Source organism: Streptomyces sp. SudanB5_2050, from assembly GCF_964272335.1.
In the GTDB taxonomy this organism is placed as follows: domain Bacteria; phylum Actinomycetota; class Actinomycetes; order Streptomycetales; family Streptomycetaceae; genus Streptomyces; species Streptomyces rochei.
The window spans coordinates 1-81783 of record NZ_OZ186761.1; the positions used below are offsets into that span (position 1 = coordinate 1).

General features: G+C 73.1%; 71 protein-coding genes and 1 pseudogene. 16 read left to right on the plus strand and 56 right to left on the minus strand.

Annotated features, from left to right (window positions below; translation table 11 throughout):
- Positions 1 to 347: 347 nt before the first annotated feature.
- Together ACFZP7_RS34550 and ACFZP7_RS34555 are read right to left on the minus strand one after the other, a co-directional pair.
- Positions 348 to 644, minus strand: a complete 297-nt coding sequence (locus ACFZP7_RS34550) for a hypothetical protein (protein ID WP_385638624.1) — start codon at positions 642 to 644, stop codon at positions 348 to 350.
- A 549-nt stretch (positions 645 to 1193) separates the two neighbouring features.
- Positions 1194 to 1379 carry a hypothetical protein gene (locus ACFZP7_RS34555; RefSeq protein ID WP_385638627.1) on the minus strand — a complete coding sequence of 62 codons (186 nt, stop codon included), beginning with the start codon at positions 1377 to 1379 and terminating at the stop codon, positions 1194 to 1196.
- A 261-nt stretch (positions 1380 to 1640) separates the two neighbouring features.
- Between ACFZP7_RS34555 and ACFZP7_RS34560 the strand changes: the two genes are divergently transcribed.
- Positions 1641 to 4163 (plus strand): Helicase associated domain protein, encoded by a 2523-nt coding sequence (locus tag ACFZP7_RS34560; RefSeq protein ID WP_385638630.1) that lies wholly within the window; start codon positions 1641 to 1643, stop codon positions 4161 to 4163.
- Positions 4164 to 4384: 221 nt separating this feature from the next.
- Here ACFZP7_RS34560 and ACFZP7_RS34565 read toward each other — a convergent pair whose 3' ends face one another.
- The 3 genes and pseudogenes from ACFZP7_RS34565 to ACFZP7_RS34575 form a co-directional block, all read right to left on the minus strand.
- Complete coding sequence (locus tag ACFZP7_RS34565) at positions 4385 to 4912, minus strand: DUF6584 family protein (protein ID WP_385638632.1); 528 nt, start codon at positions 4910 to 4912, stop codon at positions 4385 to 4387.
- 124 nt (positions 4913 to 5036) lie between these two features.
- Positions 5037 to 5144, minus strand: a pseudogene (locus tag ACFZP7_RS34570) (riboflavin biosynthesis protein RibD); the annotation flags it as partial.
- A gap of 55 nt (positions 5145 to 5199) precedes the next feature.
- Positions 5200 to 6015, minus strand: a complete 816-nt coding sequence (locus ACFZP7_RS34575; protein WP_385638634.1) for a MerR family transcriptional regulator — start codon at positions 6013 to 6015, stop codon at positions 5200 to 5202.
- A 79-nt stretch (positions 6016 to 6094) separates the two neighbouring features.
- Between ACFZP7_RS34575 and ACFZP7_RS34580 the strand changes: the two genes are divergently transcribed.
- Together ACFZP7_RS34580 and ACFZP7_RS34585 are read left to right on the plus strand one after the other, a co-directional pair.
- Positions 6095 to 6889, plus strand: a complete 795-nt coding sequence (locus ACFZP7_RS34580; protein WP_385638637.1) for an SDR family oxidoreductase — start codon at positions 6095 to 6097, stop codon at positions 6887 to 6889.
- A gap of 32 nt (positions 6890 to 6921) precedes the next feature.
- Positions 6922 to 7281: a nuclear transport factor 2 family protein gene (locus tag ACFZP7_RS34585; protein ID WP_385638640.1), complete on the plus strand. Its 360-nt coding sequence runs from the start codon at positions 6922 to 6924 to the stop codon at positions 7279 to 7281.
- Positions 7282 to 7423: 142 nt separating this feature from the next.
- Here ACFZP7_RS34585 and tpg read toward each other — a convergent pair whose 3' ends face one another.
- Together tpg and ACFZP7_RS34595 are read right to left on the minus strand one after the other, a co-directional pair.
- Positions 7424 to 7981 carry a telomere-protecting terminal protein Tpg gene (tpg, locus tag ACFZP7_RS34590; RefSeq protein WP_031022710.1) on the minus strand — a complete coding sequence of 186 codons (558 nt, stop codon included), beginning with the start codon at positions 7979 to 7981 and terminating at the stop codon, positions 7424 to 7426.
- Between the two features lie 146 nt (positions 7982 to 8127).
- Positions 8128 to 8664, minus strand: a complete 537-nt coding sequence (locus tag ACFZP7_RS34595) for a hypothetical protein (protein ID WP_031022712.1) — start codon at positions 8662 to 8664, stop codon at positions 8128 to 8130.
- 419 nt (positions 8665 to 9083) lie between these two features.
- Between ACFZP7_RS34595 and ACFZP7_RS34600 the strand changes: the two genes are divergently transcribed.
- Genes ACFZP7_RS34600 through ACFZP7_RS34615 form a run of 4 tightly spaced genes read left to right on the plus strand, consistent with a single transcriptional unit; the run spans position 9084 to position 12893 of the window.
- Positions 9084 to 9554: a hypothetical protein gene (locus ACFZP7_RS34600; RefSeq protein WP_031022714.1), complete on the plus strand. Its 471-nt coding sequence runs from the start codon at positions 9084 to 9086 to the stop codon at positions 9552 to 9554.
- Positions 9555 to 9563: 9 nt separating this feature from the next.
- Positions 9564 to 10505: a trypsin-like peptidase domain-containing protein gene (locus ACFZP7_RS34605; protein ID WP_031022716.1), complete on the plus strand. Its 942-nt coding sequence runs from the start codon at positions 9564 to 9566 to the stop codon at positions 10503 to 10505.
- 16 nt (positions 10506 to 10521) lie between these two features.
- Positions 10522 to 11685 (plus strand): serine/threonine-protein kinase, encoded by a 1164-nt coding sequence (locus ACFZP7_RS34610; RefSeq protein WP_355274674.1) that lies wholly within the window; start codon positions 10522 to 10524, stop codon positions 11683 to 11685.
- 5 nt (positions 11686 to 11690) lie between these two features.
- Positions 11691 to 12893 carry a hypothetical protein gene (locus ACFZP7_RS34615; protein ID WP_385638644.1) on the plus strand — a complete coding sequence of 401 codons (1203 nt, stop codon included), beginning with the start codon at positions 11691 to 11693 and terminating at the stop codon, positions 12891 to 12893.
- Between the two features lie 255 nt (positions 12894 to 13148).
- Here ACFZP7_RS34615 and tap read toward each other — a convergent pair whose 3' ends face one another.
- Positions 13149 to 15410: a telomere-associated protein Tap gene (gene tap, locus ACFZP7_RS34620; RefSeq protein WP_385638647.1), complete on the minus strand. Its 2262-nt coding sequence runs from the start codon at positions 15408 to 15410 to the stop codon at positions 13149 to 13151.
- 326 nt (positions 15411 to 15736) lie between these two features.
- Here tap and ACFZP7_RS34625 point away from each other — a divergent pair, with 326 nt between their 5' ends.
- Entirely contained in the window at positions 15737 to 16198 is a 462-nt protein-coding gene (locus ACFZP7_RS34625; protein WP_029394605.1) for a carboxymuconolactone decarboxylase family protein, read from the plus strand.
- A 69-nt stretch (positions 16199 to 16267) separates the two neighbouring features.
- Here the strand turns inward: ACFZP7_RS34625 and pcaB are convergent, their stop codons facing one another.
- Positions 16268 to 17683 (minus strand): 3-carboxy-cis,cis-muconate cycloisomerase, encoded by a 1416-nt coding sequence (pcaB, locus tag ACFZP7_RS34630; protein ID WP_385638649.1) that lies wholly within the window; start codon positions 17681 to 17683, stop codon positions 16268 to 16270.
- Positions 17680 to 19809 carry an FAD/NAD(P)-binding protein gene (locus ACFZP7_RS34635; protein WP_385638652.1) on the minus strand — a complete coding sequence of 710 codons (2130 nt, stop codon included), beginning with the start codon at positions 19807 to 19809 and terminating at the stop codon, positions 17680 to 17682. Before ACFZP7_RS34635 ends, pcaB begins: the two co-directional genes overlap by 4 nt.
- 159 nt (positions 19810 to 19968) lie before the next feature.
- On the opposite strand from ACFZP7_RS34635, the gene ACFZP7_RS34640 reads away from it, so the two are divergent.
- Both ACFZP7_RS34640 and ACFZP7_RS34645 read left to right on the plus strand, forming a co-directional pair.
- On the plus strand, positions 19969 to 20832 hold the full coding sequence (locus ACFZP7_RS34640; RefSeq protein ID WP_019330802.1) for a sigma-70 family RNA polymerase sigma factor: 864 nt from the start codon (positions 19969 to 19971) through the stop codon (positions 20830 to 20832).
- Positions 20833 to 20981: 149 nt separating this feature from the next.
- The gene (locus ACFZP7_RS34645; protein ID WP_223779408.1) at positions 20982 to 22223 is read left to right on the plus strand and encodes an acyltransferase; all 1242 of its coding nucleotides are present in this window, start codon (positions 20982 to 20984) and stop codon (positions 22221 to 22223) included.
- 67 nt (positions 22224 to 22290) lie between these two features.
- Here the strand turns inward: ACFZP7_RS34645 and ACFZP7_RS34650 are convergent, their stop codons facing one another.
- From ACFZP7_RS34650 to ACFZP7_RS34660, 3 genes are all read right to left on the minus strand, one after another.
- Positions 22291 to 22746, minus strand: a complete 456-nt coding sequence (locus ACFZP7_RS34650) for a carboxymuconolactone decarboxylase family protein (RefSeq protein WP_029394606.1) — start codon at positions 22744 to 22746, stop codon at positions 22291 to 22293.
- Between the two features lie 66 nt (positions 22747 to 22812).
- Positions 22813 to 23364: a carboxymuconolactone decarboxylase family protein gene (locus ACFZP7_RS34655; protein WP_216880440.1), complete on the minus strand. Its 552-nt coding sequence runs from the start codon at positions 23362 to 23364 to the stop codon at positions 22813 to 22815.
- Positions 23365 to 23439: 75 nt separating this feature from the next.
- On the minus strand, positions 23440 to 24153 hold the full coding sequence (locus ACFZP7_RS34660) for an SDR family oxidoreductase (RefSeq protein ID WP_019330806.1): 714 nt from the start codon (positions 24151 to 24153) through the stop codon (positions 23440 to 23442).
- Positions 24154 to 24296: 143 nt separating this feature from the next.
- Here ACFZP7_RS34660 and ACFZP7_RS34665 point away from each other — a divergent pair, with 143 nt between their 5' ends.
- Both ACFZP7_RS34665 and ACFZP7_RS34670 read left to right on the plus strand, forming a co-directional pair.
- The gene (locus ACFZP7_RS34665) at positions 24297 to 27278 is read left to right on the plus strand and encodes a BTAD domain-containing putative transcriptional regulator (RefSeq protein ID WP_385638656.1); all 2982 of its coding nucleotides are present in this window, start codon (positions 24297 to 24299) and stop codon (positions 27276 to 27278) included.
- Between the two features lie 226 nt (positions 27279 to 27504).
- Positions 27505 to 28209, plus strand: a complete 705-nt coding sequence (locus ACFZP7_RS34670) for a gamma-glutamyl-gamma-aminobutyrate hydrolase family protein (protein WP_037910493.1) — start codon at positions 27505 to 27507, stop codon at positions 28207 to 28209.
- Positions 28210 to 28510: 301 nt separating this feature from the next.
- Here ACFZP7_RS34670 and ACFZP7_RS34675 read toward each other — a convergent pair whose 3' ends face one another.
- The 22 genes from ACFZP7_RS34675 to ACFZP7_RS34780 all read right to left on the minus strand — a co-directional run bounded on the left by ACFZP7_RS34675 (position 28511) and on the right by ACFZP7_RS34780 (position 54790).
- Positions 28511 to 30028 carry an FAD-dependent monooxygenase gene (locus tag ACFZP7_RS34675; protein ID WP_127438552.1) on the minus strand — a complete coding sequence of 506 codons (1518 nt, stop codon included), beginning with the start codon at positions 30026 to 30028 and terminating at the stop codon, positions 28511 to 28513.
- Between the two features lie 32 nt (positions 30029 to 30060).
- Positions 30061 to 31041, minus strand: coding sequence for an alpha/beta fold hydrolase (locus ACFZP7_RS34680; RefSeq protein WP_385638659.1), 981 nt, complete (start codon positions 31039 to 31041; stop codon positions 30061 to 30063).
- 38 nt (positions 31042 to 31079) lie between these two features.
- Positions 31080 to 31916, minus strand: coding sequence for an SDR family oxidoreductase (locus tag ACFZP7_RS34685; protein WP_385638662.1), 837 nt, complete (start codon positions 31914 to 31916; stop codon positions 31080 to 31082).
- A gap of 198 nt (positions 31917 to 32114) precedes the next feature.
- Complete coding sequence (locus ACFZP7_RS34690) at positions 32115 to 33575, minus strand: FAD-dependent monooxygenase (RefSeq protein ID WP_385638665.1); 1461 nt, start codon at positions 33573 to 33575, stop codon at positions 32115 to 32117.
- Positions 33576 to 34070: 495 nt separating this feature from the next.
- A complete protein-coding gene (locus tag ACFZP7_RS34695) occupies positions 34071 to 35579 on the minus strand; it encodes an MFS transporter (RefSeq protein WP_106435710.1) in 1509 nt (502 codons plus the stop codon).
- Between the two features lie 122 nt (positions 35580 to 35701).
- On the minus strand, positions 35702 to 36433 hold the full coding sequence (locus ACFZP7_RS34700) for a hemerythrin domain-containing protein (RefSeq protein WP_051890775.1): 732 nt from the start codon (positions 36431 to 36433) through the stop codon (positions 35702 to 35704).
- 184 nt (positions 36434 to 36617) lie between these two features.
- Entirely contained in the window at positions 36618 to 38177 is a 1560-nt protein-coding gene (locus ACFZP7_RS34705; protein WP_359421979.1) for an MDR family MFS transporter, read from the minus strand.
- A gap of 37 nt (positions 38178 to 38214) precedes the next feature.
- On the minus strand, positions 38215 to 38973 hold the full coding sequence (locus tag ACFZP7_RS34710) for a response regulator transcription factor (protein ID WP_374200009.1): 759 nt from the start codon (positions 38971 to 38973) through the stop codon (positions 38215 to 38217).
- Between the two features lie 184 nt (positions 38974 to 39157).
- Positions 39158 to 39562 (minus strand): GNAT family N-acetyltransferase, encoded by a 405-nt coding sequence (locus ACFZP7_RS34715; protein WP_019330818.1) that lies wholly within the window; start codon positions 39560 to 39562, stop codon positions 39158 to 39160.
- The gene (gene purB / locus ACFZP7_RS34720; protein WP_223779416.1) at positions 39546 to 40832 is read right to left on the minus strand and encodes an adenylosuccinate lyase; all 1287 of its coding nucleotides are present in this window, start codon (positions 40830 to 40832) and stop codon (positions 39546 to 39548) included. Before purB ends, ACFZP7_RS34715 begins: the two co-directional genes overlap by 17 nt.
- Before the next feature lie 96 nt (positions 40833 to 40928).
- Entirely contained in the window at positions 40929 to 42449 is a 1521-nt protein-coding gene (locus ACFZP7_RS34725; protein WP_385638668.1) for a glutamine synthetase family protein, read from the minus strand.
- A 4-nt stretch (positions 42450 to 42453) separates the two neighbouring features.
- Complete coding sequence (locus ACFZP7_RS34730) at positions 42454 to 43863, minus strand: amidase (protein WP_127445366.1); 1410 nt, start codon at positions 43861 to 43863, stop codon at positions 42454 to 42456.
- A gap of 118 nt (positions 43864 to 43981) precedes the next feature.
- The gene (locus ACFZP7_RS34735) at positions 43982 to 45967 is read right to left on the minus strand and encodes a hypothetical protein (protein ID WP_385638671.1); all 1986 of its coding nucleotides are present in this window, start codon (positions 45965 to 45967) and stop codon (positions 43982 to 43984) included.
- Positions 45967 to 46293: a 4Fe-4S dicluster-binding protein gene (locus ACFZP7_RS34740; RefSeq protein ID WP_019330823.1), complete on the minus strand. Its 327-nt coding sequence runs from the start codon at positions 46291 to 46293 to the stop codon at positions 45967 to 45969. The genes ACFZP7_RS34735 and ACFZP7_RS34740 overlap by 1 nt, the downstream gene beginning before the upstream one ends.
- Before the next feature lie 130 nt (positions 46294 to 46423).
- Positions 46424 to 47869, minus strand: coding sequence for an alkaline phosphatase family protein (locus ACFZP7_RS34745; RefSeq protein ID WP_385638673.1), 1446 nt, complete (start codon positions 47867 to 47869; stop codon positions 46424 to 46426).
- Positions 47866 to 49041 (minus strand): metabolite traffic protein EboE, encoded by a 1176-nt coding sequence (gene eboE, locus ACFZP7_RS34750; protein ID WP_385638675.1) that lies wholly within the window; start codon positions 49039 to 49041, stop codon positions 47866 to 47868. The genes ACFZP7_RS34745 and eboE overlap by 4 nt, the downstream gene beginning before the upstream one ends.
- A 3-nt stretch (positions 49042 to 49044) precedes the next feature.
- Positions 49045 to 49920 (minus strand): TatD family hydrolase, encoded by an 876-nt coding sequence (locus tag ACFZP7_RS34755; protein WP_216880451.1) that lies wholly within the window; start codon positions 49918 to 49920, stop codon positions 49045 to 49047.
- Position 49921: 1 nt separating this feature from the next.
- Positions 49922 to 50521: an EboA domain-containing protein gene (locus ACFZP7_RS34760; protein ID WP_127438562.1), complete on the minus strand. Its 600-nt coding sequence runs from the start codon at positions 50519 to 50521 to the stop codon at positions 49922 to 49924.
- Positions 50518 to 51363 carry a sugar phosphate isomerase/epimerase family protein gene (locus tag ACFZP7_RS34765; protein WP_385638678.1) on the minus strand — a complete coding sequence of 282 codons (846 nt, stop codon included), beginning with the start codon at positions 51361 to 51363 and terminating at the stop codon, positions 50518 to 50520. Before ACFZP7_RS34765 ends, ACFZP7_RS34760 begins: the two co-directional genes overlap by 4 nt.
- A complete protein-coding gene (locus ACFZP7_RS34770) occupies positions 51360 to 52313 on the minus strand; it encodes an SCO3242 family prenyltransferase (protein ID WP_385638680.1) in 954 nt (317 codons plus the stop codon). Before ACFZP7_RS34770 ends, ACFZP7_RS34765 begins: the two co-directional genes overlap by 4 nt.
- On the minus strand, positions 52310 to 53425 hold the full coding sequence (locus tag ACFZP7_RS34775) for an inositol-3-phosphate synthase (protein WP_046249676.1): 1116 nt from the start codon (positions 53423 to 53425) through the stop codon (positions 52310 to 52312). The genes ACFZP7_RS34770 and ACFZP7_RS34775 overlap by 4 nt, the downstream gene beginning before the upstream one ends.
- Positions 53426 to 53674: 249 nt before the next feature.
- Entirely contained in the window at positions 53675 to 54790 is a 1116-nt protein-coding gene (locus ACFZP7_RS34780) for a ScyD/ScyE family protein (protein ID WP_125538238.1), read from the minus strand.
- A gap of 357 nt (positions 54791 to 55147) precedes the next feature.
- Here ACFZP7_RS34780 and ACFZP7_RS34785 point away from each other — a divergent pair, with 357 nt between their 5' ends.
- A complete protein-coding gene (locus ACFZP7_RS34785; protein WP_125774093.1) occupies positions 55148 to 56119 on the plus strand; it encodes a methyltransferase in 972 nt (323 codons plus the stop codon).
- Positions 56120 to 56330: 211 nt separating this feature from the next.
- Here the strand turns inward: ACFZP7_RS34785 and ACFZP7_RS34790 are convergent, their stop codons facing one another.
- The 10 genes from ACFZP7_RS34790 to ACFZP7_RS34835 all read right to left on the minus strand — a co-directional run bounded on the left by ACFZP7_RS34790 (position 56331) and on the right by ACFZP7_RS34835 (position 66839).
- Positions 56331 to 57845, minus strand: coding sequence for an FAD-dependent monooxygenase (locus ACFZP7_RS34790; protein WP_019330938.1), 1515 nt, complete (start codon positions 57843 to 57845; stop codon positions 56331 to 56333).
- A gap of 102 nt (positions 57846 to 57947) precedes the next feature.
- Positions 57948 to 59423 carry an FAD-dependent monooxygenase gene (locus ACFZP7_RS34795; RefSeq protein ID WP_385638684.1) on the minus strand — a complete coding sequence of 492 codons (1476 nt, stop codon included), beginning with the start codon at positions 59421 to 59423 and terminating at the stop codon, positions 57948 to 57950.
- 3 nt (positions 59424 to 59426) lie between these two features.
- The gene (locus ACFZP7_RS34800; RefSeq protein ID WP_125538235.1) at positions 59427 to 60371 is read right to left on the minus strand and encodes an aromatase/cyclase; all 945 of its coding nucleotides are present in this window, start codon (positions 60369 to 60371) and stop codon (positions 59427 to 59429) included.
- A gap of 40 nt (positions 60372 to 60411) precedes the next feature.
- Positions 60412 to 61200 (minus strand): 3-oxoacyl-ACP reductase FabG, encoded by a 789-nt coding sequence (gene fabG, locus ACFZP7_RS34805; protein ID WP_030970829.1) that lies wholly within the window; start codon positions 61198 to 61200, stop codon positions 60412 to 60414.
- 12 nt (positions 61201 to 61212) lie between these two features.
- On the minus strand, positions 61213 to 61482 hold the full coding sequence (locus ACFZP7_RS34810) for an acyl carrier protein (RefSeq protein ID WP_019330942.1): 270 nt from the start codon (positions 61480 to 61482) through the stop codon (positions 61213 to 61215).
- 66 nt (positions 61483 to 61548) lie between these two features.
- Positions 61549 to 62760, minus strand: a complete 1212-nt coding sequence (locus ACFZP7_RS34815) for a ketosynthase chain-length factor (protein WP_030970827.1) — start codon at positions 62758 to 62760, stop codon at positions 61549 to 61551.
- Positions 62757 to 64028 carry a beta-ketoacyl synthase gene (locus tag ACFZP7_RS34820; RefSeq protein WP_127441718.1) on the minus strand — a complete coding sequence of 424 codons (1272 nt, stop codon included), beginning with the start codon at positions 64026 to 64028 and terminating at the stop codon, positions 62757 to 62759. Before ACFZP7_RS34820 ends, ACFZP7_RS34815 begins: the two co-directional genes overlap by 4 nt.
- Positions 64025 to 64354 carry a TcmI family type II polyketide cyclase gene (locus ACFZP7_RS34825; protein WP_019330945.1) on the minus strand — a complete coding sequence of 110 codons (330 nt, stop codon included), beginning with the start codon at positions 64352 to 64354 and terminating at the stop codon, positions 64025 to 64027. Before ACFZP7_RS34825 ends, ACFZP7_RS34820 begins: the two co-directional genes overlap by 4 nt.
- A gap of 257 nt (positions 64355 to 64611) precedes the next feature.
- On the minus strand, positions 64612 to 65310 hold the full coding sequence (locus tag ACFZP7_RS34830; protein WP_019330946.1) for an antibiotic biosynthesis monooxygenase: 699 nt from the start codon (positions 65308 to 65310) through the stop codon (positions 64612 to 64614).
- A 56-nt stretch (positions 65311 to 65366) separates the two neighbouring features.
- Complete coding sequence (locus tag ACFZP7_RS34835) at positions 65367 to 66839, minus strand: FAD-dependent monooxygenase (RefSeq protein WP_029394635.1); 1473 nt, start codon at positions 66837 to 66839, stop codon at positions 65367 to 65369.
- Between the two features lie 166 nt (positions 66840 to 67005).
- Between ACFZP7_RS34835 and ACFZP7_RS34840 the strand changes: the two genes are divergently transcribed.
- Entirely contained in the window at positions 67006 to 67488 is a 483-nt protein-coding gene (locus ACFZP7_RS34840; RefSeq protein WP_217684962.1) for a nuclear transport factor 2 family protein, read from the plus strand.
- Between the two features lie 256 nt (positions 67489 to 67744).
- On the opposite strand, the gene ACFZP7_RS34845 is transcribed toward ACFZP7_RS34840, so the two are convergent.
- From ACFZP7_RS34845 to ACFZP7_RS34870, 6 genes are all read right to left on the minus strand, one after another.
- The gene (locus tag ACFZP7_RS34845; protein ID WP_030970823.1) at positions 67745 to 68161 is read right to left on the minus strand and encodes a pyridoxamine 5'-phosphate oxidase family protein; all 417 of its coding nucleotides are present in this window, start codon (positions 68159 to 68161) and stop codon (positions 67745 to 67747) included.
- A gap of 234 nt (positions 68162 to 68395) precedes the next feature.
- Positions 68396 to 68542 (minus strand): hypothetical protein, encoded by a 147-nt coding sequence (locus ACFZP7_RS34850; RefSeq protein ID WP_019330950.1) that lies wholly within the window; start codon positions 68540 to 68542, stop codon positions 68396 to 68398.
- Between the two features lie 34 nt (positions 68543 to 68576).
- Complete coding sequence (locus tag ACFZP7_RS34855) at positions 68577 to 70067, minus strand: condensation domain-containing protein (protein ID WP_385638688.1); 1491 nt, start codon at positions 70065 to 70067, stop codon at positions 68577 to 68579.
- Between the two features lie 204 nt (positions 70068 to 70271).
- Positions 70272 to 71081 (minus strand): 4'-phosphopantetheinyl transferase superfamily protein, encoded by an 810-nt coding sequence (locus tag ACFZP7_RS34860; RefSeq protein ID WP_029394636.1) that lies wholly within the window; start codon positions 71079 to 71081, stop codon positions 70272 to 70274.
- A gap of 88 nt (positions 71082 to 71169) precedes the next feature.
- Complete coding sequence (locus ACFZP7_RS34865; RefSeq protein ID WP_385638691.1) at positions 71170 to 73017, minus strand: acyl-CoA dehydrogenase; 1848 nt, start codon at positions 73015 to 73017, stop codon at positions 71170 to 71172.
- On the minus strand, positions 73014 to 73898 hold the full coding sequence (locus tag ACFZP7_RS34870; RefSeq protein ID WP_385638694.1) for an SRPBCC family protein: 885 nt from the start codon (positions 73896 to 73898) through the stop codon (positions 73014 to 73016). The genes ACFZP7_RS34865 and ACFZP7_RS34870 overlap by 4 nt, the downstream gene beginning before the upstream one ends.
- Positions 73899 to 74211: 313 nt before the next feature.
- Here ACFZP7_RS34870 and ACFZP7_RS34875 point away from each other — a divergent pair, with 313 nt between their 5' ends.
- On the plus strand, positions 74212 to 74448 hold the full coding sequence (locus tag ACFZP7_RS34875) for a DUF6059 family protein (RefSeq protein ID WP_046249269.1): 237 nt from the start codon (positions 74212 to 74214) through the stop codon (positions 74446 to 74448).
- Between the two features lie 407 nt (positions 74449 to 74855).
- On the opposite strand, the gene ACFZP7_RS34880 is transcribed toward ACFZP7_RS34875, so the two are convergent.
- The 4 genes from ACFZP7_RS34880 to ACFZP7_RS34895 all read right to left on the minus strand — a co-directional run bounded on the left by ACFZP7_RS34880 (position 74856) and on the right by ACFZP7_RS34895 (position 79244).
- Positions 74856 to 76121 carry a beta-ketoacyl synthase N-terminal-like domain-containing protein gene (locus tag ACFZP7_RS34880; RefSeq protein WP_385633381.1) on the minus strand — a complete coding sequence of 422 codons (1266 nt, stop codon included), beginning with the start codon at positions 76119 to 76121 and terminating at the stop codon, positions 74856 to 74858.
- Entirely contained in the window at positions 76118 to 77389 is a 1272-nt protein-coding gene (locus ACFZP7_RS34885; protein ID WP_385633383.1) for a beta-ketoacyl-[acyl-carrier-protein] synthase family protein, read from the minus strand. Before ACFZP7_RS34885 ends, ACFZP7_RS34880 begins: the two co-directional genes overlap by 4 nt.
- On the minus strand, positions 77386 to 78165 hold the full coding sequence (locus ACFZP7_RS34890) for a thioesterase II family protein (protein WP_019330961.1): 780 nt from the start codon (positions 78163 to 78165) through the stop codon (positions 77386 to 77388). Before ACFZP7_RS34890 ends, ACFZP7_RS34885 begins: the two co-directional genes overlap by 4 nt.
- Before the next feature lie 257 nt (positions 78166 to 78422).
- Entirely contained in the window at positions 78423 to 79244 is an 822-nt protein-coding gene (locus tag ACFZP7_RS34895; RefSeq protein ID WP_031022570.1) for an AfsR/SARP family transcriptional regulator, read from the minus strand.
- Positions 79245 to 80010: 766 nt separating this feature from the next.
- Here ACFZP7_RS34895 and ACFZP7_RS34900 point away from each other — a divergent pair.
- Positions 80011 to 80925 carry an AfsR/SARP family transcriptional regulator gene (locus tag ACFZP7_RS34900; protein WP_308123184.1) on the plus strand — a complete coding sequence of 305 codons (915 nt, stop codon included), beginning with the start codon at positions 80011 to 80013 and terminating at the stop codon, positions 80923 to 80925.
- 15 nt (positions 80926 to 80940) lie between these two features.
- On the opposite strand, the gene ACFZP7_RS34905 is transcribed toward ACFZP7_RS34900, so the two are convergent.
- A complete protein-coding gene (locus ACFZP7_RS34905) occupies positions 80941 to 81756 on the minus strand; it encodes an AfsR/SARP family transcriptional regulator (RefSeq protein ID WP_031022565.1) in 816 nt (271 codons plus the stop codon).
- Positions 81757 to 81783: the final 27 nt, after the last annotated feature.

Here is an 81783-nt window from a genome sequence, read left to right on the forward strand (position 1 = left end):
CCCGCGGAGCGGGCCCCCCATCGCTGCGCGATGGGCAGCGAACACCCGCGCTGCGCGCGGGTGTTGCGCTCCCGCTCCGCGGGAGCGCTGGCGGGACGCTGCGCGTCCCGCTCACCAACCCGGCTTCGCCGGGTTGGTGACGCTCCGTCCGCTGCGCTCCCGGAGCTGCGGGGCCTTCGGCCCCGGGTGGCCTCCGCTGCGCTCCAGCCACCTGGTGGCGCTGCGCGCCACACGGCCGGACCCGCTGCGCGGGCCGGCCAACGGGCCTACGGCCCGGGCAGCGAGAGGAGGGGGTGCCCCGGGCGCCTACGTGGCCCAGCCGACCCGGCGGGAAGGGTGATGGTTCCTCAGGCGTGAGCGTGAGGGCGGGTGCTCAGCAGCTTGTGCCGGGCAGCGTGGTGCATGGGCCGGCCCGTGGCGGGAACGGCGAGACGCCGCAGGGCGAGGCTCGCGGTGACGAGCAGTACGGTGAAGACGGTCAGGAGGAGAATGGATACCCACATCTGCCGGCTCCCCGGGGCCTGCCAGCCGGTCCAGGCCGCGGTCCCCGTCCACAGCAGGATGGCCGCAGCGTAGAAGGAGCGGACACGGCGCAGTTGCCGCACGGCTCGCAGGAACTGGATGCGTTCGGTCTTCGGTGCCATGCGGCACCGTGTACCCAATGCGCGATGCCCCATCGGGGTCGCGCAGATTTTTGTGGAGAGGCCGGCAGACCACTTAGCTGATTCCATTGCCCTCCCCTCGTCTTCCGCACGGCCAGCGTCCCTTTTCGGTGCTCGTGGTCCGGGTGGCGGGCGTTCAGGCGGGTCGCCTGCCGGTAACGGTCGGTGAATCTGCGGTCCTAATCCGGGAGTACGTCGCGAAGCCATAGGCGGTCATGCCTGTCCAGATCACGGTACTGACCAGCGGCCACCACAGATCCCATCCCTGCTCGCCCCGGATGAGACGGCTGATCCAGTTCACCGCCCAGCTGACCGTGAGAGCAAGCGCCGCCCACCTGGCCCAGCGCCAGATCCGCATGGTTCCCCGGGCACGGGTCTCTTGTTGGCTCTGCTCACCCCGTCGGGTTCGTGTGCCTCCATACCTCACCGTCTACCCGCTGTCAGGTCTTGTCTTCCTGCGCAGGGGCAGAGGGTGAAAGCGCAACGAAGAGGGCGAGGGGCGTTGACTCATTCTCTTACTGTGGGCTGCACTCAGTCTTCTGGGAGGCGGGCATGCTTCTCGAAGTCGCGTCGCACCGCGACGCCCTGGTCCTCAACCAGTCCGTCCTCGTCGGGGAAGTCCAGAGCCGCGCCGCAGTGGCTGCACAACTTTCCGTCCTCAGCGGGCGTACCGCATGCCTTGCAGAACCGGTTGCCCTTCTCGGTCTCTTGCCTCATGACTCTCCTGGAGCAGCTCGAAGTGTTGGGGTTTCGGTGCGGAGTACCCGCTGCTCCAGGGATGATTCTCGACCGTGTGCTTCATTTTTTTCTGTGGGATAGAGTCTGGAACCTGAGGGCTACAGGGGTAAGGCGTGTGTGCTGCTGCAGGCTGATTGGGCGGGCCTCGGTTCGGGGCGTCCTTCACTGTCTCGGCTCAAGCTGACGCGGAGGCAATCGCTGCCTGTCTGTCGTCTTGTTCCGCTTGAAAGGGGTGAAGGAATGGCTGTGAAGGAACTCCGTCCTCATCAGCGGGAAGCCGTGGATGCGGTACTCCGGTCGCTTGAGTTTCCTGCACGTTCCACTGTGCCCGAGCGGGGTCTGCGCACTCAGGTGATCATGGCCACCGGAACCGGCAAGACTTTCGTCGCCGCACGGAGCGCCGAGGAGCTGCGTGCCGGCCGTGTGTTGGTGCTCGTCCCCTCGCTGGATCTGCTCGCGCAGACTGAGGCTGCGTGGCGCGACGGAGGCCGTACGGGTCCGATGGTCGGGGTCTCCTCCCTGCGGGGCGGGGACGTGTCCTTCCCCAACACCACGGACGTGGGTGAGCTGGTCGACTGGGTGCGGCCGTTCGACAAGGTCACTGTGTTCGCCACTTACGCCTCCCTCGGCCTCGGCACACTCGAGCGCGCGCACGGCGCCGGTCTCCCCGGGTGGGATCTGATCGTGGTCGACGAGGCGCACCGGACGTCGGGGCGGCTGGGCAAGCCGTGGGCCGTTGTCCACGACAACACCCGCATCCCCGCCCTGCGGCGCCTGTACATGACGGCCACGCCGCGGCTGTGGCAGCTGGGCGAGGACGCCGGTCGGGGCGCGCCGGGTGAGCTGGTCGCGTCGATGGAGGACGATCCGGACGGGCCGTTCGGTGCGCGCTGTTACACGTTGACGCTGTCGGAGGCGATCGACCGGGGCATCTGTGCGCCGTATCAGGTGGTGTGCGTGGATATCACCGACGCGCGGCTTCAGGCCGTGCAACTGCTGGGTGTGGAGGGGCGTTCGGACGAGGTCCGGGGGGCTCGGCTCGCAGCCCTCCAGACGGCGCTGCTCAAGGCTTCCTCGGAGGAAGGGTTCCGGCGCACGCTGGTCTTTCACCATGTGGTGAAGGAGGCCGAGGCGTTCGCGGTCGGCCTCTCGAGCGTGGGCGCGCAGCTGCACGCGGCGGATCCCGCGCTGTACCCGAAGGCGATCTGGGCGGACTGGCTGTGCGGTGACCACAAGCCGGGACGTCGTCGCCGGGTTCTCGATGAGTTCGCGGCCGGCATCGCCAGGGACGGCACGGTCGTCGAGAAGGGTTTCCTGGGTTCGGTGAAGGTGCTGGGTGAAGGGGTCGACACCCGCAACTGTGACTCCGTCTACTTCGCCGACGTCCGTGGCTCGATGCCCGACCTTGTCCAGGCCGTCGGTCGCGCGCTGCGGATGCGGCCCGGTGAGGGCAAGGTCGCCTCACTCGTGGTGCCGGTGCTGCTGGGGCCAGGCGAGACGGTGGACAACATGCTCACGTCGCGGGCTTTCGGTGGGCTCGCGAAGTTGCTGGAGGCGCTGCGGGCGCACGATGCCCGGGTGGTGGAGCAGCTCGCCGAGCCCCAGGCGGCCAGCCGGGTGAGGGGCGTGCAGAGTCGCAGCGGGGAGTCGGAAGGCGAGGAAGCCGGGGGCGACCGAAGCGGCAGGGGTCTGTCGGTGCCGGCCCGGGCATTGCTGAAGTTCTCCACTCCACGTGACCCGGTGCAGCTGGCCGCGTTCATCAACTTGCGGGTCCTCGACCCCGAGCACGCCCACTGGCGGCGTGGGATGGAGGCCGCCGGCATCTACCAGCGGCTTCACGGTGACCTGAAGGTGCCGTTCACGTACCGCGTGCCCGGTGGGGAGGATCAGGCGGTGGAGGCCGGGTTCGAGGGGTGGCCGGCCTCGCTCGCCGGTTTTCCGCTGGGGCAGTGGATCGCCGACAACCGGCGGTTCTACGCACGCGGGGACTTGGGCGCCGACCGCGTCGCGCTGCTGGAGAAGCTGGGCATGGTGTGGTCGCACTTCGATGTCGCGTGGGAGGAAGGTCTGGCGGCGGCGCGCGGGTGGGCGGCCGAGGCGGGCCATCTGCTGGCCCCGACCGACGCTACTTACAACGGGTACCGGGTGGGCATCTGGCTGAAGAACCAGCGGGCCGCGGCCCGGAAGGCTGCCGAGGTCGAGCAGCGGCGTGCCGAGGGTCTGCCCGTGGGTTCCGTCGTTGGGGCGTTGTCGGACGAGCGGCGCGAGCAGTTGGAGGACATCGACCCGTCGTGGTGCCCGGCCTGGCCCGTGGAGTGGCAACGCGCCTTCCACCTCGTCCGCCGGCATCTTGAGGCCGGCGGCGCGCTGCCCACGTCGCCGGGCAGGGTCGTGCACCAGGGCGAGGATCTTGGGCGGTGGGTGCGGTCGGTTCGGTACGGCTGGGACAAGCTCACCGGCGTGCAGCAGTGGCTGTGCGAGCGCTTCCTCGGCATCACGCCCGCAGGCGAGGACGAGAAGCCCAAGCCGCGTCGTTCGCAGGCCGACAAGTGGGCCATGAACTACGCCGCGGCCAAGCAGTACTACGAGCGCGAGGGACACCTACGCGTGCCGAGGAAGCACATCGAGCGGATCGTCGGCCAGGACCAGGAGGAGCGGCAGCACAAGCTGGGCGCCTGGATCGGCAATCAGCGCTCCCGGGCGGCGACGCTGACGCCGGAACGGGTGGAGCTGCTGTCCGCCATTGGCATGCGATGGACGTGAGGGGTGCTGTCGTCACCGCGCGGCGTGGCAGATGGCGTGTGATGTGTGGCCGGGCTGTCGAGGCTCAGGCATGGGCGCCCGTACGCGAAGTGCTTGCGCTGTTGCGGGGCGAGTGCGGGTTGGAGGTGGTCGACGATGGGGTGGGCTGCGGGCTTGGACACCTCGAACGGCTTCGTGCCGAACGTTGGGTGGTGTTTGGTGGCAGGTTCGGGTGAGCTGGGTCAGTCGAAGAGGGCAACGAGTCCGTTCACCCAGATCGCGAGGAACCCGAGGGCTGCCATCAGGCAGCCTGCGCCCGCCAGGACACCGCTGATCGTCCATGGTCCGGAGGGTGCTTCGTGCTCTTCTGCCCAGTCATTGCGGTAGGAGGCGGGGTTCTCCCAGTCGACGGGGTGCCCCAGTTCCTCGGCGCAGGCGGTCCGCACCGCGACCAGTTGCTCCTTTGCGAAAGGGGTGGCGGCCTTGGCCTCGGGGCCTTGCCAGGCGAGGGCTTTCATCCGCCGCCTGGGGGACCCGTAGCGCGCCTCGAAGGCGGCGGTCTCTTCTGCGTTGCGGTCCTCTTCGAGGTACATCCAGCGTCCGGCCTCGGCGGCGTCGCCGTAGAGGCGGTACACCTCGGCCAGACGGCGGCGGAGCGTCAAGACGTGTGGGAAGGAGGAGACGAGGCCGCGCAGGCGTTGGCGGGCGACGGGAACTCGGCCGGCCGTCAGGTCTGCGTCGACTCGGGCAAGGGTCTCTCTCAGGGGCATGAGCGCATGATCGGGTACCGCACTGATCTGCGTCGACCTGGTTTCGCCGCTCAGCGCTCGCTCTTCCCGGTATCCGCTGAACTTCGCTGAGACGGAACAGCACCGGTTGCGGGACAGCCTTTGTTCAGCGGGCTCGGTCGTAGACCATGGCGATCTCGCCCAGTTCGCCGGTCTCCTGGTGGGTGAGCTTCCACTTCGAAGTCGGCAGGCCATCGTCGAACAGTCGCTGTCCGAATGGTGCCTGCCCTGTCTCCTGTCCTGTCTGTCCTTGCCGGGTCGTGACGGGCTCAGGACGGGCGGGGGCCGGTGTCGGCGACCCGGAAGACCGGCCAGCCGATCTCGGTGCGCCACTGCTCGGAGGCGGGGGTGTCGCGCGGGCCCACGAGGTAGGTCTCGCGCACCGGCCCGGCCACGGCGAGGGCGTGGTCGGCGACCCACCTGCCCAGTTCGCCGTAGGTGACGTCGATGGTGTCGTGGGTGCCCGGGTGCACGGTGACCGCCAGCTCGGCGGGCGGCAGTTCGGTGCCGTGGACGCGCCCCAGGTCCGGCACGGGCGCGGCGACCGGGACGTAGACGAGCACGTCCCCGCGGCCCTGGCTGAACAGTGCGTTGTCGTAGAGGCCGCCCGCGGGGCCCGTGGGCGTGTCGATGACGGCGTCCAGTTCGGCCATCGCGCCCGCGTACCAGGAGAGCACCTCCTGGTGGGTGACCATGCCCCGTACCGCGGCCACGCGCCGTGCGGGCGCGGGGCGCAGTTCGACGTCGACGCCGGCCGGTTCGGGGCGCAGCAGCCGGCGCAGCGACGCGACGGCCGCCTGGGTCCGTGACAGTTGGTCCTGGAGCCGCTGGAGGTGTTCGCCCACCAGGTGTGCGCGTACGGTCGGGTCCGGGGTGAGCAGGATCCGCCGGACGTCGGCGAGCGGTACGTCGAGTTCCCGCAGCCGGGAGATGACCTGTGCGCCGGGGATCTGGGCGGGGTCGTAGTACCGGTAACCGCTCGACGGGTCCACGTGCGCGGGCTCCAGCAGTCCGGCCTCGTGGTAGCGGCGCAGCGTACGGATGCTCAGGTGGGTCAGCCGGGAGAACTCGCCGATCGTCAGCACTCCCCCACTGTGCACCCTCCCGCAGGGGGAGAGTGCAGCGCTTGACCCGGGTGCCGCGGGAGGCGGCACGCTCCGTCACATGACCAGCAGCCTTTCCCTCTCCCCCGACCTCGCGGGGCGTCTCGCCGTCGTCACCGGCGCCGGACGGGGCACCGGTGCCGCGATCACGGCCCGCCTGCGCGCGGCCGGCGCCACCGTGCTCCCGACGGCTCGCACGGCGCCCGCGTCCGCGGCGGACGACCCGCTCTTCGTCACGGCCGACCTGACCACGCCGGACGGCGTGGGCGCCGTGGTCTCGGCGGTGCGCGACCGGCTCGGCACCCCGGACGTCGTCGTGCACACGCTCGGCGGCTCGCACGCGCCGGCCGGCGGGTTCGCCGCCCTCACCGACGCCCACTGGCAGGACGAGCTCGCCCTCAACCTGCTGGCCGCCGTGCGCCTCGATCGCGCGCTGCTCCCGGCGATGCGGGACGCGGGCCGGGGCGCCGTCGTCCACGTCTCCTCCATCCAGCGCCGGCTGCCCCTGCCCGACGCCACGCTCGGCTACGCCGCCGCCAAGGCCGCGCTGACCACGTACAGCAAGGGCCTCGCCCGGGAACTGGCTCCGCACGGAGTGCGGGTCAACGTCGTCTCCCCGGGCGCGATCGAGACGGAGGGCACCGCGGCCCTGGTGGCCCGCATCGCCGACGCGCAGGGCATCGACCGGGCCGCGGCCTGGGACCAGGTGCTGGCCTCGCTCGGCGGTATCCCTCTCGGCCGTCCGGCACGGCCCGAGGAGGTGGCCGAGCTGGTCGCCTTCCTCGTCTGCGACCGCGCCGCCGCCATCACGGGCGCCGAGCACACCATCGACGGCGGCACCGTCCCCACGCTCTGACCCCTGTCCCCCGCACTCAGGAGGGTTCCCGCATGACCCTGGACGGCCTTCCCGGCCTGCCTGCCCGTATCCGGACGTACCTCGATGCCCACAGGGGCCACGACGTGCCCGCGGCGGCCGGCTGCTTCGGCCCTGCCCCGGTGGTCGTGGACGACGGGCGCACCCACCGCGGCCGCGACGCGGTCAGGGCCTGGCTCGAGAGGACCTCGGCCGAGTACACCTACACGGCCACTGCTCTCACTGCCGTCTGCCACGACGACCGGCGCTGGACGGTGGCCCAACGCCTCGACGGCGATTTCCCCGGCGGCACCGTCGACCTCGCCCATGCCTTCACGCTCGATGACGAGGGACGCATCACCGCGCTCTCCATCGCCCCGTGGACGGCCGGGTGACTCGGCCGCTCGGCCGCTCGGCCGCTCGGCCGCTCGGCCGCTCGGCCGCTCGGCCGCTCGGCCGCTCGGCCGCTCACAGGCTCTCCCGTGTACGTCCGGTGCGGCTGCCCGCCCTCCGGATGCCCCGGGGCGGCGCCTTCTTCTAGAGGCCGACGTCCACCCGGTCGATGTCCGTGAACTCCACGCCCAGGCCGTGGGCACGCGTGTTGTTGGCGCGGAAGTACATCTCCGCGAGGCCCTCGGCCGCGATGCGCTGGAGCTGCTGCTCCGTGGCGCCCTGCTCGCGGGCGGTGAACAGGCGGTCCGCCCAGTCGGGCGGGAGGGCCTGGATGATGTCGCGGACACGGGCGTCGTCGGTGGTGCCCGGGGCGGCCGTGAAGCCGAAGCGGGCCCGGGCGGAGAGGACCAGGCCGTCGGTGGTGGACGCCTTGCGCCTGGCCCTCTCCCGGACCTTCGGCTGCCAGCGCTTCTTGACCTCGCGTTCCATGCGTTCCCGCAGCTCGCGGCGGGGCCGTTTGAGCCCGCCCTTGACGTAGCGCTCCACCGTGCGCTGGGAGACGCCGAGGAGGCGGGCGGTGGCTCTGGTGCCTTTGAGCTGCTTGACCAGGTACTTCATCTGGGCCTGGGCGCTCTTGGGGAGGGGGCGGGTGAACGCTCCCTCCAGTGCGCGGTCCAGGCCGTCCCCGACCGGGTCCGTCATCGTCGGCTACTCCCCTTCTCCGGCGGCCGGGTCGGTCATGTGCAGGTTCGCGCCCCCAGTGTCATGCCGGACGGCTGTGGCCTGCTGCTTACACAGCTGTCTCATCAGATGTCCTGCGGTTTCCGTCTCCATTCGGTGGCATTTCTTCATACCGCATCATCCTGCTGGCCTTCTTCGGTCTTCCAGGTCTGGTCGAACCAGGTGATGAAGTCCATCACGGTGCCGACGCGGGCGATGCGCTCGTGGATGGCCCGCTGGTCGTGTCCGGGGAGGAAATCGCCGCGTTCGATCGATTTGCCGCAGCCGCAGTTGCACTTCCGGTTGTCCAGTGGGGACTTGAAGTAGGTGATGGGGTTCTGTTGGGCGCCGTTCGGTGCGGGTCTGCCGACGTAGCGGTCGTACACCGGATGCCCGGGGCCGAGGATGCGCCCTTCGAAGGCCCGTCGCCCGTCGGGGGTGTCGACGATCCGGTCGATCTCCATGGCTTGCCTGATGATGACGTCGCCGCTGACGACGGCGAACCGCTCCCGTTCGACACGTTCGCCGGGCATCACCCAGGTTCCCCGGGCGATGTCGTGGAGCTGCTGGTCGGAGAGCCCTTCGGTCCAGCCGATCTGTGACCGCGCGAAAGCGTCCTCGCTCGGGTCGATCGACCTGCGCCTGCCCAGCGTGATCTGGATCAACGCGCCTCCCTGAAACCCCTTTAACGGGGTCGATGAGTCCAAGGTAGCGGAGAGGAGCCTAGACCATAAATCCCCCTTGAACCGGGGTCTAGCGACCCTTCAGTGCTGTGCTGAGATACCTCGGGCAGCCAGATCGTTGACAGCTCGTCGACGACCTTTGTGCTCGGGCGCCTTGAAGCCTGTGGCACGGGCCGCCAGCTCGAGTGCGGTGACGGTCTGCTACACGCCACTGTCCAGCAATTCGCTGGAATGCCCGGCGCCCCAGCCCTGCTTCGCTCACCATAGTGACGATCAGGCATCAGTGGGCGCTCCAGGGACCGAGGAAGGTCCGGTGGGGCGCAGAGGACAACAGTGAGTAATTAGGGGTCGTACAGCCGACTGGGAAGTCGTTCGGGCGGCTGCGGTATGTAGGGGGGCATGTGTCTGAAACCGAGAATGCGGCTGTCGAGGCGGGCGTCGGGGCGACGGATGCAGCACCGGCGGGCACGCCGCTTGTCGGGACCGCGCTCGTCGTCGCGGTCACGGTTGTCACGCTGTGGCTCGGGCTTCTCGCCTGGTTGGCGTTCCATACCGACGCGAGCGAAGTCACCTGGTCGCGTCTGCTCGTTGTCCTCGGCTCTGTGGAAGCCGTCGCGTTCGCGGCTATTGGTGCCTTGTTCGGTACGACGGTGCAGAGGCAGCGGGTGGCAGATCTGGCGGCCCGGACCGAGGCCGCCGAGTCCCGTGCGAATGCCAACGAGACAGCGGCCCTCAATGGTCACAGACTAGCGGCGGCGGTCCAGGCATCCCGCGCCCCCAGCAGCGGGTCAGACACGGAACAGCTGTCGGCTGAGCACCGATCCGGCCAGGATCCCCTACTCGAACTGGCCAACCGGCTGTTCCCGGGCTGAGGCGTTGCTGTGGACACCATCGGAAGGCTGGTGCGCAACGGTGAGCCCGTTGCGACAGCGGTCGTTCTCACCGCCGACGGACTCGCCGCGACCGCCGCTCATGTCCTTGCGTCTCACCAAGCCGCGCAATGGACCTTCGAGCCGATCGCCGCGCCCGGATTCTCGCTCCCCGTCGACTGCTCGCTGTCCTCGAACAGCGCAACCGATGTGGCACTTATCCACGTACGCGAAGCCGATGACTGGAACCCGATGACGCTCACCTCGCATACGAGCGCCACCCCCGGTGACCCGGTCCACCTACGCGGATTCGCTGCGTCCCGCGACTACGACTCCGGCGTCGGCCACTACGTCGGCACCACAGCGCAAAACGGCCAGGCCTGGGTGAAGGTGAGCTGCCAGCACGCCCAGCCGGGCATGAGCGGCGCACCGGTGCTGCTCACCGGCACGGGCAGCGTCATCGGTATCGTGTCGGCCCGTCTCAACTCAGGGCGCTGGAACCGTGACACCGTGCTGCTCGCCCCGGCCGAGCAACTCGTCGCGCTCGCCCCCGAGCGCCTGCGTCTGGCCGCACCCGTCCGCCGTTTCGCCGCCGGCACACTTCGGTTGTCGTGGTTGCGCGGCGACTCGCTCGAACTCATCCTGGAATCCGACGACTTCACCGTCTCGCTCGGCCGCAACGCACACAACCTCGTGTACCTGCCGGACCACCGTGACAGTCGCTTCCACGGTCATCTCACCCTGATCGGTACCACCTTGACCTACCAGCATCTGGGCTCCCACCCTGCATTCCTGGCAGGCGCCACCCGCCAGTTGAAGCTCGCCAAGGGCGACTCCTGCCCGGTCGCGGACAAGGACCGACTGACCGTCGCGAGCGGAACGATGCTGGTGGAATTCTCCGCACCCGACCTGTTTGATCCGAACGCCAACGTGACGCCGGAGGCACCCGAATGAAGGGGTGATCAACCAGTTGGACGCCGATTCCCACACCGACCTGACGGCCGACGGACCGTACGAGCCGCCTCCACCGCTCTCAGGCACACCCGCTGCCATCGGCGAGGTGCTGTCCGACCGCTGGGCGGTGGTGGAGATCCGCCGCGGCGGACAGGCATGGGTCCTCATCGTCGACGACCTCGAGCGCGGCGGCCGTCGCGCGATCAAGATCCCGCTGTCCGGCGCGCTCGTCGGCGACGACGAACTCGAGATGCTGCTCAGGCTCGAACCCCACCGGCACACCGTCACCACGCTCGGCGTCACCGAGGTACGCGGGCAACCGGGCATCGTCTTCGACTACGCGCCCTCGACCCTGACCGACCTGATCCGGCTGGGCCCCGGGCTTTCGCTCGCCGGGATCCTGCAGCAGGTGTGCGCCGGAATGGCGCATCTGTCCCACATCGTCGAGGTGGCCCACCTCGACCTCAAACCGTCGAACGTACTCATCGACGAGAACGGTCACGCCAAGGTCGCCGACTTCGGCCTGGCCCAGCGGGTGCGTATCCAGGACGGACGCTTCGCGGGCGCGCGGGGCGGCACCTGGGCGTACGCCGCGCCCGAGGTGCTGCGGAGGGAGCCCTGCGACACCCGCGCCGACATCTTCTCCTTCGGCGTGCTCCTGTACGAGGCGTGCACAGGCAAGCTCCCCTACCCCTTCGCCCTGGCGCCCGACCCGGTCGCCCAGCGGGCGCAACTGCTGGACTACTACGCGTCCCCGGGCCCGGGCGACCGGCAGAGCGAGCTCTACTACTGGGGGCAGTCCGAGCTGACCCAGGTGCCCGTCGCCCCGCCCGGCGAGGGCATCAGCATCCTTCTGTCGAGCTGCCTGCAGCAGCACCTGTCGGAGCGCCCGCAGTCGTTCACCATGGTCGCCGAGATGCTGGCCCGAGCGGTCAGGAGACCGCCGGTCGAAGCCCCGGAGACTCCCCTGCCCCAGATCGACCAGCAGCGCAGATCACTGTCGCTGGCCCAAGTGCTTATCCGGCTCGACCGGCTCGACGAGGCCATCAGCCGGCTCAACCGGTTGCTGGCGACGTCCTTGCCCCCGGCTCTCTTCGAGACCGTACGGCAGACGGCGGTGCAGGCGCTGACCCGGGCCGGGCGGCATGCCGAAGCAACCGAACTAGCAGATTGGCGGTGACCTCCATGCGGCGATTCGATCTGTCGGAATGGAAACGAAGCCCGCACCTCACGGACCTGCGGCGCACGGTGGCGGGGCTGCTGGCGGAAGGGCGGCACCGAACCGCGCTGGACGAGGTCCTGTGCGCTCTGCGCCGTGATCCGGAGAACCTCGACGGGCTGTTCGTGGCGCTCTCGGTGCTGGCCCAGAGCCGCACGACGCGGCTCGCGTCCCCCGAGCCCCTGACCGAAACGCAGCAGTGGAGCGCGCTGCTGGCGCCGATCACGACGGCGTGCTCGGCCTGTGACGCCCGCTGGTACTCGACGCACGCGGTCCTGTTCGCCGACAACGATGTGCAGTTCCAGCCGACGAACCCCATCGGCATGCAATGCCAGAAGTGCCGGTACACCCTGTGCAGGGACTGTCTGAAGGCGCAGAGGCCGACCTCGTACACGGCCTCCGTCGACGCGCCGGAAGTGGTCGCGGGCTCCTGCGCGAACACCGCCTGCGACGGCCGGGGGCTGTCCGTGCCGGTCCTCCCCACCGGCCGCCCCGACGCAACACCCATGGACCCGGCGGCGATCGAGGGCGTACTCGTCGTACGGGACGGCCCCATCCGCCCGACGACGGACGACGCCCTCGCCGTGGTGACCAGGTTCCTCCCCCTCATTTCCGATGACGCGCCCCTCCTGCACATCCGCAGGGCCCGCCCCGGGACCATGAGCGACAACGCGACCCGCGACGCGCTCGCCCGGTCCCTGCTGCTCGACCTGGAACGCGAAGGTGCGCTGGCCCCCGACTCCTGGGGGCGCTCCAGGCGCATGCACATCCTGGCCGGTCCCGGGGGCGACGGCGACTACCTGATCGTGCCGGTCCAGAAGAGTCTCCGGCGCCTGCCACCGGCCACTCCGCACGCCGCGTCCGGCCCGGGCACGTACACCTACCTCCTGCAGATCCTGCCCCTTCGGGGGAGCTGGGCCACGCTGCGCGACCCGCGCACCAGAGACTTCCACGAGGGCACTTTCGGCGCCCTCTCGGCGCCGGCCGAATCGCTCCCCGGCATCGCACAGGAAATCATCAAGCGCTTCGAGCGCATGGGGCAGTCGCGTCGCGTCATGTTCTTCGAGGGCGACTACACGCAGGAGCAGGGGCTCACCACGGACGACGTGTACGGCATCGTCACGGAAGGCAGCGCATCCCTTTCGCCGTACTCCGAGGGGGCAGAATGAGTCATAGGGGAGGGTTCACCAGCTCTTCCAGGGGTCTCAACAACACAACCTGGCTGTAGGCGGCGCGGGGCTCCCCTCGGCCGCCAATTCCTCGCTGCCGCTGCGGAACCCGGTAAGCACCTCCCTCACCTGCGCGGCCCGCTGCAGCACCTGCTCCCGCTCGCCGGCGTCCGGGCGGGCCAGTACCACCGCCGCCGTCTCCTGCGGGTCGTCAGCAGCAGGACCTGGCGAGAACATGACGCAGGTTCTGAGTACCTACAGCTTGATGTGGTTGGCGATGTTGAAGACGCCGCCCTGTTCCTCGAACTGTTCCTCGGCCCACAGGACGGTTCGGGTGCCCTGGTGCTTGACCATTCCCGGGGAGACGCCGAGCCGGAACGTGCCGGGGACGGGCTTGCCCTCGGGGGTGTGGGGCAGGACGTCCAGCGGGGTGGGGCCGGGCGAGGGGTAGACGACGGCGTCGGTGCCGACGGCCACCGGGTAGAGGTCGGCGGCGGCCGCGGTCTTCATCAGCTTGCGGTGCAGGCCGATGCGCTGGTTGGCCAGGACGGCGGCCCGGATGTCGGGGCGCCATGTCTCCCGTTCGAGCGCGGGCCACGGCTCGTGGTACGGCACCTGGCCCCGGTTGCGCTGGCGGAGTTTGCCGATGCCGCCTTTCGCGGTCGCCTTGATCGCACCGACCAGCAGCGCCATCACCGGGTCGCTCTGCCGGGAACGGGCCATCGCGTCGAGGAACTCGGCGCCGCCGAGGCCGGTGGTGACGCCCAGATCGGCCATCGTGGTGACGTACGCGTCGCGCAGGCGCTTGTACCAGGCGTCCAGGTAGCGGCCGGTGCGGGTGCGCACGTACGCCTCGACGGGCGCGACCTCGAAGCCGAGTTCCACCGCGTAGGCGACGGTGGGGGTGGCGTACCAGGCCGGTCCGGTGGGGCGCTCTCCCTTGGGGGTGAAGGGCGAGGGGAGCCGGCCGCCGTCGACCGGGCGGCCGTCGACCCGTACGCGGGAGAGGTCGACGTGGCTGAGGTCGACCAGCCAGGAGCCGGGCAGCGACGGGTCGAAGGGCGGGTTGCCGGTGAGGTGGGTCGGGCCGTTCAGGCCGACGGTCAGGCCGTTGGCGGCCGCGGCGAAGGACATGTTGACGTCGATCGCGACCAGGTACTGCCGCATGCACTCGTCGTCGGTGAGGGGGCGGCACCAGTCGTAGGGCTCCTCCATCAGCATCTCGGCCGGTGTGCGCAGGTGGTGGCGGGCGAACCTGCCCTTGAGCAGGGGGTGTTCGTCGGGGACCTCGCACTCCACCACGTCGTGGACGGCGGTGAGCGCGTCCTCGTTGAGGGCCCGGGTGAACGCGCCGGTGACCGGGTCCTTCTCGGCGCGGGTCGGCGGGTGCAGCGCGGTCATCAGCTCCAGGCCGGTGACCGCCGCGGTGCCGCGCGGTGTCATCACGCGCTGTGCGTACGCGCCGAGGTAGCGGGCGAGGTCGGCCGGGTGCATCGAGGGCAGGCGCGGGGCGTTCCTGTCGTCCCATTCGCGGGTGTCCAGGGCGTTCCAGGCCGGGATGCACAGCTGGACGCAGTGGCGCTTGGCTCCTTCGGCGGGGCGGTAGATCCTCGCCCAGGGGCCCAGTCCGCGGCGGGTCAGTTTCCAGTCGGCCCGGGTGAGTTGCCTGACGGCCTTGTGGCCGTCCGGGAGGCGGCCGGCGCGGCGTTCCTCGTCGGACAGGGCGGTGGGCAGGCCGTAGCGTTCCAGGGCGGCGGGGGTGAGGACGAGGAGCGGGTCACCGTCGCGGCCGTTGCGGTGCAGACGGGGCTGGCCGAGCCGGGCTTCGGTCAGGGTCCAGTCGATCAGTGCGGGAAGGGACTTGGCGGGGACGTCCAGGACGAGTCCGCCGACGCAGTAGGCGAGGACGTGGCCGTTCTCGACGTCGATGACGGCGAGGGGGCCGTTCTCGAAGCGCTGGTCGGCCGGGGGCGGGGTGGGGCGGTGGGCCGGCCTGTGGGCTTTCCGGGGGTGGGGGGCTTTCTCCGGGTGCGGGGGGCGGCTTCGGGGAGGGGCCTCGGACGTGGGGGCAGGCTCGGGCTCGGGTGCGGGTGCGGGCGCGGGTGCGGGTGCGGGTGCGGGTGCGGGCGCGGGCGCGGGCGCGGGCGCGGGGTGTGTCGGGGGTGTTTCGTCGGCCGGGGCGGGGGCGGGCGGGGCGGGGGTGGGTTCGCCGGGTGAGGTGGCGACGGGTGCCGTGGTGGTGGGCGCGGTGTCGGCGGGTGCCGTGGTGGTGGGGAACTGCTGGGCCCAGCCTTCGAGGAGGCGCTGGTAGGCCTGGCGGCGCGGGGGGCGGGGCCGGGAGCGGCCGGCTTCCCAGTTCTTCACCGTCTGCGTCGTCGTCTGCAGCACCTGGGCGAGCCGGGCCTGGGTGATCCCGGCGGCCTCGCGCAGTCGGGCCCGTTCGGCGGGGCCGGGCAGGTCCGGGTCCCCGGCGAGCAGGGCGTCCACGGCCGCGAACAGCTCTTCTTCCGTCGGCATGCGCCACCTCCGCCCCCGACCCTACCACCGGTTAACCCTGGATTTTGGGCCGTATTTATCCCCTGATTTGGCTTCGGCGGGTGAACCCGGCCGCGGGACTGGCCTGATGCCGACGCCGCAGTGGAGAAGGGCTGGAGAACCGGTCGGGGCCGGGCCCGTCCGCAGTGATCGCACAGGCATGCTGACGGTGGCCGGCGGGACGGCCGGCTGCGGCTCCCGGAAGTTCTTCTCCCCGCCGGTCACATTTTCTGCTTCCGGGTCGTCAGTGCAGTGAAGGCAACGCGGCCGCCCGGTACCGGTCGCCTATCGAATTTCTGGAGGAACCCATGACCGCTCGTATGCCCAACCCCGCGATCGTCGCCGGCCCCGACGTCATTCCCGCGCTGCTGAGCGTGGCCGGTGCCGTGAAGAACACCGGGGTCCCGGAGACCACGATCAACCTGATCTACCTGCGGGTCAGCCAGATCAACGGCTCCAGCTGGAACGTGCACAAGCACGCCGGCGACCTGAAGGAGGCCGGCGAGAGCGCCGAGCGGATCAGCACGGTCGCCGCCTGGCGCGAGACGCCGTTCTTCACCCCCGAGGAGCGTGCCGCGCTGGCGCTCGCCGAGGCCGCGACGCGGCTGAGCGACCGTCAGGACGCGGTGTCGGACGAGGTGTGGGCCGAGGCCGCCAAGTACTTCAGCGACCAGCAGCTCGCCGGGATCCTGCTGGCCACCGGTCTGAGCAACCTGTGGCACCGGCTCATCCCGACCACCCGCCAGCCCGCCGGGCCGGTCGGCGGCTGACGCCGCGGCGAGGACGGCCGGGGACGGCAGGGGGGCGGGCACCGCAGGTGCCCGCCCCCCGCCACGTGTTCAGGGTGCGCCGGGCCCCGCCAGGGACCGGTCCACCAGCGCTCCCGCCGCCCCCGTGTAGGCGGCCGGGTCCAGCAGCGCGGCCAGTTCCGCGGCGGTGAGCACGCCCTTGAGCGCCGGGTGTTCGGCCAGCACGTCGGCCAGCGGACGGCGGGTCTCGGCCGCCCGGTGGGACGCCTGGGTCAGCAGGTCCTTCGCCTGCGACCTGCCCAGCCGGGGGGCGAGGGCGGCGCAGACGCGCTCGGACACGATCTGCCCGCCGGTCACCCGGAGGTTGGCGCGCATCCTGCCGGGATGCACGACGAGCCCTGCGGCCAGCTCGACGGCGGTCCGGGCGGCGCCGCCCGTCAGGCGCAGCGCCTCCCGCAAGGGCTGCCACTCGGCGTGCCAGACGCCGGCGGAACGTTCGTCCTCGGCGGGCAGGCAGTGGGCCAGGACGGAGGCGAGGGCGGGCACCTGCAGGGCGGCCGAGCGGATGAGGGTGGCGAGGACCGGGTTGCGTTTGTGCGGCATGGCCGAGGAGGCGCCGCGGCCCGCGCCGGCCGGCTCGGTGGCTTCCCCGATCTCGGTGCGGGTCAGCACCTGGACGTCGACGGCGATCTTGCCCAGCGCGCCGGTGGTGTGGGCCAGTGCCGCGCCGAGGTCGGCGACGGGGGTGCGCAGCGCGTGCCAGGGCAGGGCGGGCACCGCCAGTGCGGTCTCGTCGGCGTAGGCGGCGGCCAGGTCGTCGATGAGGGACTCGGGTGTGGTGTGGGGGCCTGCGTACTGGAGGTAGCCGGCGAGGGTGCCGGCCGCGCCGCCGAGGGAGACGGGCAGTCCGTGGCCGACACGGGTCAGGCGTTCGGCGGCTTCCAGGACCAGTTGCCGCCAGCCGGCCGCCTTCAGGCCGAACGTGGTGGGCACGGCGTGCAGGGTCAGGGTGCGGCCGGCCATGACGGTGTCGCGGTGGCGGACGGCGAGTTCGGCCAGGGCGTCGGCGACGGCGTGCAGGTCGGCGATGATCAGCCGCAGTGCCCGGGCCGAGACGAGCATGGCCGCGGTGTCGAAGACGTCCTGGCTGGTGGAGCCGCGGTGGACGTACTCGGCTGCCTCGGGCGACCGTTGCGCCACCACTGCCGTCAGCGCCTTGACCAGGGCGACAACGGGGTTGGCGGTCTCGCGGGCGTCGAGGGCCAGCCGGCGCACGTCGAGGTGGTCGGCGCGGGCGCAGTCGGTGATGGTGCGGGCCGCGCTCTCGGGGACCGTTCCGCAGCGTGCCTGGGCGCGGGCCAGGGCCGCCTCGGCGTCGAGCATGGCCTGCAGCCAGGCGGTGTCGCTGACGGCGGCCTCGACGCGGGTGCCGGCGCGGACCGGGGAGAGCAGGCCGGTGTCCGGGGGGCAGGAGGGGGCGGTCCCGGTGGGCTGGTCGTGGGTCATGATGCCTTCCTCGCCGCCTGTGGTCCGGGGGTGCCGGGGGGAGGGACGATGCCCGACGCGGTCTTCGGTGCGCGTGCGCCGGCGGGCCGGGGCAGTGCGAGGGCGGCCGCCGCGATGGCGTCGGAGTCCTCCAGGGTGACCGAGCCGACCCCCGGCCTGATGCCGGCCGCGGTCACCCAGTGCACGGCCTCGGTGGGCACGCCGTAGGCGAAGCGGCGCGGGTGGGCGGTGCCGTGGGCGTCCACCAGGTGGTACGGGCGGGCGGAGACGGCGAGTCCGCCGGTCTCGTAGTCCTCGCCGTTCGCGCCGGGGATGCGGTAGGGGCGGCACTGGCCGGTGCGCAGCAGGTGGCTCATCAGGGGGTCCGCGGTGCGGCGCAGGTCGATGTCGGGCAGCCGGGACTCGATCAGCGTGGTGGCGTGGACCCGCACGCCGGGGATGTCGCTCGTGCCCGTGAAGCGGGGGCCGTCGGGGGTGTCGGGGTCGGTGTCGACGCGCATGCCCGGGCCGGTGACCTCGAGGATGCCGGCGTCGATGAGGGCGGCCATCTCCTCGATGCGGGAGGCGGGCGGGCCGATGGACAGGTAGGCGTTGAGCGGGGTGTACCACCGGTCGAGTTCGTCGCGGTGGGAGGGTGCGTCGAGTCCGCCGTGGTCGATGGCGAGGCGTATCTCGTTGCGCAGGTCGCGCAGGACGTCGAGGGCTGCCTTGCGGGGGCCGCTGACGTTGCCGAGGCGGGCCTCGCGGACGTCGTCGTCGAGGTGGGCGCGCAGCCAGGTGCGGAATTCGGTCAGGTCGCCGAAGGTGCGTTGCCCGTAGGGGCGGGAGACGCGTTCCCAGTCCCAGCGTTCGCCGGCGGGGACGGCGTAGGTGTCGAGGAGGTGTTCTTCCGCGGTGCCGGGGGCGGCGTGCAGGTACCGTCCGGCGAAGTCGGCCACCTGGGCGGGGGTGTGGCCGCGGGCGGTGAGCAGGGCCTCGTAGTAGACGCTCTGCACCTCCTTGGCGATCAGCGGCCACAGGTCGGTGCCGAAGCGGACCGGGCGGGGCCGGCCGGCGGTTGTGCGCAGGGCTTCGGCGTGCCGGGCGGTGAGCAGTCTGGGCAGGTGGCGGCCGTGGGCGCCCTTCTCGTTGTCGCCGCGTGCGTGGTAGGGCACCCCGCGCCGGGATCCGGCGTACAGGCGGGGTTCGCGGCCCGAGGGGCGGTAGCGGAGCCGGCCGTCGACGCGTGCGAAGGTGCCGCCCCGGCCGTGGGTGAACAGGGCCATGTAGTCGAAGAAGTTCAGGCCGAGTCCGCGCAGCAGGACCGGTTCTCCGGCGCCGACGGAGGTCAGGTCGGCGTCGGCGGGGTTGGAGGGGGCCAGGTAGGTCAGGCCGTGCCGGGCGGCGAAGGCGGCGAGCCGCCGTTCGGTGGCGGTGGGGCGGGCCGGTACGTGGCCCTGGGCGAGGATCACCGCGGACAGTCCGGTCAGCCGGGTGCCGTCCTCCAGGAGCACGGTCTGGGCCGACCGGGCGGGGGGCGCCGTGTCCGGTGCCAGGGCGACGGCCCGCGTGCGGTGCACCCGCACGGTGACGTGGGCCGGCGCTTCGGCGGTGACCTGCCGGAACACCCACATCAGGTAGTGGCCGTACAGGGCGCGGGTGGGGTAGCTGTCCGGGCCGAGGGCACGTGCCTCGGTGAGGATCTCCTCGTCGTGGGCGAGGTCGGGGCCGGGGGCCAGGGCTCCGGCGCCCACCGCTTTGGCCCACTGGTGGAGGCTGGGGCCTTCCTCCAGGGGGCCTTCGGTGCGCACGCTGGCGTCGGTGAAGACCGTGACCTGGGAGGCGACGGTGTTCATCAGCAGGTGCCGGGACTGCGCGGGCCGCCAGACCCGGCCCGCGCCGGGGGGTGAGGGGTCGACGACGTGCACCGTGACGCTGTCCCAGCGGGGGACCTTGCGTTCGTGGGCGCACAGCCGCTCCAGTACGGACAGTCCGCGCGGTCCGGCGCCGACGACGCACAGGTCGACGTGCCCGCCGTATGCGGTGAACCCGTGCTCGGGAACCGGCTGCCGCCGTCCGGCCGGGTCGGGGTGCCTGACCGGGAATCCGGCGAGCCGGTCCGGGCCATCGTCAGGTGAACGGTCCACAGTCGCCTCCTTGTGCGCCACCGTCGGCCGTGGCGCTCAATCAGGGCTCGGTCCCCGCTGGAGGGCGGCGCCGCGCGGCGGGCGGCGGCGGGCGTGCGGTCACATCCGCGTGGCCTCGTGCGTCAGGGTGGTGAGGAACCGATCGGGAGGAGAGCGGGCATGGACGAGCGGGAATGGCTGGCCGAGCAGTTCGAGGGCGCCCGCGGGCATCTGCGGGCGGTCGCGTACCGCATGCTGGGCTCGCTCACCGAGGCCGACGACGCCGTGCAGGAGGCGTGGCTGCGGCTGAGCCGGGCCTATGACAGCGACATCGAGAACCTGCGGGGCTGGCTGACCACGGTGGTGGGCCGGGTGTGCCTGGACATGCTGAAGTCGCGCCGGGTGCGTCGGGAGGACCCGTTCGAGTCGGTGGTCCACGTGCCGGACTACGTCCACGAGGAGGAGGGCGACCCGGAGCAGCGGGCGCTGCTGGCGGACTCGGTGGGGCTGGCGCTGCTGGTGGTGCTGGAGGCGCTGGACCCGGCGGAGCGGCTGGCGTTCGTGCTGCACGACATGTTCGGGGTGCCGTTCGACGAGATCGCGCCGATCGTCGAGCGGACGCCGGCGGCGGCGCGGCAGTTGGCCAGCCGTGCGCGGCGCCGGGTGCGCGGGGGGACCCCGGTGTCCGATCCCGACCTGGCCAAGCGGCGCGAGGTGGTCGACGCGTTCTTGTCGGCGGCGCGCGGCGGTGACTTCGATGCGCTGCTGAACGTGCTGGACCCGGGTGTGGTGGCGCGTTCGGACGGCCGGTTCGGGGTGCGGGGTGCGGTGGCGGTGGCCTCGACGGCGTCGAGGTTCGCGCGGATCGCCGAGGTGGCCCAGCTGGCGCTGATCAATGGTGCGCCCGGTGTGATCGCCGCGCACGCGGGAGAGGGTTTCCGGGCGATGACGTTCGACGTCCGGGACGGCCGCATCGTCGAGATCGACGTCATCACCGATCCGCAGCGGCTGTTGACGTTCGACCTGGCGCTGCTGGACGCCTGAACGCGCCGCCGGGGGCCGGTGTCCGGCCGGCTCCACCGGATCCGGGCTGTTGCCCCAGTGGAGTTCGAGCCACGTGCCGTCTAATCGCCCGCGCAGCGGTTCTCTGCCCCTTCGGCAGCGAACGTACCCATGGGCGAGGAGGCTTTCGCGTGGCACATGACGAGATGACGGGTGGTGCTTTCCCGCCCACGGCGGTCGGTGATCCGGGCCCGGCCCGGCCCGGCGGCTCGGCCGGGGTGCCTGACGGCGGACCGCAGAAGGCGGCGGGGCGTGCCCGTTCGGCGCGGCTGGACTCCCTGACGGGGCTGCGCTTCGGTGCGGCGCTGCTGGTGTTCTTCAACCACGTGGGGCTGCCCTTCCCCCATCTGCGGCTGCTGGAGTCGGACTCGGCGGCGATGAACCTGTTCGACGTGACCGGGAACGCGGGCGCGCTGGGCGTGACGTTCTTCTTCGTCCTGAGCGGCTTCGTCCTGACGTGGTCGGCCCGCGACCGGGACACGGCACCGAGGTTCTGGCGCCGCCGGCTGGTGAAGATCTACCCGAACTACGTGATCACCTGGGCGCTGGCGCTGGTGCTGTTCGCGTCGGTGTACACCACGACGGGGACGGCGATCGCCAACCTGTTCATGGTGCACGTGTGGGTACCGGACTTCGAGGTGTTCTCCAGCGTGAACCAGCCGAGCTGGTCGCTGGGGTGCGAGGCCTTCTTCTACGCCTGCTTCCCGCTGCTGCACTCCTGGTTCCAGCGGATCCGTGCCGAGCACCTGAAGTACTGGATCGTGGGTGTGACCGCGGGCATCATCGCCACGCCCTGGGCGGCGTACGTGTTCATCGCGGACAAGCCGTACTTCCCGGGGGCCTCGCTGGGTGCGACGGTCTCCGCCGAGCAGTACTGGTTCGCCTACAACCTTCCGGTGACGCGCGTGCTGGACTTCGCGCTGGGCATGCTGGTCGCTCAGGCGGTCGTGCGCGGGCGCTGGTTCAACATCGGCATGGTGTGGTCGGGCGTGCTGCTGGCCGGCAGTTATGTGCTCTGCTCCCACGTGCCGTTCCTGTATTCGCAGCGTTCGGTGACGATCATCCCGATCGTGCTGCTGATCGCGGCCGCCGCGACCGCGGACATCCGGGGCACGGCGAGCTGGTTCCGCGGCCGGACCATGCTGTGGCTGGGCGAGATCTCGTTCGCCTTCTACCTGGTCCACTTCATCGTGCTGACCTACATGCGCAAGGAGTTGGAGGGCACCTTCTCGGTCGCCGAGACCACCGGTCTGGTGGCGCTGGGGCTGGTGATCAGCGTGCTGGCGTCGTGGGCGCTGTACGCGCTGGTGGAGCGGCCGATCACCCGGCGGTTCTCCTCCTCGCGGCGTGCCCGGCGTGCGGCGGCGTCCTGAGGTCGGGCGCCGTCCCGGCACGGCGGCCCGGCCTCCGCGAGGGAGTGCCGGGCCGCCGTGGCGCGGTTCACCAGGCCTGGCCGGCCACCTGACGGGTGGTGGCGTTGAGGCGGTTGAAGAAGTTGGCCACCGCCGTCATCATCACGAGCGCGGCCAGGCCCTTCTCGTCGTAGTGGCGGGCGGCCTCGTCCCAGACGGCGTCCGGGACGGCGTCCTCGCGGTCGGCGAGGCGTGTGGCGTGCTCGGCGAGGGCCAGGGCGGCGCGTTCGGCGTCGGTGAAGAAGGGCGCCTCCCGCCAGGCGGCCACGGTGGCGAGGCGTTCCTCGGTCTCCCCCGCCTTGCGGGCGCTGCGGGAGGACGCGTCGACGCAGGCGCTGCAGCCGTTGATCTGGCTGACCCGCAGGTGCACCAGCTCCAGGGTGAGCTGCGGGACACCGCCCTGCCGGGTGGCCTTCATCAGGGCGCCGACTCCCTGCATGGCGTCGGGAAGGACACCGGCCGGGTTGGTCATCCGTGCTTCCATGATCGAGTTCTGCTTTCGGTGAGTGCGGACAGGACATGCGGTGTGCGGGGGACGGCCGCGGGGGTGTCAGGCGCGCGTTTCGTCGTGGCGTACCAGGGGCCAGTCGACGCAGACACGGGCCGTTCTCCCGAAGTAGGTGGTGAGGATGTTGAGGGCGACGTGGGCGACGACCTCGGTGATCTGTGCGCCGGACAGGCCGCCGCCGCGGGCGGCGGCCAGTTCGGCGTCGGTCAGTGCTCCCCGGTGGTGCATCAGGGAACGGGTGAGGGACAGTGCCGCCTCGGTGAACGGGTCCTCGGCCTCTCCCCGGCGGGCGCGGTGGGCCTGGTGCCGGCTGAGGCCGGCCAGCCTGGTGCCGGTGTAGGTGTGCCAGGACAGGCCGTAGTCGCAGCCGGTGTGCTGTGCGACCAGCAGCGCGATGCTCTCCTGGACGGGTACGGGGAGGCCTCCCCCGCGCAGGGCGCGCCGCAGGTCCAGGAATCCCTTGAGCGCCGCGGGGCTGTTCGCCATCGCCTTGGCGAGGTTGGGCGTCAGGCCCAGCGCCTGCTGGACCTCCTCCAGCAGGGCCGCCGCCTCACCGGTGGCGTTCTCCGGCTGGATGAGGGGAAGTCCGCTCACGGTGCGGGCCTCGCTTCCTGGGTCTGGAGCATCGCGTGGTGCGGCGGCCCTCCCGGTCCCGGCGGGCCCGGCCGGTCACCAGGGCAGCGGGCCCTCGTTCTTGAAGAACTGGGCGTTGGGGCCGTCGGCGTCCAGCGTCGCCAGGCGTACGGCGATCCTGGCGCCCTCGGCGGCCGTGATGAAGCCCATGCCGTTGTTGATGTCGGTGATGCAGTAGCCGGGGTCGCAGGCGTTGACCTTGATCGGGGTGCCCCACAGTTCCTTGGCGTAGGTCACGGTGATCATGTTGAGTGCGGCCTTGGACGAGTTGTACGGCATGTTGTTCAGCGGCCACAGCGGGCTGTCCTCGACCATCACCTGGGTCTTGGAGCCGAGTTCGCTGGACTGGTTGACGATGCGGGCGGCCGGCGACTTGCGCAGCAGCGGCAGCATGGCGTTGGTCACCGTGACGACGCCGAACACGTTGGTCTCGTAGATCCGGCGCAGCGTCTGTGCCGTCGTGGCGCTCGGGGTGCCCTGGGGTGGCGGAACGGTGACGCCGGCGTTGTTGACGAGGATGTCCAGGCGCCCGTACTCCGCCTCGATCCACCGGGCGGCGGCCTCGACGCTGTCCGGGTCGGTGACGTCGAGCTGGACGTACGGCTGCCCGAGCTGCTCCGCCGCTTCCTTGCCGCGCTGCTCGTCCCGCGCGCCGATGACGGCGGTGATGCCGAGCTCGCCGAGCTGGCGCGCTATCTCGAAACCGATTCCCTTGTTTGCTCCCGTGATGAGAGCGATCTTGTCGGTCATCCCTGCCTCTCCACTGCAGCATCCGGAAGGTGGCCTTCGGGTCTGCCACCAGCGTGGACGAGGCCGTTCATAGGTACGCGATGCGTTCGCTATAGGTGCCGGGCCGGTGGACGGGCCGGTGTCAGGAGGGAACTGCGGCAGTCATGACGGTGCGTTTCTCGATCCTGGGCCCGGTGGAGGTGTCGGTGGCCGGGCGGCCGCTGCCGGGGATGGCGCCCCGGCACCGGGGGGTGCTGGCCCATCTGCTGCTGAACGCCCGGACCGTGCTCGGCGCGGGGCAGATCATCGACGCGATGTGGGGGCCGGCGCCGCCGGACACCGCCCGGGCGCAGATCCACGCCTCGGTCGCGGCCGTGCGCCGGGTCCTGCGCGCCGCGGGTGCGGCCGAGCTGCTGCAGACCCGGCCGGCCGGGTACGTGATGGCTCTTGAGCCCGGTCAGCTGGACCTGGAGGACTTCGGCGACCGGCTGCGCGAGGCGGACCGGGCGGACGACCCGGCGCACGCCGCGGAGCAGATCAGGCAGGCGCTGTCGCTGTGGCGGGGGCGGCCGCTGGCGGACGTGAAGGCCGACTACGCCGCCGGCGCGCGGGTGCGCCTTCAGGAGCGGCGGCTGACCGCCTACGAGCACCTGGCCGATCTGGAGCTGTCGTTGGGCCGGCACGAGCAGCTCGTCGACGAGCTGTCCGCGCTGGTGGCCGCGCATCCGCTGCGGGAGAGGCTGACCGGCCGGCTGATGCTGGCCCTGCACCGGGCGGGCCGGCAGGCCGACGCCCTCGCGGCCGCCCGGGGGCTGCGCCGGGCGCTCGCCGAGCAGCAGGGCCTGGACCCCGGGCGGGAGTTCGCCGCGCTGGAGCAGGCCGTCCTGCGCGACGACCCGGCGCTGGCGGCCCGGACGCACCCGGCACCAAGGCCAGGGACAGGGGCAGGGGCAGGGGCAGGGCCGGGGACAGGGGCAGGGCGGGGGCTGGGTGCCGCCGGTGGGCCGGCGGCGCCGGCGCCGCCCGGGCGGGCACGGGTGCCGCACCCGCCGCGGCCGAACTTCCTGCCCTACGACTCGCCCGACTTCTCCGGGCGCGCCGCCGAGCTGGCTCAGCTGCTGGCCGAACCCTGCGGTGAGGACGGGGAGGTGACGGTGTCGGTGATCGACGGCATGGCGGGCATCGGCAAGACGGCCCTGGCCGTGCATGCCGGGCACCGGCTCGACGAGCGGTACCCGGACGGGCGGCTCTTCGTCGACCTCCAGGCCCACACGGCGGGGCGGGCGCCCATGGACGCGGGCAGCGCGCTCGGGGTGCTGCTGCGCCAGCTCGGGATCCCCGCCGAGCAGATCCCGGTGTCGGTCGCGGAGCGGGCCGGGCTGTGGCGGGCCGAACTGGCCGGCCGCCGGGTGCTGGTGGTGCTCGACAACGTGGCCGGCACCGACCACGTACGGCCGTTCCTGCCCGGGGCGACCCGCAGTCTGCTGCTGGTCACCAGCCGGCGACGGCTGACGGGCCTGGACGGGGCGGCGTGTCTGTCGCTCGACCCGCTGCCGGCGGCGGACGCGATCGAGCTGTTCACCAGGATCGTCGGGCAGCGGGTGGACGACGAACCGCTGGCCGCGCTGGACATCCTGCACCTGTGCGGCTTCCTTCCGCTCGCGGTGCGGATCGCCGCCGCCCGGCTGCGGCACCGGCAGCAGTGGACCGCGGCCCACCTGGCCGACCGGCTGCGCGACCAGCGCCGCCGCCTGGCCGAACTGTCCACGTCCGAGCGGGGCGTCGCCGCCGCCTTCGCCATGTCGTACCAGCAGCTGGAGACCGAGCAGCGGCGGATGTTCCGGCTGCTGGGACTGCACCCGGGCCCCGACGTCGGCAGCCGCGCGGCGGCGGCACTGGCGGGGGTGACACCCGAGCGGGCCGAACGCCTGCTGGAGGACCTGCTGGACGCGCACATGGTGCGCCAGGACGAGGCGGACCGCTACACCCTCCACGACCTGCTGCGCCAGTACGCGCACGCCCTCGCCGAGGACGAGGAGAGCCCCGCCGCGCGGCGGGCCGCGCTGACCCGGCTCTTCGACCACTGTGTCGCCGGTGCGTCGGCCGCCGCCGCGCTGCTGTTCCCCGAGGACCCGCGCACCGACGCCCCCGGCGCGCCGCCGGTGCCGCTGCGCGACGCGCGGGAGGCGGAGGCGTGGCTGGACGCCGAACGCGCCGGCCTGGTCGCGGCCGGCGCGTACACGGCCGCGCACGGATGGCCCGCGCACACGGCCCGCCTGGCCTCCGCCCTGCACCGCTACCTGTACGACCGCGCCTTCCACGCCGACGCGCTCGCGCTGGCCGAGCAGGCACTGCGGGCCAGCGCCCACCGCGGTGACCGCACCGCTCAGGGCCGGTTCTCGACCGATCTGGCATGGCTGCACTGGCGCCGGGGCCGCCACGACCGGGCGTGCGAACACGCCGCCCGTGCGGCGCGCCTGGCCCGGCAGACGGAGGACCGGCTCGGTGAGGCACGGGCCCGGGACTGCCTGGGCCACCTGTTCCTGCGGGGCGAGGACCACGAGCAGGCCCACGACAGCTTCCTGACGGCGCTGCGGCTCTTCCGCGCCGCCGACGACCGGTACGGCGAGGCCCGCAGCCAGGTGGGCCTGGGCCTGGTGCACGAGCGCCTGGGCCGCTACGAGGCCGCCCGGGACCACCACCGGCGGGCCCTGCAGCTCTACCGGGAGCTGGGCGACCAGGGCGGCGAGGCCGTGGCGCTGATGGGCCTCGGGTCGGTGCACGGACAGCAGGGGCGGCACGGACAGGCCCACGGTCTGGCGCTGCGGGCCCTGCGGGTGCAGCGGTCGCTGGGCAACCGGGGGCACGAGACGGAGGCGCTGAACGCGCTGGGCGAGGCCGCGCTGGCCCTGGGCGCGCCCCGGCAGGCGGCGGAGCAGCACGCGGCGGCGCTCGCCCTCGCCAGCGAGGTGGGGTTCCGTCCCGAGCAGGCACGTGCCTTCCAGGGGCTGGCGCGGGCCCACGACGCGCTCGGCCGCCCCGATCTGGCGCGGGGTTACGCCCGCCGCGCGCTGTCGCTCGCCCCGGTCCGCGCGGTGCCGGGGACCGCGCGGGCGGGCGCAGCGGCCGTCGGCGGGGCCGGGTGAGCCGCAAGGGCACCGGCGGCGGGCCAGGGGTGGCTGCGGGTGAGCCGGGGGTGGGTCGGGGGTGGCTGCGGGCGGGGCGGGGTGGGGGTGGCTGCGGGTGGGCTGGGAGTGGGCCGGAGGGCACCGGCCGCGGGCCCGGCCGGACTCGACTCCTGGTCCAGTGACCTGCGATGCACTGTGCACCCGGCCTGCCAGGCCACCATCCGAGGAGAGGGACGGCAGCACCATGACGCGACCCGTAGTGGCGGTGACCGCCGACGCGACGACAGTGAACTGGAACATCTGGGGCGACGTGGCGGTGGCGGTGCTGCCGCAGCCGTATCTGGACAAGGTGGCGCAGGCGGGCGGCGCCCCGGTGCTGCTGCCCCCGCTCGTGGAGGCGGTGGAGTCCGTGATGGAGCGGGTGGACGCCCTGCTGATGAGCGGTGGCGCGGACATCGACCCGGCCCTGTACGGCGCCCGGCCCGGTGAGTTCGTCTTCCCGCCGCACCCGGCGCGTGACGCGGCGGAGCTGGCCGCCCTGGCCGTGGCGGAGCGGCGGGGCATCCCCGTCCTCGGGGTCTGCCGGGGTCTGCAGCTGATCTCGATCACCCGCGGCGGCACCCTCGACCAGCACCTGCCCGAGCACTCCCCCGCCGTGCCCGGCCGTTACGAGCCGCGCACCATCCGGGTGAAGCCCGACTCGCTGCTGGGCGGCGCGCTCGGACCGTCGCCGACCGTGTACTGCCACCACCACCAGGGCATCGACAAGCTCGGCGCCGGGCTGGTGGCCACCGCCTGGTCGGACGACGGCGTCATCGAGGGGGCGGAGGCCGAGGACCCGTCGGCGCCCTTCCTGGCCGGTCTGCAGGCCCACGGTGAACTGGGCGAGGACACCGTGGCTCTGTTCGAGGCGTTCATCGAGGCGGCGAAGGCCGGACCGCGCCGCTGACCGGCCTTCGCCGCCGGCCCCGGCCACAGCACGTGACGGCCGCCGCCCGCGGCCCCGCTCGATGCGGGGCCGCGGGCGGCGGCCGTCTGCGGTCGTCCCGTGCCCGGGCGCGGGACGCCGGCGAGGACCGGTCCGGTCTCCAGTGAGCCACCGCACCGCGCCGGCGGCGCGGGGGATGTGACCGCCGCACGATGCGGTGGCGGCACCGGATGGGACCCGACCCTCATCTGTCTGACGACGCGCGGGCCTCCTGTGTGACGGGGCGGGCGAAACCGGTGCCGGACCGGTGTGCGCCGGCCGGTCAGACGCCGGCCGCGCCGACGGCGTGCGCCCTGCTGCCGGCGGTGTCCCGGCCGCGGCCGAACCAGCGCTCCAGTGCCTGCCCGAGCAGTTCCACGCCGTCCGGGGCCGCCCAGGCGACATGGCCGTCGGGGCGCAGCAGCACCGCGGCGGGACGGTCCCCGGTCACGGGCTCGGTCCACTCCCCCACGACCGTGCGGACCCGGTCGTCCCAGCCGGCGGCGGCCCCGCGGACGCGCGCGGCGTCGTCCGCCGCGCCGGTGACCAGGAGTACACCGCGCGCCGGGTGGAGCAGCTCGGCGACCCGGGTGCGGCCGCCGTCCTCGAGCAGCAGCTCGTGGCCGGGAGCCAGCCGCAGACCGAGCAGCGGATGGTCGCCGGGACCCATGTCGTAGCGGATGTCGACGCCGCTGACGATCCCGGCCAGGTGCCGGGCGGCCTCGGGCAGTTCCACCAGTTCACGCATGACGGCGCGCAGCGGCTCCATCTCGTCGCCGGTGAGGTAGAGGCGGGTCTGGGCGCGGGTGTTGCGCATCAGCTTCTCGCCGACCGGGTGCCGCTCGCTCTCGAAGGTGTCGAGCAGGCCTTCGGGTGCCCAGCCGTTGACGGCCGCGGCCAGCTTCCAGCCGAGGTTCGCGGCGTCCTGGACGCCGACGCTCATGCCCTGCGCCCCGGCCGGCATGTGGATGTGGGTGGCGTCGCCGGCGAGGAAGACCCGGCCGCTGCGGTAGTGCTCGGCCTGGCGGGTGGTGTCGGTGAAGGAGCTGATCCAGCGGACCTCCGCGTGGTGCAGCGACTCGCCGGTCATGCGCTGCCAGGCGTCGGCGATGTCGGTGAACCTCAGGGCGCTCTTGTCCTCGGGCGGGCGCAGGTTCTCGTCGTGGATGACGATCCGGTCCACGCCGTTCTCCAGGTTGAACGCCATCACCATGCCGCCCGGCACCTTCTCGCCGATGGGCCGCTGCCGCACCCCGGCGCCGACCAGGTCGGCCATGTACATGCCGCGGGTGGCGCCCCAGCCCTTGAAGTCGATGCCCGCCAGGGTCCGCACGAGGCTGCGTGCCCCGTCGCAGCCCACCAGGTACTGCGCGGTGTCCTCACCGTGCCCGTCCGGGCCCTCGTACTCGACGACGACGCCGTCCGGCCTCTCCCGGTAGCCGGTCACCTCGTGGTTGCGCAGGACGGGCACGCCCAGTTCCTTGAGCCAGTTCTCGAGGATCTCCTCGGTGCGGAACTGGGGTACGCCGCGGACGCTGAAGTGATTGTCGTCCAGCTTGCCGAAATCGATGCGTACGCCGCCGAAGTGGCCCTGGGCCCATTCGACGTCGCCGAAGCGTTCCAGCAGACCGCGCTGCTCGAACACCTCGGCCGCCCGGCGGGTGAAGCCGACGCCGCGCGACTCCCCGCTGGGTCCGGGCAGCTTGTCGTAGACCACCACGTCCACGCCGCCGAGCCGCAGTTCACCGGCGAGCATCAGCCCGACCGGACCGGCGCCGACGACGATCGCGCCCTTTGCCATGTCGTACTCCTCATGCAGATGGATGGCGTGAGTCAGCCGAAGAAGTCGAGCAGGGCCCCGGCGACGACCTCGGGCTCCTCCTCGGGCAGGTAGTGCACCGACTTCGACGCCCGCACCATGCGCACGTCGGTGCCCTGCGCGGTGAGCTTGCGCTGAAGGTCCTCGTAGGTGAAGTTGCCGCCGATGCCGAGTACGGGCATGGTCAGCCTGCCGTAGCCGGCCAGGTCGGCGATGTCCTGGTGGCACGCCTGGTACCAGCCGGTGCCGGCCCGGATGGCCTGCGGGCTGTTGTAGGCGTGCGCGTAGATCTCGCGGTCGGCCTCGCCGACCAGGTTCTGGTCGGCCAGGGAGTGGGCGAACAGCCAGTCGATCACGTGGCGCATGCGGCCGCACATCAGCTGTTCCGGCAGCTGCTGGAGCTGGTTGACCGCCCACCACCACAGGGCGGTTCCGGTCCCGGGCCGGTACAGCAGCCGCAGGTCGTACTCGCTCTCGTCGGGGTGCGGGGTGTCCAGCAGTGCCAGCCTGCGGGTCGCTTCGGGGTGGTTGGCGGCGAAGGCGAACGCCACCATGGCCCCGATGTCGTGTCCGGCGATGTCCACCTGCCGGTGGCCCAGGTGCCGTACCAGGGCGTGCAGGTCCGCCGCCATCGTCTTCTTGTCGTAGCCGCCCGCGGGCTTGTCCGAGCCGCCCATGCCGCGCAGGTCGACGGCGATGACGCGGTGGGTGCGGGCGAGCTGGGGCATGACCTTGCGGTACGCCCACCAGGTCTGCGGCCAGCCGGGCACGAGCAGCAGGGGCCGTCCGTGCCCGCCGGTCACGTAGTGCAGGCGCACGCCGTTGACCGTGGCGCAGCGGCTGCGGAAGCCGCCGGGCAGGGAGCGGGCCAGTTCGCTGTCGGAGGGCACGGAGCCGGTGTGTTCGCGGGCGTGGGAGGCAGTGGTGGTGCCCGTCATGGCGAGGGCCGTCGCTCCTGTGCCCAGGGCGAGCATCGTGCGTCTGTTCAGCGTCATCTACCCAAGTCCTCGTCGCTTCGTGGCCGGTGGGCCAATCAGGCGCGGAAGGCGCCGGCGTGCTGGTCCGCCCATACGGTGAAGGGGCGGGCCGGGTGTCCGGTGAGCTGCTCGACGTGGTCGGTGAGCGGCACCGGCGCCGTGCTGGCCGCCCACAGCTTCAGCAGCGCGTCGGCGATGTCGTCCGGCATGAAGTCCGGCTTGTTGGCCCGCCACACCTGCGGGGGGATCCGCTCGACGGGGATGTCCCGGCCCGCCGCGGCCGCGATGATCGCGACGTGCTCGGCGAAGGTGAGGGACTGCGGCCCGGTGAGGTGGTACGACCGGCCGCGCAGCGCGGGGTCGGTGAGGACCGCGCACGCCGCTTCCGCGATGTCGCGCTCGTTGACCGGATCGGCGTGGCTGTCCGGGTAGGGCAGGCCCACCGCGCCGCGCGCTTTCAGCGACCACGCCCAGGGCAGCGCGTTGCCGGCCAGTGCGCCGCAGTTCAGGGGCGTGGAGGTGAGGGACGAGGCGGCGAGGGCCTGCTCGACGGCGAGGTGGGGGGCGGCGATCGGGTCGTCGGCGGCTGAGGGGCGCAGCACGGCGTCGGCGGACATGATCACGACGTGTTCCACGCCGGCTTTCTCGGCCTGCGCCACGAAGGCGTCGACCGCCGCCGGCTCGGCGTACAGGAAGACGGAGTCGACACCGTCGAGGGCGGCGGCGAAATCGGCCGGGGTGTCGAGTGCGAGCCGTACCGACTCGGTGCCCGCGGGCAGGGACAGCTTCTCGGGGTTGCTGGAACCGGCGCGGACGGCGACTCCCTGCTCGTGCAGTACCTGCACGAGCAGGGAGCCGACCTTGCCTCGGCTGCCGGTGACGAGGACGGTCATGACAGTGGCCTTCCGGGGGTCTGGGGCGGGGTGAGGGCCCGGCGGGGTGCCGGCGCGGCCTGCGCGGCGTCGCCGGTGGCGGGGTGTTCGGCGGTGGCGGGGTGTTCGGCCGTGGCGGGCGGTGCCGCCGGGCGGTCGGCCTGCGGGTGGCGGCCCCGGTGTGCGAGACGGCCGGGGCCAGGCGGGCCTGCGCCGGTGTCAGACCGCGGCCGCGCCGAACCAGCGGGTGAGGGCGTCGGTCACATCGCCGCCGTCCGGGGCCGCCCAGACGACATGGCCGTCGGGACGCAGCAGCACCGCTTCGGGGCCGCCGTCCTCCGCCCAGGTGCCGGCGACGACGTCGACCCGGTCGGACCAGTCGGCGGCGGTCTTGTGGACGGTGGAGGGGTCGCCGGTGGCGATCAGCACGCCCCGGGCCTCGTGCAGCAGTTCGGCGACCCGGACGCGGGTGCCGTCGGCGCGTTGCAGCACGCGCTGCGGCGGCAGGCGCAGGCCCAGCAGCGGGTGGTCGCCGGCTCCGACGTCGTAGCGGATGTGCAGGCCGCTGACCTGGCCGGCCAGATAGCGGGCCGCGTCGGGGATGCGCACGAGTTCGCGCATGACCGCGCGCAGCGGCTCCATCTCCTCGCCGCTGAGGTAGAGCAGCGACTGGGCGTGGACGTTGCGCAGCAGCTGCTCGCCGAGCGGGTGCCGCTCGGCGTGGTAGGTGTCGAGGAGGCCGTCGGGGGCCCAGCCGTTGATCGTCGCGGCCAGTTTCCAGCCGAGGTTGACGGCGTCCTGGAGGCCGACGCTGACGCCCTGCGCGCCCAGCGGCGCGTGGTCGTGGGCGGCGTCGCCGGCGAGGAGGACGCGGCCGCTGCGGTACTGCTCGGCGAGGCCGGTGGCGTTGGTGAGGGCGGTCATCCAGCGGGTGCGGCCGTGGTGGATGGACTCGCCGGTCATGCGCTGCCAGGCGTCGGCCACCTCGGTGAAGGTCAGCGTGCCCTCGCCGTGGTGGGGGCGGACGCCGGGCTCGTGGATGACGATCCGGTCGTAGCCGTCGCCCAGGCCGACCGAGAGGACCATGCCGCCGCCCTCGACGCGCTCCCCGATGGGCCGCGGCCGGATGTCGGCGCCGGTGACGTCCGCCAGGTACATGCCGCGTGTCGCCTCGTCGCCCGGGAAGGCGATGCCGGCCAGGCGGCGCACGGTGCTGCGGCCGCCGTCGCAGCCGATGAGGTACTGCGCGTGGTCCTCGCCGGGACCGTCGGGGCCGTCGTAGCGGACGACGACGCCGTCCTCGGTCTCCTCGAAGCCGGTGACCTCACGGCCGCGGAGCACGGGCACGCCCAGGCGGGCCGTCCAGTCGCCGAGCAGCTGCTCGGTGCGGGACTGGGCAAGCCCCATCACTCCGAAGTGGCTCTCCTCCAGCAGGGTGAAGTCGATGCGGACGCCGCCGAAGTGGCCGTGCTGGCCCCAGCGGAATTCCCCCAGCTCGTCGAGGAGCCCACGCTGGTCGAGGACTTCGGCGGTGCGGCTGGTGAAGCCGAGGCCACGCGATTCCCCGCTGGGCGCGGGCAGTTTGTCGTAGACGACCACGTCCACGCCGCCGAGCCGTAGCTCACCGGCGAGCATCAGTCCGACCGGCCCGGCGCCGACGACTATCGCGCCCTTTGCCATGAAGTACTCCTCACGCAGATCGTTGGTGGACCGCTCCCGTGTGCGCGGCGGCAGCCAGGCACCAGGAAAGACCTCACCGATCGAGCGGCGCTGCAGCCGGAGTGCAGGGCCTCTCAAAAGCGGCGCGCCCCGCCGCGGGCCGGGTCCGGGGCGGGGTGGCGCGGGCGGTGGCGGCGGGGCGTGTGACCAGGTGTCCGTGCCCGCGGGCGGCCGGGGTGCGGGTGCTGCGGCGGCCGAGCGGGGTCGGTGACGGCTCCAGCCGGCGGCGAGCGGATGCCGAGCCGGCCGCCGTCACCGGGCCGGCCGCCGTCACCGGGCCGGCCGCCGTCGCCGGGCGGGCGCGCGGAGGCGGGCGGGGGCGCGGAGGCGGGCGGGGCGAGGCGGCGGGGGCGCCGGGGTGCGGGCGCGGAACGGCCCCGCCGGTTCGGGGGACGACCGGCGGGGCCGTGGACTGTGGGTCCGGTGCCGCCCGGGAAACGCCCGGGCGCGGTGGTGCTACTTCTCCGCGTCGGCCTTCACCAGGGCGGGGCCTTCGCCCGCCTCGGCCGGGGCCGAGCTCATGGACTGCTTGCCGCGGGGCATCAGGAAGGTGACCACCAGCAGCGCGACCGTGCCGAGCATGGCGCCCGAGAGGAACGCGTCGTGGTTGGCCGCCTCGTGGACCTCGGCGATCAGCTCGGGCTTGCCGCCCGTCGCGGCCATCTCGGTGCTCATGCCGCTGTAGGCGATGGTCGCCACGACGGCCAGGCCGAGGGCGCCGCCGGCTTCCTGGCTGGTGTTGATCAGGCCGGCGCCCACTCCCGCGTCCTCGTCGGTGACTCCGACGAACGCGGCGATCTGCAGGGTCACGAAGACCATGCCGCAGCCGAGGCCGAGCAGGATGAACGGGGCCAGCAGGTCGACCACGTAGCTGCCGTCGGCGGGGGCCCGCCACATCAGCAGCAGACCGGCGACGGTGAGCGTGAGACCCATCATCACGACCGGACGGGCCGCCATCTTGGTGACCAGGCCGGAGGCGATGCCCGCGCCGGCCGCGACGGAGAACGCGAGCGGCACGTAGGCGAAGCCCGCCTTGAGCGGCGAGTAGCCGAACGCCTGCTGCATGAAGAGGCTGGCGAAGAAGAACAGCGAGCCGAAGGTGCCGAAGACCAGCACGGCGGAGATGTTCGCGACCCGCATGGTCTTCAGCCGGAAGATGCGCAGCGGCATCATCGGCGAGGCGACCTTGGCCTCGATGACGACGAAGGCCGTCAGCAGCGCGACCACGCCGACCAGCGAACCGATGGTGCGGAAGGTGTCCCAGCCGACGGTGGTGGCCTCACCGAGCGTGAAGATCAGCAGCAGCAGGCCGGCGGTGAGGGTGACCGCTCCGAGGGTGTCGAACTTGCCCCGCTCCTCGGCCTTGCTCTCGGGCAGGATGCGCGGTGCCAGCACGGCGGCGCCCAGACCGATCGGCACGTTGATCCAGAAGATCCACTCCCAGCCCCAGGTGTCGGCGAGCACACCGCCGAGGATCACACCGACGATGGACGCGATACCGGACAGCGAGCCCCACACGCCCAGCGCCTTGTTGCGCTCGGGTCCCTCGGCGAAGGTGTTGGTCAGGATCGCCAGGGCGGCGGGGGTGATCAGTGCCGCGCCGAAGCCCTGGACGGCGCGCGAGGCGATGAGCATCGTGCCGTTCTCGGCGAGACCGGAGGTCAGCGACGCCAGCGCGAAGATCACGAAGCCGATCTGGATCAGCCGGCGGCGGCCGAAGGTGTCCGCCAGCCGCCCGCCCAGCAGCAGGAAGCCGCCCAGGACGGTGGCGTAGGCCGTGACGATGTAGTTCAGGCTGACCTCGGACATGCCGAGGCCCTCCTGGATGGAGGGCAGAGCGAGGTTCACGATCGACACGTCGGTGAAGACCATGAACTGGCCCATGCAGACGAATGCCAGGATCAGCCCGGGGCTCAGGCCCGCCCCTGATGCTGACCGGGCCGTGGTGGCGTCGGAGGCAGCCATCGATTACTCCTCAGAAGGTGCAGGATCGGGTCATCGAACGCGGCCCGCGCCGGATGGGGCCGGCGGGAACCGCTGGGACAGCCGCCGGGAGGGACTCGGCGGCCGGAGTGGGTCCGTCGCAGCTATGACGACCGGGGACCGGCGGATGTGACCGGTCGGCCCGAATCGTCTCCGGGACCGCCCCGCAGTCCCTGGATGCCGGCCTCGTACTGGCTGATCAGCCGGGGTCCGGCGGCACGCAGCTGCGGCGGGAAGTTCTCCGTCAGCAGGTCCCGGCCGCGCGCGGGCTCGGGGTCGTCGAGCAACCCGAACATGAAGTGCAGACCGAAACGCGGGGAGCCCTGGACGAACGCCTCGCGCAGCCGGTCGATGTCGTCCGCGGGGACCCCGGGGAACAGGTCTTCCACCACGGCCTCCTCGGCCGTGAGGTGTCCGTCGAGCACCTGGTGGACCTGCCGGGCGGCCTCGGCGCCCGCCCGGGCGCCGTCCGTCCCGCCGGTGGCCCGTCCGGCCTTCGTCGCCTCGTCGAGGGCGTCGATCGCCGTCTCCAGGGCGTTCAGCCTCCGGTCGAGGACCACGTGGTCGTCCGACAGTTCCTTGAGCTGTGCCCGCGCGTCGGGGTAGAGCGCCTCCAGCACGGGCCAGAAGAGGTCGTCCTCCGCCTTGTGGTGGGCGTGGGTGAACGCGAGCAGCCACCGGCCCGCGTCGACCAGCGTCGCGGTGTCTGTGTCGTGGCCGTCGGCCAGCCGCTCGTAGGCGTCCACCACCAGGCGCGTGCCGCGCCGCAGCACCGCGTGGATCGCGACGAACTCCTCGTACATGCGGGCGCCCGGGCTCTGGGCCGGATCGCTCATGGACACTCCCGTTTCGCAGTGGCAGGGCCGTGGCCGGACACGGGTGCCGGTGCGGTCCCGTGGGCCGCGGCCAGTACACACGGGCCCGCACGAAGCAGCCTCGAGGAATGCTGGAGGCCCGCTCCCGCCAGGCCGGGCACGCTCGAGGAATGCTTGACGGGAAGGGCCCGCCCGGCGCTTGCCGTCAGTGGCCGCCCGGCGCACGGGAAACGGCCGGCCGTGCGGTGTCCTGGCCCGCCCGGCGCAGCGCGACCTCCCGCACGAGCAGTCCCGCGCCCAGCACCGCGGCGCCGACACCCGCGCAGAGCAGGAACGCGACGTGGGTGCCCGCGGCGGTCGCGTGCCGGTAGGCCTCGTGCAGGGCGGGCTCCAGGCGCTCAAGGCTCTGCGCGTCCAGCCGGGCGTTGTCCAGCGCGGGGCCGCCGGGTGCCCGCTCGGCCGTCACCCGCAGCACCTCGCGGTTGAACAGGGTGCCCATCACGGCGACCCCGAAGCAGCTGCCCAGGGTGCGGAAGAGGGTGACGGCCGCGGAGGCGGCACCGATGTCGCGCAGTTCCACGCTGTTCTGGGCGACCACCGTCACGGTCTGCGTCAGGCAGCCCAGCCCCGCGCCCAGCACCGCCATGGACAGGGCCGCCGTGGGCCGCGAGGTGGAGGTGTCCATCCGCGACAGCAGCCAGGCCCCGGCGCACAGCAGGGCACCGCCGGTCACCGGGAACACCTTGTAGCGGCCGCTGACCGTGGTGACCCTGCCCGCCACCAGCGACGCCGCGATCAGCGCGGCCAGCATCGGCAGCAGCAGCAGGCCGGAGTTGGTCGCCGAGGCGCCCTGGACGGCCTGCTGGTACAGGGGCAGGAAGAGCAGCACCCCGAACATCACGAAGCCGGTGAGGAAACCGATCACCGACATCAGCGTGAAGTTGCGTACCTGGAACATGTGGAGCGGCATGATCGGGTCGGCGGTGCGTGCCTGCCGCCGGACGAAGGCCCACAGGGCGGCACCGGCCGCCGCGGCGAGGAGCACGACGGCGGCGGAGTCCCAGGCGTAGCGGGTACCGCCCCAGGTGGTGAGCAGGACGGTGGCGGAGATCCCGACCGTCAGCAGCGCCGCGCCCAGGGTGTCGACGCGGGCCACCCGGCGCCGTCGGGGCAGCCGCAGCAGCCGCCAGATCATCGCCAGGGCGAGCGCGCCGAGCGGCAGGTTGAGGTAGAAGGCCCAGCGCCAGCCGAGGTGGTCGGTGACCGCGCCGCCGGCCATGGGGCCGCCGATCATGGCGACCGCCATCGCGCCGGAGATCAGGCCCTGGTACCGGCCGCGTTCGCGGGGCGGCACCAGCTCCCCCACGATCGCCATGACGCCGGCCATCAGACCGCCGGCGCCCAGTCCCTGCACGGCCCGGAACCCGATCAGCTGGCCCATGTCCTGGGCCGCTCCGCTCAGTGCCGAGCCGGCCAGGAAGACCACGATCGCGGCGAGCAGGACGTTCTTGCGGTCCCGTACGTCCCCGAGCCGGCCCCACACGGGCGTGGAGACGGCCGTGGCCAGGGTGTAGGCGGTGACGACCCACGACACGTGCTCCAGGCCGCCGAGTTCCGCGGTGACGGTGGGCAGGGCCGTGCCCACGATCATGGTGTCGAGCTGGGACAGCATCATCGCCGCCACCAGCGGGATCAGCAGCACCCGTACGGACGTGCCGGCGGGCCGGCCCTGGGCGGCGGAGAACGGGTCCTCGACGGTCGTCATCACGGCTCCCGGCTCGTACGCCCGTGGAGCGCCGGGACTATCCGGCGCCCAGTTTGAATCCGACGCCCCGCACGGTCACGATCCACCCGCTGCCGCCCAGTTTGCCGCGCAGGCTGCTGACGTGGGTGTCGACCGTGCGCTGGGACCAGGAGTCCCCCCAGACCTGCTTGAGCAGGTGCTTGCGCGGGATGACGGTGTCGGGGTGCGAGGCGAGCAGGCACAGCAGATCGAACTCCTTGCGGGTCAGCGCGACACCGCTGCCGTCCACGGTGACCTCGCGGGAGTCGACGTCGATGTGCAGCCGTCCGCGGCGGATGTAGCGGCGGGCGGCCGGCTGCCAGTGGGTGCGGCGCATGACGGCCTCGATGCGGGCCATCAGTTCGCGCAGCCCGTAGGGCTTGGTCACGTAGTCGTCGGCGCCCGCCTGGAGGCCCAGGACGCAGTCCAGTTCGGACTGGCGGGCGGTGACGATGACGACGGGCACCCGGCTGACCGCGCGGATGGCCCGGCACACCTCCAGCCCGTCCAGGTCCGGCAGTTCCAGGGCGAGCAGCACCAGATCGGCGTCCGCGTGCGCCTGGAGGGCCTGTCCCCCGCACTGCACGGCGACGGGCTCGTGGCCGTACCGGCGCAGCTGGGTGACGAGGGAGTCGCCGGGGCCGACGTCGGCGTCCACGACGAGGATGCGCCGTCCGCCGGGTGCCGGCGCGGCGGGCGCGGGCGCCGTGCCGTCCTGGACCAGCCGGATGAGCTGGGACGTGGATGTGCGGAGTTCCGGCAGCGTCTGTGCCGACATCTGACTCATGCCTCCCCCAGAGGTCCTGCACGGTCCGTGGGGCGTGGGGAGCGTCGGCCCGGTCCTGCCGGGCCGGCTCCCGCCGTGCGCCCCGCCCCACGGTAGGAACCGGTGGTCGAGCCCCGGTACAGCGCCGGGCCGGACGGCGTCGAGCCGGTCCGGTCGCGGCGCGGCCTTGGTCCGGTTACGGGTTGAGCACCCACGCCGAGTTGTGCTGGGTGAATCCGATGTGGGGGTAGTAGGCGGTGGCCGCGGGTGCCGACAGCAGCACGATCTTGGCGGTGGGCGCCTCCTTGCGGGTGGCGTCGATCAGGGCCCGGCCGATGCCCGAGCGCTGGAGCCGGCCGTCCACGGCGATGTCGGACAGGTAGGTGACGTAGGAGAAGTCGGAGACGCTGCGGGCGATGCCGATCAGGGCGCCGTCGCCGTCGCGGGCGACCAGTACCAGGTTGGCGCCGGTCAGCATCGCCTTCATGCGGTCGCGGTCCTCGACGGGCCGCCGCTCACCCAGTCCGGACGAGCGGTAGACGGCGAGCACCTCGTCCAGGTCCAGGTCCTTGCCCTCGGCACGCTCAATCGTCCAGTTCACGAAGGGTCTCCAATCGGGTGCGAATCACGTCGTGGCGGGTGAGGAAGCGCTCGGGTTCGAGGCTTTCGACGTCGATGCCCTCGCGGGCCAGGCCGGCGGCGAAGTGTTCGCCGGTGGCGAGGGTGTGGTCGGCGGCGGCCTGGACGCTGCGGTAGGCGCGTTCGCGTTCCACGCCGCGGGCGAGGAGGTCGGCCAGGACCGCGGAGCTGTGGATGAGGCCGTCGGTGGTGTCGATGTGGGCGCGCATCCGGTCGGGGCGCACGGTCAGGGAGTTTATGAGGTCGGCGGCCATCACTGTCTGGAAGTGTCCCACGGACAGGCTGTCGGGCAGGATGACCCGTTCCACGGACTGGTGGGCGAGGTCGCGTTCGTGCCACAGTGCCACGTTCTCCAGGGCGGTGTCGGCGTAGCCCCGCAGCAGCCGGGCCAGTCCGCACAGCCGTTCGCTGGTGGTGGGGTTGCGCTTGTGGGGCATGGCGCTGGAGCCCTGGTAGGCGCCGGTCCGGTGTTCCTCGACCTCGCGGACCTCGGTGCGCTGCAGCAGCCGCAGTTCCAGGGCGATCTGTTCGATGCAGGCGCCCAGCGCGGCGACCGCCTGCATCAGCTGGGCGTGCCGGTCGCGGGCGACGACCTGGCTGGGCACCGGTTCGACGCCGAGGCCGAGGGCGTCGCAGACGTGGCGCTCGACCTCGGGGTCGATGAGCGCGTAGGTGCCCACGGAGCCGGAGACGGTGCCGACGGCGACGGCCTCGCGGGCCGCGGTGAGCCGGGTGATGGAGCGGTCGACGGCGAAGGCGTGGACGCCGAGCTTGTGTCCGAAGGTGGTGGGTTCGGCGTGCACGCCGTGGGTGCGGCCCACCATGACGGTGTCCCAGTGTTCCAGTGCCTTGCCGACCAGTGTCGCGCGCAGGCGGCGGGCGGCCGCCAGGAGCAGGTCGGTGGCGCGGGCCAGGGTGTGGCCCAGGGCGGTGTCGACGAGGTCGTAGCTGGTCATGCCGAGGTGGACCCAGCGTGCGGAGTCCTCGGGGATGTCCTCGCAGTACGCGGCGAGGAAGGACAGCACCTCGTGGTCGCGTTCCTTCTCGATCTCGGCGACCCGGGCGGCCAGCGGCACCCGCGCGCGCCGCATGTCCTCCACCGCGGCGGCGGGTACCCGGCCGAGCCCGGCCTGTGCCTCGGAGGCGAGGATCTCGACCTTCACCCAGGTCGCGTAGCGGGACTGGTCCGCGAACAGGTCGGCCATCTCGGGCAGCGTGTAGCGAGGAATCATCGGTCGGCCTTCGTCGAGGGGGGTGGGGTCGGGGACGGCCCTGCGGGCACGCCGGACGCCGCCCCGATGAGGGGGGCGTTCGGGGTGCCCGCGCCGTCAGTACACGCCGAAGTACTCACGCTGCTCCCAGTCGGTGACCTGACCGGGCGCGGGCGCGGTCTGCGAGGTCCACGCCGTGAAGCGGCCCAGCTCGCTCTCCTTGAGCTTGGTCATGCAGGCCGCGAGGGGCGCGCCGAGCAGCTGGTCCGCGCGGCCCGTGCGGAAGGCGTCCAGGGCCTCGGCGAGGGTCTGCGGGACGGTCTGCGGCTGTGTCTCGGTGGGCGCCTCGCCGCGGGGTGCGGTCTGCGGGTCGGCGGGCTGGGCCGTCAGGCCCTCCAGGCCGGCGAACAGCTGGGCGGCGATGTTGAGATAGGGGTTGGCGCAGGGCTCGCCCACCCGGTTCTCGATGTGGGCGCCGGCTCCGCTGCCGACGACCCGCAGCATCGCGGTGCGGTCCTCGAAGCTCCAGCCGAGCCGGGTGGGGGCGAGCGCGTGTTCGGCGGCCAGGCGGCGGTAGCCGTTGACGGTGGGCACGGACAGCAGGAACAGTTCCCGTGCCCACGTCAGCAGGCCCTCCGCGTAGGCCTTTCCGTTCGGTGACAGCCCGCCCGACAGGCCCTCGGCGCTGAACAGGTTGCGGCCGGTGGCCAGGTCCACGACGGACTGGTTCAGGTGCCAGCCGCTGGGGTCGGCGGCGGCGAGCCGCGGCTGGGACATGAAGGAGGCGTGGTGGCCGCGGCGGGCGCAGAACCGTTTGGTGACGGTGCGGAACAGCAGCATCGCATCGGCCGTGTCGAGGGCCGTCATCGGGCTGAAGGTGGTCTCCACCTGGCCGGGGCCGGACTCGTGTTCCATCGAGCGCAGCGGCAGGCCGAGCTTTCGCAGGTGGAGTCCGAGCGGGCCGGTGATCGGGGCGACGGTGTCGTAGGCGGCGTCGAGGTTGAACTGGTAGCCGGCGTTGACGGCGGTCACGCGCGGTGCCTGGCCCTGCAGCCCGAAGCCGTTGCCCTGGTTGCCGGGCTCGTCGTCCAGGCGCCGGGTGAGGTACCACTCGACTTCCAGGCCCAGTACGGGCTGGAGGCCGAGTGCGGCGTAGCGGTTGACGACGCGGCGCAGCACGGCCCGGGAGGACAGCGGGTGGGGGGTGCCGTCGCGCAGGTACTCGTCGCCGAGCACCCAGGCGGTGCGGGGGCCGCGTTCGGGCAGCACCTGGAAGGTGACCGGGTCGGGCACGAGGACGAAGTTGCCCGCGCCGGCGATCTCGTCGACGCCGATGCCGTGGTCGCCGAGGAAGTCGACGGCCACGGCGTGCCCGGTGTCGAACAGGAACGGGCCCGGGCTGAAGTTCATGCCGTTGCGCAGCACCGAGCGGAACGCGTCGGCGGTGAGGGTCTTGGAGCGGGCCAGGCCGTGCGGGTCGCCGAAGACGAGCCGGACGAAGTCGACCTCGTCCAGCGCGGCCTCGACGCGTTCGGCGGCGGCGACGCGTTCGTCGTCCCACAGCCCGTGGTCGGTGACGAAGGAGGGCCGGCCGACGCTGCCGTCCGGGGCGGGTGAGGACCAGGACCGGGCATACATGGTTTCAGAACGTCCTTTCGCCGGTGGTACCGGAGCAGGCGGCAACCGGAGGGGCCGCGGGCGGCTGGGGCAGCGGCGGCAGCATCGCCTCCAGGCGGCGGGCCACCGTCAGTACGAGGTCGTCGGCGCCGACCGGGCCGACGAGCTGCACTCCGGCCGGCAGTCCGGAGGAGGTCAGGCCGGCGGGCAGGGAGGCGGCGGGCTGGCCGGTCATGTTGTACGGGTACGAGGCGGGTGCCCAGGCCAGCCACAGCAGGTCGCGCACGTCGGCGGCCCAGTCGGGGCCTATGGCGCCGGCGTCGAAGGGTTCGACGGGCACGGTGGCCATGGCGAGCAGGTCGTAGTCGTCCATGACCGAGCGCAGGGTGGCGCGCAGGTTCTGGCGGATCTCCTCCGCCTGGATCACCGCGACGCCGCTGAGGGTGCGTCCGTGCCGGACGACGTGCAGGCGGCCGGGGTCGATGAGTTCCTCGTCCTCGGGGCGGGTGCCGGCCGCCTCGGTGGCGGCGAGGATGTCGACGACGGCCGGGTAGAGGTTGTGGCAGCGCACCTGGACCTCCTCGACCAGGTGGCCCTCGTCGAGGAGTACGTCGCGGGCCGCTTCGGTGACGCGGCGGATCTTGGGGTCGGTGCCTTCGTACTCGATCCAGCCGATGCGCAGGGAGCGCATGTCGCGCGGGGAGTCCAGGGAGCCGAGTCCGGAGTCGGGGTCGGTGGGGTGCGGGCCGGCGATGACCTGGCCGAGCAGGGCGGCGTCGGCGACGGTTGCGGCGATGGGGCCCTGGTGGGCGAGGCGGTCGGCGCCGTTGGGGTAGTAGGGCACCCGGCCGAAGGAGGGCTTGTAGCCGACGACGCCGCAGAACGCGGCGGGGATGCGGATCGATCCGGAGCCGTCGGTGCCCAGCGCCCCCTCGCACAGTCCGGCCGCGACGCTCGCCGCGGCACCACCGCTGGAGCCGCCGGCGGAGCGGCTCGGGTCGTAGGGGTTGCGGGTGGGCGGGGCGAGCCGGCCCACGGTGGAGGCGCTCCAGCCGAACTCGGAGGTGGTGGTCTTGCCGACGACGATCGCGCCGGCCGCTCGCAGCCGGGCCACGGCCGGGGCGTCCTGTGCGGGCCGCCCGTTGGGCAGCAGGGAGCCTCTGGTGGTGGGCAGGTCCCGGGTCTGCAGCAGGTCCTTGACGGAGACCGTCACGCCCAGCAGCGGGAGGTCCCACCATGCCTCGCGGCCGCGGTCGCGGATCAGTTCGTCCGCGCGGGCGGCCGCCCGGATCGCCTCGTCCCCCGCGACCGCGACGTAGGCGCCCAGGTGGTCCCGTTCCCGGACGGCGGCCAGCACGTCCTGGACGTGCTCGACGACGGTGAGCTCCCGGCGGGACAGCAGTTCCTTGGTCCGGCGGATGCCGCGGGCGGTCATCGCTCACTCCTTCCGCTCCTGGTCCTTCCTCACGGGGGGCAGGAGCGCTGCTGACGGTGCGGGACGGGATGGTGCGCCCGGCGGGACGGGGGATGACCCGCCGGGCGGCCGTGGGGGGTCAGGACGCGCGGGTGGCGGGGTCGGCGCCGCCGGTGACGGCCGACCAGTGCCACGGGGAGTCGAACGCGGTGACCTCGATCTGTTCGCCCGCCGCGGCCAGTTCGGCGACCAGGCCCGTGGCCCGCGCGGTGAACGCGGACACGCGGTGCGCGGCGAGCAGGTCCTGCTCGCCGAACGGGGCGCCGTCGCAGCGCAGCAGCCGCAGGTCGACGAAACCGTTGAAGCGCCGTCCGTCGACCACGACGGACTGCGGCGAACGGATGGAGAACCGCACGTTGTTGTTGACGTGCCCGTGGTGGTGCTGGTCGGAGTAGAAGGCGACGTCCGGGATGGTGGGCGGGACGAAGTGGTCGCGGTCGACCACCTCGGGGGCCTTGGGCAGGTTGCCGGCGATGAAGTGCCAGGAGTTGTACTGCATGCGCGAGGACATCGCCCAGGCCGCGTCGGCGAGGGCGGCGGCGGAGTCGCCGAAGTGCCGGGCGGCAGAGGGGTCGGGCACCACGCAGCAGAAGAAGCGGGTGATCTCCCAGTCGCAGATCTCCGCCCAGCGTTCCTCGCGCAGCGCCGTGATCAGGTCGGGCAGCGAGCGCATGCCGCGGCTCATCGCGAAGTCGGCCTCGAACGCCTCGGTGGCGGCGGCGGCCGACTCGTACACCAGGGCCTCGAGTCCGGTGGCGAAGTCGCCGTGCGGGGCGGCGAGCCATCCCGGGGCCGCGGCGAGGGCCTCCCCCAGCTCCGCGAGGTTGTCGCCGCGCAGCGGCAGCCGGGACGTCAGCCGTGCCGTCACCGCGTCCTCGCGGGCGCGGGCCAGGTCCGCGCAGGGACCGGCGACCTTCTCGATCTTGTGCATGAGGGCGCCGTGGATCTCGCGGTACAGCTGGGCCTCGCGGGCGACCTCGCCGCGGTGGGAGCGCAGTGAGACGGCCAGTTCGTGCAGGTCGGCGACCGTCGCGGACGCGGCGGGCGGCACCTGGTCACGGCCCAGGGCGGCGTTGTAGCCGACTCGGATGCGCTCCAGCATGTGGGCGACGTGGTCGACGGTGAGCTGGGTGCCGTTGGCCTCCTCGACCCGGCCGGGGCCGGCCGAGCGGATCAGCAGGGTGAGGCACACCACCAGCTGCACGTCGTGGTCGGACCACAGTTCCAGCGGCAGGTCCTGAAGGCTGCTGAGGGCGCAGTCGGGATGTCCGGGCCACAGCGTCTTTCCGGTGAGGGTGTTGTGGTCGCGGAAGTTCGTGTACTGCCTGCCCTGCTGGTAGAGCACGAAGGGCGCGGTGCGCAGCGCCGCCTCCTTGGCCTGCTCCAGCAGTTCACCACGCCCTTCGGCCCCCTGCTCGGCGAGCCAGCCGCGGCAGTCGGCGACGGTCCGGGCGACCCGGTCCTCGGCCCGGCGCAGCTGCGCCCGGTAGGCGTCGAGGGTGGCCCGGGTCCACGGCACCCGCCGCACACCGCCGACCAGTCCGTCGGCCTTCAGCGGGGCCGCGGAGGGGACGCGCAGGACGATGCGGCCGCTGGTGGCGAGCGCGATCTCGCCGGAGAAGACGGGCTCCTCGGCGTCACCGGACGTGCCGTCGCCGGACGTGGCGGTGGCGGGAGCGGCGGGGGCGGGAGCGGCGGGGGCGGGAGCGGCGTCGTCGGGGGCGGCGGTGGCGGGAGCGGCGGTGGCGGGAGCGCGCCAGCTCAGACCGCACAGGGCCGCCAGGGCGGCCTCCTCGGCGGCGCTGAGCGCGCGCAGCTGCACATCGGCGGGGACGTGACCGTCCAGGGTGAGCAGCACCTCGACGAACGACCTGAGGTCCTCGGTCTGTTCGGCGCGCCGCCAGGCCCGCTTGAGCAGTCCCGGGAATCCGGCGTCGGCTTCACGCACCCGGTCCGGCTTGAGCGTGGCGCCGGCGACCAGGCCGAGGCGGCTGGGGCGGCGGCTGATCCGCTTCCGGGCGTTGGCGGCGCGGCGGGATTCCCCGCGTTCGGGCAAGGCACTCATCACGCACCCTTTGCGGTGAGCTCGATGTGGTTCCACATGGCGTCGTCGGTGGGCGTCCAGTCCTCGTCGACGTAGATGCAGTCGACGGGGCACTCCAGGACGCACGCCGGGCAGCCCGAGCACAGCTCGGGGATGATCACTACGTCCAGGCCCCGGTCGAAGATGGCGCCGAACTCCGCGGGGCAGCTGCGCAGGCACGTGTCGCACGTGATGCACTCGGACTTCTCGATACGCCGCGGCGGCTTCTTCCAGTTGTCGGGGCGGTCACGCTGGGCAATTCGCTCGACCCGCCCAGACAGCGCGGCCGACGAAGCGATCTTCTTCATGAGCTCGGAACCCCTTCGGGTGAGTCTTCCTGGCCACAACCGGGATGCATCCGATGGTCCTTCGGCCTTCTCGACCGGCCCCGGAGCCGTGATGGGAATCGGGTCGAGCCCGCGCTCCCGATGGCTTGTTTCAGACCGTCGTCCCGGTGCGCGGCCGCGGTTCCTCGCGGGCGGCGGCGGACTCCAGTCCGGCGAGTCGGAGCAGGAGTTGTTTCACGTCGGTGGCCGCGACGCGGTCGCCGACAGCGCGGGGGGTGGAGCAGATGAGGAGCGGACCGTCGTCGTCGCTCGCGGGGAGGCGGCCGTGGCTGCCACGAACAGGTGAGGCGTCCAGGGGCACGACCGCCATGCGGTAGCGCATGCCGAGTTTCTTGCGGGCCAGGGCGGTGGTCGCCTTGACCTTGACGTAGGGGTCGTGGGGGTCCATGAACAGCTCGACCGGGTCGTAGCCGGGTTTGCGGTGGATCTCGACGAGCTGCGCGAAGTCGGGCGCGTGGTCGTCGTCGAGCCAGTAGTAGTACGTGAACCAGGCGTCCGGCTCCGCGACGGCGACGAGTTCACCGGCGCGGGGATGGTCGAGGTGGTGGGCCTTCTTGCCCTCGTCGTCCAGGAGCGTCTCGATGCCGGGCAGACCGTCCAGGGCGGCGCGGGTGGCATCCAGGTCCTCGGGGCGGCGGACGTAGACGTGGGCGATCTGGTGATCGGCCACCGCGAAAGCCCGCGAGGCCATCGGGTCGAGGTATTCCATGCCGTCCTGGGTGTGGACCTCGAGCAGACCGGCCCGCCGCAGCGCACGGTTGATGTCGACGGGCCGGCTGACGGGGGTGATGCCGTACTCGGACAGGGCGACGACGGTGCGTCCCTCGGCGCGGGCGTCGTCCAGGAGCGGGGCCAGGGCCGTGTCCAGGTCGGTGGCCGCCTTGTGGGAGCGGGGGTCGTTGGGGCCGTAGCGCTGGAGGTCGTAGTCGAGGTGAGGGAGGTAGCACAGGGTGAGGTCGGGGTGGCGCGTATGCATGATGTGGCGGGTGGCGTCGATGATCCACTGGCTGGAGACCAGGTCCGCGCCGGGCCCCCAGAAGTGGAAGAGGGGGAAGGTGCCGAGTCTGCCGGTGAGTTCGTCGTGCAGGGCGGCGGGGCGGGTGTAGCAGTCGGGTTCCTTGCGTCCGTCGGCGTAGTAGACGGGGCGGGGGGTGACGGTGATGTCGGTGTCGGCGCCCATGGCGTACCACCAGCAGATGTTGGCGACCGTGTAGCCGGGGTGGGCGCGGCGGGCGGCGTCCCAGAGCTTGTCACCGGTGACCAGGCCGTTGTGCTGGCGCCACAGCAGGACGTCACCGAGTTCGCGGAAGTACCAGCCGTTGCCGACGATGCCGTGCTCGGCAGGGTAGGTCCCGGTGAGGAAGGTGGACTGGGCGGCGCAGGTGACGGCGGGCAGGACGGTGCCCAGCGGGGCGCGGGAGCCGGACTGGCCGAGCCGTTTGAGGTGGGGCATGTGGTCCAGGAGCCGGGGGGTGAGGCCGACGACGTCCAGGACCAGCAGCGGCACCGGCCCCCCGGAAGAGGTGGTGGGGGTCATGGCAGCTCCTTCAGGCCGAGGTCGGTCAGCAGGTCACGGGCGAGCATCAGCTCCGCGGCGATCCCGTCGGTGAGCTGGGCCCGGCCCCGGGGCCGCAACTCGGCCGGCAACGCCTGCCAGGTGTAGGTCTCCACCTCCAGATGCCGGGTCAGCGGACGCGCCCCGCCCACCAGCCGGGACAGAGCCGACTTCAGCACCGGCAGAGTCGAGGTCAGCGGCGCGGCCGGGTCCGCGTGCAGGGGGACATGGAAGTGCGCGCGCCAGGGCGCCGTGTCGGGCAACGGACCGCCGGCGGCCAGGGCCTCGTCCAGGTCATCCGTACCGCACAGGCCGGCCGTGGCAATGGTGGTGCGGGTCTGGTGCAGGAAACGAGGCTCGGCGAAGGCCGCGAGGGCGTCGCGTACTGCGGGGCGGGAAGGGTGCTCGGCGTGCAGGGCGGCGGAGAGCTGGGACTTCACGATGCGGATCCCGGCCGCCTCCAGGGCGTCCAGCGCTTCATCCGGATCCTCGAAGGAGGTGGCGAGGTGGCACGTGTCGACACAGATACCGATGCGGTCGTGTCCGATCGCGGTCAGCGGGGTGATGGCGTCCCGGGTCGTCTCCACTACGCAGCCGGGTTCGGGTTCCAGGCCGACGCGGATGGAGCGGCCGGTCAGCTCGTGGAGGGCGTCGAGACGCTCGCCGAGCGTGGCCAGCGCCGCGCGCGCCTTGTCGGCGCGGGTCTCGTCCCAGGCGGTGCGCCAGGCCAGCGGCAGCGTGGAGACGGAGCCCTCGCTCACATCGTCGGGCAGCAGCCCGGCGAGAACGCGGGCCAGGGACGTGGTGTGCTCCAGACGCTCCGGGTCGGCCCAGTCCGGCTTGTAGACGCGGTACTTGACCTCTTCGGCGCCGAAGCCCTCGTAGGGGAAGCCGTTGAGGGTGACGACCTCCAGACCCCGCCGGTCGAGTTCGGTGCGCAGTCCGCGCAGCGCGGAGGGGTCGGTGGCCAGGGCGTGGGCCGCGTCCTTGGCCAGCCACAGCCCGATGCCGAGACGATCACGCCCCAGACGGCGCCGGACCGGCTCGCAGTGGTCGCGGAGCTGGGCGAGGACCCCGTCGAGGGTTTCGGCGGGATGGACGTTGGTGCAGTAGGCGAGGTGGACGGTGGAGCCGTCCGGGTGCCGGAACCGCACCGTTCACGCTCCCGTCGGCAGCGGCTCGGCGGCCGGGGCGCCGCGCAGGACGGAGTTGCCCTCGTGGGTGGGCGCGGTGGCCGTGACGTCGAGGTCGAGTCGTCCGCTGAGGCCGTAGAAGGCGACGGGGTTGCGCCACAGCACCCGGTCCACGTCGTCCTCGCCGAAGCCCTCTTCGAGCATCAGGTCACCGACCTTGCGGGTCTTGAGCGGGTCGCTCCTGCCCCAGTCCGCGGCCGAGTTCACCAGCACCTTCTCCGGGCCGTACTCACGCAGCAGAGCGACCATGCGGGCCTCGTCCATCTTGGTGTCCGGATAGACGGAGAACCCCAGCCAGGCGCCGCTGTCCTTGGCCTCCTTGACCGTGGTCTCGTTGAGGTGGTCGACCAGCACCCGGTCCGTGGGCAGCGCGGACTCGCGCACCACGTCCAGAGTGCGGCGCAGCCCGGCGAGCTTGTCCCGGTGCGGGGTGTGCACCAGCGCCGGCAGACCGTGGTCGGCGGCGAGCTGCAACTGGGCGGCCAGCGCGGTGTCCTCGGCCGGAGTCATCGAGTCGTAGCCGATCTCCCCCACCGCCACCACCCGGTCCTTGACCAGATAGCGCGGCAGCTCGGCCAGCACCGGCGTGCAGCGCGGGTCGTTCGCCTCCTTCGGGTTCAACGCGATCGTGCAGTGATGGGCGATCCCGTACTGCGCCGCACGGAACGGCTCCCACCCCAGCAACGCGTCGAAGTAGTCACAGAAGGAAGCCGGAGAAGTACGGGGCTGCCCCAGCCAGAAGGCGGGCTCGACCACGGCACGGACACCCGCGGCATACATCGCCTCGTAGTCGTCGGTGGTCCGGGACGTCATGTGGATGTGGGGGTCGAAGATACGCAAGTCACTGCTCCTGGGTCAGGGCGAGCACGCGGTCGAGGTCGGCCGGGATGTCTCGGTGGGCGGCGGTGCGCTCGGCGGCGTAGGCGCGCAGCATTCTGGCCAGTTCCGCGTCCGCGCGGGCACGGGCCGCCAGGTTCGCCACCGTGGCCACGGGCACGCCGGTGAACAGGCACTTGAGTACGGCGTGCCGCCATTGGTGGGCGTCCAGGTGCCGGGCCGCGTAGGGGCCGAGGGCGGCGGCGAGCAGGGTGGTGTCGTTGGCGCGCAGGGCGTCCTCGACCAGCGGCAGGGCGTGGGCGGGTTCGGTGTCGAGTCCGTCCAGGGCGAGCAGGACCGCACGCCGTTCGGCGGCCGTCCCCCGGTGGTACAGCAGGGTCACGGTCTCCGCGTCGGGGCGTGCCGCCGCCAGCAGCAGTACGCGGGCGGCGTCGGCGTGTTCGGTGCCGCAGCGGCGGCCCGCCTCGGCGAAGCGCAGTTCCCAGTCGGTGTCCCGGGCGGTTGCCGAGGCGCGGGCGGCGGTGAGCCAGCGGCGTGCGTCGGTGCCGAGGCCGGCGAACTCGCCGGGCAGGTCCGCGTCCGGCGGGGTGTGTACGACGGTCATCTCGTCCCTCCGTTGCGCAGGAACCGCATCGACTGTGCGGCCAGTTCGGGTCCGGCGTGGGAGTGCCGGGGCAGTTCGACGACGGTCAGGCCCTGGTAGCCGGTGGCGGCGAGGGCGTCGAGTACGGGCGGGAAGTCGATCTCGCCGTCCCCGAAGGGGAGGTGTTCGTGGACGCCGCGGCGCATGTCCTCGATCTGCACGTGCCGCAGCCAGGGCGCGGCGGCCCGTACGCAGTCGGCGGGCGGCAGGGGCTCCAGGCACTGGCAGTGCCCGATGTCGAGGGTCAGTCCCAGTGGTTCGGGGTCGCCCAGTTCGGTGCGCAGGCGGTGGAAGTCGGTCAGTGTGGCCAGCAGGTGGCCGGGCTCGGGTTCGACCGCCAGGGGGACGCCGGTGTCCTCCGCGGCGTCCAGGACGGGGCCGAGGGCGTCGGCCAGGCGTTTCCAGGCGGTGTCCTGGTCCAGGCCCGCGGGCCGTGGGCCGCTGAAGCAGTGCACGGCGTGCGCGCCGAGGTCGGCGGCGAGGCGTACCGAGCGGATCAGCAGGCGTACGCGTGCCCAGCGGGCGTCCGGGTCGTCGTCGAGCAGGCTGGGTCCGTGCTTGCGGCGTGGGTCGAGGACGTAGCGGGCGCCGGTCTCGACGGTGACCGCGAGGCCGAGGCGGTGCAGTTGCCGGGCGACGTGGCGGGTGCGGGCCGCGAGGTCGGGGGCGAGCGGGTCGAGGTGCATGTGGTCGAGGGTGAGACCGACGCCGTCGTAGCCGAGGTCGGCCAGCAGGCGCAGGGCGTCCTCCAGGCGCAGGTCGGTCAGCCCGTTGGTGCCGTAGCCGAGGCGCAGCGGGCTCATGTGGTGCTCACTTTCCGGGCCAGGTGCGCGGCGAGGGGGGCCAGGGCGGCGGTGAGGACGCCGGTGCCGGGTGCGCCGGCCCGGGCCATCAGTCCGCTCTGCAGGGCGATCGTGGCGCGGACGCCGGCGCCGACGGCCCGCTGTGTCAGTTCCGGGGAGGGGTTGAGCGCGGCGTGGGCCAGGGGGCGGGCGAAGGTGGCGGCGTAGGAAGCGGCCAGGGCGGCGCGTACGGCGCGGGTGGCCTTGTCGGCCGGTGTCGCGGGGGTCGGTGCGCCGGTGCTGGCGTCGGGCGCCGGGTGGGCGGTGGGGCGGCCGGCGAGGACGGTGGTGAGGGCGCCCGCGGCGGCGAGGGCCGTGAGGGGGGCGGTGCTGGAGCCGCCCTCGGTCTCGCGGCGGGAGACGAGGGAGACGGCCAGGGTGTGGCTGCCGAGGAACGCCGCGGGGACGATCGCCCGTCGCACGGCGCCCGGGCCGGCGGCCGCGCCCAGCAGCAGGTCCAGGGAGCGGGCGGCGGCCATCGCCGCGGGTCCCGCCGGGGTGTGTTTCAGGCCCAGGTCGTAGGCCCATACGGTGGCGGCCAGGGGGCCGGCGACCGCGAGGGCCCGTCGTCCCGCGCACGCCGCGAGGGCCAGGCCCGCGGCGGAGAGCAGGCCCGCGGCGGCGAGGGCGGCGCCGGGCCGGACGCGGCCGGACGGCAGGGGGCGGTGGGGCCGGGCGGTGGCGTCCTCCTCGCGGTCCGCCCAGTCGTTGAGCGCCATGCCCGCCTCGTACAGGCACAGCGAGGCGCCGGCCGCCAGGGCGGTGCGTCCGGTGGGCCGTGTGCCGGCGGCCGCGGTGCCGGCGAGGACGTCACCGGGGACGGTGAACGCGGCGGGGGCGCGCAGCAGTTCGGCCCAGGCGTGGAGGCGCCCGTCGCGGGCCGGGCCGTCGGCGGGCCGCTGAGCGCTCACCTGGTTCCTCCGAGCCGGCCGGCGAGGGTGAGCAGTCGGGTGTACTGCTCGGCCAGGGCGGAGCCTTCGGCGTCGGGGTCCTTGAAGTAGAAGCCGAGTTCGCCCAGCGGGCCGGACAGGCCCCGCTCGTGGGCGCGGGCGAGCAGGCGGGCCAGGTCGAGGACGAGCGGTGCGGCGAGGGCGGAGTCGCAGCCCTGCCAGATGGTCTGCAGGACCATGCGGGTGCCGAGGAACCCGTCGAAGGCGACGTGGTCCCAGGCGGTCTTCCAGTCCCCGAGGGCGGGGACGTCGTCGATGTGCACCTCGCCTTCGACCCGGGTGCCGAGGGTGTCGGTGAGGACGCGTTCCTTGCCGGCGTTCTTGGCCGCCGCGGCGGCGGGGTCGGCGAGGGCGGCGCCGTCGCCGCCGCCCAGCAGGTTCGTGCCCGACCAGGCCCGTACCGCCAGTGCCCGCTGGGCGAACATCGGCCCCAGCACCGAACGCAGCAGGGTCTGCCCGGTCTTGCCGTCGCGGCCCGCGTACGGCAGGCCCGAGGCGCGGGCCGCGCCCGCCAGCTGGGGGTGGCTCAGCCCGGTCGACGGCGTGAAGTTGACGTAGGGGCAGCCCGCCCGCAGCGCCGCCGCGGCGTACAGGGAGCTGGCCGGCCACGCGCCGTGTGCGGGGTCCGGTTCGGTGGAGGCGACGTTGACGACGACCGTGCGGGCGACGCCGGTGGTGCGGGCGAAGGTGCGCAGGTCGGTGGCGAAGTCGGCTATCAGCTCTTCGGTGGCGCGACGGTCGCCGGGTACCGGTCCTCCGGGGCGGATGTGTTCGTCCGCGGCGGCCAGTTCCCCCTGGACGGCGGTCGGCAGCCAGGGCGGCAGTACCCCTTGGGCGGCCAGTTCCTCGGCGCGTTTGGGCAGGGGGGTGGTCGCCGTGTCGTGGCCGCCGAAGACGAGGGAGGCCAGGGCCGGCAGGCCGCAGTCGGCGAAGGGGGGCGTCTCGGTGACCATGCCGGTGGGCGGCAGCAGTCCTGCCGCCAGCGCCGCGCAGCCCGACACCGCCGTCGTGGCGACCGAACCGCGGGCTCCGACGAGCCACACGCCGGTCCGGGTCTCGTCGGCCGAGGTCATGGCATCTTGCGTCACGGGGCAGCCTCCCTGAGCGTCGAATGTGTTGTCCGGCAAGTGGATGCCCGGCCAGGATGCCGAGCCGGGCTGTGCGGGGGCGTCGCCCTCCGTCGGCTGTCGAGCGGCCGCCGAGCGGATTCCCATCGGCCGCGGGCGTCCGGCGCCGGGCACAGCGAGGCCCCGCCGGTCGCAGGGGTGCGGGACCGGCGGGGCCTGGCAGGGGGTGTGCGCGGCGCACCCCCCTGCGGGGGGTCAGCGGTTGACGCGGACCAGCTGGCCGTTGGTGCCGAGCGTGTTGTTGGTGACGTACACCTTGCCGCAGGGGTCGACGGCGACGCCGGTGGGCTGCTTGAGCTGGTCGCCGGTGGGGATCTCGGTGACCGCGCCGCTGTCGGCGTCGATCTCGAACAGGGCGCCCGGCTGCGGCGGGCCGGCCAGCGCGGCGGCGCTGTAGGACAGGGCGATCAGGTCGCCGTCCCGGTCCAGGTCCAGGTCGATGAGGTTGGTCATCCCGGTGGCGAGGATCTCGGGCTGCTGGCCCGGGGCGATTTTCCAGACGCGGGAGGCGCCGACCCGGCCGCCGCTCATGTCGGCCACGTACACGGTGCCGTCGGCGGCCTTGGCGATGCCGGTGGGTACGGTCTCGGCGGCGCCGGTGGGCAGTTCGTTCTTGGGCAGGAGGTACTCGGTGGCGGTGGTGCCGTCGGCGTTGCCGCGTACGACGGTGTTGGCGCCCGCGTCGGTGGCCAGGTAGCCGCTGCCGCTGCGCGCGAGCCGCCACGGGTTGGCGTGCACGTCGCCGCCGTCGGGGTTCAGCCGCGTCTCGTGGTCGGTGAGGTCGGCGAGCACCTTGTGGTCGCGGGTGCGGAAGACCGTGCCCAGGGTCCGGGCGCCCTCGCCCAGCGCGGCGCGCGACTCGGTGGTGCCGCCGAGGCCGCTGACGACGACGTAGCCGCCGAACCGGTCGGGCACGACGTCGCTGGGGCCGTTGGCGGAGATCGGGGCGCCCGGGGCGACGCCCTTGGCCGTGGAGGCGAGGCCGGTGGCGACGCGGCCCTGGAAGCTGCCCTTGACCTTGTAGACGGAGCCGGTGGTGCCCACGCACGTCTGGTCGACCGGGCAGTCGGCCAGTCCGGCGCCGGCCTCGGCGACCAGCACGCCGCCGTCGCCCAGCGCGGTGACGCCGCGCGGGTTGTTCAGCTGGGAGGCCACGACGGTCACGGTCGCCTCGGTGCGGGTGTGGGTGTGACCGTGGCGGTGGGCCTGGGGCTGGGCCTGGACGGGGCCGGCGGTCAGCGGGACGGCGACGGCGCCGGCCGCGCCCGCCGCCAGAAGTATCTTCGTCCAGGAGTTACGCGAGTTCGCCATTTCTCTCCTCGGTTTCCAATGCTCCCCCCTTTTTCCGGAGAGCGGATGCGAAATCAGCGCCACCCTAGGGCAGTCGCCGGTTTTATTGCGTCAAATTTTCCGCAGGAAAAAGTGGGTGAACCCGTAAACCAGCGGTATTCGAGTCTCCCTCCAGGAGGCGTCGACCTTTTTCCATATCGTTGTAGTCCCGGTCCCTTCCGGCGGTTGGGACAGACTTTTGTGCTCCTGCCATGGAGGAAACTCATGCCCGAATTGCCGCCTCCGCACGTCGTACGGGAAGCGGAGAAAGCACGAGCGGATCTGCAGCGGCAGAGCCGGGAACTCGCGCCTCCGCCGTTCGCTCTGCTGGAATTGATCATGGGTGTCATGGTCACGCGTGCGGTGCACGTCGTCGCCGAACTGAAGGTGGCCGAGGCGCTCGCCGAGGGTCCGCTGTCCGCCGACGAGCTCGCCGGGCGGGTCGGTGCGGACGCGGACGCGCTCGGCCGGGTGCTGCGCCTGCTGGCGAGCAACGGTGTGTTCGCCACGCGCCCGGACGGTGCCTTCGAGCTGACGCCGATGGCGGACGCGCTGCGCGCCGACCATCCGATGTCGATGCGGGGCATCGCGCTGCTGATGGGCCACCCGATCCACTGGGAGGACTGGAGCGGCTTCCCGGAGACGGTGGTCACCGGCGAGCCGGCGCTGCCGAAGCTGCGCGGCATGCACGCCTTCGAGTTCCTGACGAAGAACGCGGAGTACGGCCAGGTGTTCTTCCAGGGCATGGGCAGCATGTCCGCCTCGGAGACGGAGCCGATCCTGGCGGCGTACGACTTCTCGCAGTTCGGGACGGTGGTGGACTTCTGCGGCGGCCAGGGCGCGTTGCTCGCGGGCATCCTGGGTGCGGCGCCCGGGTGCGAGGGCGTTCTGTTCGACCCGCGGGTCGAGGAGAACGGGGCTGCGGAGTTCCTGGCCGCGCAGGGTGTGGCCGACCGGACGAAGCGGGTGGCCGGCGACCTGTTCGACGTGCCGCCGGGCGGCGCCGACGCCTACGTCCTCAAGCACATCGTGCACGACTGGCCCGAGGAGCAGGCCCTGCGGATCCTGCGCAACGTGCGGGCGGCGATCAAGCCGGGCGGCAAGCTGCTGATCGCCGAGATGGTGATACCGGAGCAGGGTGACCAGCCGCACTCCGGGAAGCTGGTCGACCTGTGGCTGATGCTCCTGGTCGGTGGCCGTGAGCGTACTCCCGGCCAGTACGCCGATCTCCTGGCCCGTGCCGGGTTCCGTCTGGAGCGGGTCGTGGAGACGGCGGCGGCGATCTCCCTCGTGGAGGCCGTCCCCGTGTGACCACCGTGGAGGGAGGGCCCCGTCGCGTGATGAGGGAACGCGGCGGGGCCCTCCGGTGTGTGCGGCCGGGCAGCGGCGGCCGGGTGGCGGGGGCGCCGGCGGGCAGGCCCGCGGGGAGCGCCGGGCGGCGGGGGGTGCCGGGCGGCGGGGAGCGGCGGACGAAGGCCCCCGGCGTGCGCGCACGCCGGGGGCCGTTTGGGGGGGGTGTGGGTCAGCGGGGCGGGCCGAACCACCGTGCCAGGGCCGTTTCCAGGCCCTGCGCGCAGGTGCCCGTCCAGGCGACGTAGCCGTCGGGGCGGATCAGCACGGCGGTGGCGCCGGCGAGGGCGTCCGGGCCGTCGGTGGGCTTGGCGACGGCGGTGACCACGTCCACCCGGTCCGCGTGGCCGGCCGCGGTCGCGCGTACCGTCTCGTCGTCGGCGAGGTCGAGCAGCACGCCGTGCCCGGCGTGCAGGAGGCGGGCGATGCGGGTTTCGCCGTCCGCGCCGACGAGCAGCCGCGGCGGCATCCGGCGTCCCAGCAGCGGGTGGGTGGGGCCGGTCGCGGTGTCGGCGAGGTCGTAGCGGATGTCCAGGTGGCTGACGATGCCGGCCAGGTGGCGTTTGACGTCGTCGTAGCGGACCAGCTCGGCCATCAGCTCGCGCAGCGGGTCGGACTCGGCGCCGCCGAGGAAGACGATGCCCTGGGCGCGGGTGTTCATCAGCAGCCGGGCGCCGACCGGGTGGCGTTCGGCGTGGTAGGTGTCCAGCAGTTCCCGGGGGGCGTCGCCGCGGATCACCGAGGCCAGCTTCCAGCCGAGGTTGGCGGCGTCCTGCACGCCGGTGCTCAGGCCCTGGCCGCCGGCCGGCAGGTGGATGTGGGCGGCGTCGCCCGCCAGGAAGACGCGGCCGCGCCGGTACTCGGAGGCCTGCCGGGTGGCGTTGGTGAAGGAGCTGACCCAGCTCGCGCCGCCGTGGCTGATGTCCTCGCCGGTGATGTCCTGCCAGGCGGCGGCGACCTCCTCGAAGGTGACGGTCCGCTCACGGTCGTGCGCGGGGCGGCCGTCGGGGCAGACGATGATGCGCCACACGCCCTGGGAGAGCGGTGCCGCCATCACCATGCCGTTGTTCAGGCGCTCTCCGAGGAAGCGCGGGGTCAGCTCCACACCGGTGATGTCCGCCAGGTACATGCCCTGGGTGGCGTCGGTTCCGGGGAAGTCGAACCCGGCCGCCCTGCGGACCCGGCTGGAGCCGCCGTCGCAGCCCGCCAGGTAGGAGGCGCGCAGGGTGCGTTCCTCGCCCTGCGGGGTGCGTACGGTGATCTCGACGCCGTCGCCGTCCAGGAAGCCGTCGGTGAGGGAGACGAACTCCCAGCCGCGGCGGATGTCCGCGCCGAGTTCGCCCGCCCAGCCCTCCAGGACCGCCTCGGTGTCGCCCTGGGGGATGCCCCGGGCCCCGAAGTGGGCGTCCTCGAGGACGGTGAAGTCGAACTGGGCGCCGCCGAAGTGTCCTACGGGGCTGGTGGCCAGGGTCTCTCCCTGGCCGAACCGGGGCAGCAGCCCGCGTTCGTCGAACGTCTCCATGGCGCGGGCGGTGAAGCCCAGGCCGCGGGACTGCCCGGTGGGGGCGGCCAGCTTCTCGATGACGACGACACGGGCCCCGCCCAGGCGCAGTTCGCCCGCGAGCATCAGTCCGGTCGGGCCGGCACCGACGACGATCACGTCGGTGTCCGCCGCTGTCCCTTCCATGGGTGGTCCTTCCTGGCAGTGGGGTCGGTTCGGGGCCCGGTGGTGGGGGGCGGCGTGTCGTGCGGTGCCGGTCGTCCCCGCCGGGCCGGGGGGCACGGCAGGTCAGCGGGGAGGTCCGAACCAGCGGGTGAGTGCCTCGGCGAGGCCGTCGGTGCCCGGGCCGGCCCAGGCCACGTGGCCGTCGGGGCGGACGAGGACACGGTCGGTGCTCTGCAGTGAACTGCCCGGCGAGGGCTGGGCGTCCAGTGCGGTGACGCGGTCCGCCCAGCCGTCGAGGACTGCCGGCGGCCGGCCGGGCCGTCCGGTCAGGTCCAGCAGGACGCCGCCGCCCGAGCGCACCAGCTGGGTGGTGGTGAGCAGGCGTCGGCGTGCCCGCACCTCGGTGCACGGCAGCCGGGCCCCGAGCAGCGGGTGGGCGGGGCCGCCGACGTCGTAGCGCACGTCCAGGCCGCTGATCATGCCGGCCAGGCGACGGCGTACGTCCTCCTGCCCGATCAACTCCGTCAGCAGGTCGCGCAGCGGCTCGACCTCCGGTCCGCCGAGCAGCAGCAGCGACTGGGCGCGGATGTTGGCCAGGACCTGCCGGCCGACCTCGTGGCGTTCGTCGTGGTAGCTGTCGAGGAGGGTCTGCGGTGCCTTGCCGCGTACCACCAGGGCCAGTTTCCAGCCCAGGTTGAAGGCGTCCTGCATGCCGAGGTTGAGGGCCTGGCCGCCGACCGGCATCTGCCGGTGGGCGGCGTCGCCCGCGAAGAGGACGCGGCCGTGCCGGTAGCGGGTCAGCTGGCGGGAGGCGTCGCCGAAGGCGTTGGCCCACAGGGGGGTGCCGCCGCTGATGTCCTCGCCGGTGACCCGCTTCCACACCGCGGTGATCTCCTCGAAGGAGGCGTCGCCGTGCGGGCGGGCCCGTGCGGCGGAGCCGAACTCGTGGACCATCACCCGGGTCACCCCGTCGGGGCGGCGGGCGGCGATCGCCAGGCCGTGCTCCAGGCGTTGGAAGCGCCGGGCCGGGATGTCGATGCCGGCGACGTCGGCGCGCAGCAGTTCCCGCGTCGCGTCCCTGCCGGGGAAGTCGGCGCCGATCAGGCGGCGTACGGTGCTCTCCTCGCCGTCGCAGGCGACCAGGTAGCGGCAGCGCAGCCGCAGCGTCCGTCCGTCCGGGCCGGCGGCTTCGGCCTCCACCAGGTCGCCGCTGTCGTCGAGCGCGGTCAGTTCGTGCTTGCACTGCAGTTCGGCGCCCAGTGACAGCGCCCACTCCCCCAGGATCACCTCGGTCCTGGTCTGCGGCACCTTCCACTGGCCGGGGTGGGAGGAGGGCAGCGTCAGATCCAGCGGGATGCCCCCGAAGTGGCCGCGCGGCTCGTTCGGCGGGTCGCCGAACTCGGGCAGCAGGCTCCGGCTGTCGAGGATCTCCATCGTGCGGGCGTGCAGGGTGGAGGCCCGGGACTCGGTGCTGGGAGCGCGTCGCTTCTCCACGACCACCACGCCGACGCCGCCGTGGGCCAGTTCCCCGGCGAGCATCATCCCGACGGGGCCGGCTCCGACGACGACGACGTCGGTGGTCAGGGCGTCCGCTGCCACGGTTCAGCCCTTCTTCTGCTCGGCGTAGGCCTTGGCGTGGGCGAGGGTGGCGCGGCTGTTGGTGGACAGGGCCGTGTGGACGTAGGCGCGGGCGTCGGCGACGGTGGCGTCCTGGCCGAGGATGCGGGCGATGTTGGCGGTGTTGAGGGTGACGGTGTGCTGGGAGGAGGCGGTGGTCGCCTCGTCGCCCTCGGTGAAGGTCCATTCGCCGGTGTGCAGGGTCATCAGCGCGGGCAGGGTGACCTGCTTGTAGGCGATCTTGTGGTGGGGGAAGACGACCCGGTAGGACTTGGTGGTGTGCACCGAGCCGTCCTTGGCGCGGGTGTCCATCTCCAGCTCCTGCAGCCCCGGGGTGTCCTCGCTCAGGCGCACCACGGCGACGTGCGGGAGCCGTTCGGCCCACAGCTGGGCCTCGTTGATGAAGTCGAAGACGTCCTTGGCGGCGCCGTCGATCTGCACGGTGTCGGTGAAGGAGAACGTCAGCTCCTCGGTGGCGGCGGCGTGCGCGGCCTCGACGTTGACCTTCAGGGCGGCCAGCTCGGAGGTGCTGTTCTTGTCCACGGCCTGCTCGATCCACAGCAGGTCGTGCGGGTCGTCGCCGATGGCGCTGTAGTCGTGCAGGAGCCGCACCCGCGACCGGTCGTCGGCGAGCGGTTCGATGATCCAGGTGCCGCCCATGTGCTTGACCGGGGCGGCGGGGATCTCCTGGCGGAAGGTGATGGTCAGGTTCTCGCGGTCGAGCGTGCGGTGCGAGGTCCACTCCTTGGCCTGGCCGTTGGCGGTCGCCCAGATGTGGATGCGTTCGTGGTCGCCGTCGGCCTCGGTGCGGTCCACGTGGATGGTGGGCGGGAAGATGCGCGGCCAGTTGGTCACGTCCGCGAGCAGCTGGTAGACGGCGTCGGCCGGTGCGCCGATCGTGATCTCGTGCTCGACCTCACGTGTGGTCATGAGGCTCACTCCTCGGGAAAGGGGTCGGGTGCCGGGTGCGTCAGAAGTTGCCGAGGCCGCCGCAGACGTTGAGGGCCTGCGAGGTGATGGACGCGGCGGTGTCGGAGGCCAGGTAGCCGACGAGGCCGGCGACCTCCTCGGGGGTGGAGTAGCGGCCCAGGGGGATCTTCGCCTGGAACTTCTCGAGGATGGCGTCCTCGGAGGTGTCGTAGGCGGCGGCGTATCCCTGGCGCACGCGCTGGGCCATCGGGGTCTCGACGTAGCCGGGGCAGACCGCGTTGACGGTGATGCCGGTGGGGGCCAGCTCGTTGCCCAGTGCCTTGGTGAAGCCGACGACGCCGTGCTTGGACGCCGAGTACGGGGCGCCCAGGACGACGCCCTGCTTGCCCGCGGTGGAGGCGACGTTGATGATCCGGCCGCGGTCCTTGGCGCGCAGGCCGCCGATGGTCAGGGCGGCGCGGGTGACGCGGAAGACGCTGTTGAGGTTGGTGTCGATCACGTCGTCCCACAGTTCGTCCGCGATGTCGGCGGTGGGGCCGCCGCCGGAGCGGCCGGCGTTGTTGACGACGACGTCGACGCTGCCGAAGCGGTCGACGGCGGCCTGGATCCAGGCGTTGACGGACTCGGTGTCGCGGACGTCGACGACCGTGCCGTCCGCGTCGATGCCCTCGCCCTGGAGTTCCTTGACGGTGGCGGCGACGTTCTCGGCGTTGCGGGCGCCGATGAAGACTTGGTGGCCCTGCCGGCCGAGGAGCCGGGCGGAGGCCAGGCCGATGCCGCTGGTGGCGCCGGTGACGACGGCGACGCGCTGGGTGGTGGTGTCGGTCATGGTGGGGCTCCTTCAGGCGGCCTTGGCGGGCGCGAGCTGCGCGTTGACGACCTCGATGAAGCTGCGCGGCGTGTTGGCCTCGCCGACGGCCTCCTCGTCCAGGGAGATGCCGTACTCGCGCTCGATGAGGCTGCCGGCCTCCAGCAGGGCGAGGGACTCGTAGCCGATCACCTCGAACTCGGTGTCGAGGATGTCGCCGTCCAGGTCCACGCCCTCGGCGACGCCCGCGGCCTCCCGCAGGGTGCGCTTGAGGTCGTCGAGGGTGAAGGACTTGCTGGCCATGGTGGGTCCTTTCGTCAGTACGTGGTGGCGGTTGCGGTGCGTCGGTCGGGCGGTGTGCGGGGGTCCTCAGGCGGCGCGCACGACCATGGCGGAGTTGAAGCCGCCGGCTCCCCGGGCCAGGACCAGGGCGGTGCGCAGCTCGGCCGGGCGGGGTTCGCCCAGGACCAGGTCGAGGGGGTAGTCGGCGCACGGGTCGATGTGCACGGTGGGCGGGATGACGCCGTCGCGCAGGGCGAGGAACGCGGCCGCCAGGTCCAGAGGCGCGCCGCCGGAGTACAGGCGCCCGGTCATGGTCTTGGGCACCGTCACCGGCACGCCCCGGTCGCCGAAGACCGTGCTGACGGCGCGGGCCTCGGCGAGGTCGCCGGCCGGGTCGCCGGCGCCGTCGGCGAAGACGACGTCGATGTCGGCGGCGTTCACGTCGGCGTCGGCCAGTGCCGTCTCGATGGCCTTGGCCAGGTTGGGTTCGCGTCCGCTGCCGGGCCGGGGGTCGATGGTGGCTCCGTAGCCGGCGATCTCGCCGTAGGGGCGGACGCCGCGGGCGCGTGCGGCGTCGGCGTCCTCGGCGATGAGGATCGCGCCGCCCTCTCCGGGGACGTAGCCGTTGGCGTCGCGGTCGAAGGGCAGGTAGGCGTGGTCGGGTTCGTCGCTGGTGGTGAGCCGGCCGCAGGCCAGCTGGGCCACCCAGCCCCAGGGGCAGATGGAGGCGTCGACGCCGCCGGTGACGATCAGCGGGGTGCCCCGGCGGATCTGCCGGCGGGCCTGCGCGACGGCGTCCAGGCCGCCCGCGCCTTCGCTGACGACGACGCCGGAGGGGCCCTTCATGCCGTTGCGGATGGAGATCTGGCCGCTGTTGACGGCGTAGAACCAGGCGAAGGACTGGTAGGCGGAGACATACTGGCTGCCCTGGCTCCACAGGGCCTGCAGTTCGCCCTGGCCGAACTCGAAGCCGCCCGCGGCGGAGGCCGTGATGACGCCCATGTCGAACTCGGGCAGGTGCGCGGGGTCGGCGCCGGCGTCCGCGAGTGCCCAGTCGGCGGCCACCAGGGCCAGCCGGGTGACGCGGTCGGTCTGCGGCAGCAGCCGGCTCGGCAGCAGTTCCTCGGCGTCGAAGTCCTCGATCTGCCCGGCCAGACGGGCCGGGTAGCCGGTGGGGTCGAAGCGGGTGATGCGGCCGATGCCGTGCTTGCCGCCCAGGGTGGCCGCCCAGTAGTCCTTCACCCCCATGCCGTTGGGTGAGACGACGCCCAGGCCGGTCACCACCACGGAGGCGGTCATACGAGGCTCCTTTCGGGGGTGGCGAGCACCATGGCGCTCTGGAAGCCGCCGAATCCGCTGCCGACCGTGAGGACCGCGTCGATCAGCTGGTCGCGGGCGACCAGGGGCACGTAGTCGAGGTCGCACTCGGGGTCGGGGGTGTGCAGGTTGGCGGTGGGCGGGACGACGTCGTACTCCATGGCGAGTGCCGAGGCGGCGATCTCGATGGAGCCGATCGCGCCGAGCGAGTGCCCGACCATCGACTTGATGGAGCTGACCGGGGTGCGGTAGGCGTGGTCGCCGAGGCTGCGCTTGAACGCGGCCGTCTCGTGCCGGTCGTTCTGCTTGGTGCCCGAGCCGTGGGCGTTGATGTAGTCGATGGACTGCGGGTTCAGCCGGGCCTCGCCCAGGGCCAGGTCGATCGCCTCGGCCATCTCCACGCCGTCGGGGCGCAGGCCCGTCATGTGGTAGGCGTTGGAGCGGGTGGCGTAGCCGGCGATCTCGGCGTAGATGTGGGCGCCGCGCTTGCGGGCGCTGTCGAGTTCCTCCAGGACGAAGAAGGCGGTTCCCTCGCCGAGGACGAATCCGTTGCGGGTCTTGTCGAACGGCCGGGAGGCGCACTCGGGTTCGTCGTGGCGCGGGGTGGTCGCCTTGATCGCGTCGAAGCAGGCCATGGTGATCGGTGAGATCGGCGCGTCGGAGGAGCCGGCGATCACGACGTCGGCCGATCCCTCGCGGACCAGTTCGACGGCGTAGCCGACGGAGTCGATGCCGGAGGTGCAGCCGGTGGAGACCACGGTGCTGGGGCCTTCGGCCCCCACCGCCCAGGCGACCTCGGCGGCGAAGGAGCTGGGCACCATGTAGTCGTACAGGTGCGGGACCGCGTAGGTGTGGTCGACCGTGTCCAGCCGTCCCCCGTCGCTGACCACCCGGTACTCCTGGTCCAGGCCCATCGTGGCGCCGACGGCGCTGCCGACGGTGACGCCCACGCGGTGCGGGTCCAGGGAGGGGATGTCGAGGCCGCTGTCGGCGACGGCGCCGCGTGAGGCGACGACGGCGAACTGCGCGGCCCGGTCCAGGCGGCGGACCTCCTGCGGGGTCAGGCCGTGCTCGTAGGGGTCGAAGTCCGCTTCGGCGGCCACCCGGGAGCGGAAGGGGGCGGGGTCGAAGAAGGTGATGCCCCGTGTCGCGGTGCGGCCGTTGCTCAGCAGGTTCCAGAAGTTCTCCCTGCCGACACCGCCGGGGGCGATCACCTCGATCCCGGTGATCACAACGCGTCGCCCGGTCAACGGGAGGCCTCCCAGCTGTAGAAGCGCGTGGCCATCGCGTCGGCCGGCGAGCGCCAGGTCGTGGGGTCGTAGGCCTCGATGAAGGGCTTGAGGTCCTCGCTGATCCGCACGAAGCGCGGGTCGGCCTTGGCGGCCTCGATCAGTTCACCGCCGTTGTCCTCGTCGAAGTCCTGGAGGTGGAAGTACAGGCCCCGGTAGGAGAAGAGCTGGCGGCGCCGTGTGCCCATGCGGTGCGGCATCTCGGTGGCGTCGAAGTCGGCGAACAACTGGGCCACGTCGTTGCTCGAGGTGGCCGCCATCCGGGCGACGATCAGCGTGCTGTGCATAGGGATTAGCTCCTCGGCGGTTGCGCGGAAGGGTTCTCGAAGCGGGCGGACCGGCCCGGCCCGGCGGCCCGGGGGGCTGCGGCGCCACCGCCTTCGACGGTGCGGCCTGGCGGTAGCGCCCCGCACGGGGCCTGCCTGAGTCCCGCCTGAGCCGAAGCGGCGGGTGCACACGAGCACGCCTTCGGGCCTGCGCCCCCGGGTGCCGGGGACGAGGTCCGAAGGCGTGCGGGTCCCGTGCGCCGTCCGGCGCGCCGGGCTCACTCGCCGGCAGAGCGCGTGTGCACGACCCGGTAGGTGTTGAGGTAGGGCTCGCCGGTGACGACGGCGCGGACGCGGGCCACGGCGGCCTTGCGGGCGTCGGCCTGCTCCTCGGGGGCCTGGTCGCGGTAGACCTCGAAGGCCTCCTTGCTGTCCCACTGGGAGTAGGAGATGACGAAGGATCCCTCCAGGCCGCGGGCGCGCAGGCCCTTGAGCACGACGTGGGCGCGGAAGCCGGGCACGTCGGCGAGGAAGGCCTGGCCGGGGCCGAGGGCGTCGACGGCCTCGTCCTGCCCCTCGGGGGTGACCGGGAAGAGGGTGAAGACGGTGTAGTCGTCGCGGTCCGGGCCGATCTCGATCTTGCCGCCGAGGGCGTCCGAGGTCAGCGTGTGGGCGACCTCGTTCTGCATCAGCCGGATCGAGGTGGTGATCTCGCCGAAGACCGGGAGCGTGCGGTGCTTGAACTCCTCGCCCGCGTAGCGCTTCTCGAGGTCCTCGCCGCTGCGCCACTGGATGAAGTTGAGGGTGCCGTAGCCGTCGACGCCCGAGTGGACGGTGGAGGACATCCAGCCCTCGTACGCGGCCGCGTTGACGATCTTCGTCATCTCCTCGATCAGCTTGGCCTGCTTCTCGGGAGTGTCCGTGGTGAACAGGTTCAGGACGGTGAGGTGCTTGTCCTCGGCGGAGATGATGGGCATGGGTCCTTCGCTTTCCTTGGTGGGTGCGGTGGGTGTCGCTGCGCGGCCCGCGACGGTCAGGCGGTGGGGCCGAACCAGCGGCCGAGGGCGGCGGTGAGACCGTCCGGCCCGGCGCCGAGGCCGGCGACCCAGGCGACGTAGCCGTCGGGGCGGACGAGGATGCCGTCCACGGGGGCCTCGCAGCCGTCGAACTCGGCCGCGACGAGGTCGACCCGGTCGGCCCAGCCGGCGGCCGCGGTGCGCAGGCCGTGGTCGCCCCCGAGTTCCAGGAGCACGGGGCGTGCGGTGCGCAGCAGCGCGTAGAACGGAGTCTTCTCACCGTCGACGACCAGTTCCCGGTCCGGCAGGCGCCGGCCGAGCAGGGGGTGGTCGCCTTCGCCGACGTCGTGCCGGATGTCCAGTCCGGTGACCATGCCGGCCAGGTGGCGCTGGACGGATTCGTGGGCGCCCATCAGCTCGGCGAGCACCTCGCGCATCGGCGTGATCTCGTCGCCGCCGAGGTAGAGGATGCGCTGGGCGAGGGTGTTGGTCAGGATGCGGGCCCCGACGGGGTGGCGCTCGGCGTGGTAGGTGTCGAGCAGCCCTTCGGGCGCCTGGCCCTTGATGTCGAGGGCGAGCTTCCAGCCGAGGTTCACGGCGTCCTGCACGCCCGCGCTCATGCCCTGCGCGCCGATCGGCAGGTGGATGTGCGCGGCGTCGCCGGCCAGGAAGACGCGGCCGTGGCGGTACCGGTCGGCCTGGCGGCTGACGTCCGTGGTGGAGCTGACCCACAGCGGGGTGGCGCCGCTGACGTCCTCGCCGGTCAGGCGCTGCCAGGTCTGGGCGACCTCGTCGAAGGTGATCGGGTCCGGGCTGGTGCGCAGCGGCTCGGAGCTGTCGAAGTAGATGACGCGGCAGCGGTCCGGGCCCATCGGGATGACCATGACCATGCCGCCGGCGACGCGCTCCCCGCTGAACCGGGGCCGCAGCGCCACTCCGGCCAGGTCGGCGAAGCGCAGCTCGATGGCCGGCTCGGTGCCGGGGAAGCCGATGCCCGCGAGCTTGCGCACGATGCTGCGGGCACCGTCGCAGCCCACCACGTGGCGGGCGCGCAGGGAGAAGGGGCCGTCGGCGCCCGCGGCGGTGACGGTCACCGAGGCGTCGGTCTGCTCGATGCCCGTGACCTCGCACCCGCGGCGGATGTCGGCGCCCAGCTCGCGCGCCCAGCCGCCCAGGACGCCCTCGGTGCGGGCCTGCGGGATGCCGCGCGCCCCGTACGAACCGCCCTCGATCACCCGGTAGTCGAGCGGGACGCCGCCGAAGTGGCCGACCGGGATGACTCCGACCTCGCCGAACCGGTCCATCAGCCCGCGCTGCGCGAATTCCTCGATGGTCCGCGCCGAGAAACCCAGGGCGCGGGATTCCTGAATCGGCTCGGAAAGTTTGTCGAGAACCACCACCGAGACTCCAGCGAGCCTCAATTCACCTGCGAGCATAAGACCGGTGGGACCGGCTCCCACGACAATGACATCTGAATCGTAGAATTCCATCTGCCCTCTTCTCACTGGTGTTCCATCAATAGTGCGAGGGCTTACGAGGGCTGTAAATAGGCGTTGTTACAGGTCTTGTGCAGTCAATGCCAGAAAAACGTCTGGTACGTCAGAGCTTCGACAAGCGGTCTTGCCGCGGGCGCGTCGGGTGACGGCATTCTCTGGCATGACCTCTAGTCTGACGACCGATCAATCCGCATCCGTGTCCGCCGCCGGGTCGAGCGCACAGGTCGCCGGTCTGCTGCACCGGTATCTGGTCTCGCTCGACGACGAGCGGCTCGACGACGCCTGGACCGCCGGCCTGTTCACCGAGGACGCGGTCGTCGCGTTCCCGGTCAGCCGGCACGAGGGCGCCGACGGCATGGCCGAGTACCACCGGTCGGCGCTGTCGGCGTTCGCGGCCACCCAGCACCTCGGTTCTCCGGCCGTGGTCGACGTGGACGGGGACCGGGCCGTGTTCCGGGCGAACCTGATCTCCACCCATGTGCACCACCCGCGCCACACGCCTCCCGAGGGGGACCTGCCCCCGCTCTTCGCGACGGGTACGTTCGTGAACGGCGAGGCGCGCCGCACCGCGCGGGGCTGGCGGCTGAGCCTGCTGGCCTTCCGGCTGCTGTGGGCGGACGGCTCCCCTCCCCCGGCCCGGTGACCCCGAGCCGCGGTGCGGTGACCGCGGCTGCAGGGGGGTGACCCCGAGCCGCGGTGCGGCGGCGCCGGCCGCGGTGGGGTGACCGCGGCCGTGGTGCGGCGGCGCCAGGACGTCCGGCGGCGCCGCGCCGCGGTACACGCGCGTGCCGCCCCGGACGCGGTCCGGGGCGGCGGGGGCGGTGGGGGGTGATGGGGGCGGTGGTGGGTGGTGGGGGTGGTGGTGCGGAGCCGGCGCAGGCGTTCAGGCGTTCAGGCGTTCAGGCGTTCAGGCTGAGGACGCGGTCGACCGCGATCTCGATGACCACCCGGTCGGACGGGGTCGGCGGGGCGGACCAGTACCGCTTGGCGTACAGCCGTGCTCCGAGCGCCACCCGTTCGGGGTCGGTCACGACCGTGCCGGTCCCCTCCAGCGTGACCCAGCGGAAGCCGTCCACCTGGCAGAGCGCCACCGGGGCGCCGGGCGTGGCCAGCAGGTTGCGGGCCTTGCGGGAGGAGCGCACCGTCATCACCCGCGCGAGCTGGGCGTCCGCGTCCCAGGTGAAGCGCACGGGGGCCACGTGCGGTGTGCCGTCCGGCCGCATCGTCGTGAACGCGGCGACGAGCGCCGTACCGGTCAGGAACGCCTGGACGGAGTCGGGCACCGTCACGGCGTCCGGGCGCGGCATCGACGGCATGGGCGGGTCCTCGCTTCCAGAGGGTGTCGCGTGCGTGGGCGCTTCCCGTGCTCCGGGCGGCTGTCGCGCGGGCGTCGGGGGCGGCCGTGGGTCCGGGGCCAGCTTGCCGGGGGCCGCTCGACCCTCGCTGGACCCGGCTCCCCGCCCGGCCCGCCGCCCGCCTCCGCCGTACGCCGTGCGGCATGCGTCGTGCGCTGTGCGCCCGTGGGTCGTGCGTCGTTTCGGGTGTCCGGGCTAGTCGATGCTGCGGACGATGACGCGTCCGTCCTCGTCCTCGCGCTCCTCCGCGCCCGCCAGCCGCAGGGGCGGCGGGCCGCCGTGGACCGCCCTGGCGCATCGGGCCGTGTCACCCTCGTGCCGTTCGTCGTCGCCTTCGTGCATGGGCACCTCCTCGGTGATCGGTCGGCCCAGAGTGTCAAGGGTGGCTCGCGGCCCGGTCGACGGCCGCCCCGGAGGAAGTGGAGCGCGGCCGGAGCCAGGACCCGGCCGGTCGCGGCCTCGAGGGCCGCGGCGCGATGCGCGGCAGTGCCTCACCGGCGAGCACGTCCAGCACGGCCCCGTTGGTGGTGGCCTCGTCGGTGCCGGGCAGATGCCGCAGCAGCCGGGCGCAGTGCCCGGCCAGCAGACGGGCGTCGGCGTCGGAGATCCGGTTGCGGTCGTGGTCGACGCAGAAGGTGAGGCGGCCGTCGCCGCCGGGACGGACCAGCAGGGCGACGGGCAGGTCGGGGCAGGCGCCGTGCACCGGTTCCGGCTCCAGCGCGATGCCGGCGCCGGCGAGTTCGTTCCTCAGGTTGCCCGGCGGGCGCGGAAGGCTGTCCACCGAGACCACGCTCTGCAGCAGTTCCCCGTCGGGGCAGCGGCCCGTCCAGCGGTGGATCCGGCGGGTGGAGACCCATTCGTAGGCGGCCATGTCCAGCGCCCGGTCCCGCAGGGCCGTCAGCAGCCGCCCGACCGTCTCGCCGGGGTCCACGCGGACCACCATCGGCAGGCAGTTGCGCAGCGGCCCGGGCAGACGCTCGGCGCAGTCCAGGGTGATGCCGCGGCCGGAGACGGTGACGCCGAAGCCCACCGTCGCGGCCCCGCCGGGCCCGGCCGCGCGGTACAGCAGCAGCGCCCAGACCGTCTCCAGGGCGCTGGAGTCGGGTACGGCGCGCAGGGCGGCCCAGCGGTGGAGCCGTTCGGCCTCGGCGGGGCTCAGCCGTACCTCGGTCCTGCCCCGGCCCCGCTGCCGGGTGCGCGGGCCGGGCCGGGCGGGCAGCACGGCGACCGGCCCGTCGGGCACGGCGCCCCGCCAGAAGTCCCGGGCTCCAGCGGGGTCCTGCCGCTGGAGCCAGCCCACCCAGTCGCGCAGGTCGGGGCGGCGTTCGCCGCCGGGCAGCTCGCCGCCGGCGAGGTAGGCCCGGCACAGCTCCTGCATCAGCAGGCACACGCTCCACGCGTCCAGCAGCGCGTGGTGGAAGGTGAGGACCACCCGGGTCACCGGCCCGGCACCGGCCGGGTCGTCGGTGCGCTCCACGAGGGTGACGCGCAGCGGGCAGGGGCGGCTGGGGTCGAGGCCGCGCCGGCGGTCCCGCTCCAGCAGCCGGTCCCATCCGGCGCTGCCCGCACGGTGGCGCACGACGTCGCCGTGGGCGTGCTCGTGCAGGACCAGGTGCGGCCGGGGCCCGGGGGCCAGGGCGGCCCGCAGCACGCTCTCGCGGTCGACGACCGACTGCCAGGCCGCGGTGAACCGCTCGGTGTCCAGCGGGCCGTGCCAGCGCCAGACGAGCTGCTCGACGTGGCGCCCGGCGCCACGGCGCCCGCCGAAGTCGCCCAGCAGGTCGAGGTGGGGCCACAGGGCCGGTACGCCCGGCGGACGGACCGTGCCGGGGCCCCGCAGGGCACGCGGGCGGCTGTGCCACGCCATGGGACGCCCTCCTCGTCGCTGCCTCCTCCCGCACGGGCCGGCCGTGCGCACGGTTCTCGGGGAGCGGCGGGCCCCTTGAGGGGGCGCGGTACTCCCCCGGCATCGTGGCACCGGTGGCTGCCATGGGCCTGACGGCCCGCTGACGCTGCTCGCGACCGGGCGGAGAAACGCTTCTGCAGCGGTGGGGCCGTACCGGAACGCCCGCTACTGCTGTCCCGTGTCCGTCATCGCCGACAGGAACCCCTGGTCCAGCATGGTCCCCACGGAGGTGTCCCCGGCGGTGCTCAGTCCGGCGTTGTGGCAGGCCACGCTGAGCAGGAAGCGGTCCATGACGGGGTAGGTGGCGAAGCCCCACTCGTCGCGGGTGACCCGGCTGCCGTCGGGTGCGCTCAGCCGGCCCTGCCGGAAGCCGAACTCCTTGAAGCCGAACCGCAGTCCCTGCCCGAGGGCCTTGCTGTAGGCCTCCTTCAGGGTCCACAGGCGCAGTGCGTGGGCGGTCCGCTCGCCTTCGGGCAGCTCGGCCAGCTCCCGGGCCTCGGCCGGTGTGAAGACCTGCGTCTCGAGCAGGTCCAGCCGTACGGGCCGCTCGGCCGGTTCCACGTCCACCCCGATCCGGCCGATGCGGCTCAGGCCGACGGCCATGACATCCCCGGTGTGGCTCAGGCTCAGTTCGATCTGGTCGAAGCCGCGCAGGTAGGGCCGGCCGCCCAGCCGGTAGGCCAAATCCAGGTACTCGGGCGGGACGGCCAGGGCGGCGGCCGCCGTGTACTTGATCAGCATGCGGGAGGCGGCGAACCGGTAGCGCACCGCGGCGTCGCGGGTACGCCGGTAGCGCTGCCAGTCGTCGCCGAGCAGTTCCCGCAGCCGCGGGGTGGTCAGCACGCTGGGCAGCCATTCGCTCCACGTCGTGCAGACCAGTGCGTTGCCGTGCCGGAAGAGGTCCTCGCGCACCGCGGGCCAGGGGCCGTGGGGCCGCGGCACGTGAAGGGGCGCGGCACATGTGACCCGCTCCATCGTCGTCTCCCTGCGTGTGGTTCTCGCCGGCCCGCTCCCCCGTTGGGGGGCGGGCCGAGGTGGGGGGCGTCTTCCCGTGCCGTCTCGGTCAGCCGGCCAGTGGGGTGTCGTACAGGTCGAGACTGCGGCCCTGCCGGCAGCGTCCCAGCGCCTCGGCCAGGACCGCCTGTTCCGCGTCCGCCGGTGTCTCGGGTACGGCGATGCCGAGTCTGCGGCCGATGCGGCTGAGGACGAGCACCGCCCAGGCCGGGTCGGCGAGGAAGCCGTCACCGTCCGCCTGTCCCTCCCAGACCCCGAGGCAGGCGGCGGCGCACAGCAGCAGGGCGTAGCGGTCGGCCAGGGCGCAGGCCAGCGGGTCGAACACGGTGCTCCCGGCGGCCGGCAGGGCCGCGCAGCGCGCGCGCAGCACCCGCAGCTCCTCCACCAGGGCGCGGGCCAGCGCGGCGAGGGCGGCGTGCAGTGGTTGTGTTCCCGTCCGTGCGGCCAGCCGTTCGGCGGCCCCGATCAGGGTGGCCGTGAGCGGGTCGTCGGTCCCGGAGTGCGTCAGCTTGCGGTGGTCGAGCGGTGGCAGTGGCGCGCCCGGCAGGAACAGTGCGGCGCTCGGCTCGGCGGTCCGGAACCACGCCGTGCGTGCCAGGGCCGGCAGCTGGGGTACGAGCACCGCCTGGCAGACGGCCGTTCCCGAGTGGCCGAGTCCGGCCACGGGCAGGTCGCGGGCGAGTTTCTGGAAGCCGCCGTACAGCGGGCCGCGGTCGTAGCCGCGGGCGCCGAGCACGGCGGCGAGTTCTTCCAGGTCCTCGCGCAGCAGGTCCGGCATGGTGTATTTGACCGCCGCCGCGAGCAGATGGGCGTGCTGGGGTACGAGGCTGAGCGCCCGCAGTCCCGTGACGGCCATGGCGTCGCAGGCGAGCAGGTCCGCGAAGACCCCGCTGAGTGCCTTGTGCCAGCGGCGGGCGGGCCGCCCGTCGGGCCGGTTCTCGGTGGCGGCGCGCACCGCGAGCCGCAGGACGCTGTCCACGCCCGCGAGCACCGTGCCCGGGATGAGGCAGTGGCTGATCTGGAAGCTGCGCAGGGCCAGGGTGACGCCCTCGCCGAGCGAGCCGACCAGGGCGCTGTCGGGCAGTCGTACGTCGGCCAGGCGCAGTCCGTGGAAGCGTGCCCCGCGCATGCCGGGCATCTCCACCCGCGCCAGCCGGCGCACTTCTCCGGAGGCGGGTGGTCCGGGCAGCAGGAGCACCGAGTGGCTGGCGGAGCCGGAGCCGGCGGAGGTGCGGGCGTAGACGACGAAGGTGTCGGTGCGGTCGGCGTTCATGACGGCGTCCTTGCTCCCGTTGAGCAGGAAGCCGCCGCCCGCAGGGCGTTGTGCGCGGACCTCGCGGCGCAGGATGGCGTTGGCGTGTGCCACCTCCCGGTGCACGATCGCGACCCGGCCTCCGCCGAGCAGGACGTCCGCGAGGGCCGCGCGCTGGTGGGTGTCGCCCGCGGTCCACACCGAGGACGCGGCGAACAGCGAGGTGATGCCGAAGCCGTAGCCGAGGGCCAGGTCGCGGCGGAAGAGCGGGCGCAGCACGCGGGCCAGCTCTTCGAGGTCCCTCAGGCGTCCGCCGAGGTCGTGGGGGACGAACTCGGCGGACAGGCCGTGCTCGGTCAGGAGCGCCTCGGTGGCGTGTGGTGCCTCGCGGGTGTCGTCGGCCCGGACCAGGGCGAGGTGTCCGTGCGGGTTGGCCGGGTCGAAGGGGTCGCCGAGCGCGGCCTCCAGCCGGGCGGCGCGCTCGGGTTCGGGTGCGCGGGTGATGTGTTGGGATTCGGGGGTGGTGTGTTCGGGTGCGGGTGCGGGTGCGGGTGTGGTGTGTTCGGGTTCGGGTGTGGGGGTGGTGCTGCGCGGGTCGGGGGTCTGCCCCGTCGGCCCGGCGGCCGTGTCGAGGGCGGCGGTCACAGGACCCGCACCGCGTCGGAGGCGTGGCGCACGGCGTGCTCCAGCAGGCGGCGGCCGGCCCGGCCGACCTCGTCGCACGCCCGCCGGGCGGCGTCCTGGTCCAGTGCGGCGTCGTCGTTGAGCAGCACGTCGTGCCGCACGGTGACGTCGAGGCCGGCTCCGGGCTGGGGCTCGATGGTCCACTCGCCGGTGTACGCGGCCAGCGGTCCGGATGTGCGGGTGTGTTTGTGCACGAGGCGGCCGGCGGCGGGGAAGCTGATGCGCACCGCCTCGCCGCCGGTGGCCGACCGGCCGTCCAGGGCGAGGACCTGGATGCCGGGGGTGTCCTCCTGCACCGTCAGGGGGCGGGTGCCGGCGAGGTCGTCGGGCCAGTCGCCGGCCCGGTAGAGGAAGTCGAAGACCAGCTCGGCGGGCACGTTGACCCGGACGGTGTCCTCGAAGGACATCACGAGGTCGTCCAGCCGGGTCCAGCGCTCGGCGAGCCAGGCCAGGCGCTGGAGCTGGGCGCGGCTGTTGGCGCGGGTGACCCGCTCGGTCCAGGCCGCGTCGGCCGGAGCGTCGCCGACGACGGTGAAGGCGTGTTCCAGGGTCACCCGGGAGCTGTCGCCCAGGGGCTCGACGGTCCACAGGCCGGTCATCGTCTCGACCGGGGCGGAGGGCCGTTCCTGGCGGAACTCCACCTGCCGCTGTCCGACGTCCAGGCGGCGGTGGGAGACCCAGGAGCTGATCCGGTCGCCCGCCACGGCCCACATGCGCAGCCGTTCCCGTGTCCCGTCGAAGTCCAGTTGTTCCACGTGGACGCTGGGAGGGAAGAACAGCGGCCACACGGTGGCGTCCGCGATCAGGCCGTAGAGCACTCCGCTCGGGGCCGGGGCCGTCATCTCACAGGCAGTACGGTGCACTCGCGCATCCGGCATCGTCCACACCCTCCGTCGTCCAAGGCGTCGCCGCCGGGCCGGTCCCCGCTGGGCCGCACGCGTGCCGGGTCCACCGGGGCGGGCCGGTGCGGCCGGGCCCGTCGTACTGCGGCTTTTCTCGACCCTGTCCGGAACCGCTAGGGATGTGCCGGTAGCGCGCTCGTGTCGCGCTGGAGCGGCGCCCGGGGGCACGCGCTCCAGCGGGAACCGTCGGGTCCTCGAGCCCGGTGACCGACGGTGGCCTGCGGCCCCAGAAGCGATCCGGGAGGTGGCAGGGATGAGACGCTTCCGCCCGCGCCGATGCGTCCGTGGCCTGTGGGAGGGTCTGGTCGCCTACGGGCGGCTCTGCCTGGCCGGCGAGACGGACCGGTACGACCACCCTCCGCGCCCGCGCATCCGGTGGCACCGGCCGCCGCCGGGACACCCGGAACGGGTGCGCGACGACATGCCTCTGACCGACCTGGAGCGGCGCCTGGCCCGCGAACTGACCGACGAGGACCACGACGTCCGCTAGGCGGGGACGCCACCACGCGTGCCGCGGGCGGGACGGCGGAACGCCGGGCAACCGGGAGAGACGGACGGCCGAAAGGCCAGGAGCCGGAAGGCCGGGCAGCCAGGAGACCGGGAAGGCCGGGGAGCCAGGAGGGCCAAGAGCCCAGGAGCCCGGGAGGCCGGAAGGCCGGAAGGCCGGAAGGCCAGGAGACCGGAAGGCCGGAAGGCCAGGAGGGCCAAGAGCCCAGGAGCCCGGGAGGCCGGAAGGCCGGAAGGCCGGAAGGCCAGGAGACCGGAAGGCCGGAAGGCCAGGAGGGCCAGGAGGCCGGGGAGTCGGCGCCGGGGGTGTTTCCCTTTGCGCGGCCCGCGGGGCCGCGGGCCGTTCCTGGCCGCCCGTGTGTTCCGCTCCGTCTCGCTAGGGGCGGTCCGTCACTCCGTCTGAGGGGCCCGGAGCACCGCGGCGGAGTTGAAGCCGCCCCGTCCGCGGGCCAGCACCAGCGCCACCCGTAGCCGGGGCAGTTCCCGTGGGGCCCCGGTGACCAGGTCCAGCGGGCAGTCGTCGGCGACGCGTCCGGTTCCGGTGGTCGGGGGTACGACCTTCTCGCGCAGGGCGAGCAGCGCGGCTGCCACGTCCAGGGCCGAGCCGCCCGCGCCCAGCCGCCCGGTCATCGTCTTCGGCACGGTGACCGGTACTCCGTAGGGTCCGAACAGCGCGCACAGCGCCTGGCTCTCGACGAGGTCGGCGCGCCGCTCGGCGGCGCCGTCGGCGAAGACCACGTCCACGTGTTCGGGGGCCAGGCCGGCGTCGGCCAGGGCGAGTTCCGCGGCCTGGCGCAGTGTAGGGCGGTCGGGTCCGTCGAAGGTGGCGGCGCAGCCGGCGATGACGCCGTAGCCGGTGGCGCCCCGGCGGGCGGCGGCCCGGGCGTCCTCCAGGACGAGCAGGGCGCCGCCCTCGCCGACCGCGTGGCCGTCGGCCGTGGCCGCGAAGGGCCGGTAGGCCCGGGCGGGTTCGGTGGCCGGGCTGAGCCGGCCGTCCGCCAGGTGCGCGGCCCAGCCCCATGCGCACAGTGTGGAGTCGATCCCGCCGGTGACCATGAGGCATGCCCCGTCGCGGATCCGCCGCCGGGCGCGGGCGAGTGCGTCGATGCCGCCGGCCTGTTCGCTGACGACGGTCGAGCCGTGGCCGCGCAGTCGGTGCCGGATGGAGATCTGTGCGGGGGCTGCCGCGTGGAAGGACGCGAAGGACTGGTAGGCGCTGACGTGCTGGGCGCCTTTGCTCCACAGTGCGGCCAGTCCCCGTTCGCCGAATTCGGCGCCGCCCGCGGAGCTGGCGGTGATCACGCCGGCGCCGTATGCGGGCAGGTCGGCCGGGCTCACGTTAGCGTCGCGCAGGGCTTCTTCGGCCGCGACCAGGGCGATGCGGGTGCCGCGGTCGGTGGAGGGCAGCAGTCTGCTGGGGATGTGGTCCTCGTCGACGAAGCCGGGGATCTCGCCGGCGATGCGTACGGGGTAGCCGGAGGCGTCGAAGCGGGTGATGGGGCCCAGTCCGGTGCGCCCGCACAGCACGGCGTCCCACCAGGCTCTGGTGCCCAGGCCGTTGGGTGCGGCGACTCCGATGCCGGTGACCAGGGTCTGGCGGGGGCCTCCGGCGCCGGCGGGTCGGGCCGGTTCGGGGGCCTGGGTCGCCTTGGTCATGCGGCCTCCTTGAGCCGTGGCCGGGTGAGGACGGCGGCCGTGTGGAAGCCGCCGAAGCCGCTGGCGACGGTGAGGACGGTGCTGGTGCGCTGTTCCCGGGCGAACAGGGGGGTGTAGTCGAGGTCGCAGGTGGGGTCGGGTTCGTGGAGGTTGGCGGTGGGCGGGACGGTGTCGTGCCGGATGGCCAGGGCGCTGGCGGCCAGGTCCAGGGCGCCGGCGGCGCCCAGGGCGTGCCCGATCATCGACTTGATGGAGCTGACGGGCACGCGGTGGGCGCTGCCGCCCAGGCTTTCCTTGAGGGCGTGTGTCTCGTGCCGGTCGTTGTGCCGGGTTCCCGCGCCGTGGGCGCTGATGTAGTCGACGTCGGCGGGGTTCAGCCGTGCCTGGTCGAGGGCGGCGCGGATGGCGTCGGCCATCTCCAGTGCCCCGGGGCGCAGTCCCGTCATGTGGTGGGCGCTGCTGTGGGCGGCGATGGCGGACAGTTCCGCGTAGGGGCGGGCGCCGCGGCGGCGGGCGTGTTCGAGTTCTTCCAGGACCAGGACGGCGGCGCCCTCGCCGAGCACGAATCCGTCGCGGGTGCGGTCGAAGGGGCGGCTGGCGGTGGCGGGGTCGTCGTTGCGGGAGCTGGTGAGGCGCAGGCGGTCGAAGCAGGCCATGGCGATGGGCACGATGGGTGCTTCCGTTCCGCCGGCGACGACGATGTCGGCGCTGCCTTCCCGGATCAGGTCGGCGCCGTGGCCGACGGCGTCCAGGCCGGAGGTGCAGCCGCTGGAGACGAGGGCGACGGGGCCCTGTGCGCCCCGGTCGCGGGCGACGGTGGCGGCCAGGGAGCTGGGGACGAAGTAGTCGTAGAGGGATTCGGCGGCCTCGGTGTGGTCGAGGGTCCAGGTGGTGCCGCAGTCGCTGAGGATGGCGTACTGGGTGGCCAGGCTCGTGGTGCAGCCGATGGCGCTGCCCAGGCTGACGCCGGTGCGCAGGGGGTTGCGGCCGATGCGGTCCGCGACGCCGCTGTCGGCGACGGCTTCGCGTGCGGCGACCAGCGCGAACTGTGCCGCGCGGTCCAGGCGTTCGGTGTCGGCGAGGTCGAATCCGTGGGCGGCGGGGGTGAAGTCGACCTCGGCGGCGACGCGGGAGCGGTAGCCGCAGGCGTCGAAGAGGGTGACGCGGCGGGTGGCGGTGCGGCCGACGGTGAGCAGGTCCCAGAAGCCGGCGGTGCCCACCGCGCCGGGGGCGACGACGCCGATCCCGGTGATCACGACGCGGTTCACCGGCCGCCTCCCGTGGGCAGCGCGGTCACGTGGCCGCGGCAGGCCCGGCCGACGTGCTGGGCCAGGCTCGAGGAGCTTGCGAAGAAGTGTCCCCCGGCGACGGTGTGCAGTTCGATCAGGTTGGTGGTCCACTGCTGCCAGTGGCGCAGGGCGGCGGGTGCGGCGAGCGGGTCGTCGCGGCCCGCGAAGACCAGGACGGGCACGTCCAGCGGCCCTCCGGTGACCGGGTCCAGGGCGGCGTTGCGCAGCGATCGGGCCAGGCGCAGGTCGTCGCGCAGGACGGGCAGGAAGGTGCGCCGCCACAGTCCGCCGGGGGAGGCGGAGGCGCCCGGCGGCAGGGAGCCGATCTCGTCGAGCAGCGGCAGCAGGTCCTCGTCGGGCAGGTCCGCCGCGTCCGCCAGGACGGTGGTGGTGTGCGGGGGCGGGCAGGCGCCGACGGCCAGGAACAGCGGGGGCAGGCCGGAGTCGGCCAGGGCCCGGGTGAGCGTGTAGCCGACGAGGGCTCCCATGCTGTGTCCGTAGAGCGCGTAGGGGCCGCGGCGTGCCGTCTGAAGCAGGGTCGGCAGGAAGTCGGCGAGCAGGCCGGCGCGTTCGGTCAGGCGTGGTTCGCGGCGGCGGCTGTCGCGGCCCGGGAGCGGCAGGGCGGCCACGTCGATGCCGGGTCCGACCGCCGCGGACCAGCCGCGGTAGCTCGCCACGCCCGCTCCGGCGTGGGCGAGGCAGGTGAGTGTGATCCGTGCGGTGCCCGCCTCACGGTCCCTGGAGCGGGAAGCCATGCGTCGCCCTCCTTGTGAACGGTCCGGTCCGGCCCCATCCGGGCGGGCGCCGCCGGCGTGGCGCGTGCCACGCGGTGCCGTCCCGGCGCCGGTCCGGGGGGTGGGTGCCCCTGGGCACCGAGCGTCGCCCGCGCGGCTCGTGCGGCGCTCAACCCCGCGGCGAGGCGGGCGGCGGCCCCGGCCGGCGGCCGCGGCGGCCGCCGCCCCTGCGGGGGCCGGCGTGCCGGGTCCGGCCGGGCGGCGAGGGCACCGGCGCCTCATGCTGCGTACAGGTCGAACGTGGAGGTGCGCCGGGGGCCCGCCACGATGTCCAGGCGCGGGTCGACGGCGAGCATCGCCTGGTGCAGCCGCTGCAGTTGCGGGGAGGGTTCGACGCCGAGTTCGTCGATGAGCCGCTGGCGGAGCCTGCGGTAGACGTCGAGGGCGGCGGCCTGCCTGCCGGAGCGGTAGAGCGCCACCATGGCCTGGGAGTGCAGCCCTTCGTGCTGGGGGTGGCGGGCGATCAGGTCGGTGAGTTCGGCGATGAGTTCGACGTGCCGGCCCAGCCGCAGGTCGGCGTCGATGCGGCGCTCGCGGGCCACCAGCCGGCTCTGCTCCAGGCGCATCGCCTCGATCTCCAGGACGGGCCCGACCCGCACGTCGACCAGGGCGGGGCCGTCCCACAGGTCGAGCGCCCGGCGCAGCACCGTGGCCGCCCGCTCGTCCTCGCCGTCCTCGTAGGCCTGTCGTCCTTCGGTCACGAGCCGCTCGTAGGTGAACGCGTCGACCGCCTCGGCGGGTATCTGCAGCAGGTACCCGCCGTAGCGGGTGGCCAGGACGTCCTTGGCCGAGCCCGGCACGTCGGGGCCCATGGCCGTGCCCAGCAGGCGGCGCAGCTGGAGGATGTACGTCTGCAGCGTGGTCATCGAACTCTGCGGCAGGTCGGTGCCCCAGATCTCCTCCATGAGGGTGGGCACCGGCACCACCCGGCCGGGGTACAGGGCGAGCAGCGCCAGGATCTGCCGGGGCTTGCCCGCACTGGGGACGACCGAGATTCCCTCGAATTCGGCGTTCAACGCACCCAGGACTTTTATTTCCATAATTCCCTCCGCAATGTTTCGGGGCGACTGGTTCTGAGCCGTTGACGGAGCTACTTGATACTGCCTCCTTGCGCCTGTCCGCGTCATTCCCGCCACTCCGCGGCAAGAGGAACCGGACGGTTCTCTGATCGGCGCGCGAGGGCGGCTCTAGTTATTCTTGACCCGTCCCTGGAAGACAGGAGGCTGCGGCTTTGTCCGGGCTGTCTCCGGGTTACCGCTCACGGGTGGTGATTTTGCGCCCGGTACGGTCGGGGGCGTATTCGTTTCGGTTGTTTTTCCGGCCACGGCGAGAGCCGCGGCGAGGGCCGCGGTGACGGCGCCGGGCGGCGCGTGCGGGGGCCGGGGAGCGGTGCCGGCCGTCCGGGGACGGTCGTGGCCGGCCGTCCGGCAGCGGAGGATGCCCTGTCCCGGCCGGTGACGGAGGGTCCCCTGTCCTGGCCGGCGGTACCGGGTTTCCTGTCCTGGCCGGCGGCGGCGGGCGTGTGTCACCGGCTGTCCGGGCGGGGCGGGCTTTTCGGTCGCGGTGTCCTGTCCTTTTCGGGCGGGCCGGGGCCGCGGGGGCTGAAGAACTCTCGAGGAATCGCCCACGCCGGTACGGGGCCGGCTGGAGAATAGCGTGCCGGAAACCATGGGCGGCTAGAGTCCGTGCGGAAGGAAGTGCACCTGCTATTCGTGAGGGAATACCGGGGCCGTGATCCGGGCCGGCGGATGCGGAATCGGGTGCTTCCCGGGCAAGGGCGAGATGGAGTTCCGGATTCTTGGTTCCGTGCAGATCCACGACGAGCGTTTCGGCGTACGGATCGTTCCCGCGGGTGCGAAGCAGCGTGCGCTGCTGGGCGCGCTGCTGGTGAGGGCCGGGCAGGCGGTGCCCGCCGAGTGCCTCGTGGAGGAGCTGTGGGGCGGGCACCCTCCGGTCAACGCCGCCAACGCGCTGCAGGCCCATGTGGCCCGGCTGCGGCGGCTGCTGCCGGCCCCGGGCCCGGGCGGGCCGCGCCACGTGTGGCTGCGGACCTCCCCGCTGGGCTACACCCTGAGCCTGGGGCCGGCGGCGACGGACGCGCAGCGCTTCCACCGTCTGGTGGGCCAGGGGCGCGAGCTGGCCGCCACCGCCCCGGGCCGGGCGGTGGAGGTGCTGCGCGAGGGTCTGGCGCTGTGGCGCGGGCCCGCTCTGCAGGGCAGCGGCCAGGGGCCCATCTGTTCGGCCGAGGCGGCGCTGCTGGAGGAGAGCCGGCTGCGTGCCCTGGAGGTGCTCTACGACGTCTGTCTGCGGGCGGACCGCTGTGCGGAGATCACCGGTGAGCTGGAGGAGCTGGTCGCCGTGCACCCGCTGCGTGAGCGGTTCCACGAGCAGCTGATGACGGCGCTGCACCGCTGCGGCCGCCGGGCCGAGGCGCTGAGCACCTACGACAGGGCGCGCCGGCGGCTGGCCCGTGATCTGGGTATCGGGCCGGGCCAGGTGCTCAGCCGTCGCAGGGAAGCGATTCTGCGCTCCTGTGAGCCGGCGGCGGACTCCGCCGACCGGGCGGGGGCCGGGACGGCCGGGCAGGGCGGGGACGAACTCGGGGTGCTCCGGGAGGAGCTGGTGCGGCTGCGCGGCCACGTGGAGCTGCTGCGCCGGCAGCAGCGGGAGCTGTCCGAGCAGGTCGCCCGGCTCACGGCACACCATCCGTGCGGCCCGTGAGGAACGGCGGCCGGGTCAGCGGGTGACGAGGCGGCCGCTGCCGCCGGCGGCGGCGGGCGTCTCGGGGCGGGCCATGAGGATGGAGCGCTGCAGGCGGCTGAGCGCGGCGGAGGGTTCCAGGCCCAGTTCGTGCACGAGTGTGCTGCGCAGCCGCTGGTAGACGTTGAGGGCCTCACCGCGCCGGCCCGAGCGGTGCAGGGCCAGCATGAACTGGCCGTGCAGGCTCTCGTGCATGCGGTACTGGTTGACCAGGACCGTCAGTTCCGACAGCAGTTCCCGGTGGCGTCCGAGCCGCAGGTCGGCCTCGATGCGCTGGTCGAGCGCGCACAGCCGGGCCTCCTCCAGCCGCTTGACCTCCGTGTCGATGCGCAGGCCGGCCTGGATGTCGGTCAGGGCCTGCCCGTTCCACAGCGCGAGCGCGTCGGCCAGCCGGCGGGCCGCGCCGGCGTAGTCCTCGGCGTCCATGGCCCGGTAGCCGAGGCCGGCGCGCTGGTCGAACTCGCGGTAGTCGACGTGGCCGCCGCGTGTCTGCAGGCGGTAGCCGCCGGGAACCGTGGCGAGGATGTCCTTGGCGGTGCAGCGTTCGTCGGGGCCGTGGGCCAGCGCCTGGGCCATCAGCTCGCGCAGCTGCAGGACGTAGGTCTGCAGGGTGGTCCGCGCGCTGCGCGGCGGGTTCTCCCCCCACAGTTCGTCGACGAGCGCGGCCACCGGGACCACCTGGTCGGCGTTGAGCGCGAGCAGGGCCAGGACCTGGCGCGGCTTGGGCGCGGTCGGCACGACCGACACCCCGTGCTCGCGCACCGACAGCGCACCCAGCACTTCGATGTCCACGTTTCCCCCATGTTTTCAAGGCCGCAG

Bases quoted from the DNA above. Each gene is read 5' to 3' on its own strand.
- ACFZP7_RS34880 (WP_385633381.1), bottom strand. From the start codon at position 76,121: ATGACCAAGGCGACCCAGGCCCCCGAACCGGCCCGACCCGCCGGCGCC.
- ACFZP7_RS34790 (WP_019330938.1), bottom strand. From the start codon at position 57,845: ATGGAAGGGACAGCGGCGGACACCGACGTGATCGTCGTCGGTGCCGGC.
- ACFZP7_RS34625 (WP_029394605.1), top strand. From the start codon at position 15,737: ATGACCGCTCGTATGCCCAACCCCGCGATCGTCGCCGGCCCCGACGTC.
- ACFZP7_RS34565 (WP_385638632.1), bottom strand. From the start codon at position 4,912: ATGCCCCTGAGAGAGACCCTTGCCCGAGTCGACGCAGACCTGACGGCC.
- pcaB (WP_385638649.1), bottom strand. From the start codon at position 17,683: ATGACCCACGACCAGCCCACCGGGACCGCCCCCTCCTGCCCCCCGGAC.
- ACFZP7_RS34860 (WP_029394636.1), bottom strand. From the start codon at position 71,081: ATGGAGCGGGTCACATGTGCCGCGCCCCTTCACGTGCCGCGGCCCCAC.
- ACFZP7_RS34705 (WP_359421979.1), bottom strand. From the start codon at position 38,177: ATGACGACCGTCGAGGACCCGTTCTCCGCCGCCCAGGGCCGGCCCGCC.
- ACFZP7_RS34685 (WP_385638662.1), bottom strand. From the start codon at position 31,916: ATGACCGTCCTCGTCACCGGCAGCCGAGGCAAGGTCGGCTCCCTGCTC.
- ACFZP7_RS34870 (WP_385638694.1), bottom strand. From the start codon at position 73,898: ATGACGGCCCCGGCCCCGAGCGGAGTGCTCTACGGCCTGATCGCGGAC.
- ACFZP7_RS34640 (WP_019330802.1), top strand. From the start codon at position 19,969: ATGGACGAGCGGGAATGGCTGGCCGAGCAGTTCGAGGGCGCCCGCGGG.
- ACFZP7_RS34615 (WP_385638644.1), top strand. From the start codon at position 11,691: ATGCGGCGATTCGATCTGTCGGAATGGAAACGAAGCCCGCACCTCACG.
- ACFZP7_RS34745 (WP_385638673.1), bottom strand. From the start codon at position 47,869: ATGACCCCCACCACCTCTTCCGGGGGGCCGGTGCCGCTGCTGGTCCTG.
- ACFZP7_RS34825 (WP_019330945.1), bottom strand. From the start codon at position 64,354: ATGCACAGCACGCTGATCGTCGCCCGGATGGCGGCCACCTCGAGCAAC.
- ACFZP7_RS34830 (WP_019330946.1), bottom strand. From the start codon at position 65,310: ATGCCCATCATCTCCGCCGAGGACAAGCACCTCACCGTCCTGAACCTG.
- ACFZP7_RS34725 (WP_385638668.1), bottom strand. From the start codon at position 42,449: ATGTATGCCCGGTCCTGGTCCTCACCCGCCCCGGACGGCAGCGTCGGC.
- ACFZP7_RS34700 (WP_051890775.1), bottom strand. From the start codon at position 36,433: ATGAGCGATCCGGCCCAGAGCCCGGGCGCCCGCATGTACGAGGAGTTC.
- ACFZP7_RS34710 (WP_374200009.1), bottom strand. From the start codon at position 38,973: ATGTCGGCACAGACGCTGCCGGAACTCCGCACATCCACGTCCCAGCTC.
- ACFZP7_RS34815 (WP_030970827.1), bottom strand. From the start codon at position 62,760: ATGACCGCCTCCGTGGTGGTGACCGGCCTGGGCGTCGTCTCACCCAAC.
- tap (WP_385638647.1), bottom strand. From the start codon at position 15,410: ATGCCGACGGAAGAAGAGCTGTTCGCGGCCGTGGACGCCCTGCTCGCC.
- ACFZP7_RS34895 (WP_031022570.1), bottom strand. From the start codon at position 79,244: ATGGAAATAAAAGTCCTGGGTGCGTTGAACGCCGAATTCGAGGGAATC.
- ACFZP7_RS34775 (WP_046249676.1), bottom strand. From the start codon at position 53,425: ATGACCTCGGCCGACGAGACCCGGACCGGCGTGTGGCTCGTCGGAGCC.
- ACFZP7_RS34765 (WP_385638678.1), bottom strand. From the start codon at position 51,363: ATGAGCCCGCTGCGCCTCGGCTACGGCACCAACGGGCTGACCGACCTG.
- ACFZP7_RS34670 (WP_037910493.1), top strand. From the start codon at position 27,505: ATGACGCGACCCGTAGTGGCGGTGACCGCCGACGCGACGACAGTGAAC.
- ACFZP7_RS34735 (WP_385638671.1), bottom strand. From the start codon at position 45,967: ATGAGTGCCTTGCCCGAACGCGGGGAATCCCGCCGCGCCGCCAACGCC.
- ACFZP7_RS34580 (WP_385638637.1), top strand. From the start codon at position 6,095: ATGACCAGCAGCCTTTCCCTCTCCCCCGACCTCGCGGGGCGTCTCGCC.
- ACFZP7_RS34760 (WP_127438562.1), bottom strand. From the start codon at position 50,521: ATGACCGTCGTACACACCCCGCCGGACGCGGACCTGCCCGGCGAGTTC.
- tpg (WP_031022710.1), bottom strand. From the start codon at position 7,981: ATGACGGACCCGGTCGGGGACGGCCTGGACCGCGCACTGGAGGGAGCG.
- ACFZP7_RS34855 (WP_385638688.1), bottom strand. From the start codon at position 70,067: ATGGCGTGGCACAGCCGCCCGCGTGCCCTGCGGGGCCCCGGCACGGTC.
- ACFZP7_RS34730 (WP_127445366.1), bottom strand. From the start codon at position 43,863: ATGACCGCCCGCGGCATCCGCCGGACCAAGGAACTGCTGTCCCGCCGG.
- ACFZP7_RS34840 (WP_217684962.1), top strand. From the start codon at position 67,006: ATGACCTCTAGTCTGACGACCGATCAATCCGCATCCGTGTCCGCCGCC.
- ACFZP7_RS34810 (WP_019330942.1), bottom strand. From the start codon at position 61,482: ATGGCCAGCAAGTCCTTCACCCTCGACGACCTCAAGCGCACCCTGCGG.
- ACFZP7_RS34560 (WP_385638630.1), top strand. From the start codon at position 1,641: ATGGCTGTGAAGGAACTCCGTCCTCATCAGCGGGAAGCCGTGGATGCG.
- ACFZP7_RS34555 (WP_385638627.1), bottom strand. From the start codon at position 1,379: ATGAGGCAAGAGACCGAGAAGGGCAACCGGTTCTGCAAGGCATGCGGT.
- ACFZP7_RS34695 (WP_106435710.1), bottom strand. From the start codon at position 35,579: ATGGCTGCCTCCGACGCCACCACGGCCCGGTCAGCATCAGGGGCGGGC.
- ACFZP7_RS34550 (WP_385638624.1), bottom strand. From the start codon at position 644: ATGGCACCGAAGACCGAACGCATCCAGTTCCTGCGAGCCGTGCGGCAA.
- ACFZP7_RS34785 (WP_125774093.1), top strand. From the start codon at position 55,148: ATGGGTGTCATGGTCACGCGTGCGGTGCACGTCGTCGCCGAACTGAAG.
- ACFZP7_RS34875 (WP_046249269.1), top strand. From the start codon at position 74,212: ATGAGACGCTTCCGCCCGCGCCGATGCGTCCGTGGCCTGTGGGAGGGT.
- ACFZP7_RS34780 (WP_125538238.1), bottom strand. From the start codon at position 54,790: ATGGCGAACTCGCGTAACTCCTGGACGAAGATACTTCTGGCGGCGGGC.
- ACFZP7_RS34740 (WP_019330823.1), bottom strand. From the start codon at position 46,293: ATGAAGAAGATCGCTTCGTCGGCCGCGCTGTCTGGGCGGGTCGAGCGA.
- ACFZP7_RS34850 (WP_019330950.1), bottom strand. From the start codon at position 68,542: ATGCACGAAGGCGACGACGAACGGCACGAGGGTGACACGGCCCGATGC.
- fabG (WP_030970829.1), bottom strand. From the start codon at position 61,200: ATGACCGACACCACCACCCAGCGCGTCGCCGTCGTCACCGGCGCCACC.
- ACFZP7_RS34845 (WP_030970823.1), bottom strand. From the start codon at position 68,161: ATGCCGTCGATGCCGCGCCCGGACGCCGTGACGGTGCCCGACTCCGTC.
- ACFZP7_RS34890 (WP_019330961.1), bottom strand. From the start codon at position 78,165: ATGGCTTCCCGCTCCAGGGACCGTGAGGCGGGCACCGCACGGATCACA.
- ACFZP7_RS34690 (WP_385638665.1), bottom strand. From the start codon at position 33,575: ATGGCAAAGGGCGCGATAGTCGTCGGCGCCGGGCCGGTCGGACTGATG.
- ACFZP7_RS34650 (WP_029394606.1), bottom strand. From the start codon at position 22,746: ATGGAAGCACGGATGACCAACCCGGCCGGTGTCCTTCCCGACGCCATG.
- ACFZP7_RS34835 (WP_029394635.1), bottom strand. From the start codon at position 66,839: ATGGAATTCTACGATTCAGATGTCATTGTCGTGGGAGCCGGTCCCACC.
- ACFZP7_RS34665 (WP_385638656.1), top strand. From the start codon at position 24,297: ATGACGGTGCGTTTCTCGATCCTGGGCCCGGTGGAGGTGTCGGTGGCC.
- ACFZP7_RS34675 (WP_127438552.1), bottom strand. From the start codon at position 30,028: ATGGCAAAGGGCGCGATCGTCGTCGGCGCCGGTCCGGTCGGGCTGATG.
- ACFZP7_RS34585 (WP_385638640.1), top strand. From the start codon at position 6,922: ATGACCCTGGACGGCCTTCCCGGCCTGCCTGCCCGTATCCGGACGTAC.
- ACFZP7_RS34660 (WP_019330806.1), bottom strand. From the start codon at position 24,153: ATGACCGACAAGATCGCTCTCATCACGGGAGCAAACAAGGGAATCGGT.
- ACFZP7_RS34800 (WP_125538235.1), bottom strand. From the start codon at position 60,371: ATGACCACACGTGAGGTCGAGCACGAGATCACGATCGGCGCACCGGCC.
- ACFZP7_RS34680 (WP_385638659.1), bottom strand. From the start codon at position 31,041: ATGACGCTGAACAGACGCACGATGCTCGCCCTGGGCACAGGAGCGACG.
- purB (WP_223779416.1), bottom strand. From the start codon at position 40,832: ATGATTCCTCGCTACACGCTGCCCGAGATGGCCGACCTGTTCGCGGAC.